The organism is Pantoea nemavictus (assembly GCF_037479095.1).
Lineage (GTDB): Bacteria > Pseudomonadota > Gammaproteobacteria > Enterobacterales > Enterobacteriaceae > Pantoea > Pantoea nemavictus.
Map to the genome: position 1 here is coordinate 1,555,460 of NZ_JBBGZW010000001.1, position 115,343 is coordinate 1,670,802.

Sequence of the window (115,343 nt, forward strand, 5' to 3'; positions counted from 1 at the left end):
AGCCGGACGCCATCAACACCTGCATTGCCTGTAATCAGGCCTGCCTGGATCAGATTTTTGTCGGCAAAGTGACCTCATGCCTGGTCAATCCGCGCGCCTGCCACGAAACGCTAATGCCGGTGATCAACACTGAACACCCGAAAAAACTGGCGGTGGTAGGCGCCGGCCCTGCCGGCATGGCCTTCGCCCTGCAGGCAGCACAGCGCGGCCATCAGGTTACGCTGTATGAAGCTGATGCGCAGATTGGCGGGCAATTTAACATCGCTCGGCAAATCCCTGGCAAAGAAGAGTTCAGTGAAACGCTGCGTTATTTCCGCCATCAACTCGCCGCCGCGGGCGTAACGATCAACACACAACACCGGGTGACCGCTGGCGAGCTGGAAGCCTCGGATGAAGTGATCATCGCTACCGGCATCATCCCGCGCCAGCTGGCGATTCCCGGCATCGACCACCCTAGCGTACTGAGTTATCTCGACGTCATACGCGATAAAAAACCGGTGGGGAAACGTGTGGCCATCATCGGTGCGGGCGGCATTGGTTTTGATACTGCCGAGTTCCTGCTGCATCAAACCAGTCATGAAGATTTCTACCAAAGCTGGGGCATTGATCGAAGCTTACAGGCGCGTGGCGGTTTGATTGCGCCGCAGCCGCAGCCGGCCGATCGACAAATCTGGCTGCTGCAGCGCAAATCAGGTAAGCCGGGCGCCGGGCTGGCGAAAACCACCGGCTGGATTCATCGCGCCAGTTTGCAGGCACACGGCGTAAAGATGTGGGGTGATGTCGAATATTTGAAGATTGATGATGCTGGGCTACATCTGCGTCATCAGGGCGAAGATAAGACGTTGGCGGTAGATAATGTGGTGATTTGTGCCGGTCAGGAGCCGCTGCGTCAGCTGGCGGACGAGCTCAGCGCGCGGGGTAAAGCGGTGCGGGTGATTGGTGGTGCAGACGTGGCGCAGGAGCTGGATGCTCGCCGCGCCATTGCTCAGGCGACCGAACTGGCGCTAAGTGTCTGATTAACGCAGTTTGACCGAGCGCAACACGACAAACTTGGCATTGGACGCCACTAGCTCGCAGTTGCCAAACAGCTTTTTCATTTTGACGTGATAACCGAGGTGGCGGTTGCCAACGATGCGCAACTCGCCGCCATACTGCAGGCAGCGTTTCGCATCACGCAGCATTTGCCACGCCAGATGATCGGTCACCGCGTGCTGCTGATGGAACGGTGGATTACACAGTACCGCATGCAGGCGATCCGACGGGAAGCCGCTCAACACGTTGTTAACGCGGAACTGGCAACGCGCCATATCCTGCGGGCGGTTCACTTCCACATTCAGCTTGCTTGATGCCACCGCCATGTAAGATTCGTCATAAAACAGCACATCCGCAGCCGGGTTCTGTTCCAGCGCCAGCAAGCCAATCACGCCATTGCCACAGCCCAAATCGAGAATCTCACCTTCAATGTCAAAAGGCAGATGCTGCATAAAGAAACGTGCGCCGACATCCAGCGAGGCGCGGGAGAAGACGTTGGCGTGGTTATGGATCTGATACGCAGAATCATCGAGCGGCCACACGGTGGTCGCAGGCTGATCGGCTAACGTTGGTGCGCTATAGCGGCTATAAATCAGACGGGCTTTTTTCCATGCCAGCGAGGTTTTGCTCTCACCCAGAATGCGCTCAAACAGTTGCAGCGTGGAGTTGTGAATATCTTTGGCTTTCGCCGCCGCCAAAATCAGCGTGTCCGGCGTCACCACCTCGCGCAGCGCGCGCAGCTGATGCTCAAGCAGCGCCAGCGCTTTAGGGATTTTGATCATCACCACGGCTGGCGCAGCGGGCAGCGGCGCCAGGCTATCGATAAAGTGCACCTGATCCTCATCCATCTCGTTGAGGCGCAGGTTCTGTTTCGCCGCTTGTTCACTCAGTAAAGAGTCACTCACGTGCCACACCGGGCGCGCGCCTAATCCGCAGGTCAGGGCACCAAAGCTGTCGTTGAACACCAACACCGGTCCCTCGGGCAGCTCTTGCTGCAACAGGTACTCATCGGCGGAATCCCACGCCTGTAGCGGGCTCTCCTCGCGCATAGGCGGGAAGCGGTGCAGCGTCAGCGTGCGATTGGTCAGTTCAAGTTGGCTCATGGAATCTCCGGCGTGGTACACTTTGCGCGATTTTCGCCCTAAAAAGGGGGCGCAGTATACTGTCTTTCGTCGGGAATCCCAATGTCATTAATCTATCTGCAGGGTTACCCTGAAAACATCCTTGAACAGGTGCAGACGCTCATTGAACATGAGCGTTTAGGCTCCTTTCTCCAGCAACGCTATCCCGATACGCATAATATCGTCAGCGACCGGGCGCTTTATGATTACACGCAGGCGCTGAAAAACCGCTATATGCGCAGCGCGCCGCCGGTGAGCAAGGTGATTTGGGACAATAAGATCAAGGTGATGAAGCACGCGCTGGGGTTACATACCGCCATTTCGCGCGTACAGGGCGGCAATTTGAAAGCCAAAGCGGAGATCCGCATTTCCACTTTCTTCCGCCTGGCACCGGAAGCGTTTTTACGCATGATCGTGGTGCACGAGCTGGCGCATCTTAAAGAAAAAGAGCACGACAAAGCCTTCTATCAACTCTGCTGCCACATGGAACCGGACTATCACCAGCTCGAATTCGACGCCCGCTTATGGATGACCGACCAGGCGATGCGCGGCAACGCGGCTTAATTTGAAAAGAAATCATCAATTAATTCTGATAGTTATGATGATTTCTTTAATAGCCATTCTAAAAAATTAAACATCTACACCAAAACTATCAATTATCTTTTTGAATTCTTCAGAATATTTTGTTGACAATATTTTGCTATCACGATGATAACTATAATCTAATGAGTTAATCATACCATCTTCGTGATACTTATTAGCCTCGTACTCCTCATCTTTTAAAGTTGCACTGAGGATTATTTGCTTGTTAAGTTTCTTAAATAAATTCAATATTATTTTTTCTTTTTCCGTTGAAATTTCACCATCTCGGAATGAGTCTATAATAATTGGGAACTTATGTTTCAACACTTGATTAAGAGCATATACCTTACAAAAGTAAAATTCTTGCTCCTCACTCCCTGAAAAAGTCATATCTCTTTTAGTAAAGAGATCGTCAAAAACAATTGTGCTGTTAGGATCAATCTTATTAATAAGAAAATTCATCGCTTTCAATATCTGAAAATTCAACTCATCTCTTTCAAAAGATAATGTTTTTGAAGTTACTTCCATCAACCCAAGCTTTTCGTTTAGAATATTAATTTCAGCATTTATCGCATGAGCTTTATTGTCATAATCTATTCCTTCAACTATACACTCCCGCCAGACTAAAACGTTTACTAAACTAGGTTCAGAGTTTCCGATCTCTACACTTAATCTACCTTGAAAATCATTAATAGCAACACTGAGATCCTCAATGGCTTCTTGTTTTTGATCAATCTGCTTTCGAATTGAATTCAGAATATCAGCTCTAATATTTATATCACTGACGTTAAAAGAAATATCACCATTAGAGTAAATTATTTTTGAACTACCACAATCACCACATTTAACCTCTCCTTCACTTAGTTCTCTATTTAGAGAATTAAGCTCAGAAATAAGATGCTCCAGTTTAATTCTCCTATTTATCTCACGCTCTCTATTTTTCCTTAACTCTGATATCGTAGCGTATAGTGGATTTATCTTTTCAATACTATTTTTAACATACTCTTCATCATGCGCTTTTGAGACGTACTCAGCTACTTGATAGTTTTCTTTTATTACCTTGATTTTCTTTTTAATAGATTTTAAATCCATCTTTAAATATGATATTTCCTCCTTTAAATCCTTATGGTCTTGATCATTATTATCTAGGTCTGAAATGCCAGCCATTGCGAAGACCATATTCTTAAAGTCTACCTTATTGAAAGCACCTTTAACTATTAAATTTGACGGTGTACGATGATCTTGCCCAATGAAAAAAACCTCATACAATAGGTTAAGATCAATTGTTCTGAATCTTCCATCTTTATATATTTTAGGTAGCGGAAATATATTTTCATCAAAGAAATACTTAAAATCATTTATGGAATTGAAAACTCGCAAACCTGATTCCATTTTAACTACTATTGTGTTATTTTTTCTCAAAAATTCAATTTCACGCTCGTCATTCTCGATGCATGAATAAAAGTATTTATTTTTTTGATTAAAAGAACTTGGAAATATAGATCCATAACCTAATGAAAACATTAACCCTTGAAATAGAATTGTTTTTCCTTTGTTATTATCATTACTAAAAACCACATTAACACCATCAGTGAATCTATCCTCAACATATGCCTCATGACTATCTCCGAATGCTACTTTTCTAACTTTCATCACTAAATCCTGTAATAATAAGCGAAATTAAATATTTCACGGTAGACTCATTTAAGTAACTCTTTTTGTATCTAAATTTTGAATTCAAAGTGAAATATATACCTTCTAAGTTCCTTCTCCCATTTCTAACCTCGTTCACTATAAACTCTGACACACTCCAAAAATCGCCACATCCATTCTTATCAAAAAAGCATCTACTCAAGTTTGAATTACACTCAAGTATAAGGTCATTTATTCCTTCTTCGTCCAGCCCAGAAATTAACTGAAAAAAAGGGATTGGAATCATTTTGTTCTTGAAGACATCAACTCCAATCAATCTACTAATTATTAACGTGTGGATGTCAAGCTTTGTAATGTGACGATTGAAATTTAAAACTTCATGTGATTTAAAAACTGTTTTGTTTTCTATATAAGAGTTTTTCAGAACAGACTGTTTATCTCTTATTTCATTAAACATACTTTCATATAGTTTTGCAGAAACACTGCTATGATTTTTGAATTTTGAGACTCTTTTCACATATTCTACACATTCAAATTTATCTTCGACAAAGCAAACCACACTCATAAAATCATTAAATAAAGGAGGTACGCTTCCAGATTTATTCCCATTTATCTTCTCTAAAAGCTTTGTTCTTATACCTTTCTGAGCTTTATCAGTAAAATTTGAGACATTATATGTTGTAAGACTTTTATCAATAAGATAATCTCTTTTCATGTGTGGTGTGAAAAGTATAAGCTCATAAAAGTCAATATCTGATAGATAGTTATAATATAAGGTTAGCAAGCTTTCACCGATCTTTGCAGGATTAAGTTTGCTATGATTTTTACTTTGGATATCCCATAACTTTTCAAATTGACTACATCCTCCAGTAACATCATTGAAACAATCAACGGCAATAGTTTCAATATCTTCGCTATCTACTCTCATTGAAAGTAAATAAAGCAAAGATTTTGTCTCAAATTCAGATGCCTTTTTATTATTCCTTTCTGTATTCCTAAAAGTATACAAGTCATTCTCCATTTTTATTAATATGGCTTGAATTTAAAAAATCATTTATTAACTTCCTATGAAGCTATATTTTTACTTATAAAAATATAAAAAATCAAGACTGAAAATTGACAAACTAAAAAAATAATTAACTTATTAAATCAATCTATCAAGATTGCACCCTAGAGGCATCAACTCTAAAGCCTCAATATATTAATTATTGAATATTTTTCACCAGCTCGAATTCGACGCCCGCTTATGGATGACCGACCAGGCGATGCGCGGCAACGCGGCTTAGAGAAACTCCTGCGCTTTTTGAATCAGACTGGTTTTCGTCAATGCGCCCATAAAGCGGCGTTCTTGCGGATTATTTAGCACCGGTAAACGCTCCAGCGTTACGCGCGCAAAGGCTTCCCAACCTTCACGCATGCTTTGATTCTGATAAATGCAGGGGAAGTTATTGTCCATCACGTTACTCACTGGCGAATGCAGGGTGATCTCCTGCGACAGCACCTTGCGTGAAATATCGTGAATCGACACTACGCCGAGAAACTGCCCTTCGCTGTTAATCACATAAACATAACGTTCGCGCTTGAGTGAACTGACCGCCAGCGCCTGTCCAACCGACTCTTCCGGCTGCAGCGCCGCACCAGGAATGATCAGCTGGTCAACGCGCATATTATCGAAATCATACTTAGCTTCTGAGCGGCTGAAATGCGCGCTCACCACCGGATAAGTGCTGGAGGACTGCAGGCGATATACCACCATTGATGCCAGCACTGACGCGATCATGATCGGGAACAGCAGGCTACTGTTTAGCGTCATCTCTAGCACCATCAGCATCGCCATTAACGGCGCCTGGCTAACCGCCGCCAGCACCGCCGCCATGCCGATGGCCGCATACAGTAAGGTATCGCCCACCGGTAGATGCAGCATCACGCCAATTTGAGCCAGCGCCACGCCCAGCAGCGCGCCGATGAGTAATGAAGGGGTAAACAGCCCGCCGACTGCATTGGAGCCCACCGACAACGTGGTGGCCAGCGTCTTCAAAACCAGTAATCCCAGCAGCCCCAGCAAGACATACTGGCCATCAATGATTTTGACGATCACTTCATAACCGTTACCCAGAATATCGGTGGAGATCAGCGCCAAAAAGCCGACCATTAAACCACCGGCGCCCAGGCGCAGCGGCAGCGAACGCACGCGACCGAACATCGCCTTACTGCGCGCAATCAGTTTGATCAGCAACCAGCCGGCAATTCCGGCGACAAAACCAATCAACAGCGTCATCACTAAACTGCTGATATCCATCTGGAACAGTGCTTCAGATAGCGGATAAAGCGCGCTGCGAAAGCCCAGCGACCACATCGTCATCACCGCCACCGCCGACGCAACGATCAGCGGGATCAGCCGTTGCAGCGCTGAAATGCCAAAAGCGATTTCCGCGACAAAAATCGCTGACGCCAGCGGGGCGTGATACACCGAAGAGAGCCCCGCTGCGGCAGCCATCGCCACGATATCGCTGTTACGCAGATTCAACGACGCGGGCAACCAGCGCCCGATCAAACTGCCGCTCAGCGCCGAAAGCTGCACCATCGGCCCCTCTTTACCAATCGACGCGCCGCTGCCGATACTGGCAATCGATGACAGCGCGCGGAACAAGGAGGTTTTGGTTGGTACCGCATCGAGCCGCGCGTTGATCACTTCCAGATAATCGGTTTGCACCGTTTCCTGTTTTTCAATTGCCACCGCGTAACGCAGGAACCAGCCAGCCACTACGCCACCGGCACCCACCAGCAGCGGCCAGAAGATCCACGGCCAGACATGCATCGCCACGGTGATTTCATTATCACTGTTGAACAGCAGGTGGTTGATCAACTCAATGACAAAGCGAAACGCCAGCGTGACCAGCGAGGCCACCAATCCTACGGGAATAGCGATCAGTAATGTGGTCCAGTTCAGAGCATGTTTACTTCCACTCACCCGCGCGTCCCCGCTTAGTCGGTTAAAAAGTTGTGCGGCATCATCATATTGGAATGCGGATCCCAGGATCAAATTTCACCTGACTTCCGCTGCAATCAACATGCTACTCTGCCGTTTTACTTTAGCAGGAGAGCAGCACGTGATTCGTTTCGCCATCGTGGGAACCAACTGGATCACCCGCCAGTTTATCGACGCCGCACATGAAACCGGCAAGATGAAGCTGAGCGGCATTTATTCTCGTCATCAGCAGCAAGCCGACGCTTTTGTGGTGGATTATCCCTGCAAGTTGACGTTCACCTCGCTGGATGAACTCGCCACCAGCAGCGCAATCGATGCGGTGTATATCGCCAGCCCAAATGCGTTGCACAGCGAGCAAGCGATGCTGTTTATGTCGCACGGTAAGCATGTGATTTGCGAGAAGCCAATGGCCTCTAATCTGCGCGAAGCGGAGGCGATGATTGCCTGTGCCCGTAAGCATCAGGTGGTGTTGTTCGAAGCCTTCAAAACCGCCAGCCTGCCGACGTTCCTGCAGCTACAAAAAACCTTGCCGCAGCTGGGCAAACTGCGCAAAGCCTTGATCAACTATTGCCAGTATTCGTCGCGCTATCAGCGCTATCTGGATGGTGAAAACCCGAATACCTTTAATCCACGCTGGTCGAACGGTTCCATAATGGATATTGGCTTCTACTGCCTCGCAGCCGCCGTCACGCTGTGGGGCGCGCCGCAGCAGGTCAAAGCGCAAGCCTCTTTGCTGGAAAGCGGCGTGGATGCGCATGGCGTGGTGGTACTGGGCTACGGCGATTTTGATGTCACCTTGCTGCACTCCAAAGTTAGCGATTCACTGATCCCCAGTGAGATTCAAGGGGAAGCGGGATCGCTGGTGATCGAAAAGATCTCCGAATGCCAGCAGCTGCGCTTTATCCCGCGCGGCGGCGAGAGCCAAAACCTGACGCAGCCGCAGCATATTAATACCATGCTGTATGAAGCAGAAACCTTTGCCAAACTGGTTGAAGCCGGTGAAGTTGAGCATGCCGCGTTAGAAACCTCGCGCATTACGGCGCAACTGCTCACGGAAATTCGCCGCCAGACGGGCGTGGTTTTCCCGGCCGATCGGGCTGAAGTGTAAATATTGCAAAACATTTCTGGCGCCCTCTTGAAAGCGATTATTGAACTCCGTATGTTGAGCGCTGCAAAGGGGAGTAACTTCAACGCTGATTGATCGTCATTACGATGCGCAACACGCATCCGGTCGTCAGGCAACCCGGAATCTATTCTGAGTTGTAAGTGAGACCTTGCCGGAAGGCGAGGTTTGCTTGCAGCACCATCAAAGCGGCTGACGTCTTCTGACTTCAGCCGCTTTTTTTATGTTCAGAAAAGGATATGACTATGCACTCTGTAGGCACACCGTTACTTTGGGGCAGCTTTGCTGTTGTAGTGCTCATCATGCTAGCGATCGACCTGCTGTTACAGGGCCGACGCGGCGCACAAACTATGTCATTTAAACAAGCAGCGATATGGTCACTGGTTTGGGTCTCCGTTTCGCTGCTGTTTAGCGCTGCGTTCTGGTGGTATCTCGACGGTACCGCCGGACGCGAAGTCGCTACCGCGCAAACCCTCGCTTTCCTCACCGGCTACGTGTTAGAAAAAGCGCTGGCGGTCGATAACGTCTTTGTCTGGCTAATGCTGTTTAGCTACTTCGCTGTGCCAGCCAATCTGCAACGTCGTGTACTGATTTATGGCGTATTAGGCGCGATTGTACTGCGTACCATCATGATCTTCGCCGGTAGCTATTTGGTTACCCAGTTCAGCTGGATTCTTTACGTATTCGGCGCCTTCCTGTTGTTCACCGGCCTCAAAATGGCGCTGGCGAAAGAGGAAGATGACAACGCGGTCGGCGACAAGCCGGTGGTGCGCTGGCTGCGTAAGCATCTGCGTATGACCGATAGCCTGGATGGTGAGAAGTTCTTCACCCGCAAAAACGGCGTGCTGTTCGCGACGCCGCTGCTATTGGTGCTGATCATGGTCGAACTGAGCGATGTGATTTTCGCCGTGGACAGTATCCCCGCTATCTTCGCGGTGACCACCGATCCGTTCATTGTGCTGACCTCAAACCTGTTCGCGATTCTCGGTCTACGTGCCATGTATTTCCTACTGGCTAACGTGGCGGAACGGTTCTCCATGCTGAAATACGGTTTGGCGATTGTGTTGGTGTTTATCGGAATCAAGATGCTGATCGTTGAGTTCTACCACATTCCAGTCGGCATCTCGCTGACGGTGGTGGGCGTGATTCTCGGCGGTACGTTGCTGATCAACGCCTGGGTGAACCACAGAAACGACCAGAAGAAGATCTCACCATAATCTTCTGCAGGGGCGCTAATCGCCCCTGCTTTGTTTCGCCAGTAGCAACCTTCGCCTTTTATATATCTGTCACACTTCCCATCATCAGCAGATCAAAAAACCGATCTGCTGCGCATGCACAGAATTATCTCTTTCCTCGCTAACTCTTTTCCTTATACTCCGCCGGGCAAACCGTTGCGCACGGGAGAACCGCGCACAACACTCATGACCGCGAATAAAAAGACTGTGATATGCAAAACAACTTTATTGGACGTCTGGGCGCGCTGTTCGCAGGAAGCCTGGTAAAACAAATCATGATCGGCCTGGTGGCTGGCGTGGCGCTGGCGTGGTTCTCGCGCGACGCCGCATTAGCCGTTGGCTTGCTGGGTGAGCTGTTCGTGCGCGCGCTGAAAGCCGTCGCGCCGCTGCTGGTACTGGTGCTGGTGATCTCTTCCATCGCCAACCATCAGCAGGGACAGAAAACCAATATCCGCCCGATTATCATGCTGTATCTGCTCAGCACCTTCTTTGCTGCCGTGGTGGCGGTGATCTTCAGTCATCTGTTCCCGCAGACGCTGTCGATGAACGTCGGTGCCACGCAAATCACCCCACCGTCGGGCATTAGCGAAGTGCTGCACGGCCTGCTGATCAGCATGGTTTCCAATCCGATTGACGCACTGATGAACGCCAACTACATCGGCATTCTGGTCTGGGCGCTGGGCTTAGGTCTGGCGTTTCGTCATGCCAGCCCAAGCAGCAAAGCGTTCCTCAACGATGCGTCCAATGCCGCCACCTGGGTGGTGCGCTGTGTGATTCGCTGTGCGCCGCTGGGGATTTTTGGCCTGGTAGCCTCCATCCTCGCCTCGACCGGTTTTGACGCCATCTGGGAATACGCCAATCTGCTGGCGCTGCTGCTCGGCTGCATGCTGATTATGGCGCTGGTGATCAACCCGATGCTGGTGTTCCAGAAGATTCGCCGTAATCCCTATCCGCTGGTGTTTACCTGCCTGCGTGAAAGCGGCGTGACCGCCTTCTTCACTCGCAGCTCGGCGGCCAATATTCCGGTGAATATGGCGCTGGCTAAGCGTCTTAATCTGGATGAAGACACCTATTCCGTGTCGATTCCGCTCGGTGCCACCATCAGCATGGCGGGCGCATCGATCACCATAACTGTGTTGACGCTGGCCGCGGTACACACGCTGGGCATCTCGGTGGATGTACCAACCGCGATTCTGTTGAGTCTGGTGGCGTCGCTGTGTGCCTGTGGCGCATCCGGTGTGGCCGGCGGCTCACTGCTGCTGATTCCGGTGGCCTGCAATATGTTTGGCATTCCGAACGATTTGGCGATGCAGGTGGTGGCAGTGGGCTTCATTATTGGCGTACTGCAGGATTCAGCCGAGACCGCACTCAACTCCTCGACGGATATTCTGTTTACCGCGGCAGTTTGCCAGGCCGAAGCCGAGCGCGCGCCGCGTCGTACGGTTTCAGAATCGGAATAGTGTGTGATAGATCGCCATCAATGGCGTAATGCTCGTCAGTTAAGCAGCGCACTGGCTCCGCGGGGGTTCCGCCCGCTAAGCATATGGCAGTTTCAGAATGTGTAAAGCCGGCGGCCGGGCTAAGGTCCGAAGGCGCGGACCTTAGCAATCCGCGCCTGCGCCGTCCTCGCTGTTCCCTCGCTTATCACTCCGGCCTGACGGACCGCGCGGATTCGCCATCCCTGGCTCATGCCGCGCTTTCGCCGACGTCCTGTCGGCTCATCCTGGCCGTCACTCTGCGCTCGGCGCTGCGGATAGCGCCCAACACCATCGCCTGTCATTACCGTTTCTGGTTTGAAATTTTGCTGGCTGAAGATTTAGGGCTACCTGGTCGCCATGAATGGCGACCCTTATATCTCGATCATTCTCCTCCGGGTGCTATGATCCCCGACTGATCATCGGGAAGTTGCTGGTGAGATGGGGGCGACCCCTGGGCACAAAGCCTGCTTAGTAGATTCATCCCCGGCAACTTAACTCCCGCCTTCAAGACCGGACGGTATCCTGTGCTTCGAGCACGCATCCATAAGGATGGTCATGGCGGTTTCCCTGATGCTGTTAAGGAGAATCTATGCAAACACGTATGCCCGTCGGTATTGATATTGCTTCAAAAAAGTTTGATGTGGCCGTCTGGAAAGGCGAGACGTCTTACAAAACCAAAGTCGCCCCCAACACGCCTAAAGGCTTAAGCGCCCTGAAGAAATGGCGGGAGCCGTTCGGCTGCTGCCATATCTGCATGGAGGCCACCGGCGCGTACAGCGAGCCACTGGCCACCTTCCTGCACGATGAGGGCTATGACGTCAGCGTGGAAAATCCGGCGCGCATTAAGCGCTTTGGCCAGGCCGAACTGAACCGTAATAAGACGGATAAGGACGACGCGCGCATGATAGCGCGCTACTGCAAAATGCACGGCCCCTCGCTGTGGCAGCCGGCACCACTCAATGAGCGCAGGCTGAAAGCGCTGGTGAAGCGCCTGACGAACCTTCAGGAAATGCGGCAGATGGAAGAGAACCGTCTGGAGATATCGGATGCGGTAGTGCAGCCCTCAATCCGCGTGGTCATTGCGGCGCTGGATGCGCAGATAGACGAAACAAAGCGGGCAATAAACGACCATATCAATAATGACCCGGACCTTAAAAAGAACAAAGAGCTGCTTGAATCTATCCCGGGTATCGCGGGCGTGCTGAGCAGCACGATGCTGGCGTATATGGGCGATATGTCGAGGTTCAGAAACAGCAAGGCGCTTGTGGCGTGGGTGGGTCTGAACCCGATGCGGCAGGAGTCCGGCGAGTGGAAAGGCAAAAGCCGGATATCGAAGATGGGGAACAGCGCGATGCGTAAGGCGTTGTACATGCCAGCGATAGTGGCAATGAAGTGGAATCCGGCGGTCATCTCGCTGAAGAACCGTCTGGATGCGGGCAGGAAAACGGGAAAAGTCGTGGTATGCGCGGCGATGAAGAAGCTGCTCCAGCTGGCTTATGGTGTGCTGAAATCAGGCCGTCCGTTCGATACCAAAATATGTCTTGCCAGGTAACTGGCAAGACGGTATCTTACAAAGTCACACCGCTTTTGAAGATGGCTAACTCGCGGAAATCGTTGGTTTCATTGCGCGCCGGTTGGCCATTGGCAATCGCTACAATCATATCGATGAAATCCGCCAGCATCGCCTCCATACTCATGCCTTCAATCAGGCGCCCGGCATTAAAATCGATCCAGTGCGGTTTTTTCTCGGCCAACTGCGTATTGGTGGCGATCTTCACCGTTGGTACAAAACCGCCGTACGGCGTGCCGCGTCCGGTAGTAAACAGCACCATATGACAGCCCGCGCCTGCCAGCGCGCTGGTGGCTACCGCATCATTACCCGGCGCGCTCAACAGATTGAGTCCCGGCGTGTGTAAGCGCTCACCGTACTTCAGCACATCCACCACCTGGCTTTGTCCGGCCTTTTGCGTACAGCCAAGCGACTTCTCTTCCAGCGTGGTGATGCCGCCTGCTTTGTTGCCCGGCGATGGATTCTCGTAGATGGGCTGCTGATGATCAATAAAGTAGCGTTTGAAGTCGTTAATCATCGCCACGGTTTTGCTGAAAGTGGCTTCATCGCGACAACGACTCATCAGAATACGCTCGGCACCAAACATCTCCGGCACTTCGGTCAGCACCGTGGTACCACCGTTAGCAATCATCTGGTCAGAGAAACAGCCGAGCATGGGATTGGCGGTGATGCCGGAAAAGCCGTCTGAGCCGCCGCATTCCAGACCAAACTTCAGCTCGCTAAGTTTGCCCGGCTGACGCTTGTCCGCGCGCATTGCCTGATAAAGCGCATGCAGGCGTTCCAGCCCCGCTTCGACTTCATCATCCTGCTTCTGGCACTCCATAAACTGCACGCGATCGCTATCAAAGCCACCGAGCGTTTCGCGGAACACATCGACCTGATTGTTCTCGCAGCCCAGGCCAATCACCAGCACAGCGCCAGCATTGGGGTGCCGCACCATATTTTGCAGCATGGTCCGGGTGTTCTCGTGATCCTGTCCGAGCTGCGAGCAGCCAAACGGATGACTAAACAGGTGCACGCCATCAATACCTTCAGCGTCATGGGTCTCTTTCATAAAGCGTGTCAGGATCTGCCGCGCAATACCGTTTACGCATCCCACGGTGGGCAGGATCCACAGCTCATTGCGGATGCCCACTTCACCGCTGGCACGACGATAGATCTGCACGTCGCGGTCACCGGCCTGTGGCGGCAGCGCGAGAAAATCGGGCTGATAGTCATACTCGTCCACGTCGCTCAGATTGGTGCGTGCATTGCTGGAGTGAATGATTTCACCCGCAGCGATCGGCTGAGTAGCATGGGCGATCGGCAAGCCGTACTTGATCACCAGTTCACCGGCGGCTAAAGGCTGCAGGGCAAACTTGTGACCGCGTCCGACCTCCTGCTGCAAGGTAATCGCTTGTTGATTAATCTCGACCTGGGTATTGGCGGGCAAATCGCGCAACGCTACAGCAACGTTATCGCGTGAATGAATTCTAATGGCATCTTGCATAGCGTTATCTCAGTTGGGTCAGCGCCGTCCGCATCCCGTGGACGATGATGTTTTGCAGGTGTTGGCTTACCGCAGCCACTAATCCTGGCCGCTGAGTTAGATCTTCGCCCCAGTGGTTGGCATCGCTGAGTACCGCGCGCACCAACTGTTCCGGGGTCTGTTTATCGTTATGTACCGCTGGCCATAGCTCAGCAAAACGCTGCAGCCAGTGTTCGTCGTCCTGCAGCGGCCAGCGACGCTCACCCTCTTCACCGCGATAAAATGCCAGCAGCGCGGCAAAGGCGAAGGTCAGACGTGCAGGCCATTGCCCGTTTTGCTGCTGCGCCAGCAGTAGCTGTGGCAGTAAACGGGTACGGAATTTGGTCATGCCGTTTAGGGCAATCGAAAGCAGCGCATGGCGAATAAAGGGATTGCGGAAACGGCGCTGCACCGCGTCGGCGAAGGCGTGCAGCTCATCGCGCGGCAGATCCAGCGTCGGGATCACTTCCTCGCGCAGCAGGGCATCAACAAAGCCGGCAATTTGCGCGTCGTCCATCGCTTCTCCGACGCTCTCCACTCCCGCCTGAAACGCTACCGGCACCAGCGCGGTGTGTGCACCGTTAAGAATCGCCACTTTCTGCGCTTTGTACGGCGTGATGTCATCCACCAGCTTCACTTCCGGCGCCAGCGTGTCAAGCTTCAGCTCCTGAGCCAATGCATCCGGCCCCTGAATCACAAACTGGTAATAGACTTCGCCCGCCACCAGATAGCGATCCTGATAGCCCAACTGCGCCTCAATTGCCGCGCTGTCGGCCGGATAGCCGGTGACAATGCGATCCACCAGCGTGTTGTAGAAAGCACAGTGATCCTGCAGCCAGCGCGCAAACTCCGGCGGCAGCTGCCAATGCTTGATGTAGCGCATTACCAACTCGCGCAGCGTGTCGCCGTTATAATCGATCAGTTCGCAAGGCACGATGAGCCAACCTTTATCGCTGGCCGCAGCAAAGTGGTTAAAGCGCGCCCACAACAACTGCGTCAGCTTGCCGGGAAACGAGGACGCTGGCGCATCGTCCAGCCGATCCTCTGCGACAAAAACAATGCCGGCTTCGGTGGTATTGGAGAACACAAAGCGCATCTGCGGCGCACGCGCCAACGCAAGAAAATCTTCAAATTGTTGATACGGCTGAATTTCACGATTCACGCTACGAATCAGCCGGGTTTCACTCACCTGCTCACCCGCGGCGTTTAGTCCGCGAATCAGCGTGGTGTATAGACCCTCTTGCTGATTTAGCGTCTCTTCCACTACGCGGTTGCGCGGCCGCACCACGACTACGCCCGCGTCGGTGTTTTGATGCTGATTAAGCCAGTCGAGTTGCCAATCGATAAAGGCACGCAGGAAGTTGCCTTCACCGAACTGGATGACGCGCTCGCTATAGTGCGCTCCGGGGAAATTCTGGCGGTTGAGTCGCTGCATCATCAGGCTCCCAGCTCAATGCCGAAGTAATCGCGCGCATTGTTAAAACTGATGTTCTGCACCATCTGCCCTAACAACGCCTCATCGGCCGGCGCTTCGCCACGTTCTACCCAGTTGCCGATCATCTGGCATAGCAGGCGACGGAAATATTCGTGGCGCGTGTAGGAGAGGAAACTGCGGCTGTCGGTGAGCATGCCGACAAAGCGGCTCAGCAGGCCGATTTGCGCCAGCTGGGTCATTTGGCGCTGCATGCCGTCGAGCTGATCGTTGAACCACCACGCCGAACCAAACTGCATCTTGCCCGGTTCGCCTTCACCCTGGAAATTGCCCGCCATGGTGGCCAGCACTTCGTTATCGCGCGGGTTGACGCAGTAGAGGATGGTTTTTGGCAGCGCATTATTGCGGTTTTGCGCATCCAGCAAGCGCGCCAGCGGAATCGCCAGCGGCGCATCGTTGATCGAATCGAAGCCCACATCCGGGCCGAGGATATCGAACTGGCGGCGATTGGCGTTACGCAGCGCGCCAATGTGATACTGCTGCGCCCAGCCGCGGCGCGCATATTCGCTACCCAGCCACACTAGTACCGCACTTTTAAATTGTGCCGTCTCTTCTGTGGAAGGTGCCGCGCCTTGCAGACGACGCGCCAAAATGGCATCCAACGTGGCTTCATCAGCTTCCGCAAACACCACCACATCCAGCGCGTGATCGGAGATTTTGCAGCCGTGCGCGGCGAAGTGATCGAGTCGCTGGCTCAAGGCACGGCGCAGATCGTCAAAGCGCTGTACGCTGACATCCGCCACCTGCTCCAGGCGCTGAATCCACGGCAGGAAACTCTCCAGCTCAATATTAAAGGCTTTGTCCGGACGCCAGCTCGGCAGCACTTTGACGCCAAAACTGCTGTCCTGCGCCAGCTTGCGGTGGTGCTGCAGGTCATCGAGCGGATCGTCGGTGGTACCGACCATCTTCACATTCATCTGCTGCATGATGCCGCGTGCGCTAAATGCATCCTGCGCCAGCAGTTCGTTACACTGCTGCCAAATGACATCGGCGCTCTGTTCATTCAGCAGCACGTCAGTGATACCGAAAGGTCGACGTAGTTCAAGGTGCGTCCAGTGATAAAGCGGATTGCCGATGGTATGCGGCACGGTGCGCGCCCAGGCATTGAATTTCTCACGATCGCTGGCATCACCGGTGCACAACGTCTCCGGCACGCCGTTGGCGCGCATTGCTCGCCATTTGTAGTGATCGCCTTTCAGCCAGATGTCATAGAGGTTGGTGAAGCGGTAGTTGTCGGCAATCTGCTGCGGCGGCAAGTGACAGTGATAGTCGAAAATCGGCTGATCTTTAGCGTAGTCATGGTACAGACGACGGGCGAACTCGGTGTCGAGTAGAAAATCCTCACTCATAAAACGCGACATACCTGCTTCCTCTTTGTGGCCAAGTGGCTTTGACTCAAAGTTATCATACCAATTTAGGCGATCGGGATAATTGTTTGCGATCCGACTCACAATAATGACAGTTTCACTGTGGGTATAGAGATGAGCCCGTAGATAATAACAAATAAGTGTTTGTTTTTAATTAATTTAAAGATAATAAACTTCGAGGGGAGAAGTTTCGCGACAGCATTGAAACCTCAAAGATGTATAACAAGTTGGCACTTGACTCAATTGCTACGCATTTATGGCAGAGGCCAGGAACGTCATGAGTGAGAAAACCAGCCGCTTTCGAATGCAACGTTTAAGCCGTAAGGTAATCTGTTACGAAAGTTATTAATCCTCTTCGGGCTGGCGCTGGCCAGCCCATTTCCTCTATGCGGCTGAAGTGGTATAACAACTCAACTTTATTCCACAGCGGACCGCGCAATGGACCTGACCGAATCACGACGCTTGTATCAACAGCTCGCCAGCGAACTTAAACGCCGTATTGAAGCAGGCGATTACAGCATCGGCGACAAACTGCCCGCCGAACGTCTGATCGCGGAAGAGATGCAGGTGAGCCGCACCGTGGTGCGCGAAGCGATTATCATGCTGGAAGTGGAAGGTTACGTGGAGGTGCGTAAAGGCTCCGGCATCCACGTGATGAGTAATCAGCAGCAGAATCGGGTGGTGACATCCAGCCAGCTGGAGTTTGCTAATTTCGGTCCCTTCGAGTTGTTACAGGCACGTCAGTTGATTGAGAGTAACGTTGCCGAATTTGCCGCCACGCAGGTGACGCGGCAGGACATTGTGGCACTGATGGCGATTCAGGAAAAAGCACGTCAGGAAGATCACTCGCGCGACTCCGCCTGGGATATGGAGTTTCACGTACGCATCGCGCAATCCACGCAAAACAGCGCCTTAGCGGCGATTGTTGAAAAAATGTGGCTGCATCGTCTGCACAATCCCTACTGGCTCAAATTGCATGAGCATATTGATGCCAAAAATATCACCAGCTGGTGTGACGATCACGACCAGATCCTCAAAGCACTCATACGCAAAGATCCCGCCGCCAGTAAGCTGGCAATGTGGCAACATCTGGAAAATACTAAACAGATGCTGTTCAACGCGACGACTGACGATTTCGAATTTAACGTTGATCGTTACATGTTTGCGGAAAATCCGGTCATCCTGCCGGAAGCTAGCGAAAACCCACGCTGATCCTGCTTATTTTTCAGGCATTTTGTTGACGAAAAAGTCAGTTAGTCTGCAATAGTGTCAGCTCATGTAAAGCTCCTTTTGACCACCTGCGTCTAAAGGTAAAACTCCTGTGCGGCAGGCACTTTCCCCTGTCTGGATAACGTTATTTTTGTTACAGTTATCGCCCTTTTATTACCCTTTGCGACAGGGCTTTTAAAAGTCGCTGATTTAACAATCAATTCTGGAAGGATCCGGAAACTCCTGCTCAGGCTGCTTATCTAAAATGTATAACCAACGCCAGTCTGCGCCTAAGCCCCTCACGGGCACGTTTAACAATGATGTTCAGGAATGATTGATGGATATTTTGCAAGCATTGCTGCATGCCTTATGGCAGCAGGATTACGAAATGCTCTCCGACCCCACGCTGGTTTGGGCCATTTATGGTGTGTTGTTCATGATTCTGTTTTTAGAAAATGGACTGCTCCCCGCCGCTTTTCTGCCTGGCGACAGTTTACTGATTCTGGTCGGCGTTCTGATTGCTAAAGGCACCATGGGTTTCCCACTTACTCTGCTGATTTTGACTACCGGCGCCAGCCTGGGTTGCTGGGTGAGTTACATCCAGGGGCGATGGCTGGGTAACACGCCCACCGTGCAAAACTGGCTTTCGCATTTGCCCGCGCAATATCACCAGCGCGCGCACGCCCTGTTCCATCGCCACGGCTTATCTGCCCTGCTGATTGGTCGCTTTATTGCCTTTGTGCGTACTTTGCTGCCTACCATCGCGGGTCTTTCTGGCCTGAGTAACGCGCGCTTCCAGTTCTTTAACTGGGTAAGTGGCTTCCTGTGGGTACTGATTCTCACCGTGCTGGGCTTCGCGCTGGGCAAAACGCCGATTTTCCGTCGTTACGAAGATGAGTTGATGTTGTGTCTGATGCTGCTGCCGCTAGTGCTGCTGGTGATCGGCCTGGTTGGTTCTTTAGTCGTGCTTTGGCGTAAGCGTCAGTCAACTCGCAACGGGAATTCACAGCCATGATCAAACTCCGTGGATTCCCAAGGCGTTTACTGCCTTGGGCGCTGGGTGGCGCCTTCGCGTTGCTGGCCGTCTGTTTCATTCCGAACTTGATGCAGCATGAAACCGTGGTGCAAATCCGCGTGGCGAATAGCGGCACCAATCTGCCCGATGGTTTTTACCTGTATCAGCAACTTTCCGCGCAGGGCGTGCGTATCAAAAGTATTACGCCCTCTGGCGACGCGCTGGTGATTCATTTTGAGAATGAAGAACAGAGTCTGGCGGCACAGAAAGTTCTGAAACGCCTGTTACCACAAGGCTTCGTTGTGGCTGCCGGCCCACAGGCTTCGCAGCAATATCCTGACGCCACTCGCCCAACATACAGTTAAATGTTACCGCCTGACGCTAAGTCGGGCGGTAAGCTAATCCTCGCTATCCCCGCGTCTTCTTTGAATTTTTTCGTCTGCTGTCTATCCTTAGAGGTAGCGTAAGCCTAAGACATGCTGGGATGCCTCTCCTGTCCGGTCTATGGCAGGTCATCAACAATGGAAGGTCACTACCTGATGAAACATCAATTACTGCTAGGTGCTATTCTTTTCTCACTCTCGGGTTCGCTGCTGGCGGCTGAATCGCTCTGCCAACAAAAAGAGCAAGATATTCAGCGCGAGATCGATATGGCGAAGCAGCATGACAACCAGCGCCGCGTAACCGGGCTGGAGCGTGCGTTGACCGAAGTCCGCGCAGGCTGCACCGATGAGAAACTGAAATCGGCACACAGCGAACGCATCGCAGAGCAGAAGCATAAAATCGCCGAGCGCGAGCGTGAGCTGAAGGAAGAGCGTCAGGACGGCGATAAAGACAAAATTGAGAAGCGCGAACGTAAGCTAGAAGAGGCACAGCACGAACTGAAAAAGCTTGAAGCTGAACCTTATTAATCGGACTTAACTACATGCTGTAAAAGGAGATTTCCATGGCTAAAGAAACAACATCTGAACATCTGCGCGCTGAATTGAAAAATCTGGCTGATACCCTGGAAGAAGTGCTGAGTAGCTCAGCAGATAAATCCAAAGGCGAGCTGGATAAACTGCGTCATAAAGCGCGTGGTGCTATTGAAAGCTCCCGTGAACGCCTGGGTGATTCTGGCGAACGTATCGCACAAACCACGCGTGAAGCGGCGGAAAAGGCAAATGAATACGTGCGCGACAATCCATGGCACGGCGTAGGCATCGGGGCAGCGGTAGGAATTCTAATCGGCATTTTAATCTCACGGCGTTAATGATGAGTGATAGTCAGCAAAGCCACGGCCCCGGCAAAGGGGTCTTTAACATCGGTCAGCGGATAGTTACCACTTTGGTTAGCATGGTCGAGACGCGTGTCCGACTGGCGATCGTGGAACTGGAAGAGGAGAAGGCAAACCTGATTCAGATGCTGATGATGGTTGGCCTGACCATGCTGTTCACCGCTTTCGGTCTAATGAGCCTGATGGTGCTTATCATCTGGGCGGTCGATGCACAATATCGTCTGATGGCCATCGCGATCACCACTGGCGTGCTGTTTGCGCTGGCGTTGATCTTCGGTTTATGGACCCTTTACAAATCGCGCCAGTCAACGCTGCTGCGTCATACGCGTAAAGAGCTGGATACCGACCGCACGCTGTTGGAGGAGCATCGCTCATGAGCCGCCGCGAGCGTGAAGCCCGCATTCACGAACTGCTGAATCAGGTGCAGCAGCAGCGGCTCGATCTGAGCGCCGATGGTCGTGACTGGCTGGCTGGCACCGCGCAGTACGATCGTGGTTGGTTAACCATTATCGGTATGCGTCGTTATCTGGCGATTGGTAGCAGCGCACTGGCCATTTGGTCGATTCGCAGCCCCAATCGTCTGCTGCGCTGGGCTAAGCGCGGTTTCGGCGCCTGGAGCACCTGGCGCATGATCATATCGACGCTAGAAAAGCGCTAATCCCTCTACTTAAAACCGGATCGTAATGGTCCGGTTTTGTTCCCCTCAAATTTACTGAACAACATTGACAGTTTATCTCGCTTACAACTCTTTCATCCTGCGATTATTATCTCCCTCCATCAGCCCAGTGAACTGAAACAACCGGTTCAGGGGATTAAAAACCCGCAGGCCAACAACCTGCCACAAAAACCTTGTTGGAGTAGATGATGAAAAAATTCGAAGACTCAGGCCTGCTGGTAGCACGCGTATTAATGACCATTCTGTTTATTACTGCAGGCTGGGGCAAAATCACCGGTTATGCCGGTACCGCACAATATATGCAGGCGATGGGCGTCCCTGGCTTCCTGCTGCCGCTGGTTATTCTGCTGGAGTTCGGCGGCGGTCTGGCGATTCTGTTCGGTTTCCTGACGCGCTTTACTGCACTGTTCACCGCTGGCTTCACCCTGCTGACGGCGTTCCTGTTCCACAGCAACTTCGCTGAAGGCGTTAACCAGCTGATGTTCATGAAAAACCTCTCCATCGCCGGTGGTTTCCTGGTGCTGGGCTTGGTTGGTCCAGGTGCTTACAGCATTGACCGCCTGATTCGTCAGCGCGCTCAGCCAGCGACAGCACGCTAAGCAGCACAAGCGTTAGAGAACACATATACTGAATGATAGGGGCGGGGATTTTCCTCGCCCCTTTTTATTATGGAGGGCTTATGGGACAGCTGATTGACGGTGTCTGGCACGACACCTGGTACGATACGAAGTCAACCGGTGGCCGCTTCAAACGCACAGAAGCCGTCTGGCGCAACTGGATTACCGCTGATGGCAGCGCAGGACCCACCGGCAACGCGGGCTTCGCCGCCGAACGGGGCCGTTATCATCTGTATGTCTCTCTCGCCTGTCCGTGGGCACATCGCACGCTGTTGATGCGCCAACTCAAAGGATTAGAAGAGATGATTTCGGTTTCGGTGGTACATCCGCTGATGCTGGAGAACGGCTGGACTTTCGACGACAACTTCCCCGATGCCACCGGCGACGCACTGTATCAAAAAGAGTTTCTCTATCAGATCTATCTGCATGCCGATGCGCACTATAGCGGGCGCGTTACCGTCCCGGTGCTGTGGGATAAAACCCAGCAAACCATCGTTAGCAATGAATCTGCCGATATCATGCGCATGCTGAACAGCGCGTTTGATGCGCAGGGCGCTCGCGCGGGGGACTATTATCCAGCTGAACTGCGCGACAAGATTGACGACGTGAATGGCTGGATTTACGACACGGTGAACAACGGCGTCTATAAGAGCGGTTTTGCCACTTCGCAGGCAGCTTACGATGAATCGGTGACAGCGTTGTTCCATTCACTGGCGCGTCTGGAACAGATACTGGGTCAGCATCGCTATCTCACCGGCGATAAGCTTACTGAAGCCGATCTGCGACTTTGGACGACTCTGGTGCGCTTTGATCCGGTCTACGTCACCCACTTTAAGTGCGACCGTCACCGTATCAGCGATTACCGCAATCTCAGCGGCTTTCTGCGCGACATCTACCAAATGCCCGGCATTGCCGATACGGTTAACCTGCCGCATATCCGCCATCACTACTATTGCAGCCACAAAACCATCAACCCAAGCGGCGTTATTTCACTCGGCCCAGCCTTTGACTGGGATGAGCCACACGGCCGGGGCTGATGTACTTAGCCAGCCATCGGAATAAGATGGCTGGTTTCGAGTGGCACAGACGCATAAATCTCACTCAGGCGCTGCTGGAAAATAAGCGGATCGTGCTGAATGCGAATGCGCTCCATCGCCTGGGCTGAGCGCAGACTGATCGCTTGTCGATTCTCAACTGCATCCATAATGTGCACTTTTAGCTGTTCCACCAGTGCCTTCCTGATCGCGTCCTTCGCCTGCAGTGAATCAACCGAATATTCATACATCTCGTTAGTCGGACACTCGATTAACCAACCCGCAGTGGCGGGATTGATCTCAGGTAGCGCGCGAATATTGGTACTGATCACCGGGCAACCGCACGCCTGCATTTCCAGCACAGAGAACCCGTAGGTATCTTGCCAGGTGGGCAGCAGCCCCACATCGGTCTGCTGCAACTGCGCTATCACTTCATCAGGTGTCAGACAGGTTTTGTGCTGGAAAATGGGCAACTTCTGCAGTGATGTTTCAATTTGGCTGCAGAAGATGGCTGAATCCTGAAAATGACGATGCGCAATATTGTGTCGACGAGATACATCACCGATCAGCGTAACCTGCACGCTATCTTGATCGATCGCTCCCGCCTCGAATAATTCCGTAAATGCCAGCACCACTTCGGCCCCTCCTTTGCGGTAAAACTCATTACCTACAAATGTGAACTGCAGTTTATCTGCTGAGACCGCGCGAGGCTGTGATGCTAATAAAGGCTGAGGCGGGTGCAACACGCGAATTTTACTGGCGATGGTGTCCTGATAAGCAGGAAAACTGCTCAGCAACTTAAGCTGAATATTGCGTGTCGCCTCTGAAATAGCAATGAGGCCAATGCATGCTGGTGCGGCCACCCATTTCATTTGGGCATGCAGTTCAGGATTATCGACTTTGCTTATGCCAGCAACCGGCAGTACGCGTGGAATCTCCGTTTCAAAGGTGGCGACCCATTTAATTGGGCTAATTGCCACTTCATTAAAAAGATGGATTACCTCAACGTCGGCTGGCATAAAACCCGGTATGCCCTGGAAACGGAATATTTTGTTTTTCTTTAATAATCTTTGTCTGATCGCGTTGAGGTAAAAATAGAGGTTTCTTTTTTTACCATTAATATAGTGATAATCCGCGTTCACCAGGATATTCCGTTTCTCCGGATATCCTTCTCCGCTGGTGATGATCTTCATGATGTTTGCTGAGCCTTAAGCCAAAATGGGGGCCTAATGCAACCAAACTTCTCTGGTCATGACTTCAAGAGCGGTCTTGAAAGTGGGATTATCACTTGGTTTCAAAGATCTCAGGCAAATTTTATGAGGATCATCCCCACTAACAGTAGCCCGACACCTAACCAGCCAATGCGGGATAACCTTTGCCCAAACAGTATCCAGCCCGCGGCTACCGTGGCCACTAAACCCAACCCGCCCCATAACGCGTAGGCGACCGTCAAATCGATGCCTTTCACTGCCTGAGCCAACACGCTGAATGCTGCCAACACCGCAACCAGCGATAACACGCCAAATAGCGGACGACGGAAACCATTCGAGTATTTCAGAAATATATTGGCGACGATCTCCAGGCCAATGGCCAGCACCAGCCACGCAATATGTATCCAGTTAAACGTTGCCATGACGCAGCTCCTTACGGCTCAGCGTGCCCGTTTTGATCAGCACGATGCCAGCAATTAATGTCATCAGACCGGCGACTTTAACAGCAGATAAAACCTCATCGAATAGCAACACGCTAAACAGCGTAATAAACAGAATGCCAACGCCTTCCCACATGGCATAAGCCACGCCAAGCGCAATACGCTTAATCGCAAAAGATAAACAAATATAAGATAGTGCAATCATCACCAGCATAAAAATATAACCGGCGTTGCCACCGTTAACACTGGCCCATTTCATGGAAACCGTGCCAATAATTTCCGCCGCGATGGCTAGTGCTAATAAAATCCAATACAGCATGATTTCTCTCCTGAACGAGAAATAAACGCCATCCACGCGAAAATATGCGTGTTAGCAATGTTAAATTAAAAATGTAGAAAAGGAGAGAGTAGCTCTAAAGCGCGAAGCGCCAGTGCTGATCGCAGATTGGGCAATTGGAGTCAAAGAGAGAAGAAGAGATACAGGCTTTATTTGGTGAAAACATTTTGTCCATAAAATTACAACTTATCCACGTTGTTGCTTCTCGTCAGTGTGGATTAAATTTGTCCTCAGTAGTTATACACGCGCCTATTCTGGCATAGCCTCAAGTATATTTTCCGGGATTTTCATTTCTTTACGTGAGAGGACTTAATTAATCCTATACGAGTTTGTGCCCTCACCCACGGGAGAGGAAACCGATGGTTGCAGTCTGACAGCTCGCGCGATCGGTCCCTTCTCCCGCCTGCGGGAGAAGGTTAGGATGAGGGACAGCACGCACCCAACCCGCATAAAACACAAAACCCGCCGAAGCGGGTTTGTGTTTAAAAAAGTCGAAACTGACCGATAAGCCGGGTTCTGTCGTGGACAGTCATTCATCTAGGCCAGCAATCGCTCACTGGCTCAAGCAGCCTACCCGGGTTCAGTACGGGCCGTACCTTGTGAACCCCTATTTGGCCTTGCTCCGGGTGGAGTTTACCGTGCCACGAACTGTTGCCAGCCGCGCGGTGCGCTCTTACCGCACCCTTTCACCCTTACCTGATCCCATTACTGGGCCATCGGCGGTTTGCTCTCTGTTGCACTGGTCGTAGGCTTGCGCCCCCCAGGCGTTACCTGGCACCCTGCCCTATGGAGCCCGGACTTTCCTCCCCTTTGCCCGTCTCCCCCCGAAAGAGGACGACGACAAAGCGGCGACTGTCTAGTCAGCTTCGGCGCGGGATAATAGGCGATCCGCCGCCGTTTGTCACGCCTCTTGCTGCTCCAGCGCGTACTTATAGAGTGCGTTCTTCTTAACGCCATGAATTTCCGCCGTCAGCGCGGCCGCTTTCTTCAATGGCAGTTCTTTTTGCAACAGCGCCAGGGTACGCAGCGCTTCGGCGGGCAGCGCCTCTTCATCGGCTTTATGGCCTTCGACAATCAGCACCATCTCGCCTTTACGGCGGTTCTCATCTTCCAGCACCCATGCCAGCAGCTCGCCCACCGGCGCCCCATGCAGCGACTCCCAGGTTTTGGTCAACTCACGCGCCAGCACCACATAGCGCTCGCCGCCCCAAACGCTGACCATATCCTGCAGGCTATCGATAAGCCGATGTGTCGACTCGTAGAAAATCAGCGTTCGTGGCTCCTCACCCAGCGCACGCAGCACATCACAGCGCCCTTTACTTTTGGCCGGCAGAAATCCTTCGTAACAGAAACGATCGGACGGTAACCCCGCCGCGCTTAATGCTGTGATCGCGGCGCAGGCGCCAGGTAACGGCACCACGCGCACGCCCGCTTCACGGCAGCGACGCACCAAATGATAGCCAGGATCGTTGATTAACGGCGTGCCCGCATCGGAGACCAGCGCGATGCTTTGGCCCTCTTGCAGCCTGGCTAAAAGCACCTCGGCTTTCTGCTGTTCGTTGTGGTCGTGAAGTGCGAAGAGTCGCGCATTGATGGCGAAATGTTGTAGCAACAGCCCGGTATGACGTGTATCTTCCGCTGCGACTAGATCGACGCTTGAGAGCACCGTCAACGCTCGTTGAGTGATATCACCCAGGTTACCGATCGGGGTAGGAACGATATAGAGCGTGCTGGCAGAAATCTCTGCCCGATCGAGTTGTTTCATTGTTTCATCCGAATTGCCGATTTAATATTGAGCATCTTGAAAAAAACATCACTGGATACAGTATGCTTCCTTCAAAAGTCGTACGTCATAAAGCAGGACGCTTAGTACCTGTTCTTCTCGCTGGGCTGATTTTAGCCGCATGTAGTGGTCAGGGACCGCAACAAACCTCTAACGTCAATATTCAGGGTCCTGCGACAGGCCGATCTGACTATTATCTGCAGCAGGTGCAGCAAAGCAGCGATGATAGCAAGACCGACTGGCAATTACTTGCCATCCGTGCCCTGTTGAAGGAAGGAAAGTATCCGCAGGCGGCGAATCAGCTCAATCAACTGCCGCAGCAACTGAGTGATGTGCAACAGCAAGAACTGCTACTGCTGCGCGCACAGATGCAGATTGGCCAGCAGGATTACAGCGGAGCGCAGCAGCTGCTTGGCCAGGTGAAAAGCGGCGACTTATCGTCAGATCAGCAGGTGCGCTACTACGCGCTGCAAATCGCAGCCGCACAAAATCGTCCGTCGCTCGCGCTGCTGCGCGCCTATATTGCTCAGGAACCGCTGCTGAAAGGGGCCGATCACCTCAGCAATATTGATGCGACCTGGCAAGCGCTGACGCAGATGACTCAGGATCAAATCAACAGTCTGGTCATCAATGCGGATGAAAACACGCTGCAAGGCTGGCTGGATCTGCTGAACACCTGGCGCGCAAACAGCCAGGATCCACAGATGTTGAAAGCGGCGATACAGGACTGGCAAACGCGTTATCCGCAGAATCCGGGCGCGAAAACCCTGCCAACCCAGCTTAGCCAGGTACAGAATTTCACTAAAGCCTCCACCAACACCATTGCCCTGCTGCTGCCACTCAACGGCCAGGCGCAAGTGTTTGCTAACGCGATCCAGAAAGGCTTCACCGATGCCCGTAATGGCGTGCTCAATGCGCCTGCGCCACAAGCGGCCCCAGCACCTGCCGCAGCCGATGCCAATGCTCAACCTTCCGCTGACAGTAATACCGAGGCGAACAGCGTGGTGAGCCCAGCCATGGCGGGTAACACACCGCAGCAAACTGAACAGCCGCAGCCTGCCGCTCAGCCCGCAGCAGCCCAGGCCGACAGCAATGCGCAGGTGAAAGTGTATGACACCAGTAGCCAGCCGATAGCCCAAATCATGCAGCAGGCCCAGCAGGATGGCGCCACACTGGTGGTTGGCCCGCTGTTGAAAAACGACGTGGAACAGGTGGTTAATAGCCAAACGGCGCTGAACGTATTGGCGTTGAATGAGCCAGAACAGATCCAGAACCATCCGAATATTTGTTATTTTGCGCTTTCTCCTGAAGACGAAGCGCGCGATGCCGCGCACCATATCTACGATCAGGGCAAACGTCAGCCGCTGCTGCTGGTTCCACGTAGCAGTTATGGCGATCGCATCAGCAAAGCGTTTGCGCAGGAGTGGCAAAAGCTGGGTGGTTCAACCGTGCTGCAGCAGCGTTTTGGTGGCGTGGCAGAACTGAAACAAGGTATCAATAGCGGTGCAGGTATCGCGCTAAGCGGTACGCCGTTGACCGTTGAGCCAGAGCAATCACAGGGTGTAGCGATTGCCGGCCTGACGATTCCGGCCCCACAAGCTAGCGCACCGGCGCCCACCGCCGATACCAGCGGCGGCAGCGTAGATGCGGTGTACATTGTTGCCAGCCAGGATGAACTGCAGCTGATCAAGCCGATGATTGCGATGCGCACCAGCAGCCGTAACAATACCGCGCTGTATGCCAGTTCACGCAGCGCGCAGGCCGGGGCTGGACCCGATTTCCGTCTGGAGATGGATGGTTTGCAATTCAGCGATATTCCGCTGCTGTCCGGCAGTAATCCGGGTCTGATGCAGCAGGCGGCGAAGTCGTTTAACAACGATTATTCGCTGGTTCGTCTCTACGCGATGGGCATTGATGCCTGGACGCTGGCGAATCACTTTAACCAGATGCGTCAGGTGCCAGGCTTTGCCATTGATGGCAACACCGGCAAGCTGAACGCCGACACGGATTGCGTGATCAACAGGAAGTTGGCATGGAACCAATATCGTCAGGGACAGATCGTTCCGGTGCAGTAAACCGCCAGCGTATTGGCGCTGAGCAGGAACAACTGGCGCGCCGCTATCTGGAGCGCGCCGGGCTGCAGTGGTTCGCCAGCAATGTGCACTGTCGCAGCGGGGAAATTGACCTGATTATGCGCGACGCCGATTGTTGGGTTTTTGTTGAAGTGCGCTATCGGCGCGATGCCCGCTACGGCGGTGCCGCCGCCAGCGTCACGCGTCAGAAACAACAAAAGCTGCTGCGTGCCGCCGCGCTCTGGTTGCTGGCGCGCGGCGGTAGTTTTGATACGGTGAATTGCCGTTTTGACATCATTGCCATTACCGGGCGTGAGCTGGAGTGGCTGCCCGATGCCTTTAATGCCGATGGATAGAACCAGGTGGTCTTGTGCAGGACAGAATTAAAGCGTGTTTTACCGAGAGTATTCAGACCCAAATCGCCGCAGCCGAAGCGCTGCCCGATGCGATTTCCCGCGCCGCGATGACGCTGGTGCAGTCGCTGCTGAACGGTAACAAAATCCTTAGCTGCGGTAACGGTGCGTCGTCGGCCAACGCCCAGCATTTTGCGGCCAGCATGATCAACCGTTTTGAGACGGAACGTCCCAGCCTGCCTGCGCTGGCGCTGAGCGCTGATAATGTGATGCTGACGGCGATTGGTAACGATCGTCTGCACGATGAAATTTACGCCAAGCAGGTTCGAGCGCTTGGTCAGGCTGGTGATGTACTGCTGGCCATTTCTACCCGTGGCAACACCCGCGATATCGTTAAAGCGGTTGAAGCTGCGGTTACCCGCGATATGACCATCGTTGCGTTAACCGGCCATGATGGCGGTGAGCTGGCGGGCCTGCTCGGTCCGCATGATGTGGAAATTCGCATTCCATCACATCGCAGTGCCCGCATTCAGGAGATGCATATGCTGACGCTGAACTGCCTGTGCGATTTGATTGATAACACTTTATTCCCACACCAGGAATGACTGAAGGAGCTCAAATGAAAGCATTGAACGCTGTCGCCATTCTCTTAACCGCCCTGCTGCTGCAAGGCTGTGTCGCCGTGGTCGCAGGCAGTGCTGCCGTGGCCACGAAAACCGCCACCGACCCGCGCACCGTGGGCACGCAGGTGGATGACGGTACGCTGGAGCTGCGCGTCACCAACGCGCTGGCAAAAGATGAACAAATCAAAAATCAGGCGCGCGTGGTGGTGACGGCCTATCAGGGCAAAGTGCTGCTGACCGGTCAATCACCGACCCCAGACCTGGCGAGCCGCGCTAAGCAGATCGCCATGGGCGTAGATGGCGCCACCGAGGTGTACAACGAAATCCGTAGCGGCCAGAAAGTCAGCTTCGGCACTTCGTCGTCAGATACCTGGATCACCACCAAAATCCGCTCACAGCTGCTGGGTAGCGATCAGGTGAAATCATCCAACGTGAAAGTGACCACCGAAAACGGTGAAGTGTTCCTGCTGGGTCTGGTAACAGCACAGGAAGCGCAGGCAGCGGCGGATGTCGCCAGCCGAGTGAGCGGCGTGAAGCATGTCACCACCGCATTCACTATTCTCAAGTAAGCGTTAAAGCAGAACATCAGGGCGACTTCGGTCGCCCTTTTTTATGCCGGAAGATCAATCACCAGCGCGCGCAGCGGCGTTCTGGCCTGCAAACTGATCTGATGCTCATCACTGAGAAACGCCCCGTCACCGCAGCTCAGCGGCTGCTGATTGGCGCTGCTTGCCTGTACGTCCAGCGAACCGTGAATCGATTGCAGATAAGCACGCGGTCCGTGTAGTTTCACGGTGAACTGCTCGCCAGGCGCTAACGTCACCTGATGCACCCACACCTGCTGGCGCAGTTGCAGGCTGCCATGCGCGCCATCGGGTGAGGCGATCAGCACGCTGGTTTGCTGAGACACGTCGAGTTTTTGCAACAGCGGATTTTCACGCTCCGGGCAAGCCGCTAACCACAGCTGCATGCGGGTTAACGGGCGATCTTTACTGATATTGATTTCGCTGTAGTTCACGTTCTGACGGGCAGAAAGCAGCATCGCCTCGCCTTCACGCGCGATAAGATGATTGCCTTCGCTATCGCGATACTCGGCTTCACCCTGCAATACCAAATTCAGCACATCGACCTGCGGATAGCTGCGCGGCTGAAACGCGGCGCCCGGTGCCAGAATTTCCTGGTTAAGCACGCGCAAAGACGCGTAGCCCATTAATTTTGGATCAAAATAGTGGCCAAATGAGAAGCTGTAGCGCGCCTGCAACCAACCGAAATCGGCCTGGCCACATGCGGACGCGCAGCGGGTTGTCATCATGATAATCCTCCGACGCGCTGCGGTGAGAGTCGACCGCAGGCTTGATGAGATCATGGTAAAAGTCTGGACGCCGGATTGTAAGCCAGTTAATCTGCCTGGCATGTTCAAATTTACTGACAGAGAATCGGCATGGCAAAAGACCGCGCGTTAACACTCGAAGCTTTACGTGTGATGGATGCGATTGACCGTCGTGGCAGTTTTGCCGCTGCGGCCGATGAACTGGGCCGCGTCCCTTCCGCTTTGAGCTACACCATGCAGAAGCTGGAGGAAGAGCTGGATGTGGTGCTGTTTGACCGCTCAGGTCACCGCACCAAGTTCACTAACGTCGGGCGCATGCTGCTGGAGCGTGGTCGCGTACTGCTGGAAGCCGCCGATAAACTCACCACCGATGCCGAAGCGTTGGCACGCGGTTGGGAGACACATCTCACCATCGTTGCCGAGGCGCTGGTTCCCACCGATCGTCTGTTTCCCTTAGTCGAGAAGCTGTCAGAAAAAGCCAACACGCAGATTTCGCTGGTCACCGAGGTGTTAGCGGGTGCCTGGGAGCGGCTGGAGCAAGGGCGCGCGGATATCGTGATTGCGCCGGATATGCATTTTCGCGCCTCGACCGAGATCAATACCCGCAAGCTCTACAGCATTATGAGCGTGTATGTTGCCAGCCCGGATCACCCGATTCATCAGGAAGCGGAACCGCTCTCCGAAGTGACGCGCGTGAAATACCGCGGCATCGCGGTGGCAGATACCGCACGTGAACGTCCGGTGCTCACGGTGCAGCTGCTGGATAAGCAGCAGCGCCTGACGGTAAGCAGCATGGACGATAAACGTCGTGCGCTGTTAGCCGGTTTGGGCGTCGCGACCATGCCGTATCCGATGGTGGAGCAGGATATTGCGGAAGGCCGTTTACGTGTGGTGAGCGCGGAGTATACGCGTGAAGTAGACATAATTATGGCGTGGCGCCGTGACAGCATGGGCGAAGCCAAAGCCTGGTGTTTGCGCGAGATCCCCCGGTTGCTGGCGAAACGCGGTTAAGTAGATTCTGGCTGTCCCCCTCCTCGGTCCTCCCCCATAAATGGGGGAGGAAGATGCTGCCATATGTCAGTGCTGAAGCTGCATGTGGCAGCGTCTCCTTCCCCCGCTTGCGGGAGAGGGCTAGGGTGAGGGGCAAACCGCACCGATCACAACCGGCTCAAACAATCGATCGCCACCGCTTTAAAACTGACAAAATCGGCGCAATCACGCAGACGCGCCATCGCCCTTTCGCGCAGGAAGGTGACGAACAGATCGTAAATCGCCATCGCCTCTTCATATTCGCTCTTGCTGATCGCCAGCAGGAAAATCACCGATGCCGTCTCCTCGCCCCAGCTTACGCCGTGCGGGGCCAGTACCGTATACACCACGGTTTTCTGCGCCAGTAAACCCAACGAGTGCGGCAGCGCAATGCCTTCGCCCAGCATGGTACTGACGATCGCTTCACGTTCCTCAACCGATGGAAAGAAATCCGCATCGACATAGCCTTCAGCTTGCAGCTGATCGCACAGCAGACGGAACAGATCCGACTGCGCCATCGGCTTATCCAGCACCATAAAGTGCTGCGCGTCGAAGTACTTCTCCAGCATGTAAGGACGCGTACGATCCACCAATACCAGCTTGCCAAGCTGCTCAAGCTGGAATTCAGTGGGGAATGGCGACATCACGGCAATCGGCTTGTTCTTCTCCGTCAGCCGCGCGGTAGAGATCACAAAGTCTTCATCGATATGCTGGCGCAGCTCATAGTCGCGCTGTGATAGCCGCGCTGTCACCACCAGCTGCGGATACTTACGCAACAGTAGCGCTTCAATCATACGCAGCGTCGAGTTGCCGCTGTCGCACACCAGCAGCACCTGCGGATGGCGCTGATAGCCGACATCATAATGCCGCTCCAGCCCGACGCCGATATGCAGCACCAGGAAACCGATTTCGTTCTCACTAATGGTGTAAGGCGTGTATTTTCCCCAGCTGGTCACTGCTGCCAGCGTCACATCGTAGGCCATCGGATAGTGCTGTTTAATGTTGCTCAGCAGCGGATTGGGAATATGAATCTGATAACGCACCCGGGTGATCATGGTTTTGATATGAGTGAGCAGATCGGCGCGTAGCTGCTCATCGTGCTGCAGCCGATAGTTGTAATGGGTATTGATGTAATTCAGCAGGTAATCGACCAGCGCATCAGCATCATCGGCGTTGATGGTGCTGGGTGCCAGCGCCTGAATCTGTCGCGCGGCGATGTTGACTCGCAGCCAGTTCTCTTCCGCCTGTGAAATCGGCTTGCCGACCAACGGACGCATCAGATTGATCAGATCCTGCGCCGCTTCGCGCACTTCGTCGCCCACATCTTCCGCGCCCGGATCGTTGAGGGGAAATCCTTCGCTGATGCGTCGCACCGCCACCGCGCAGTAGATTTGCAGATAGCGATCGCCCTCATCACTGAGGCGAATGGCATGTTGGGCAAAGCACTGCTGCAGCAACGGCTCAAGCTGGGCCAGAATGCCGCTGTGCAGCGCTTCCACCGTCAGCAGCGGACTGTCTGGCGTCTCCTGGTCGATTTGCCACAGCAAATCAGTTAAGCAGGTGCGGATTGCCGCCTCGCTGCCAAACAGCTTCATGCCGTAATGCGGTTTAGTTTCAATATTGAGGTGATAGCGGCCCAGCCATTCGCGTACTTCCGCCATGTCGCTTTGCAGCGTGGCGCGGCTGACAAACCACTCTTCCGACAGATCTTCCAGCTTGATGGAATAAGCGGCGGTGAGAAAGCGTGTCAGCAGATAGCGCACCCGCTCCTGTGAAGTGCGCGGCACCCGCAGCGGCGTGGCGCTCTCCTCCTGCAGCCGGCCAAAACGCGCTGCATCGTCAATTTTGAGCTGATATCCCGCGCCGCGCGCCAGCACAAACTGGGCGCCGTGCTGCTCCAGCAGCGCGTTTAGCGCGGTGATATCGGTGCGCACCGTGCGCGTTGAAACGGAAAAGCGGCGTGCTAGCTCATCCTGCGGCAGCGTTTCATTTTGCAGCGCAGCGAAAAGCTGGGTCAGACGCTGATTGGGAAATCTCACGGAGCTCACCTGTTACTCATTTGTTACAGCAGTTTCTTGCACGTTGCCAGAAGCTGACGCACATCGTCAATGCGCGTGTCGCCCGTTGCGCTATCGATAATCGAACTGTAGACGTGCGGGATCACTTTGCTGACGCCCGCGTCGAGCGCGATACGCACAATCTCTTCGAAATTAGCGAGGTCGATGCCGCCGGTTGGCTCCAGCCAGAAGTCGTGACGCGCACAGGCTTCCGCCACCGCGCGATACTCATTCACCGCTTTCAGGCCGCCCATCGGGAAGTACTTCACCGAGCTGCCGCCCATGTCCTGCAGCATGGCGATGGCGCTGTCAATCGGCACAATCGCGTCGGTGCCCTGCGAACTGCGCGGACCGGTGGAGATTTTTACCAAGCCCGGCGTGCCGGTAGGTGAAATCAAGCCATTCACCACGGTTTGGCTCTGGCCGAGCAGCGCACGGCTGGTCGCCACGCCGGTGAACACCTGATTAACGTGCTGCGGCTGCAAAACTGCCGAGATTTCACTCACCATCGCCGACTGATTCGGATCTCCTGCGCCTAAGCCCACTGACAGCGCATTGTCGATCAACGCCGCGTACTCGCGCATGTCGACAATCGCTTCTTCATTGCTGGCGTAGTTTTTTGACAGCACGCCAACCAACACATGGCCTTCGGCAGCCTGCCAGATTTCATGCGCATTCTGTTTCGAACCGGCCAGCACGTTAAGGCACAGGCGGCCCTGATAGAAATTTGGGTTGAGACTCATGCGCGCGCTCCTCCATTGATCAACGCCTGGATAGCGCTAAAGATGATGTGTAGCTGATCGGCGCTGACGCTGCGCACATCGGCTTCGATAATGCCTTCATTGGCTTTGTAGCCACGGAAATAGATGGCGATGTCGCCGGTTTTCAGCGCCTGCACCAGTTCGCCGGTTGGCCAACCGGTGACCGCTTCATCGAACTTAATTTCGGCACGCGCGATATCGCGTCCCGCCGCATCCCACACCACGCGTGCGCTTACGCCGTTCAGGGTGTTGAGGTTATCGATAAAGGGCGTCATGTTAGCCACCATCTCGGCACCGGTGGTTTTCGGCTGCACCAGGTAGTTTTCAATTGCTTGTGTCAGACCGAGAATGCCCTCTTTGCCGACTTTCATCGCACGGCCAATGCCGTTGCTTTGACGCTTCACCCACTCAACGTACTGCGTGCGGCCAATCACCAAACCGCTGGTTGGCCCTTCAATCGCCTTGGCACCGCTGTAAATTACTAAGTCAGCGCCCATTTGGTAGTAGCACTGCAAATCTTCCTCAGCTGCCGCATCGACGATCAATGGGATGCCATGTTGGCGCGCCACGACCGCCGCCTGCTCCACGCTCAGATGGCTTTTCTGCACACAGTGGTGCGATTTGATATACATCAGCGCCGCCGTGGTCGGCGTGATCGCTGCCGCCAGTTGCTCTGGCGAACATTCGTTGCTGTAACCGGCTTCGATCAGGCGACCGCCGCCGAGTGCCACCATGGTGCCAACCGGTGCGCCAAAGTTCACGTTGTGCCCTTTTGGCACCACGATATCGTGCGGTACGCTGAGCGGCGCGGCGTGCAGATTCTCCAGCAGCCAGTCGTTGTCTTTGACGATCACCGCCGCCACGCTCTGCGCGATGCCCGCCGAGGCGCACGACACCACCACCGCGTTTTCCACCTCCAGCAGTTTGGCGATGTAAGCGCCGGTCTTGTTGACCAGATCTTTCATCTCAAAGTAGTGATTCAAGCCATAGCTAACGGTATCAACCACATCAGCAGATGGCGTGGAAACGCCGAGAATCGTCATACGGCCAGACGCATTGATGACCTGTTTCAGGTCATATTTTTCATAAATCGAAGACATGATTGGCTTTCCCTTCATCAGTCAAATGCCAGTGACCCGCGATAACCACGGCCAGCGGCAGTACATGTTGCTCACCCAAAACCTGTTCGCCTTCAGCATCAACGAACGGGCGGATTTCCTCTTTGACGGTAAAAATGGTCAGGTCGGCGTCATAACCTGCGGTTAAGCGCCCTTTGCCCGCCAGGCGCAGGCCCGCGGCAGCATTCGCGGTAACGCACGCGATAATTTGCGGCAGCGTCATGCCAATGCTGAAGAATTTCGACATCACGTGCGCCAGGCTATGCACCGGGCCGTTAATGCGGTTGCGGCAGTAAATGTCGGAGCTGATGGTGTCGGGCAGAATGCCCTGCGCGATCGCCTGACGCGCGACGTCGAAACTGAAGCTGGCTCCGCCGTGGCCGATATCCAGCTTCACGCCGCGCGCCATCGCGTTTTTCACCGCTGCTTTCAGCTCACCCTGCGGCGATAAGATGCGGTTTGGTTTGCCGTTGAAGCAGTGGGTAATGATGTCACCAGACGTCAGCAGATCGGCGATCTCCTCCAGCACCGGCGGATTGTTGCCGATGTGCACCATCAACGGCAGATTACCCGCCGCCTGCTGAATGGCTTTGGCGCGCACCAGCGGCTGAATACCGTTTTCGCCTACCACGCTACTGCTCATGCGCGCTTTCAGGCCGACGATAAAGTCGGGGCGACGTTTCACCGCCTGTACCACCGCATCGCCATCGATCTGCGCCATATCGGCCAGCTCGTTTTGCGTCACAATGCCGGTGCGGGAAATGTTGATCAGCGCGCGTACTTGGGTGGTCGCCGAACGCGTAAGCTGGTAAAAGTCGTCGATGTCATCGGCGCCGGTGCTACCGGCGTCGACTACGGTGGTAACGCCTTGCGCTACGCCAATGGTATCGGCATCGTCGTGATAAATCGGGGATTTGGGATAACAGTGCACGTGGCTGTCAATCCAGCCAGCGCTGACGTAGTAGCGTCCCGCGAGATCGCGCTCCTGCTGTGCCGCGCCGCTCACTTCGCCGACGGCGGCAATTTTGCCGTGCTGAATGGCGATATCCACCAGCTGTTCGTCGCACAGTCGTGCGCGGCGCAGAATCAGATCAAACATGCTCACTCCTCTCATACAAACGCTCATATCGTAGCGGCGCGATTTATCGCGCAATAAATTGCGCCGCTACAGATGTGTGGGTCGTTAGAATTACGGCATTACAGCGAAATCGGGAACATCGCACCCAGCGCCATCGCGCCAAGAATCGCGCCACCGGTAATTGGCTTATTCCACAAGTAGAACAACAGCGCACCCACCAGCGAACCGAGACCGATGGGGATCGACGCGGCCATTGCGGAGAGGATAATCAATGGCCCAAGGAAGCGACCTGACGCGTTACCCGCGCCCATCATTACGTCTGCGCCGTAGGTTGAATCGCTCTGGTTGATGGTGAACTTACGCGCCAGGATGATCAGATAACCAATCGCTAAACCCACCACCAAACCGGTTGCCAGTGAGGCGGCAAAGTTCGCTACCGGAAACACGATACCGGCACCGAGCAGCAGTGCCGGCACGCCAAGGCCGACGCCGGTCTGGATCGCGCCGCCAATATCGAGAATCCCCACCAGCGAACCTTCGATAATGCGCGCGAACAGGAAGCTGGCGCCAAACGCCGCGACCGCGCCATACACGCCGGTTTCCATACCGGAACGCAGCATCGACACAAACGCCACTTCGTTAAACGCACCGATGCCGTACAGGTAATACATATGCGTACCGGCAAACACGCCGGATGAGAGCAGGCCAACAAAAATCGGGAAAGACCAGTCGGCGTACCAGAACCCTTTGTTTTCGTTCTCGTTCATGCTGATGGCTCCTTATTTGCCGCTGACGCTGTTGTGGATCATATCCAGCCAGCCCGGAATACCCAGCTGGAAGGATTGCAGCAGTTTCATGTCGAAACCGCGGAAGAAGCCGCTCAAAGCAAACAGCAGCACGATGGCGAACATCATTACTTTGGTGACTTTGTTCCAGCCGCTCTCTTCCACGCCTTTACCAATCAGGATGCCGAGCACCAAACCTGGCACTGCGTTACCCATGATCAGCTGCGCCAGACCACCAAAAATGGTCGCCCAGAAGCCTGATTTCTTACCGGCATCAATGGCCGCCAGCCAGAAGATGACCGGCATCACGGTGTTCACCAGCAGGTTAGCCGCGGGCACCAGCACTTTGACTGCCGTAACCTGCAGCGCCGCCGGAACCGCTGATGCGGTGCTATTCAGGAAGGCCACCACAATCATGCCGATGATGCCGCAGGCGATTGCCATGCGTTTCGGGTTATGCAGGGTTTCTGCCACGTTGCGATTTTTCACCATCAATGCCGCCGCGCCCCAGTTCGGCAGAATGCGGTGATCGACGTCCTGCGTGAAGGAGCCTGCTGCTACAGATGATGCCCAGGCGTTAAAGAAGAAGCCGAGACCAAAGGAGAAGTGCGATGCCGGATCGCCTTCACAGGAATTGAGTTCACCCAGGGTACGGAATGCGCCCATACCTTGGGTGGTCGGTGCGTGGAACATGCGCGCTGCGCCCGCTCCTACTCCGACGCCAACCAATCCACCAATGATTAACGACTTAAACAAAATGATTAAAAACATATTGTTGACCCTTTGTTGTCGTTTTTACCCTACACATGCGATGTCGGGCGGTTCTTTTAGGTCGCCGTAAATTCAACCTTCTCGGTGTCGATCACGGTGACGCTAACGGTAATCTCCAGCTCAACGCTGTAATTCCGTCGCTCGCGCGCGAGGAAGAAGAACAGAAACTTCTCCTTTCGCACGCTCTCCTGCGCGCGCAGCACCCGCACATCCATGGGTTCAATGCGCAACAGAATCTTTTGGCTGGTGCGCAGCACTTGCTGCTGCACCTTACTCAGCGCATCGGCAAAGGCTTTTGCTTTACTGTCGCCTTTGCCCTGCACCGTTACCTGGGTCTCGTATTGCTGTTTCATACTTAGCTGCCGTATTTTTTGTTCCAGGCCAGTACCAGACGCTCACCCAGCTCTTCTTTATCCATAAAGCCGAAGCCCAGCACGGTGGCACCTTCGTTGATGGCGGTGACGCCTTCGTCAATCGAACGCATACCGTGTTTGGCTTTGTAGCCATATTTGTTCTGCGCGGTAATCGCACCGGCACCGCCGCTGCCGCAAAAGGAGATGCCGAAATCGGCGTTTTCGGCTTTCATCACGTCACCCAGCTTCATGTCGGCTGCCACGCCTGGGACGACTACCGCACGACCACCGGCTTTTTCGATACCCGCCGCTACTTTCTGACCTTTACCCAGACGATCGCCAATCACTACAGTTACCATGTTCAATTCCTCTCGATTCACGCTTCATTCGCGCTGTAAGCGCGTCATTCGCTTAAATTATGCTTCGTTGGATTTCGCCACTTCGATATGGACCGATAACAGCCAGGCTTCCTCTTTTGGCAGATTGCCAAACAGATCAACGACCTGCTGCGCCAGCGCCATGGTTTCCGGCGAGATATCTTCAAACAGTTCAGCTTCCACCTCTGGCAGCGCTTCTCCCGTCAGAGAGCGCGATGCCATCGCACGGACATGTGAAGCCAGCATCTGCTGTTGTACGGCGTTGGCTTCGATATGGTGCGTGGCGTAGATTGCTGCAATTTGGCTTAACACCTTATCCGCCAGCGCCTGAATCGCTTCCGGCGTGCTCTGTTTCAGCGGGACAGCTTCACTCCTCACCTTGTTACTCCTGTTTACAGCGGACAATTACAGATAATTCGCGTTGAAAAGAAATTACGCTTTCCACTACAGGCTGTTGAGACGCATCTTTTCCACCTCAAAGTGGAAATCCCACGGGCGAGTGTGCGCCAGATCTCAGGACGCACAGAGTGTGCGAGATCGGTCACAAAATGCAGGATGTGAGGGATTTATAGCGACTAAAGCGGTGAAACGGACAGGGACGGTGGGAAGAAATAAGGCCAGCCACTGGGCTGGCCGGGTTATCAGCGGAATTTCTTATGGTTGGCGTTGCGAATATCTTCCAGTTTCTTCGCTTCGGTTTTGGCTTCATCCAGCTTGTTAGCTTGCGCCAGCTGATCGACCACATCGATCTGTGCAATCAGCGAATCCAGGCCGGCATGATAATCCTTGATCTCCGCGCTATCGGCAGCCTTTCCTTCCAGTTTCTCTGGCGTAGACTGTTTTGCATCCGTTGCCGCCTGGCGCATTTTGCCCAGCGCGGTATGCATCTCCTGCGCGTCAGAGGTTTTCTTTACCACGCTCAGACCATCCTTAAGCGCGTCCATATCTTTTTCTAAATCGGCCGCAAACACGCTAGCCGAGGAGAACAACAGCGACAAAGACAACATTGCAATCACATGCTTATTACGCATTGGTATTTCCTTTTATTATTGTCGGGCCAAAAAAAAGCAGCCTCATGGGCTGCTTTCAGGAAGCGATGACTCTTATTGTCCGGCGATTTTCATCTCCGGCAGCAGCACCGAACCGCATTGTATATTGCTGCGGGTTTCAATGTCGTTACCGACAGTTACCATATTGAGCCACATATCCCTGAGGTTACCGGCGATTGTGATCTCGCTCACAGGGTATTGAATCTCACCGTTTTCGACCCAGAAGCCTGACGCTCCGCGTGAATAGTCACCGGTCATGCCGTTGATGCTGGAACCCATCATCTCGGTGACCACTAAACCGGTGCCCATCTGCTTCAGCATGTCGTCAAAGCTGTGGCCCTGACCGGCAATGCGCCAGTTGTGGATGCCGCCGGCATGGCCGGTGCTCTGCAAGCCCAGCTTACGCGCCGAGTAGCTGGTCAGTAGCCAGTTTTGCAGCACGCCATCTTTAATGATGTCACGCGATTGGGTGCGCACACCTTCGCTGTCGAACGGCGTGGAAGCCAATCCTTTCAGCAGATGTGGGTGCTCTTCAATCGTCAGCCACTCAGGCAGAATCTGCTTACCGAGTGAATCGAGCAGGAAGGTGGATTTACGATAGACGCTGCTGCCGCTGATCATGCCAACCAGATGGCCAAACAGACCGGTCGCTACTTCCGGCGCGAAAATCACCGGCGCCTTCATGGTGGAGAGCTTGCGCGGTGCCAGACGTGCCAGCACACGACGGGCGCACTCTGCACCGACCCAATCTGCGCTTTTCAGATCGTCAAACGAGCGGCCAATGGTGTACGCGTAATCGCGCTCCATATTGCCGTCCTGCTCAGCAATGACGCAGCTGGAGAGCGAATGGCGGCTCGAGCAGTAGCTCTGCAGCATACCGTGGCTGTTACCAAAGACTTTGATACCGACGTGGCTATTGAAGCTGCCGCCTTCGGTATTGGTGATGCGCTTGTCGGCCTGCAGTGAAGCTTGCTCCGCCTGCGCCGCCAGTTCGATCGCGCGATCGGCATCGATCTCCCACGGGTGGTAGAGATCGAGATCCGGCGCGTCAAATGCCAGCAGATCCGGATCGGCCGGTGCGCCGAACGGATCCACCGAGGTGTAGCGCGCAATATCGATCGCCGCCTGCACGGTGCGTTTGATGGCATCCGGGCTGAGGTCGGTTGAGGAGGCGCTGCCTTTACGATTTTGATGGTAGACGGTGATGCCAAGCGCACCATCGCTGTTGAATTCGACGTTTTCCACTTCGCCATAGCGGGTACTGACGCCGATGCCGGTGGTTTTCGTGACCGCCACTTCAGCGCCATCGGTGCTGGCTTTTGCCAATTCCAACGCCTGCGCGACAGCCTGTTCCAACACTTTACGTTGTTCTGCAACCTGAGTAGATACGTTCATCGACCTGCCGTCTAATCTTAAGTATGAATGAATTGAGTCTATCAGACTCAGAGAACAATTTCGCAGTCGCCCGATAAACTGGTAGGATTAGCCTCTTTTTTTTAGGGAGCCATGAGATGACCAAGCAGCCCGAAGACTGGCTCGACGATGTGCCGGATAATAATGACGAAGAAGATGAAGAGATTATCTGGGTCAGCAAAAGCGAAATTAAACGCGATGCCGAAGAGCTAAAACGCCTTGGCGCCGAGCTCGTTGACCTGGGGAAAAACTCGCTCGACAAAATCCCGCTCGACGAACAGCTGCGCGACGCGATTGAACTGGCGCAGCGTATTAAGAAAGAAGGCCGTCGCCGTCAGCTGCAGCTGATCGGTAAGATGCTGCGCTCCCGCGATGAAGATCCGATTCGTCAGGCGCTGGATAAGCTGAAGAACCGTCACAACCAACAGGTTGCGCTGTTCCACAAACTTGAGATATTGCGCGATCGTTTAATCGAAAAGGGTGATGATGCCGTAGCTGAGGTGTTTAACCTCTATCCGCATGCCGATCGTCAGCAGCTGCGCAGCATGATCCGCAACGCGCAGAAAGAGAAAGCCGCGAACAAACCACCAAAATCCGCCCGCCTGATTTTCCAGTATCTGCGCGAGCTGGCAGAAGCTTAAGTTCTCTGCGCTTTTCCCCTCACCCTAACCCTCTCCCGCAAGCGGGCGAGGGAATGTTTAGGTGGAACTTCATTGTAACATCGGAGCTCGATCGGCCCCTTCTCCCGCAGGCGGGAGAAGGTTGGGATGAGGGGAAACCCGCACAATTACCGCCCTAAACGCTCCAGCAGTTTCTGGTGAATACCACCAAACCCGCCGTTACTCATCACCAGAATCGAATCGCCTGGCTGGGCTTTTTTCGCCACCATCTCGACCAGCGTATCGATATCCGCACTCCACTGCGCCGGTTGGATGCATGCTTCTGCCACATCGGAAACCTGCCACGGAATATGGTGCGGCTGGAACAGGAACACTTCATCTGCACGGCCCAGCGAAGGCGCTAGCTCATTCTTGCTCACACCCATCTTCATGGTATTGGAGCGCGGTTCGAGTACCGCCAGAATGCGCGCCGTGCCGCCCACTTTACTGCGCAGCGCCGCCAGCGTGGCGAGAATCGCGGTTGGATGGTGAGCAAAATCGTCATACACCTTGATGGCATTCACTTCACCACGCAGCTCAAGACGACGCCGGGCATTAATAAAGCTGCTCAGCGCTTCACCGGCATCCACCGGTTTCACACCGACATGACGTGCGGCCGCAATCGCCATCAGGCCATTGTGCATGTTGTGCTCGCCCACCAGCGCCCAGTTCACTTCGCCGACTTTCTCGCCGTCGAGCCAGATTTCCCAATGTGAGGAGTCGGGCGTCAGCTTTTTCGCCTGCCAGTGACCGTTATCGCCAACGGTTTCCTGCTCGCTCCAGCAGCCCATCGCCATCACTTGCTTGAGGTTGTTATCGTGTTCCGGCAGCAGGATTTTTCCCTGGCCCGGCACGATGCGGATCAGGTGATGGAACTGCTTCTGGATCGCACGCAGATCGTCAAAAATATCCGCGTGATCGAATTCGAGGTTGTTGAGGATCAGCGTGCGCGGGCAGTAATGCACAAACTTGGAACGCTTATCAAAGAACGCGCTGTCGTACTCATCCGCTTCGATGACGAAGAATGGACTTTTTCCTAATTTTGCCGAAACGTCGAAGTTTCCTGGCACCCCACCGATGATGAAGCCGGGTTCAAGGCCGCAAGCCTCGAGAATCCACGCTGCCATGCCAGCTGTGGTGGTTTTACCGTGCGTTCCGGCTACCGCCAGCACCCAACGATCGCGCAAGACGAAATCGTGCAGCCACTGCGGGCCGGAGAGGTAAGGAATGTTGCGCTCCAGCACCGCTTCGACACAGGGATTGCCGCGCGTCATCGCGTTACCAATGATCACCAGATCCGGTTGATGGTCAAGCTGGCTGGCATCGTAACCTTCTGTCAATTCAATGCCTTGCTGCTCCAGCAACGTGCTCATCGGCGGATAGACATTGGCGTCTGAGCCGGTCACTTCGTGTCCCAGCGAGCGTGCCAGCATCGCCAGTCCGCCCATGAAAGTGCCACAAATCCCGAGGATGTGAATACGCATAAAGAGATCCATTACTCAAAAGTTCGGCGCACAGTGTAACGCCGAGTTGAAAGGGAAGAAACGGATTAGGACTATGGTTTTTAAAGTTCAATCGGCTAAACTGCGCTCATACGTTGGTAGCTTGTTACAGCTGCTGCCACTCCATCGTAGATGCAGGGAATGTGTTATGAAAACGTTAGGCGAATTTATCGTCGAGAAGCAACACGACTTTCCACACGCCACAGGTGAACTGACGGCGCTGATTTCTTCCATTAAGCTTGGCGCTAAAATTATCCACCGCGACATCAATAAAGCGGGTCTGGTGGATATTCTGGGTGCCAGCGGCGTGGAAAACGTGCAGGGCGAGCAGCAGATGAAGCTCGACCTGTTCGCTAACGAAAAGCTGAAAGCCGCTTTGAAAGCGCGCGGAGTGGTGGCCGGTATCGCGTCTGAAGAAGAAGACGAGTTCGTCATCTTTGAAGGCTCAGAGAATGGCAAATACGTGGTGTTGATGGATCCGCTGGATGGCTCTTCGAACATCGACGTTAACGTTTCCGTCGGGACCATTTTCTCCATCTATCACCGTATCAGTGAGCCAGGCACACCAATCACCGAAGCCGATTTCATGCAGCCAGGTAACAAACAAGTTGCTGCGGGTTACGTGGTTTACGGTTCTTCAACCATGATGGTGTATACCACCGGCGTGGGCGTGCATGCGTTTACCTACGATCCGTCGCTCGGTGTGTTCTGCCTGAGCCACGAGCGTATGACCTTCCCGGAGAAGGGTTACACCTACTCCATCAACGAAGGTAACTACATTCGCTTCCCGCAGGGCGTGAAGAAATACCTGAAGTTCTGTCAGGAAGAAGATATCGCCACTAAGCGCCCATATACCTCGCGCTACATTGGTTCACTGGTGGCCGATTTCCACCGTAACCTGCTGAAAGGCGGCATCTATCTTTACCCAAGCACTGCCAGCCATCCGCAAGGTAAGCTGCGCCTACTGTATGAATGCAACCCAATGGCATTCCTGGCAGAGCAAGCGGGTGGTAAAGCCAGCGATGGCGCCAATCGCATTCTGGATATTCAGCCAGAAACCCTGCACCAGCGCTGCCCGTTCTTCTGCGGCAACGACTCAATGGTCGGTGACGTTGAACGTTTCATCCGTGAATACCCGGACGATCATTCAGCGTAAGCCATGGTCACGCTGTGCAAAGCCCGCCTTAGTGCGGGCTTTTTGTTTTCATATTTCTGATCTTTGCCTGCCGATTAATAAGCACGCCGTCCTCCGCATAATATCGACTTGGCCAGATTTCGGCGGGCGGAATACCAATCGCTTCGGCAATTAATAATTCCCCTTTGGGCCACGGCCGCACTAATGCATTGGCGAGTGTGGTGGAGCATAAACCGGATTGTCGTGATACTGCCGCCATTGAAGTTCCTTTCTTTCGCAGGGCAGCAATAATATCGGCGGGGTGCCAGTCTTGTTTTGAATTATTCACGTCACTCTCCTTAGTCCGCTTATCTGTTCAATTAACGATACTACGTTACTCGTAGTATCTGACAAGCAGTAAATCTACGATTCTCGTAGTCATGAAATCGACCTGCCCTCTCAATCAAACCTTCCAGAAACGCCTGAAACAAGCGCGTCTGGCTAAAGGCTTGTCGCAGAAAAGATTGGGGATTGCCGCAGGAATTGATGAGTTTGTTGCCAGTACGCGAATTAATCGTTACGAGAAAGGAATTCATCAGGCTGATTTGGATACAGCGCAGCGATTGGCAGAGGTGCTTGACGTCTCACCCTCCTATTTTTATGAAGAAGATGATGAGCTAGCGGAAAAGATTCGCACGCATCAAAAGAATAAATAAAGGCTTATTAATTTGCCGCGTATTAATATGCGCGGCAATAAGTTGATTATTAGGTCGCTATTTCTAGCGACCTTATTGTTTTATTACGCCGCAACCACGCGGAATTGTGCCATTGATTCCTGCAACTGCTGCGACTGCGCTTCCAGTGATTGCGTGGCGGCGCTGGCTTCTTCAACTAACGCGGCGTTCTGCTGCGCAGCCTCATCCATCTGCGTTACCGCCTGATTCACCTGTTCGATGCCACGACTCTGCTCTTCCGACGCGATGGAGATCTCTTTCATCAGCGTGGTAACGCGCATCACTTCACTGGAGATCTCATCCATGGTTTCACCGGCGCGCGTGGCCATGTCGCTGCCCTCTTTCACCCGCGTTTGTGATTCCGCAATCAGCTCACGGATCTCTTTAGCCGCGGTCGCGCTTCGGCCCGCCAGCGTGCGCACTTCATTGGCGACCACGGCAAAACCGCGCCCTTGCTCACCCGCTCGCGCCGCTTCAACCGAGGCGTTCAGCGCAAGAATATTGGTCTGGAAGGCAATACCGTCAATCACGCTGAGGATGTCACCGATGCGGTTAGAGCTTTGGGTAATCTCCTGCATCTTCTCCATCACGTAGCCGACGACTTCGGCACCGCGATCGGCGCTGTCGGAAACATTGCTGGCGAGTTGATTGGCCTCTTTGGCATTGCTGGCGTTGAGGCGCACGGTGGCGGTCAGTTGCTCCATGCTGGCGGCGGTTTGCTCCAGCGAGGCGGCCGACTCTTCGGTACGCTGTGAAAGATGCACGGTGCCCGCCGCCAGTTCGCGGCTGCCGACATCAATTTGCAAGCTGGCTTCGCGCACCTGGCTCACTGAACTGCTCAGTGCCAGCTGCATGTTGGCCAGCGCCTGATTGAGACGGCCCAGCTCGTTCTTTCCGGCGGCAGGCAGCGGCTGCGACAAATCACCCGCGGCAATTTGCTCCAGATGCAGAATCGCGCTATCGAGAGGACGCAGCAGCAGACGACGCAGCAGCTGCCAGGCCAGCGCAATCAGCAGCAACGTCAACGCCACTGAAACACCAATCAGGATCTTCAGCTGCAGTTCATTGTGTGCCGCCTGCGCCAGACGCGCCGCAGAGACTTCATTGGCATAAACGCTGAAATCATTGACGGCTTTAGAGTAGGTGGCTGCCAGTGCCGATTGTTTGCCTTCCAGCACTTGATAGTATTCGTCGGTGTACTGCTTCTTCAGGGCATCAATCATTGGCGTGATGCCCTCTTTCTCGTACGCGCCATAGGTTGTGACCACCGCATCGGCCAGCGTTTTTCCATGTGCCGTCACCGTTCCGGCATCGACAAACGCTTTTAAATACTGGTGTGAACTCTCTACCGCCGCCTGAGTTTGCTTGGTGACGACATCACCCTCATCCAGTAAACCAATTTCAATTTTACGCACCGCCAGCGCGGCGTTGGCGCGAGCGCGCATCAGCTCCGAACGGCTTTGATACAAACTGTTGAGCTCAACCCCTTGAATGCGGTTGAGTGCATCCAGTGATTGATTGCCTGAGTTAATCGCAGAGATGCCCATAGCGCTCACCGCCAGCAGCAGCAGCGTCATAAATGCCAGGAGCGTGAGTAATGCAGTACGAATTGATAGCTGTTTAATCATGATTATCCCCGTTTGCAAGAAAAGGCAGAAATCCGCTGGCCCTAAAACGGAGAGATTATCGGCAGTTGATCGCAGAAACTTTATCCATTGTTGATGGTCAATCTGCTGACGATCACTTACGCTTCATTTTTACTGAAGTCCGCTGCCACAAAATTTAAGGATTGAAACGATGAAAACATGGCTTCCGATCGCGTGTTTACTGGTCAGTGGTTTTGCCACGGCACAACAAACCTCCCCCATCGACCAGCAGCTAGAGCAGTGTATGAGCCGGGAATCCACCACGTTCGCCATGTCGCAATGCTATGACACGGCCAATAAAGCGTGGGATAAGGAGATGAACGCGCAGTACACCCAAGTGATGAAAAAATTAACCGGTGAACCAAAAGACAAATTGCGTAGCGCCCAGCGTGCATGGCTGGCTTATCGCGATAGCTGGCTGGATGCCAGCCGCAGCTATTTCCTCAGCAGCCAGGGCACCATGGCGGCACTTTCCGTCGGCGCGCAGGGCGTCAGCCTGGTACGCAATCAAGCGCTAATGTTGCAATCAATTAACAAAGGCAGTTGCGCCAACCCCGACGATTGTTGATTAATGGGGGCGTTAAAAAAACGCTGAGCGCTGGCACTTGTCAGCGCGCCCATCGATCTTCAGGGAGAAACCATGGCTGCCTATGCCTCCACCATCATTCTTGTTTGCCTCGCCGTCCTCAGCTATTTCGTGCATAACAGCGCCGTTACCATTTCGATTCTGATCCTGCTGGCGATCAAGCTCACGCCGTTGTCGCAGTTCTTCCCCTATGTGGAGAAGCAGGGCATTCAGATCGGCATTATTATCCTTACCGTCGCCGTGATGGCACCGCTGGCCAGCGGCACGCTGCCGGGCTCTTCGCTGCTGAAATCCTTCGCCAACTGGCAATCCATCGTGGCGATTGTGGTGGGCATTTTTGTTGCCTGGCTGGGCGGTCGTGGTGTGAACTTTATGAGCGTGCAGCCGTCGGTGATTGGTGGACTGCTGATTGGTACGGTGATTGGCGTCGCCTTCTTCCGTGGCGTGCCGGTTGGACCGCTGATTGCTGCCGGCATCGTCTCGCTGTTTGTCACCGCGAAGTAGCGGGTTGGAGCATTCCGAAACGCCAAAAAGGGGGCATACTTTCAGAGTCAGTTGGCTATAATAGCCGTCACTCAACATATGACTAATGAAGGAAAGCCAGATGAGTTTGAACCAGGTGCCTGCAGGTAAAGAGTTGCCAGAAGATATCTACGTTGTCATTGAGATCCCGGCCAACGCCGATCCGATCAAATATGAAGTCGACAAAGAGTCTGGCGCCCTGTTTGTAGACCGTTTCATGTCTACCGCCATGTTCTACCCGTGCAACTACGGCTACATCAACCACACCCTGTCTCTGGACGGTGATCCGGTTGACGTGCTGGTGCCAACCCCGTATCCGCTGGTGCCGGGCTCAGTGATCCGCTGCCGTCCCGTTGGCGTGCTGAAAATGACCGACGAGTCTGGCGAAGATGCCAAACTGGTTGCGGTTCCGCACACCAAGCTGAGCAAAGAGTACGATCACATCAAAGATGTGAACGACCTGCCAGAACTGCTGAAAGCGCAGATCACCCACTTCTTCGAGCACTACAAAGATCTGGAAAAAGGCAAATGGGTGAAAGTTGACGGCTGGGACAATGCAGAAGCGGCGAAAGCTGAAATCATTGCTTCCTACGAGCGCGCCCAGAAGAAATAAGGTTTTTCTGTCACGCATAAAAAAACACCGTCCTATGGACGGTGTTTTTATTTGTGCTAGCCCCCTTCATACTTCAAGCTGCAGGTGCGTTGGCTGCTCTCGCTCACCCGAATCGCTTACTTGAGTAAGCGATTCGGGATTCTCTCGTTTGCCGCCTTCCTGCACCCTGAATTATTTTGGGTGACTTTCGCCATCGCGCCTCAGCCAGTCGCCGCTCGCGATACGCGTGCGCCCGGTTATCGAACGCTGATAGACATACAGCCAGGCACTGCCGTAAGGCGTCTGAATAAGCTGGCGTTTGTATTCGCCATTCTTGGTACGCAGGGCATCAAGCTCGCCGAGCGTGCTGGCGTCAATGCGGTACACCTCGCAATAGACGCTGCCTTCTCCTTCCACCACACCCGGATAGTGACCGAGATTGTAGAGATCAAACCCTACAATCTGGTGGTCGCCGAGCCACTGCGCATTCGTCATCCAATGACTGTTTCCCTGTTTGCGCCGTAAACTGCCATAGACAATTATTCGCATTGCTAAAACTCAAACTGATAGAGCAGATCCAGTGCCTGGTCGAGACCCGACACGGCTTCTAAATAGAGTTTGGGCATCAGGCGATAACGCAAGGTTAACGTCGCCAGTGAATCAAATATGCCAACACCGTATTTTACTTGTAGACCCGGCAACACGTAACCACTCACCTGCACCTGCTGACTATCACCTACGCCAGCGGTATCAACCGCGAGGTTACTGACACCGAATGTCTCGCCGATTTTACCCACAACCTGACCACTTTGCGCAACCCCCAATCCCACAAGCGCGGAAGTTAATGCGTTGCTGTCACCATCGCTGTTGAGTCCCTGACCGCGTAACAGGTAAGAAAGCGCTTCCTGTTGCGACATGGCCGGGTCGGAGAACACTTCCACTTTCGGCTCATCCGCCAATCCGGTGACACGCAATCCGGCGGTAACATCGTCTTCGGTTGCCTCCGGATTACGGATGGCTTCAAGGTTGACGTAAGGCTGATCCGGCGGACCGGCAAATTGCAGCTCACCTTTGCGCACCACCAGATCCTGACCATAAGCGTGGAAACGGCCAGATGGAATGTTGATTTGGCCATTTAGGCCGAGACCATTTTTATCCTGCGCTAGTTTGAGATCGCCATTCAGCTTGGCTTTCAGGCCAAATGCCGAGAGGCGCACGTCGTTGCCGACGTGAATCACCAGATTGCTGTTGATCGGGATCGCCGCAGTTTTCGGCGCAATCGGCTTGAGATTTTGATCCAGCATCACTTCATCAGACGAGACGCCGGTCGCGCTTTCCGGCACTTCCTGTACGGTGATGCGCGCCCACGGAATATCCACTTTGCCGTCGAGGTTGAACGCGGCTGGCGTGGCTTCGAACACCAGATCCGGCGAGACATCCATGCGCACCATCGGCGGCACGGTGACGCGTATACGGCTGCCCTGGGCGGCGACGCGCGCACGCCAGTTGTCCAGCTGGCTCCAGTCGGCGTTTCCGCTCAGGTTAAGATTGCCTTGCGCCGTTTGAATCATGCCGTTGAGCGTTGAGCTCATACCGTTGAACACCATGTTGAGATTGGCGGCGGTGAGATCGACCGGCATAAAGCTGCCGTCGACATCCACATCGCTCAGCCCCAGCTGGCCAAATACCTGCGGCTGCTGCAGCGAACCGGCCAGACGCAGATTGCTGTTGAGGTTGCCTTTGATCTTCTCACCCTGCATCAGCGCCGGATTGAGCATCGCCAGCGAGATATTGCTGATTCCGATGTTACCCGACAGCTGACGACGGTTCTCAGGATCGGCAATTTGCACGTTGCCGCTGAGCTGGCCGTTGTTAACGATGTGGATCAGCCAATTCAGTTGGGCACGCCCATTTTGCAGCGCCGCATTCAGATTCAGCGTGTCGAAGGCGATTGGCAAGGTGTTGCCCTGCACATCCTGCTCCACTTTTACGCCGTTGCCTTTCAGCGCCACGGTGCCGGTCGGCAGCGCGCCGTCAGCGGTCCAGTTAACGCGTGCATCACCGCTGAACACGCCGTTCAGTTTGGTGGCATCGGTGAGGAACGGTTTGAGCATCGCCAGATCGAAACGATTGAGCACCACATGCGCATGTCCGCTGGCGCCCGCTTCAATCGGTTCCGGCACGCATAGCTGCGCGTTCGGATTCTGCCAGCAGTGCGGTCCAATGGTCGCGGTTTGCTTGCTGTTGAGGTAATCAATCGCCATCGCGCGCGTCAGGCGCCATTCACCCACCGGCGTATCAAAACGGGTATTGTTGAGATTACCCTGCCAGCGCTCGGTTTTGCGATCGAAGCTGCCATTCAGCGCCAGCTGGCCAGAAACCGGTTCACCCTGCACGTCGAGCTTCAGCTGATGCTGCTTTTCGTTGCCGTCAGCGTTCAGCGTCAGCAGGTTCACTTTCAGCGCATCCTGCTGCAGCTGTTCCACCCGCAGTTGCAGCTTACCGGCGATTTGATCGCTGGATTTCACATCGCCCTGCAGCGCCACACGGCGAATTTGCAGCTGCTGCCAGCGTAAACCGGTTGCCGTAAGATCGGCCAGCAGCTGCGGTGCCTGCAAGGTTCCGCGCGCTTTGATGGTTCCTTTGGCGACGCCGCCCAGGCCCGGCAGCGCGTTATCCAGATTGGGGGCATCAATCGTCGCGTCAAGATTGAGCGTATCGCCCAGCTCGCCTTTTACATCCAGATGGTTACGGCCCAGCGCAATGTTGAGGCCGGGAACTTTCCACTGGTTGTAGCTGTTGCCAGTCAACGTGCCCTTCGCGCTCACCGCATTCTGTTTGACGTTACCTTTCAGCTCCAGCTGCGGCACGCTGAGCTGCCAGCTGCCGCCGTACAGGCTGCCGCGCGTGGCGATTTTACCGTCCAGCTTCGCTGGCCAATCCGGATACTGTTTGGCGGTGTTGATGCCCGACAGCGTCAGCTCGCTGCGCCAGCTAATGGCCTTGCTCCAGTCCACCAGCGCCGTGAGATCGATATTGCCCTGCAGCGCCGCGACGCGCAGCTTGTCGAGATTGAACTGCTGCTCGTTGCCTTTGCCGTCCAGCGCAATCGTCGCCGGCGGCACACCTTCGCCTTTTACAGCGGTGCGCAGCGACATCACGTAATCGGTGGCTTTGCCTTTGAACTGGTAATCGAGATTATCCGCCTGATACTGCACCGCTCCGGTAAGCGGCCAGCGCAGCTGTGGGCTGGTCAGCTGCAGCGCCAGCGGTAAGCCGGCAACGGCGGGCTGCGCGGTGGCATCCAGCTGCGCGCGTACCGGGCCGGAGAGATTCAGCCCCAGCTTCAGCTCGTCACGCATCGCGCCGCCGAGGTTCATTTTGATCTTCTCGCCCTTGATCGGATCAACATTGAGCGTGCCGTTCAGCGCAAAATTCACCGGCCAGTTATCGGCTAAGGTCGCTTCTCCGCTGGCGTTGAGCTGCCCTTGCGGCGAATCAACATCGAAGGTTTCCAGCTGCAGATGGCGATCGGCGGTTTTGGCTTTCAGCAGCAGACGCGTAATCGACACATCGGTATCGCCGGTAATGCGCAGCTGCTCTCCCAGCAACTCCTGCACGGTGATATCCAGCGGTAGCTGGAAGTCTGGCAGTGCCGGAAGCAGCGGCTGGGCGAACATCGCCTGCAGCGTTTCGCCCAGCGGCTTTTCTGCCGGCTGCGGCTGCTGCACTTTGGGCTGCACCACTTGCTCATCAACCACTTTCGCCGCTTTCGGCAGCGCGATCAGCAAGCTTTGGATATGGGTCGGTGTCAGCGTTAGCGCGCGATCTTGCCACTGTAGACCGGTGGTGAAATCCAGCAGGGAAATTGCCGTATCATCCACTTTTACGTTGATGTTATGCAGACCCACTTTACTCAGCGTGATCGGATACGGCGTGCTGAGATTGGTGCTGCCGCTCTCCGCTTCTGGCGGCGGTGCGCTGGCGGGCGCCATTTTTTTGCTATCCACCACCACGCTAACGTCCTGCAGCGCAATGTCGTTAACGCATACCGACGAGTGCAGCAGGCAATTCAGATTCAGCGCCAGATGAAAGCGTCCTGCATCCACGCTTACGCCTGGCATTTCATACTTCACGCCGCTAAGCGTGAGATCGCGCCAGCCGCCATCAACCTGTTTGATCGACAAGCCAGGCACCCAGCGATCGGCGCCTTTCAGCAGCAGATGCAAACCCGGCGTGGTGCCAACCAAAAAGGCGATGCTGCCGACCAGCAGCAGCAAAAAAATACCCGTGCCAATCAGGACCTTTTTCCACAGCTTCATAGTTCAGGCCCCAATCCTACGTAAAATTGCAATCCATGCTCCTTGTCATCGCCAATTGGCCGCGCGATATCGAACTTGATCGGCCCTACCGGAGAAGACCAGCGCACGCCAAAGCCGGCGCCGGTTTTCAAGTTACTCTGTTTGATGTCGTTGACCGCTTCACCGGAATCGACAAACACCGCGCCCCACCATTTGCCGGTCACGTTGTACTGATACTCGAGCGAGCCGGTGGCCATTTTTGAGGCGCCGGTCAGCTTGCCGTTGTCATCACGCGGCGACACATCTTTGTATTTGTAGCCGCGAATACTGCGGTCACCACCGGCGAAGAAGCGCAGATCCGGCGGCACTTTGTCGAAATCATTGGTTTCGATCCAACCCACATTACCGCGCGCCACAAAGCGATGCTTATCGGCGAGGGTACGGATCCAGACGTTTTGCGCCTGCAGGATCATGAAATCAACGTCCGATCCCCAGGTGGTATCCGACACATCCACCGAGTAGCGCTGCGAATCGCCCCACGTCGGCATTAAACCGCCGCGCGAGCGAGTGCGGTTCAGGCTGACGCCCGGATAGAGCAGCATGGTGGTGTTGGTGACGCTCGCTTGGGTAAAGTGATCGAGGCTCCAGCGCAGATTAATCGCCTTCTGCCAGCCGCTGCTGCTGTCCCAGTTACGCGACATCGCCAGCGTGGTGGTATCGGCTTTGGTGTCATTGAGATCGGTACGCTTCACGCCGCCGGAGAAGGTGTAGTACTGCTCCAGCGGGCTTTTCAGCAGCGGGACTTTGTAGCTAAGATCGAGCTGCTGCTCCGGCGCCGAGACGTAGGCGCTGGCGGCCAGGCTGTGACCGCTGCTGTTAATCCACGGTTTTTTCCATGTGCCTTTCAGGCGCGGACCCACATCAGTAGAGTAACCGACACCGGTTTCAATGGTGTTTTCCACCCGTGGTGAGACAACAGCATTGAGCGGCAATACTTTGGTTTGACGACCTTTATCAAACTCCGGCGCCACCACCACCGAGTTAAACCAGCCGGTCGCTGACAAGCGGCGGTTGAGTTCAGCCAGATCGCGCGAGCTGTAGTGATCGCCTTTTTTGAAGGGCACCAGATTTTGCAGATAGGCTTCGTCGATTTGCGAACCCTGGAAACTGACGTCGCCAAAACGGTAGCGTGGGCCGCTGTCGTAATCGATATCCCAAAACGCTTCACGTCGTTCCACCGACACACCAAGCTGGCTTTGCTTAAAGTCACCGTCGAAGTAACCATTACGCAGTGCCAGGCTGGAAAAACCATTTTTGAATTTGTCGTAGGCACCGTGATTCAGCTGGGTGCCGACTTTTGGCGTGCCCTGTTTAACCCAGGCTTGATAATCTTTGTCGGTTCTCGCTTCGCCCTGGATGACAATGGTGCTGCCACCAATCTTTACCGGCTCACCGGGTTTTACGTGGGCGATAAGCACCGGACGACCACCTTGTGGCGGTGCCGGGCGCGATTCAAAATTGATCTCAGGTTCGTAATAGCCGAGCGCGCGCAGGCCCTCTTTAATGGCCTCCGCAACGCGCGCCTGGAAACGCCCGTCATTGGACACTTCGTCACTGCCAATCGTCGACAGGCGTGCCCTGACATTCTTCTGCAAATCCCCGGTCAATCCGTCCAGCTGCAAGCGCACTTTAGCCGCCTCAACGGCAGGTGCAGCAAGCAACAGGCTGGCCAGACAATAAATATGAAATCGTGGCACACGTACTCCTGTTAATAATGCCGGCCCCTATTCCGCAGGGGCGTTTATTCTGTAGAAGGGTATCACCACCGCTCGTGTACCCATCAGCATAGCCGCTCTTTTTTGCCGCAACGGCGGAAATACGGCGACTAAGCCAAATAGTGAGCTATTGTCGGTAAATGGGGGAAACGATACAACAGGCATGCGCTTGTTCCGCGCCAGAGAGCAGCTCACTCGGATTAATCCGAGCACACCGCGCGCGCCGCTGGCGGCATGATAAGCGCTGCTGCTATAATCAGCGACCAGCAGGCCTCGCCTGCATCTTTTTCTGCCCCGACGTTAAGCTTATCTTGTCGATATGGCGCAGACATTTTTGGCACGGATAGCCTGTTTGACTGGCAAATACCGGATGTACGCCCACTCCCGCGCTGCCCAGGCCAAAAATGACAAGTGATTAACCCAACGGACCTTTTATGCTCGATAGCTTGCTTGTCATCCTTTTACTGATCGTAATCAGTTCATTTTTTTCTCTTTCGGAGATCTCGCTGGCGGCTGCCCGCAAGATCAAGTTGAAGCTGCTGGCTGACGAAGGCAACATCAATGCACAGCGCGTGTTGAAAATGCAGGAACAACCCGGCATGTTCTTCACCGTGGTGCAGATTGGCCTGAATGCCGTCGCCATCCTCGGCGGTATTGTGGGCGATGCTGCCTTCTCTCCCGCCTTTAATAGCCTGTTCAGCCGCATCGTGGCACCCGAATTAGCGGAACAGCTCAGCTTTATCTGCTCCTTCACCATTGTTACCAGCCTGTTCATCCTGTTCGCTGACCTGACGCCAAAACGTGTCGGCATGATTGCGCCTGAAGCCGTCGCGCTGCGTATTATCAATCCGATGCGCTTCTGTTTAGTGGTGTTACGTCCGCTGGTGTGGCTGTTTAACGGTCTGGCTAATGTGTTCTTCCGCATGTTCAAACTGCCAATGGTGCGTAAAGACGACATCACCTCCGACGATATCTATGCGGTGGTGGAAGCCGGCGCGTTGGCGGGTGTGCTGCGTAAGCAGGAACATGAACTGATCGAAAACGTGTTCGAGCTGGAATCACGTACCGTGCCGTCATCCATGACGTCGCGCGAGAACGTGGTGTGGTTCGATTTACACGAAGATGAAACCACCCTCAAAACCAAAATCGCGCAGCATCCGCACTCCAAATTTATCGTGTGTGATGGCGATATCGACCATATCGTCGGCTATGTCGATTCCAAAGAGCTGCTGCTGCGCGTGCTCGGCAATCAGAGCCTGACGCTCAACAGCGGCGTGCAGATTCGCTCCGCACTGATTGTGCCGGACACCTTGACGCTCTCCGAAGCGCTGGAGAGCTTCAAAACCGCCGGTGAAGACTTCGCGGTGATCATGAACGAATATGCGCTGGTGGTGGGTATTATTACGCTGAATGACGTGATGACCACGCTGATGGGCGACCTTGTAGGGCAAGGTCAGGAAGAGCAGATTGTGGCGCGTGATGAGAATTCATGGCTGGTGGAAGGCGGTACGCCTATTGATGACGTGATGCGCGTGCTGGATATCGATGACTTCCCGCAGTCAGGCAACTACGAAACCATCGGCGGCTTCATGATGTATATGCTGCGCAAGATTCCGAAGCGTACCGATTTTGTGAAGTTTTCCGGCTATAAATTCGAAGTGGTGGATATTGATAGCTATCGCATCGACCAGCTGCTGGTGACGCGCATTGATGAACGTCCGCCGGTGCTGAATGTGACGAAGAGTGCGCTGGATGAATCGGAGTCGTCGTAGGGTCGCCATTCATGACATCTAACACATCAATCGCACAAAAACTGAGGGCGCCATCGGCGCCCTTTCTTATGCTTACTTAGTTGTACTCGGCTTGCAGTCGCAGCACCTGGCGATTGATTTCTGACATCACGCTGAGATGCTGTTTGTCTTTGACGCGTGGCAACATCACTTTGCCTTTATCGAACTCGAACGCGCCCACATCCTTGATGTACAACCTTCCTCTAAATAGCGTTTTTACATATTTCGCAATTTGCAGCGGATTATAGCGCTGGAAGATCTTCATGCTGTTTAACTCCTAAAATGTTTAATACGCTCCGTCGTAACCAAATTTGGTACGAACCCATGAAGCGCAAATGAGGCATAACTATAGAGCATCCTTTCTTACCAATGTTCCGAAAAGGTGAATTTTTTACTGAATTGACACATCATTACAGAATACTCTGTTATCAGCCTCACGAAACCCAGTATAAACCTTCACTCATTATGGAATTGTGGCATAGGTTGCAAACCTGTTAACTCATTGCGACAGACGCATCATCCACGCCTAATATTGCAGGAACATGAACAACTGGTCGGATCACCAAGGAGTTTGAAAAATGCGTTTGGTACACTCTGTGATAGCACTGGCACTCCTCCCTGTCCTGGCATCGGCACAGGCATTCAAACTGGGTGAACGCGTACCCGCCGTTGGCGTTAACGACAGAGGAGAGCTGGTTTATCAACAAGATAAAGATAAGTTTAGCTACAAATCCTGGAATAGCGCGCAGCTGAGTGGAAAAGTTCGCGTCATCTTGCATATTGCTGGCCGATCTTCCGCTAAGGAGCAGAATGCCGCGCTGATTGAAGCCATTAAAGCCGCCCATCTGCCGCACGACCGTTATCAAACCACCACCATCGTTAATACCGACGATGCCATTCCCGGCACCAGCATGTTTGTGCGCAGCAGTATTGAGAGCAACAAGCAACAGTATCCGTGGTCGCAGTTTATCGTCGATAGCAACGGCAGCGCGCGTCAGGCCTGGCAGCTGGAGAAAGGCGGTTCAGCCATTGTGGTGTTGGATAACACCGCACACGTGCGCTACGTCAAAGATGGTCCGCTCACGCAGGATGAAGTGCAGCAGGCGATGAAGCTGATTCATGAGTTATTGCAGAAGTGAGTGGCGTAAAGTCGATCAGATAAGCACCGCATCAAATCATTGCACATTCCGTAGCGGCGCGATTTATCGCGCCGCTACAAATATTAAAACAGCGAAACGCGGAAGCCGGGATTGAGAAACGATTCGCGCGGCGTGTAATCAAGGGTTTTGCCCTGCCAATCGTGCACATGCGCACCGGCCGCAATCGCCACCGCGTGTCCTGCGCCGGTATCCCAAATGTTGGTTGGCCCAAAGCGCGGATAGAGCTGTGCGGCACCTTCGGCTACCAGGCAGAACTTCAGCGAAGAGCCGATCGCGGTAGTTTGATGCTCACCCAGCTGATGCAGATACTCTTGCAGCTCTTTATCACTATCAAAATGCGAGCGACTCACCACCACTAACGGCGGACGCGCTTCACGTGCATGAATCTGCGTTCGCTCACCCTTCACCTCTTTCCACGCTTTGTTATCTGCAGCGGAATACATGACGCCCAACACCGGCGCATAAACTACGCCCAACACCGGCTTACCCTTGTCGATCAGCGCAATATTCACCGTAAATTCACCGTTGCGTTTGATGAACTCCTTGGTGCCATCCAGCGGATCGACCAGCCAGTATTTCTGCCAGTGCTGGCGCACGTCCCAGCTCGGCGGATCCTCTTCAGACAGCACCGGCACATCCGGAGAAAGCGTCGCCAGCCCCTGTAAAATCACGCGATGTGCGGCGAGATCGGCCGCCGTGACCGGCGAATCATCTGACTTGCGGGCCACATCCACCGGCTCAGCGCCGTTATACACCTGCATAATGGCATCACCCGCTTCGCGCGCCAGCTGACAAATTTTATCTAACATTATTTACCTCTTTTCCGCTGATTCTGCCTGTCAGACACCAACAGCCAATCTGTATTCATTTTAGCAGTTGTGTTTCGACAGCCTGCGACTGCGCGATCTGCTACGGCAATGTATATGATTATCAATATCATAGTTCAAAGGCATCGGCTATGGCGGGATGCTGAATAGGTTTATGCGGAAGACAGTTGGCAAAAATTAGATGAAAGTCCGAGTCCCATCACAAATTGAAATGATAATTCGTCATGGTTTTACATTATTTTGAGAGGCCCATTGGACTGAACAAGGAGCAAGCGATGTTCAAAGCGAGCATGTCGTTATTGGCACTCGGTATTACAGCCGCCACGGTACAGGCTGCCACGGTAGATCTGCGTATTCTGGAAACGACCGATCTGCATAGCAATATGATGGATTTCGATTACTACAAAGATACGCCAACCGAGAAGTTTGGCCTGGTGCGCACCGCGACCTTGATCCAGCAAGCACGCGCCGAAGCGAAGAACAGCGTGCTGGTCGATAACGGCGATATCATTCAGGGCAGTCCACTGGGTGATTACATGACGGCGAAAGGGCTAAAACCGGGTGAGGTACATCCGGTTTATAAAGCGATGAATATGCTGGATTACGCGGTTGGTAACCTTGGCAATCACGAATTCAATTATGGTTTACCGTATCTGCAAAGCGCGCTGGCCGGTGCGCGCTTCCCTTACGTCAATGCCAATATTATCGATGAAAAGAGCGGCAAACCGCTGTTTACTCCCTACTTAATTAAGGAAACCACGGTTACCGACCGCGACGGTACGTCGCACCGCTTAAAAATTGGTTACATCGGCTTCGTTCCCCCCCAGATTATGGTGTGGGATCGCAACAATCTGCAGGGAAAAGTGCGGGTTGATGACATCACTGAAACAGCGAAGCGCTATGTGCCGGAAATGCGCGCAAAAGGTGCTGAAATAATCGTCGCTATTCCACACTCCGGATTAAGCAGCGAACCCTATCACGCTATGGCGGAGAACTCGGTTTATTACCTCAGCCAGGTTCCAGGCATCAACGCCATTATGTTCGGCCATGCCCATGCCGTGTTTCCGAGCAAAGAGTTCGCCGCCATAAAAGGGGCTGATATTGCACAAGGCACATTGAATGGGGTTCCCGCCGTCATGCCCGGCATGTGGGGCGATCATCTCGGCGTGGTGGATTTAGTGCTGAATAATGACGGCGGCAAATGGCAGGTAGCGCAGGGCAAAGCTGAAGCACGTCCGATTTATGACAGCGCGGCGAAAAAATCCCTGGCGGCTGAAGATGCCAATCTGGTGAAAGTACTGGCGCAGGATCATCGCGCTACGCGTGAGTTTGTTGCTAAGCCGATCGGCAAATCCGCCGACGTAATGTACAGCTATTTGTCGCTAGTGCAGGACGATCCTACAGTACAGATCGTTAATAACGCGCAGCGCGCTTACGTAGAGCACTTTATTCAGGGCGATCCCGATCTTGGCCGCCTGCCGGTGCTCTCTGCCGCCGCACCGTTCAAAGCCGGTGGCCGTAAGAACGATCCCGCCAGCTATGTCGAAGTGGAGAAAGGTAATCTCACCTTCCGTAACGCTGCCGATCTCTATCTCTATCCCAATACGTTGGTGGTGATGAAAGTCAGCGGTGCGCAGGTGAAGGAGTGGCTGGAGTGTTCTGCCGCGCAGTTTAATCAGATCGATGCGCACAGCAGCAAGCCGCAATCACTGATCAACTGGGACTTCCGCACCTATAACTTCGATGTGATCGATGGTGTGCAGTACCAAATCGATGTGACGCAACCGGCACGCTACGATGCGGAATGTACGCTAATCAATAAAGAGGCCTCACGTATCAAGGACCTCATTTGGCAAGGCAAGCCGATTGATCCCAACGCCACCTTCCTGGTCGCCACCAACAACTATCGCGCGTACGGCGGTAAGTTTGCCGGCACCGGCGATAAGTATGTCGCGTTCGCATCACCGGATGAGAACCGCTCGGTGGTTGCCGCCTATATCAGCAGTGAAACCAAAGCGCACGGCGAGGTGAAACCGCAGGCGGATCACAACTGGCGCCTGGCACCGATTAGCAGCACCACGCCGCTGGATATCCGTTTTGAGACCGCGCCCGGCGCGAAAGCGACGAAATTTATCGAGCAGCATGCCGATTACCCGATGAAAGCGGTGGGCAGCGATGAGATAGGTTTTGCGTTGTGGCAGGTAGATTTACAGAAGAAGTGACGATCAAGGGCGGCGAGTGCCGCCCTTAAGTGCTTACAGAATTTCCAGCAGCTCAACTTCAAACACCAGGGTGCTGAATGGCGGGATGGATGCGCCAGCACCGCGCTCGCCGTAAGCGAGGTTGTGTGGAATCGCCAGTTCCCATTTGGAGCCAACCGGCATCAGGGTCAACGCTTCAATCCAGCCCGCGATAACACCGCTCACTGGGAATTCCGCCGGCTCGCCACGTGCAACCGAGCTGTCAAATACGGTGCCATCGATCAGTTTACCGGTGTAATGCACACGGACGCGATCCTGACGTGATGGGATCGGGCCATCGCCTTGGGTGATGACGCTGAACTGCAGACCGGTTTCGGTGCTGCTCACGCCTTCGCGCTGCGCATTCTGCTCAAGGAAAGTCTGACCTTCTGCCGCCATTGCTTCTACGCGTTCACGACGCACACCTTCAGCGCGCTCGTGCACTTCACGCAGGGCGCGATGTACCACATCAACCGGGACGGCCGGTGAGTTCCCTTCCAGCGCGTCGCGCAGGCCGGCGAGCAGTGCTTCCGGCTGCAGACCCTGCAGTCCAGACTCTTGCAGCTGCTGGCCTACCTGTAAACCGATACCGTAACTTGCTTGTGATTCGACGCTGTCGAATGAAGGGGTCGTCATCTTGATTCCTTAATCCCGGAGAAAAATAGAACCGGCAGCATACCAGCGCGGGCGGCTGGCGTAAAATCTCGCGCGCCGCAGATGACATTTCTCAGGGAAAGAGAAACAATACACCGGTCAAATTTTTCAATGCTGCCAGGCACTTCCCGTCTGCATTGCTCATACTATAGCTGTGGCGAGGTTTTCACCTGCCACCGTCGAAACAAGAGAGAATACATGGGCCAGATTGCCCCACGACGTCGCAGGACGCGCGCACCGCGTACTTTATTACCTTGGTTGCAACGTTGGCTGCCGCGCATTACGCGCCAAACTGCCAGCGAGGAGGATTCACGAATGGCTTCCGAACACCCTTCCCGCATTCCCGCCGCACTGCAACGTGTCTGGCATCTGTTGGACAATGTGCGCTGGATGGACCCGCTGCCCGCTCTGCATCGTCGCGGCATTGTGATTGCGCTGCTGGTGCTGCTGCTGGCGTTTCTCTGGCCGAGCAGTACGCCGCAATACCCGGTTGAGCGTCCGGCGGACAATACCGCTAAAGAAGTGCCGATGCAGGCGGAGATTTACGATAATAATCAATCGCAGAACACGCCGCCGAAAACCGATTCGCAGGGCGAATGGCGCACCTATAACGTGGCGTCAGGCCAGACGCTGGCGCAGCTGTTCCGCGATAATAATCTGCCGGTGAACGATGTGTTTGCCATGGCGCGTGTCGAAGGTGATGGGCAGCCGTTGAGCGCGTTGCAGAATGGTCAGCAGGTGAAGATTCGTCAGAATGCGCAAGGCGAGGTGACAGGCTTAACGGTGGATGGCAGTAACGGTCCGGTGCTGTTTACCCGTCAGCCGGATGGCAGTTTTATCCGCGCCCAGTAAAACGCAGAAACAAAAACGCCGGCACAAGGCCGGCGCTTTCGCATTACCGAGTATACTCGTCATAATCCAGGTTACAGATGCGTTGGCTACGCTCATTCACCCCAGTCACTTACCGGAGTAAGCTCAGGGGATTCATTCCCTTGCCGCCTTCCTGCACCTTGAATTATATAGAGTAACAATTACTCAGCAACTACAGTCACAACCAGTTTAGCGAAGACTTCGCTATGGATCTGGAAGTCAACTTCGTGCTCACCGGTGGTGCGCAGTACGCCTTCTGGAAGACGAACTTCGCTTTTAGCCACTTCAACGCCAGCTGCAGTTACTGCATCAGCGATGTCACGGGTACCGATGGAACCGAACAGTTTACCAGCGTCGCCTGATTTAGACGCGATGGTTACGTTGCCCAGTGCGTTGATTTTCTCTGCACGTGCGTTAGCAGCAGCCAGAACGTCAGCCAGTTTGGCTTCCAGTTCAGCGCGACGTGTTTCGAAGAACTCAACGTTTTTCTTGGTAGCAGGAACAGCTTTACCCTGTGGAACCAGGAAGTTACGAGCGTAGCCCGCTTTAACGTTAACCTGATCACCCAGGCTGCCCAGGTTTGCTACTTTATCAAGCAGAATAACTTGCATTACCTTATCCTCTTAAAGTCGTTAATGGACAACTACCGATTACTGATGACGATCAGTGTACGGAAGCAGGGACAGGTAGCGAGCGCGCTTGATGCAACGAGCGAGCTGGCGCTGGTATTTTGCACGAGTACCGGTAATACGGCTCGGGACAATTTTACCGCTTTCGGTAATGTAGTTTTTCAGTGTAGCGATATCTTTGTAATCAATCTCTACAACGCCTTCCGCGGTGAAACGGCAGAACTTGCGACGACGGAAATAACGTGCCATTTGGCTAGTCTCCAGAATCTATCAAATCAATCTGCTCGGCATGTAACACCATTCTACTCTGACCATTGCGTGCCTGATGGCAGCTAATAAAGCCTTCGAGAGTGAGTTGCGTGCCGACCGTTATATGTTGAGTAATCACCTGATGGGTGCTGCCGCTGATAATCACCGGCATTTGACACCAGGCTTGCCGGTGGAAACCGGCTTCCTCTTGCACAGAACGATGCTCAAGCACGAACTGGCAGTGAGGAATCCCTGACGGACTGACTTTTCGAACCGGCGTCTTGCACACAGTGCCAGACAGGCGCAGTCGATTTGCCGTCATGTCGGATTACTCTTCAGAATCCCCAGCATCTGAGTCATCAGCCGATTCGTTAGCAAAGTCTTCGCGGCGATCACGACGCTCGTCTTTAGCTTTAACCATCGGAGATGCTTCAGTTACCGCGTGCTTAACGCGCATAACCATGCTGCGGATAACGGCGTCGTTGAAGCGGAAGTTAGTTTCCAGCTCGTCAATCACTTCCTGCGGCGCTTCTACGTTCAGCAGAACATAGTGAGCTTTGTGCAGTTTGTTGATTGGGTAAGCCAGCTGACGGCGGCCCCAGTCTTCCAGACGGTGAATCGTGCCCTGTGCACCGGTGATAGCACCAGTGTAACGCTCGATCATACCTGGAACCTGTTCGCTCTGGTCAGGGTGGACCATAAATACGATTTCGTAATGACGCATCGATAGCTCCTTACGGATTATTCAGCCTCCTGTCAGGGTCAGCTGCGGCCCACGGAAGCAAGGAACGTTATAGGTTGCGAATCATTGAACCAATGAAACACACCTCTGAATGCAGCTGAAAAATTGACGCGTAATCATACTGGCGTCCTTGCGGAAACTCAAGCGCACAATTCATCAAAGGGCGACTATCGTGCCAGTTAATATGGCTTTTTGTGCTTAGTGATGTGCTTCAGTAAGTTAGAGAGTGTTTCATCAAATTCTCTGAAAAAAGCGTTCAACAGGACGATCTGGCGGCAAGTTGGTTAAGAACTACACTAGTTACAGGCGCCACGATTTAACTTTTTCGTAACGTCTGAGAGTGTAATCCCTGAAGTGAGGAGTCGATTATGAAAACCATCATTATCGCCACTTTACTGGGTCTCTTCCTGTCTACCCCCGCGCTTGCCAGCTCCGCTGACTTTGCACAGCAGATGAGAAGTCACAGCAGCAACGCGGCGTCAGGCTATGTCTACGTTAATCGGTTGGATGCGCCTGCTAGCAGTAACCCAGTCAGTGCCAATACCAGCGCCGCCGAACGGTTGTCATCGCAACTATAGTCCGGCTAAACGGGCTGGCGCCAATCACGCCAACCCGCATTTTTATAAATGATGTTTAAAGAAACTGACCAGCGCGGTCAGGGCCGAAGGCGTGATCTTGTGGCCAATATTTTTTTCAGAAAGTGAGGTCATTTGCTGATCGAGCCCCGCCTCGCGTAACGCTTTCTCCAACCGTACCGTTTCGGCAAACGGCACCACTTCATCCGCTTCCCCGTGCCACAGCAATAATGGCCGATTCGACAGTTTGTCTAACTGTTCACTGGGATCGTACGGGGCTAGCGGCGCTAGACGCGCGGCAAAGGTCTCTTTCTGCTCAGGCGTGCGCGCCACCAGCGGCGGGAACAGCGTATGACTCAGTTGCATGAAATAGCCGGAGCCCATCAAACACGCCACGCTGTGAATCTGCGGATAGCGCGCCATCGCCCCCAACGCGGTCATGCCGCCCATCGATGCACCCGCCACGGCAAAACGCTCATCGGCAACCCAGTCATTCTCACGCAGCGCCGCTTCCAGCAACGCCACTTCATCAATGTTCTTTTTAAGAATGTCCCAGAAGTGCGTCATACGCAGTTCGGTATCGCCGTTATAGCGCGCGCCGTGCATATCAGCATCGGGCATGATCACGCGAAAACCCGCCTGCGCTAGCGCCACGGCAAAGTAGCTATAAACCTCTTTCGATGAGGTAAACCCGTGATAAAACAACACCGTCGGCAAGCGCGCCTGGCGCTGCCCGGCCGGTGCTGCGTGAATACATTCGATGCCCGCCAGATTCTCCGTCGCCAACTCAATCATATCGCCTCCATTGAGAATGATTATCACTGGAATCAGTGTAAGCGCTGCCGAACAAAATGCGAGCCACTTCACATTAAGTTTGAATAATTTCTGCCCTAAACATTTAGCCCTTTTTGCCGTTGATCTTGTACCCCTTCAATAATCTCAAAAGGTACTTTATGAAGCGTCTTTCTCTCAGCGCCATGGGTCTCGGATTTAAGCTGTCTGTATTGACGTCTTTGAGCGTGGCAATTGTGCTATTTACTCTGACCTTAACCCTGAGCCATAACGCCGCACGTCAGCTGGAACAGTTGGCAATCGACGATATGCAGAATCAGGTGCAAGGCATTAATGAAATGGCCACCATGTTCAACGCCACGTTGTCAGAAGAGGTGGCGAATTACACCAAACTGTTCCAGAGCTTTTTGCCTAAACGCTTTAGTCGCGACGAAAGCGAGCGCATTCAGGTGGGCGAATTCAGTACGCCAACGCTGCGTGCCGGGTTGAAAACCCTCAACCTCGATCAAATCGCGGTTGATGACTTCCTCGATCGCACCGGCGCGGTCTCCACTATCTTCGTGCGCGACGGTGAGGATTATGTGCGTATCTCCACCTCGCTGAAAAAAGAGGATGGCAGCCGGGCGATTGGTACCAAACTGGATCGCAGCAGCGCGGCCTGGCGCAGCGTCAATCAGGGCACGGTGTATCGTGGCCTGGCGACGCTGTTTGGCCACCGTTACATCACGCAGTATCAGCCGGTGCAGGATAGCAGCGGCGCGGTGATCGCTATCCTGTTCGTTGGCGTACAGATTGACGCGCAGTACGCGTTGATGCGGGATAAAGTGCTGGCGCGTCACTTGGGCGACAGCGGCACCTTCTCGGTACTCAATGGTGCGCCGGGCAGCAGCCAGGGCCAATATCTGTTTGATCGTCATGCTGAAGGTAAACTGCCGCGCTGGGATCGCGCTACGCAGCAGCAACTGCTCAGCCAGCCGAAAGGTGTGGTGGCGGTTGAACTCGATGGCGAAACCAAACTGCTGGCATGGCAGCAGCTGCCGGGCTGGAACTGGATTATCGCCGGTGAAGTGAGCCGTGCCAGCCTGCTGGCGCCAATCACCCACAGCCGCAACCTGTTTATGGCGATGGGTCTGGCGCTGGTAATTGCCTTTGCCATTGGCTTTATGTGGTACAGCCGCCGCGCCATTACCCGTCCGCTACAGCAGGTGATTCATCTGGCGGAACAGTATGCTGCCGGTAATCTGCAGGCGCATCTCGACTCCTCACGTCGTGATGAAATCGGTCAGCTGGTTAGCGCGATTAATGGCATTGGCGATGGATTGGAGAAAGTCGTCAGCCAGGTGCGCTCGGCCGCGCGTGAGATCAGCAGCGGCACCGACACCATCGCCGCCAGCAGCTCTAGCATCAGCGAACAAATTGGTCGCCAGGCCAGCAGCGTGGAGGAAACCTCGGCCAGCATGGAGCAGTTTGGTGCTACGGTGGCGCAAACCGCAGCCAACGTACGTCAGGCAATGGCGCTGGTGGGTGAAGCAGCCAATACCGTGAATCATGGCGGAAGCACCGTGGCACGTTCGGTGGAAACCATGTCGGAGATTCGCGTGGCGTCGCAGAGTATCGCCGATATCACCCATGTGATTGAGTCGATCGCGTTCCAGACCAACATTCTGGCGTTGAATGCCGCCGTTGAGGCCGCACGCGCCGGTGAACACGGCAAAGGCTTCGCGGTAGTGGCGGCAGAAGTACGTGCGCTGGCGCAGCGCAGTGCAACGGCGGCTAAAGAGATCGATGGCTTGATTGCCAGCTCAATCGATAAAGTGGCGGCCGGGCATACGCTGTCGGAGCAAACGCGCGATGCGATGAGTCATATCGTCAATCATATCGAGCAGGTTAAGACGTTGATGGGTGAGATCAATATCGCTGCGCAGGAACAGGCGGCGGGGATTGGTCAGGTTAATCTGGCGATGAATCACATCAGCCAGGCAACGCATCAAAGCAGCGATATGATTAACCAATCGGAAACCACGGCTAATCATCTGAGCAAAAAAGGCCATCATCTGACACAGCTGGTAAGCATTTTTCATCTGAAGGACTAAAAACACGGGGAAGATGGCATACACTTGAGCCATCTTCCTCCTTCTGGAGTTGCTATGCGTACTCTCTTTCTGACGTTGACTCTGCTGCTCAGCGGCTGCGCTGCTTTCACCACCACACCACAAGCACCGCCGTCACCGGGCAGTCAGGCGCAGGAAATTTCGCGCGCGCAGAGTTCCGGTCTGCCAAAACTGGGCAATATCACCGCCACCACGCGTGGTTCGCCGGATGATGCTCAACGTGCCATTGCCGCCAAAGCCAATCAGGCGGGCGCGGTCTATTATCAAATTGTAATGCTGGATGAGACCACTATTCCCAGCTTCTGGTACGCCACCGCCATTCTGTATGGTGCGCCATCAGCCAGCACTGGAGCGCAACAGTAAGCGCGCGCAGAGATCGTCAGTTAAGGCGCGTTTGCCGCGCATATCGAGGTGCTGCTGACACCAGCCATCAGCCAACGGCGGTTCGGCCACTTTTAGCAGGATCGCAGCACTGGCCAGTAATAACAGTTCACGCGTGACGTCTCGCGCCTGCTCTTCCCGCACATGGGCGAGCTGCAAACGCAGCTGGCGCCAGCGGCGATCGAAATGGCGATTGCTGCCTTTAACCGCATCAAATTCATCATGCAGCATGGCTATCACTTCAGAATGGCGCCCCATCACACGCAGTACATCAAGGCACATGACGTTGCCAGAGCCTTCCCAGATGCTGTTAACAGGCATTTCACGATACAGCCGCGGCAGTTCGCTCTCTTCGCAGTAGCCGATGCCGCCCAGCGCTTCCATCGCTTCCGCCACAAAGGGCATCCCCGCCTGGCAGACGACGAACTTAGCGGCGGGTGTGAACAAGCGGGCATATAAGCGTTCATGTTCGCTGGCGGGCGTTGACCAGGCGCGAGCCAGACGCATTAGCAGCGCGGTTTGCCCTTCCAGCTGCAGCGCCTGCTGCGCCAGCACTGCGCGCATCAGCGGCTGATCAATAAGGTTTTTGCCCATCACCTGGCGCTGCTGCGCATGATAGATGGCAATCGATAGCGCCCGGCGCATCTGCCCATGGCTACCTAACGCGCAGTCGAAGCGCGTCATGCCGCCCATTTTCAGGATCAGCCGCACGCCGTCGCCCTCTTCGCCCATCAGCCAACCCACCGCATCCTGAAACTCCACTTCAGCACTGGCGTTGGAGCGATTACCGAGTTTGTCTTTGAGACGTTCAATGCGAATCGCGTTGCGCGTGCCGTCCGGCAGCAGGCGTGGCAGGAAGAAGCAGCTCAGTCCTTGCGGGGTTTGCGCCAAAATCAGATGCGCATCGCTTTGCGGCACGGAGAAAAACCATTTGTGACCGGTGATGCGATACGCTGCGCCCGGCCCGCGCACGCCAAGTGGTTCAGCGCGCGTGGTGTTGCTCAACACATCGGTGCCGCCCTGCTTTTCCGTCATGCCCATGCCAATTAATAGGCCGCGTTTCTTATTGCCCGGCAGATGATGCGCATCGTAGCGATCGCTGAGCAAGGCTTCGCGCCAGTCAGCATAAGGTTCTGGCAGATGATTCTGCAGCAGTGGAATGGCGGCGTGCGTCATGGTCACCGGGCACAGCGAGCCCGCTTCGACCTGGGCATGCAGGATAAATCTGGCGGTACGCGCCACCATCGCCTGCGGCTGTACATCGGGCTGCCAGCTGAGATTGTGCAGCCGGCTGGCACACAGTCCCTGCATCAGCAGATGCCATGCTGGATGAAAACGTACTTCGTCGAGACGCTCCCCGCGCGCGTTGTAGCGCAGCAGCTCCGGCGCTTCGACGTTAGCCAATCGCCCCAATTCAAGGGATTCGGCACTGCCCAGCTGCAGCCCAACGGAAGCCAGCCATTCGCGGCCCCAGCTGGCGCCTTCGCGTACCACTGCCTCGCACAAGGCGCTATCGCGGGTAAACAGATTGCTGTTGCTGAGCGGCTGGGGCTGATTGAATACGGTGTGGGTGTGCCAATTCATACATCGTCCTCCTCATACTCATTTTTTAAGTATGAAGAGGATGTGCAGTTACGTCTGGTACAAAAACTATTTTGCGGTGGGGATCACGCCTGACGCTGACGAACGGCCTCGAACAGACAAACGCCGGTGGCCACAGATACGTTCAGTGACGAGACGCTACCTGCCATTGGGATGCTAATTAGCTCATCACAGTGTTCACGCGTGAGACGACGCATACCTTCACCTTCCGCGCCCATCACCAGCGCCATCGGGCCGGTCATTTTACTTTGATAAACGGTGTGATCGGCTTCACCCGCAGTGCCGACCACCCAGACGTTGTATTCCTGCAGCAAACGCAGGGTACGCGCCAGGTTCGTCACCCGAATCAACGGTACGTTTTCTGCCGCGCCGCTGGCGACTTTCTTCGCCGTGGCGTTCAGCGGTGCTGCGCGGTCTTTCGGCACGATGACGGCATGCACGCCGGCAGCATCTGCGCTACGCAGGCATGCGCCAAGATTGTGCGGATCGGTAACACCATCCAGCACCAGCAGGAACGGCTTCTCCAGGCTCTGCAGCAGATCCGGCAGATCACCTTCCTGGTACTGCTTGCCCGGTTTCACGCGCGCCACAATCCCCTGATGCACGCCGCCTTCAACCTGGCTATCCAGCCATTGACGATTGGCAACCTGCACCGGAATTCCCTGAGCTTCCAATGCGAGGATCAGCGGCTGCAGGCGACGATCTTCGCGGCCTTTAAGGATAAAGACTTCCTGAAAACGCTGAGGATCGCGTTCCAGCAGCGCCTGCACGCTATGAATACCAAAAATTATTTCGCTCATTACTTTGCTCAAGGTTGGATTTGAATCATAAATACAGAGGCCGTTATTCAGGTGCGCATAAATGCGCACCTTTCACAAACACGTCGATGGTCTGTACGGTCGTCTTTAATGACGACCAAACAATCAGGCTTCGCCAGGTTTCTTCTTCGACCCACGCTTAGCCTTGGTGGCGGCGGCGATTTTACGGGTTTTCTCCGAGACATTTTTGCCTTTTTTCTCGGTTTTGGCCGGTTTTTCAGCCACAGCAGGCTTTTTCTTCTCGCCGCGGAAGGCTGAATCAGGCTCGAAAGTCCCCTTTTTGCCGGCATCGCGACGACGTTTGGCTGGCGGTTTACCGCCACGCTTCTCACGCTCGCGCTCGGTTTTGCCTTCGCCACGTGGAACACGCTTGCTGGAGATCAGCGCGAAGTCGATTTTACGCTCGTCCATATGTACCGCATCAACGCGCACTTCAACCGCATCGCCAAGGCGATAGGTACGGCCGCCAGACTCACCAATCAGGCGCTGGCCCACCGCATCGAAGCGATAATAGTCGTTATCCAGCGACGAAACATGTACCAAACCATCGATAAACAGATCGTTGAGGCGCACAAAGAAACCAAAGCCAGTCACGCTGGAGATCACGCCGCTGAACACGTTGCCCACCTGATCCTGCATGAAATCACACTTCAGCCAATCGGCAACATCACGCGTGGCTTCATCAGCACGACGTTCCGTCAGCGAACAGTGTTGGCCCAGCTGCAGCATTTGCTGCATATCATAGTGATAACCGCCAGTTGGCGTAGTAATGCCATCCACTTCGCCCCGCTCTTTCGCCAGCAGATATTTGATGGCGCGATGCAGCAGCAGATCCGGATAGCGACGGATCGGCGAGGTAAAGTGCGCATATGAAGCCAGCGCCAGGCCGAAGTGACCGCGGTTTTCCGGATCGTAGACCGCCTGTTTCATCGAGCGCAGCAGCATGGTCTGCAGCATTTCTGCGTCTGGACGATCGGCAACTTGCTTCAGCAGATCGGCATAATCCGTAGGATGTGGCTTGGCACCGCCCGGCAGGCTTAAGCCCAGCTCGTTCAGCACGGTACGGAAGCTCTTGATGCTGTCTTCGCTTGGACGATCGTGATCGCGGAACAACGCAGGCTCTTCATTTTTCTCAACAAAACGCGCTGAGGCGATGTTGGCGAGAATCATGCACTCTTCAATCAGCTTGTGCGCATCATTGCGTGAGGTGCGCTCGACGCGCTCAATACGACGCTCCGCGTTGAAGATAAACTTGGCTTCGTCGGTCTCAAACGAAATGCCGCCACGCTGCTCACGTGCAGTTTCCAGTACCTGGTACATGTTGTGTAGCTCATGCAGATGGGGAACCTGCGCTGCGTATTGTTCACACAGATCGGCATCACCTTGCAGAATGTTCCACACTTTGTTGTACGTCAGTCGCGCATGCGAATTCATCACCGCTTCATAGTGTTTGAAACCGGTGAGCTTGCCGCTGGAGGAGACGGTCATCTCACACACCATGCACAAACGATCAACCTGCGGATTCAGCGAGCACAAGCCGTTGGAGAGAATTTCCGGCAGCATCGGGATAACCTGCGATGGGAAATACACCGAGGTGCCGCGCTGATGCGCTTCATCATCCAGCGGCGTGCCCGGACGCACGTAATAACTTACATCGGCAATCGCCACCCACAAGCGCCAGCCGCCACCGCGCTTCTTCTCGCAGAAAACGGCGTCATCAAAGTCGCGCGCATCTTCGCCATCAATGGTGACCAGCGGCAGCTTACGTAAATCAACGCGTCCTTTCTTCGCCTCTTCCGGCACGTCTTCTTTCAGCTTAGCGACCTGTTTTTCAACTTCTTCCGGCCAGGTATGCGGAATCTCATGGGTACGCACGGCCATATCCACGGCAAGGCTGGTGCCCATATCATCGCCAAGCAGTTCGGTAATTTTGCCAAGCGCTTTGTTGCGACGCGTGGCACGTTGAGTGATCTCAACCACCACTACCGAGCCCATGCGCGCGTTGAGCGTCTCTTCTTGCGGGATTAGGATGTCGAAGCTCAGACGGCTGTCATCAGGCACCACAAAGCCGGTCCCCGCATCGGTAAAGTAGCGCCCAACGATCTGGCTGTTACGTGGCTCCAGCACGCGTACCACGCGCGCCTCGCGACGACCTTTACGATCGGCGCTGCCCGGCTGTGCCAGAATCACATCGCCATGCAGGCAGAACTTCATCTGCTCAGCTGAGAGATAGAAATCATCTTTCTGACCTTCAACGCGCAGGAAGCCATAGCCATCACGATGGCCAATCACTTTGCCACGAATCAGATCCAGACGTTCTGGTAAGGCGTAACATTGACGGCGAGTAAACACCAACTGACCATCACGCTCCATGGCGCGTAGACGGCGGCGCAGCGCTTCCAGCTGCTCTTCGCTGGTGATATTCAGTTCCTGCGCGATGTCATCGCGGTTTGTTGGTTTTTCCCGTTTCTCAAGCAGAGCCAGAATGAACTCACGGCTCGGAATAGGGTTTTCGTATTTTTCAGCTTCTCTATCCTGAAAAGGATCTTTTGACATTACGGTTCCTCCGATGTCATTTAATTTGGATTGCCACCGGCGGTTCGGACAATAAAAGTTGGTACAACGCATCGTTGTTTCTGACCAAATCGGCCAGCGTGTACCTGTCCAGTTCCTTGAGGAATAGCTGGACCGCATCGTGTAGCGCTTTACGCAAACGACAGGCTGGTGTGATGGAACACTCTTCGCAGTTCACGAGCTGCAAGGGCTCCATTTTTCTCACCACATCGCCAATCACGATTTTTTCCGGGTCCATGCCTAAACGAATTCCGCCGTTTTTACCGCGTGTTGCGGCGACAAAGCCAGCCCGGCTAAGTTGGTTGATGATTTTAACCATATGGTTACGCGACACCCCGTAGGTATCGGTGACTTCGGTAATGTTAGTCTGCTTACCTTCCGGCAACGTCGCCATGTAAATCAGGGCACGCAGACCATAATCGGTAAAACTTGTTAGCTGCACATAGACCTCAGTGAATCATCGGACGTTATGGTTATGCGCCGGTCGGCGTGATGTTTAAATATGATGATAAACCAGAGCGTGGTGGCCGGTGCGTTTTTTTCCTGCAAGTATCGATATTTGCAAGAAAAAATAGAGTGAGTGGAGTCAAATATTGTCTATAGCCTAAATAATTCGAGCTGGAGGAAGGCGGCAAGTGGGTAAATCCCCAAGCGCTTACTCACGTAAGAGACTGGGGTGAGCACGCGCAGCCAACGCGCCTGCAGCTTGAAGTATTTAGGTTATATTGAGGCCGGGCGATGCCCGGCCTCAAAAGATTATGCGTCGAACGGATCGCGCAGAATCATGGTCTCACTGCGGTCTGGGCCGGTAGAAATAATATCAATCGGCACACCGGTCACTTCTTCTACACGCTTGATATAGTCACGTGCAGCTTGCGGCAAACCTTCCAGCGTCTTAACGCCGAACGTGGTCTCGCTCCAGCCTGGCATGGTTTCGTAGATCGGCTCAATGCCTTCCCAGCCTTCCGCAGCCAGCGGCGTGGTGGTCATTTCGCGGCCATCTGGCATGCGATAAGCCACGCAGATTTTTACTTCTTTCAGGCCATCCAGCACGTCCAGCTTGGTCATGCAGAAACCTGACAGCGAGTTGATCTGCACTGCACGGCGAACTGCCACCGCGTCCAGCCAGCCGGTGCGACGACGACGACCGGTAGTCGCGCCAAACTCGTGGCCCTGCGCGCACAGGAATTCGCCGGTTTCGTCGAACAGTTCGGTCGGGAATGGACCAGCGCCAACACGCGTTGAATACGCCTTCACGATACCCAGCACGTAATCAACGTAACGTGGACCAATGCCTGAACCGGTCGCCACGCCACCTGCGGTGGTGTTAGAAGAGGTCACGTACGGATAGGTACCGTGATCGATATCCAGCAGCGTACCCTGCGCGCCTTCGAACATGATCAGATCGCCACGCTTGCGCGCGCCATCCAGCAGATCAGACACATCAACGACCATGCTGGTAATGATATCGGCAACTGCCAGCGTATCACTCAGCACTTTTTCGTAGTCAACTGCATCAGTTTTGTAATAGTTAACCAGCTGGAAGTTGTAGAAATCGACGATCTCTTTCAGCTTCACCGCGAAGGTTTCTTTGTTGAAGAGATCGCTCACGCGCAGACCGCGACGTGCCACTTTGTCTTCATAAGCTGGACCGATACCACGACCGGTGGTGCCGATAGCTTTGGCGCCGCGCGCTTTTTCACGTGCTACATCCATTGCTACGTGGTATTGCAGAATCAATGGGCAGGCTTCAGAGATCAGCAGACGTTCACGTACCGGCACACCGCGTTCTTCAAGGCCTTTCATCTCTTTCATCAGCGCTTCAGGCGACAGCACAACGCCGTTACCAATGATGCTGGTGACGTTTTCACGCAAGATGCCAGATGGAATTAAGTGAAGGACGGTTTTTTCACCGTTGATGACAAGTGTATGGCCTGCATTGTGGCCACCTTGGTAACGCACGACGTAATTCGCGCGCTCTGTCAGAAGGTCTACGATCTTACCTTTACCTTCGTCACCCCATTGGGTGCCCAGTACGACGACGTTCTTACCCATTTTTTCAAAATCACCGATTGCTTAAAAATGGATTCTACCACCTGACTTTTACTCTTTCAGCACTTTTAGCATACGATTGCGCTGTTTTTTGCCTGAGTTTTGCTCAGCTCACAACATGTTGGGTACACAACGGCCATCAGACACAATTGAACCCCTGCGACCTCACATAATTTTTCATTTACGATCGCGTATGCATGCTGATCATCGCGTAAATCACCACGCCAGCAACGACTAAACCACCGCCAAAACGATGCAAAAGGCGATCGGGTAACTGTGTCATTGCCAGTATCATGCGCCGCCAGGCTCGTGGCATAAACATCGGCCCAAGTCCTTCCAGCACCAAAACTAAAGCCAGCGCCATCCAGATGGTTGTGTTCATGATTTTTTCCCAAAAAAAAGGCCGACAACATTGTCGGCCTGGACTTTATATCAGTTCTTAACGCGTGGCGTTAGAGGGCGCTTTCATATAGCGGAAGAAATCGCTATCCGGGCTCAATACCAACACATCCTGATTATCTGAGAAACTATTCTCATAGGCACGCAGACTGCGGATAAAGGCGTAGAAATCCGGATCCTTGCTAAAGGCATCAGCAAACAGTTTTGCCGCTTCACCATCACCTTCACCCCGTGAAATCAGCGCTTCACGCTGAGCTTCTGCCAGCGTACGCGTCACCTGATAATCAGCCTGCGCACGCAGTTTTTCTGCCTCTTCCTGGCCTTGTGAACGCTGACTACGCGCTACCGCTTCACGCTCGGCGCGCATACGGTTGTAGATCGCGTCAGACACTTCCGTTGGCAGGTTGATCTGCTTAATACGCACGTCGACGACCTGGATACCCAACGCCGCCATGCTGTTCGGATTAGGTGCTGGTTCACTGCTGTTGGTTTCACGCTCTACACGTGCCGCCGCATTAGCAATCGCATCATCCGCAGCTGGCGTCTGAACGTCATCATCATTGCCGGCGCTGCCGGTGTTGAGCGCATCACGCACGTCGGTGGTCAATCGACCACGCGAATCGGTCACGATGTCTTTCACATCCAGACGGCCCATTTCAGAGCGCAGACGGTCACTGAACTTACGTTTCAGCAACACTTCGGCCTGAGAAACGTCGCCACCGCCGGTTGCCAGGTAGTAACGGCTGAAATCGCTGATGCGCCATTTGATGTAGGAATCAACGATCAGGTCTTTCTTCTCTTTGGTGACAAAACGGTCGGCCTGATTGTCCATGGTCTGAATGCGCGCATCCAATGACTTCATGGTTTCAATAAACGGAATCTTGAAATGCAGACCCGGTGCATACACCAGCGGTTTGTTTTCGTCATCACGCAGAACCTTACCAAAGCGCAGCACGATGCCACGTTGGCCTTCCTGCACCACGAACAGTGACGCGTAAAGCACCACCAGCACTACAATAATTACGGCGATGATTGGCTTACGCATCGATTACTCCCTCCCTTGGCGCTGGGTATCGTTGCGCAGCGCATTGGCGCGACGCTGATCCATGATGCTGTCTGGACTGTATGACGAGGTATCACTACGGCTTGCATTGCTATCAGAAGACGAAGGTGACTTCATTAAATTAGTCATTTTTTGACCGCCCTGGCCAGATTGACCACCGCGCATCAACTGATCCAATGGCAGAACCGTCAAATTGCTGCCACGATCGCTGATCAATACTTTGCGGGTATGGCTCAACACGCGTTCCATGGTTTCAATGTAGAGACGCTCTTTGGTGATTTCCGGTGCGGCTTTGTATTCCGGCAGCAAGCGAGCGAAACGGGCAACTTCACCCTGCGCTTCTAGCACCGTACGTTCTTTGTAGGCGCGACCTTCTTCAAGGATACGCTGCGCCTGACCATTGGCACGCGGCTGGACTTCATTCGAATACGCTTCGGCTTCACGCACATACTGCTCACGGTTTTCACGCGCGGCAATCGCATCATCAAACGATGCTTTTACTTCTTCCGGTGGACGCGCCGCCTGGAAGTTTACATCCAGCAGGGTAATACCCATATTGTACGGACGGATGGTTTCGTCGAGCTCACGCTGCGTTTCGCTACGCACCACGGTACGACCTTCCGTCAGGATGCGGTCCATGGTCGAGCGCCCAATCACGCCACGTAAGGCGCTATCAGTGGCCTGACGCAGACTGTCGTCGGCGCTGGTTACCGCATACAGATAACGTTCTGGATCGGTTACGCGGTACTGCACGTTCATCTCAACGCGCACCACGTTCTCGTCCGAGGTCAGCATCACGCCAGACGCCGCCAGTTCACGTACGGCTTCAACGTTCACCGCACGAACCTGATCGATAAAGGTCGGTTTCCAGTTAAGGCCTGGCTCAACCAGATGGCTGAATTTGCCAAAGCGGGTGACGACGCCACGTTCCGCTTCTTTGATAGTGTAGAAACCGCTAGCCGCCCAGATAACCACGGCCGCTACGGCAACGATGCCAACAACTTTGCCACCGCTACCGCCGCTGCGCTGACCGTTATCATTCTGTTTGCCACCGCCCAGTCCGCCGAGTTTTTTACTCAGCTTACGGAAGATATCATCCAGATCAGGTGGTCCCTGATCGCGACCTCCTTTATTTCCCCCAGAGTTGCCGCCTTGATTATTGCTGCTTCCCCACGGGTCGCGGTCCTGTCCGTTATTTCCGGGCTGATTCCACGCCATGTCTCTACTCCATTTATTGTATTTACGGTTTTACCCTTCATCTTTCGGATTGCAGCTGCGTTGGCTGCCTTCACGCACCCCAGTCACTTACCAATGTAAGCTCCTGGGGATTTGCTCAGTTGCCGCCTTGCCGCAATCCGAAATATTCGCGTAAAACCATAATATTTCGGCCTGCAACGATAATTACTACAACCTGAAATCTTTTTTGGGTAAGTGCGATTGGGCAATATCAAACAATATAACTGGCTAGCGACGGCTCTTGCTTACACAGACGACGCCAGTCAACAATCGGCATACGCACGTGCAAACTTACACAGCCATCATCTTCATTCCATTCTTTTTCTATTGCGTGTAGCTGGTAAAAACGACTGCGTAAACGGCCTGCTTCAGGCGGCAGACGCAAATCGTACTGCGCAATTTCACCGGCTAAACGCTCTGAGAGCGCCTGCCACAACAGCGGTAGGCCTACGCCGCTCTGTGCAGATAACCAAACACGTATCGGCTGGTTCTCTTCGTTACGATCGATACGCGGCACAAAATCCTCCAGCATATCGATTTTGTTCATGATCAACAGAGCCGGAATTTCATCGGCTTCAATCTCTTCCAGAACTTCGTTAACGGCATCAATGTTGTCATTCACGCGCAAATCGGCAGCATCAATCACGTGCAACAGTAGTGTCGCCTGCCGCGTTTCCTGCAGGGTGGCTTTAAATGCCGCCACTAAATCATGCGGCAAGTGACGAATAAAACCTACCGTATCGGCTAACACCACCTCACCCACATCCGCCACGTTAAGGCGGCGCAGAGTCGGATCCAGTGTCGCGAAGAGTTGGTCCGCTACGTAGACATCCGCAGAGGTAATCGCGTTAAACAGAGTGGATTTGCCGGCGTTGGTGTATCCCACCAGCGAAACTGTTGGCACGTCAGCTTTGGCGCGCGCTTGCCTACCCTGATCGCGCTGTTTTTCGACGCGTTCAAGCCGGGAGAGAATCTGACTAATACGACCACGCAGCAAGCGGCGGTCCGTTTCCAGCTGAGTTTCACCTGGACCACGTAAACCGATACCGCCTTTCTGGCGTTCAAGGTGTGTCCACCCGCGAACCAAACGGGTTGCTAAATGGCGTAGTTGTGCCAGCTCGACCTGCAATTTCCCCTCATGGGTGCGGGCGCGCTGGGCGAAAATATCGAGAATTAAGCCGGTGCGATCGATTACGCGACATTCGCACAGCCGTTCAAGATTACGTTCCTGAGCAGGAGTTAAGGCATGATCGAATAAAACGACCGATGCTCCACTCGCTTTTACCGCATCGGCAATTTCAACTGCCTTTCCTTCACCGACAAAATATTTGGGATGTGGCGCTTTACGGCTGCCCGTAATGACTTGCAGCGCTTCGACGCCCGCAGAAGAGACAAGAGTTTCAAACTCCTGCAAATCTTCCAGCTCTTTGTCTTGGGAGAACCAGATGTGTACCAGTACGGCCTGCTCACCGGCATCATAACGGTCAAACAAGCTATAACCTCGCTAAAATAAAATAACCAGGACAGGAAAACGCTCTCGTTCTCCAGCCCTGGCTTTACGGCAGCGCAAAATTATTCTGCGTTATCGCCGTCTTGTTGTGGCTGCGACTGAGCGCCTTGGCTGCTTCCGCTGTGATGATAGTTGCTGCTACCACCGCTGCCGCCCGCGTTATTGCTATGGTGCGACACTGGGCGAGAAGGAACCACTGTAGAGATGGCGTGCTTATACACCATCTGGCTAACCGTGTTTTTTAACAGAATGACGAACTGATCAAAGGATTCAATTTGCCCTTGCAGCTTAATACCATTCACCAAATAGATCGAAACCGGTACACGTTCACGACGCAATGCGTTCAAAAACGGGTCTTGTAAAGATTGCCCCTTAGCCATTCTATCTTTTCCTTATATGCTTGTTGTTTGTTGCTTTAAGAACCGTGGTTCAGAAAAACTGCGTAAAAATTTGCGCACGATAACGAACCAATTGTACACAATCATCCCTGCTACGCACTAACTGCCTTAAGCACCGCATTACGCGCTAACTCTGGCTCATCACTGTTTAACCAGTGTACTTCAGGCCAGCCACGTAACCAGGTCATCTGGCGTTTAGCGAGCTGCCGAGTGGCGCAAATTCCCCGATAAACCATTTCGTCGTAATCGATTTCACCTGATAGATAAGACCACATCTGGCGATAACCCACACAACGAATGGAAGGCATGTCCGTATGCAAATCACCTCGCGCAAACAGTGCACGAGCCTCCGCTTCAAATCCTGACGCTAGCATCTGGTCGTAACGCAACGCAATGCGTTGATGTATCAGCTCACGACTCGCAGGAGCGATAGCAAACTGGTACACGTCGTAGGGTAACGCTTCGCCGGAAGTTTTTGTCAGTTCCGTTAAAGTTTTACCCGAAATAAAAAAAACTTCCAGTGCTCGCGAAAGTCTCTGCGGATCATTCGGATGAATACGACTACCGGCGACCGGATCGATTTCACACAGCTGGCGGTGCAAGGCTTCCCAACCTTTCTCCGCCGCCATTTGCTCTATCCGCTGACGCACCTCGGGATCGGCCGAGGGCAACGGCGACAATCCTTCAAGCAAAGCCTTGAAATAGAGCATGGTTCCACCAACAAGCAACGGAATCTTCCCCTTCCGGGTGATTTCCGCCATTTCTGCCAACGCATCGCGACGAAACTCTGCGGCGGAATACGCTTCCGCAGGATCGCGAATGTCCAGCAAACGATGGGGCGCCAGTGCTAACTCTTCTGCCGACGGTTTCGCCGTGCCAATATCCATCCCGCGATAGATTAAGGCAGAGTCAACGCTAATAAGTTCCACCGGAAGCTCCTGACGCAGCGAAATCGCTAATGCCGTCTTACCGGAGGCGGTAGGCCCCATCAAAAAAATTGCCTTTGGCCGGCTAGCCTGGTTTAGTTCACTCATGCTTCAACGCGTTAATCGCGCTCTCAATCTCAATGGTCTGTAACAGACCTGAAGGCGGCGACTTCAGCAGTTGCGGACAGAGCCTTTCCAGCTCTGCCAGCAGTGCAATCGCCTGCGAGTGATTCCAGTGAGCGTCTTCTGCATCATCTCGACGCGCCAGCCATTGAGCCAACGCGGATACAGAAATCTCTTGCTGCCGGGCCAGGTAGCCTAACAGTTCTGGAATCAAGATTTGTAAATTTTGTGTTCGTAACGGTAAAGGAACCGCGCGTAGCGTCACATGCTGCCCTTCTCGTTGTAAATCAATGCCCATTAAGCGTAGCAGCGTCGATTGCGCATCAATAACAGCCAGCTCCGGCGCAGCAATTTTCAGGCGAACCGGGATCAGCAACGGCTGCGGTTTTAATCCCTCTTCCCCTGGTTGCAGCTGGGCCTGTTTTAGCCAGCGAGCGGCAACCGCCAACGATAATAGTTGCAGTTGATTACCGCGTTCCAGCAGCGCGTAGCGTTCCTGCAACACACTTAACACGCGACCGAAACTTTGTGCGTGAGCAGCCAACGGGGCTTCACGCGCTTCAGGCTGCCTGGCGGGTATAGGCGCAGGAACGGGCGCAGCACGCGCGACCTCGGCGACTGGCGTTTTGATCAACTGCTTATAGGCCGCCCCTTCACGCGCACTGTAACTGGGTTCCTTACTTTGCCAACTCGTACTGGCGCCAGCAGCAAAACCATCACCGCTGCGCGGCGTGTTGCCCGGCTGGGCAAAGTGATTAGCCCCCGCTGCCTGACGATTTTCTGGCTGCCACTTGGGTGCAGGTTCTTCAGCATGTGAAATGGGTAATTCCGCGGCGCGGCTGGCTTGCAGTGCACTCATCACGCCTTGCCAGATAAAGTCGTGTACCAAACGTGACTGGTGGAAACGCACCTCATGCTTAGCCGGGTGCACATTAACATCCACCTGATGTGGATCGATCTCCAGATAGAGCACATATGCCGGCTGCTGATCGTCGCCAAGCTGTGTTTGATACGCCTGGCGAATCGCGTGATTGATCAGCTTGTCACGCATCATGCGTCCGTTGACGTAGCAATATTGCAGATCGGTGACCTGACGCGAACCGTTTGGATCGGCGACCCAACCGCGCAGCGCTAAATCGTCATGCTGCCACTCAATACGCAACGCATGCTGCATAAATGTGGTGCCACAAATCGCACCTAACCGCCGCTCCCGCTGCGCATCTTCGCTCACCGCGCGATACTGGCGCATCAGCTTGCCGTTGTGGCTCAGCGAAATCGCCACATCAAAGCGGGCCAACGCAATGCGACGGATCACCTCGTCGATATGGGTAAATTCGGTCTTTTCGGTGCGCATGAATTTGCGGCGTGCGGGCGTGTTGTAGAACAGGTCGAGCACTTCCAGCGAGGTGCCCACCGGATGCGCAGCCGGTTTCACCGTCACATCCATATCGCGCCCTTCGGCATAGGCTTGCCACGCTTCAGTTTGATCGGCCGTGCGCGAAGTCAGGGTTAAGCGCGAAACGGAGCTGATACTGGCGAGCGCTTCGCCACGGAAACCGAGGCTCATTATCGCTTCAAGGTCGTCAAGTGACGCAATTTTACTGGTCGCATGCCGCGCCAGCGCCATCGCCAGTTCAGCTTTAGCGATGCCACAGCCGTTGTCGCGAATGCGGATAAGCTTAGCGCCGCCTTTCTCAATATCGACATCAATGCGCGTGGCACCGGCGTCGAGGCTGTTTTCCACCAGCTCTTTTACAACCGACGCCGGGCGCTCAACCACTTCGCCTGCGGCAATTTGGTTCGCCAGCTGAGGCGGTAAAATCTGTATTGGCATGGTGGTGATCCTTCTGCGGATTGGCTCACAGGGAGCCAATAATCAGGATTGCGGAATTTTTAAGTTTTGCCCCAGCATCACATTGCTCGACTTCATGTTATTCGCCTGCATGATAGCTTTCGAGCTCACGCCATAGTGTGCTGCAATGGCCGTTAGCGAATCGCCACGCACCACTTTATGTCGCGTTGGACGGCTCGTGGCCGCAACGCTGACGCTGGATTTCGCTGGCACCTTCAAGCGCTGACCAACCCAAACCACATCGCGCTTCAGACTATTCATCTCACGTAACGTCGCCATGCTCACGCCATATTTTGCCGCAATGCCTGACAGCGTTTCGCCCCGCGTGACGGTATGACGCTGCGTCGCGCCGGTATATTGCACCGTGCCGGTCGCCGGGTTGCTGGCGACGCTAACCGCTGGTGCGCTGTCCAGCGGCCGGTTTTCCTCCTTTGGGATCGATTGCAGCGGATGCGTGAGGAAATAATTGCGCAAGCCTTTATAAATCGACTGAGCAATTTTCTCCTGATACGCGCTGCTGCCAAGCAGCCGCTCCTCCGCGGCGTTACTGATAAAGCCGGTTTCGACCAGTAAAGAAGGAATATCCGGGGAACGTAATACGCCAAGGCTGGCATGTTCCGGCAGACGTTTATGCAGCGGCGTAATACCGCGCAGTTGCTGCAAGACTTTGACGGCAACGTCATAGCCTACACGCTGTGAATGACCAAACTGCAGATCCAACACTGCCTGGCTGAGATAGGGATCGGCCTGGCTGTTCGCCAGCAAATCGCCTGCGCCACCCAGCAGCTCAGATTGTTTCTCTTTTTGCTCCAGCCAGTTAGCCATTTCGTTATTGGCGCGACGATTTGACAGCACCCAAACCGATGCGCCCGTGGCCGAGTGGTTTGGCGCGGCGTCCGCGTGAATCGAAACCAACAGGTTGGCGTTCTCTTTACGCGCAACCTCGGAACGGCCCATTACCGAGATGAAGTAGTCGCCATTACGCGTCAGAACCGGCTTGAACATCGGATCCCGATCCATTAGCGCCTTCAATTTCCGCGCAATTGAGATGGTGACGTTTTTCTCGTGCAAACCGTGCTGGCCGGATGCACCCGGATCCTGGCCGCCGTGTCCGGCATCAATCGCCACAATTACCACATCGTTGCGGCTTAACGCTCCGCCGGGACGAACGGTGGTATCGCTGCTGGTGACGGCGGTAACCTGATTGGCGTTAAAGGGATTGCTCTGGCTGCGGCTCTGATTCTGGCTTTCACGCGCCGTTGTGACCGGCGCCGCGGCGGTGGTACGTTTCGCTGGCTGCATGCCGCGAATAGTGAACACCACGCGATAATTATTGCCATCACGCTGCGTGCTGGCGCGAGTTTGTGCGGCCTGCGTCAGTTCGAACACCAGACGTAGGCTCTGCTTATCCTTCGGCTGGCTGTGACGAATGCGCTGCACAATGTTTTCACCGCTGAAATTCAACGGCAAACCTTTGATGGCGCCGCTTTGACGAATATCCAGCACCACGCGATTGGGATTATGCAGCGGGAAAAAACCATACACCGGCTGGCCATTAAAGCTCAGCGTGACGGTAGCCTGGCTATCGCCATTCTCGACTTTGATATCTGACAAAGTGGCAGAGAGCGCCGAGGCAGAAAACAGGCACAGCAAGCCCAGTACAATGATTTTCATCCGTGACTTCATGCCTGATCCCTGCCTTGCTGGAAATGGTGTAACAGCGCTTCGCCAATAGCGGAAACTGCACTTATTTCGGCTTCACGTGCCGCGTCAACGTAGCGCAGCGTCAGCGCTAAATCGGGTTCAGGCAATACGCCAGTGCCCTGTTGCGGCCACTCCACCAGACATAGCGCATCGCCGGTGAAATAGTCACGAATGCCCATAAACTCCAGCTCTTCGGGATCGGCGAGACGATAGAGATCGAAATGGTAGAGCGTGCGCGAACCCAATTCGTAGGGCTCAACCAAGGTGTAAGTTGGACTTTTAACGTTACCTTGATGGCCGAGCGCCTGCAGAAAGCCACGACTAAAGGTGGTTTTTCCGGCACCCAGATCGCCATAAAGATAGATCACCAGCGCGCTATTGCAGACGCGCGCCAATTGCGCACCCAGATTCAGGGTTGCCGCCTCATCGGGCAAAGGGATAACACAGCTCTTCATGCTTTATTGTTGGATCATCTCTGGATTAACAAACTGCCACAGCAGTTCGAACAAATCAGTGGCTAACATGCCGCGCGTACCACGCTGACGCGCAATGGCATCGGCAGTTGCCCCATGCGCGACACAGCCTGCGCAGGCTGCCTCAAATAGTGTCAATTTCTGGCCCAGCAGGGCCGCAATAATACCGCTCAATACATCGCCCATGCCGCCGGATGCCATGCCCGCATTGCCGACATCGGCAATGGCAACTTCACCCGCCGCGCTGGCAATGATCGTGCCCGCGCCTTTCAGTACCACCACGCCGCCGTAGCGTTTTACCAAGGCATGCGCTGCATGTAAGCGGTCACTTTCAATTTCACTGGTTTTCATCCCCAGCAAGCGCGCAGCTTCACCAGGATGGGGCGTAATGATGCGATTCTGACGGTTATCCTGCTTGATTGCCAGCAGGTTAAGCGCATCCGCATCCCAAAGCATTGGCTTTTCACTGGCCGCAATCTTTTTCAGTGCCTTCTGAGCCCAATCGCGCTGGCCGAGTCCCGGTCCAACGGCAATCACATCGGCCCACTCCAGTGCCCGTTCGAGACGCTCATCACTGAGCGCATCAACCATTAATTCCGGCCGCGCGGTGAGAATCGGGCCAATATTATCTTCATGCGTGAGCACACGTACAAGCCCGGCGCCACTGCGCAGAGCCGCTTCACCGGTCATGCGAATGGCGCCCGCCGTGCCGCTATCGCCGCCGACGACTAACAAACGCCCCTGATCGCCTTTATGTGAGGTGGCGCGGCGCGGTTTAAGCCAGCGCGCTAAATCATTGGCGTCATAGCGTGAAACAGGTGCCTGTTCAGCGCACAGGAAGGAGGACAAGCCCAACTCATCATTATGCAAAATGCCCACGTAATCACGCGCCTTGCCGGTTAACTGGCCGGGTTTGAGGGCAATCATGCTAAGCGTGTGATCGGCGATGATGGTCGCGCCCGGCGCCGTGCCATTTGCCGCCACCAGACCAGAAGGAATATCAATCGCCAGCACCGGCGCGGCGTGCGAATTAGCCATGTCGATTAAGCGATCGTAGGGCGCAGCTGGCGCGCGATTGAGCCCGGTGCCGAGCAGCGCATCGACTATCACATCAACTTGCTGTGGCCAGGGCGCATCCGCTGCATGGATCACGCCGCCCGCCGCCAGCCATGCGTCTTGCGCTTGCTGCGCCTCTTCCGGCAAAGCCTTGCTGCTTTCACACGCCAGCAGCGTCACATTTACGCCTGCTGCCTGCGCCAATCGCGCCACCACATAACCATCGCCGCCGTTATTGCCGTGCCCGCACAGAACCAACCAGTACTGCGCCTGCGGCCAGAGGTGGCGAGCTAATTCATAGCTCGCCTGTCCCGCGCGTTGCATCAACTCAAATAGCGTTAAGCCCAGGCTATCGGCAGCATCACGTTCCAGTTGTGCCATCGCCTGCGCAGGCCAGACAGAGTGTGTTAAACTGCGCGCGTTTGCTTCAATTGCCTGGTTTCTCATGTCATACCCTCTCGATCTTCAGCAGCTCGCTCAACAAATTAAACAGTGGGGACGCGAACTCGGTTTCCAACAGGTTGGTATTTGCGATACCGATCTCAGCGCCGAAGAGCCCAAACTGCAGGCGTGGCTGGATAAGCAGTATCACGGCGAGATGGATTGGATGGCGCGCCACGGCATGATGCGCGCGCGTCCGCATGAACTGCTGCCTGGCACGCTGCGCGTGATTAGCGTGCGCATGAACTACCTTCCTGCCAAAGCCGCTTTTGCCAGCACGTTAAAAAATCCTCAGCTTGGCTATGTTAGCCGCTATGCCCTTGGTCGCGACTATCACAAAGTATTACGCAATCGACTGAAAAAGCTCGGAGAAATGATTCAGGCGCACTGCGGCGAACTCAATTTTCGTCCGTTCGTCGATTCCGCGCCCATTCTCGAACGCCCGATTGCCGCTAAAGCGGGACTGGGCTGGACCGGTAAACATTCGCTGATTCTCAATCGTGAAGCCGGCTCATGGTTCTTCCTTGGCGAGCTGCTGATTGACCTGCCGCTGCCGGTCGATCAGCCCCAGGAAGAGCAGTGTGGGCGCTGTGTCGCCTGCATCACCATCTGCCCTACTGCCGCTATCGTCGAGCCTTACGTAGTGGATGCGCGCCGCTGCATCTCCTATCTCACCATCGAATTGGAAGGCGCAATTCCCGAAGAGTTCCGTCCGCTGATTGGTAATCGAATTTATGGTTGCGACGATTGCCAGCTGATTTGCCCGTGGAATCGCTACGGCCAACTGACCGATGAAGATGATTTCTCCCCGCGCGCCGTACTACACGCGCCGCCGCTGACCGATCTGTTCAAATGGGATGAAGCCAAGTTCCTGCGCATTACCGAAGGGTCAGCGATTCGACGTATTGGGCATTTACGCTGGTTGCGAAACATTGCCGTGGCTTTAGGCAATGCGCCGTGGACAGAGGAAAATATGACGGCATTAGCATCACGCAATGGCGAGCATCCGCTGCTTGATGAGCACATTGAGTGGGCGATGGCACAGCAGTTGCAGAAACGCGCAGCGCAGGCAGTAGAAGTGCAGCCAGCGAAGAAACAGCGGCTGGTGCGCGCCGTCGAAAAAGGCCTGCCACGTGATGCGTGATTGAGCAGTCGCACAGGATAAAACTCTTTTCCACATGCTGTGAATAAAATTATCCAACTGAATAGTGACGGAGATCGTAATTTCGTCTAAAGAGTAAAATTACAGTCTGAAATAACCAAAAATTATTATAAATCATGGGCTTGTTGGGTTTCTGTAAATAATTGCGTCACGTTTAGCGCGCAGGAGTTATTCCAGAGCCTGTGGATAACTCTGTTCAAAACAGTTTTGTATATCGGGGAAAACGCCGTCAGCACGATGCAGGCACATTGTGGATAACCTGTAAGGTAACTGCGACAGACTCAGGCATCATGAGTGCAAGCAAGGCGTGTAAAACTTCCAGAAAAAAACCATGTCACATGAGATCGATAAAGATCTGCAGCTGTTTTAATTCTGATTGCGCCTAAGGGCAAATAACATTAGTGAATATGAAAATCTGGAGCGGGAAACGAGACTCGAACTCGCGACCCCGACCTTGGCAAGGTCGTGCTCTACCAACTGAGCTATTCCCGCATAATCTTCGTATTTTAGTCTGCTACTGCGTTGGCTGCCTTCACTCACCCAGGTTACTTACTCATGTAAGCTCCCAGTGATTCGTTCAGTTGCTGCCTTGTTGCAAACTAAAATACGCGATTCTGACTCTTCGTATTTTTGTCACAACAACCACGCTAAGGACTAAATCCGTGATTTGGATGGTTTACTACAAACTCTGGAGCGGGAAACGAGACTCGAACTCGCGACCCCGACCTTGGCAAGGTCGTGCTCTACCAACTGAGCTATTCCCGCATTAGAGGTTTACTGCTAAACGAAATTGGAGCGGGAAACGAGACTCGAACTCGCGACCCCGACCTTGGCAAGGTCGTGCTCTACCAACTGAGCTATTCCCGCATAATCTTCGTATTTAAGCTGGCGACTGCGTTGGCTGCCTTCACTCAATCAGGTCACTTACTGAAGTAAGCTCCCAGATATTCGCTCAGTTGCCGCCTTGTTGCCAACTTAACTACTCGATTCTGTATTTCGCTGTACTGCTTCGTTCCGTATAAAATTCTTCACCGGTACGGGGTGCGCATTATACGAGAAATCCTTTCAGTCGCAAGAGTCTAAAAGCAAAATTTTGCGCTTTCCGCGCGATCGCTGCTTTAATCGACAACCTGATGATTTCCTGCGCACCCACCGTCGATTAAAGCTGCAAGAAGTGTTCGCGATAGTAAGCCAGCTCTGCAACAGATTCACGAATATCATCCAGCGCCTGGTGGCTGCCGGATTTTTTGAAGCCTGGCAAAATACCCGGTTTCCAGCGGCGAGCCAGCTCTTTCAGCGTGCTGACGTCAAGATAGCGATAGTGGAAATAGGCTTCCAGCTCAGGCATGTACTTGAACAGAAAGCGGCGATCCTGACCAATGCTATTGCCGCAAATCGGCGAGGTATTGGCCGGCACCCACTGTTTGAGGAATTCGATGGTGGCCAGCTCCGCAGCGCGATCGTCGTGCTGGCTGGCCTTCACGCGCGCCACTAAACCGCTATTGGTGTGGGTACGAACGTTCCAGTCATCCATCAGCGCGAGCTGATCGTCAGATTGATGCACCGCGAATACCGGACCTTCTGCCAGGATGTTGAGATTGGCATCGGTGACGATAGTGGCGATCTCAATAATGCGATCGCGCTCCGGATCTAATCCGGTCATTTCGAGGTCGATCCAAATCAGGTTGTTTTCATTTCCAGCTGTCATGCGTTTCCCGCCTGTTGCCAAAGTCGTCATTAAACTCATTTCAGGTGTATCATAGACGTTTTGCCCAGCAGGGCGAAGCCTGGCGAAAGCCGTGAGAGGATGCGTGAGTAAAAACAAACTGTCGAAAGGTCAACAACGTCGCGTAAGCGCCAACCATCAGCGTCGTCTGCAGCAACGGAGTGATAAGCCGGAGCCGGATGATAGCCTGTTTGGAGAAGCGGCTGATGGCGTGGTGATCAGCCGTTTCGGCATGCACGCAGACGTGGAAGATAGCGAAGGCGTTGTGCATCGCTGCAACATCCGCCGCACCATTCGCTCGCTGGTCACCGGCGATCGTGTGTTGTGGCGCGTGGCCATTGGCGGCGGCAAAGGGATCGTTGAAGCGGTACACGATCGCAAAACGGTGCTAACCCGCCCTGACTTCTATGACGGCGTGAAACCGATCGCCGCTAACATCGATCAGATCATTATTGTATCGGCGATCCTGCCGGAGCTGTCGCTTAACATCATCGATCGCTATCTGGTGGCCAGCGAAACCCTTGGCGTCGAGCCACTGCTGGTTCTCAATAAAACCGATCTGCTGGATGCCGAAGGTCGCGCGTTTGTCGACGAACAGATGGAGATCTATCGCAACATTGGTTATCGCGTATTGATGGTGTCCAGCCACGCCAAAGATGGCCTGGTTGAGCTGGAAAGCGCCTTAACCGGTCGCGTCAGCATCTTTGCTGGTCAATCCGGCGTGGGCAAATCCAGCCTGTTGAATAACCTGCTTGGCCTGGATGTGGCGGCTGAAATTCTGACCAACGATGTCTCGAACGTTTCCGGTCTTGGACAACACACCACCACCGCTTCACGCCTCTATCACTTCCCGGCAGGTGGCGACGTGATCGACTCCCCGGGCGTGCGCGAGTTCGGTTTATGGCACCTGGAGCCGGAACAAGTGACGCGTGGATTTGTCGAATTCCGTGAGTTTCTCGGTAGTTGTCGTTTCCGCGACTGTAAGCATGATACCGATCCCGGCTGCGCGATTCGCGAAGCGGTAGAAGAAGGCAAAATTGATATCTCCCGCTTCGATAACTACCACCGAATTCTGGAGAGTATGGCGCAGGTAAAGACGCGTAAAAACTTTTCCTCCGACGCAGATTAACGAGTACAACGGCACATTCGCCAACGAGCTGGGGCGCTGCTACAATCCGCCCCCCTTTTTGTTAACGACACGTAATTAAGCCAGGAGGCAACGGTGTTTGATCGTTTTAAACTCGGCCTGAATCATATTTTGCCTAAAAAAGGGCTCACCGAGCTCGCCGGTTGGGGCGCTAGCCGTCGTGGTGGCTGGCTCACCAAAGCGGTCATCGACATCTTTGTCTGGTACTACAAAGTGGATATGGCAGAAGCCAGCAAGCCACATACCGGCAGCTACCGCACCTTCAACGATTTCTTTGTGCGTCCGTTAAAAGAGGGCGCGCGTCCCATCGATCCTGATGCCACTTTATTGGCGCTGCCAGCCGATGGCGCGATTAGCCAGCTGGGCCGCATTGCCGGCTATCAGATCTTCCAGGCCAAAGGCCACACCTACAGCCTGCAGGCGCTGCTGGCGGGTAACGACGATTTGGCGGCGCAGTTTAACGACGGTGAGTTCGTTACCACTTACCTCGCCCCGCGCGATTATCACCGCGTGCACATGCCCTGTAACGGCATCCTGCGCGAGATGATCTACGTGCCTGGCGATCTGTATTCGGTGAACCCGCTGACCGCGCGCAACATTCCCAACCTTTTCGCACGTAATGAACGCGTGATCTGCGTTTTCGATACCGATCATGGCCCGATGGTGCAGATCCTGGTCGGCGCCACCATTGTTGGCAGCATCGAAACCGTGTGGGCGGGAACTATTACGCCACCGCGCGAAGGGGTGATCAAACGCTGGCGCTATCCTTCTGCCGAACATGACGGTGCGGTGGTGCTGCTGAAAGGCCAGGAAATGGGCCGCTTCAAATTGGGTTCAACGGTTATCAACCTGTTCGCGCCTCATCGCGTGAAGCTGGCCGAAAGCCTCGAAGCCGAAAGTAAAACCCGCCTCGGTCAGCCGCTGGCCATCGCCCTGCCTCAGCCCGGCGACAGCGTCTCACTTAGCAAATAACCCGGAACCTCTCCCGTGCGCGTTCTCCTCTCTCTGCTGCTGAGCCTTGTGCTCAGCAGTTCTGTCTTTGCCGCTACCGTTCCGCAATCCAGTCAGCTTAAGCAGGAGCTGGATGCGGCTAAATCCGCGAAAAGCTCACCTGCTCAAACCGAACAGGTTCAGGCGCTGGAAGCGGCAATCAACTTCCTCAACGAGCGCGATGAGTCGCTGGAGCGCGCGAAGCAGTATCAACAGGTGATCGATGATTTCCCGCGACTGGCGCGCGAACTGCGTCAGCAGATTGCCACGCTAACCGATAGCAGCAAGGCGGTACGCAGCAATATGAGCAGCGCCGAGCTGGATCAAGAGCTGTTGCAGGTGAGCAGCCAGCTGTTGGAGGAAGGCCGCCAGGCACAGCAAGAGCAGGATCGTGCTCGCGAAATCAGCGATTCACTGTCGCAACTGCCGCAGCAGCAAACCGATGCGCGCCGGGCGATGACCGAAAGCGATCGCCGCGCGCAGAGCTCATCTGCGGCGACCACGCCGCTCGCGCAGGCGCAGATTTACGCACGTCAGGCAGAGAATGCCGCTAACAAAGCGCGCGTTGATGAGTTAGAGCTGGCGCAGCTGTCGGCGAATAATCGCCAGGAGCTGGCGCGCATGCGTGCCGAAGTGCACCAGCGTAAAGCCACTCAGCTGGATAACTATCTGCAGGCGCTACGCAATCAACTGAATAACCAGCGCCAGCGCGAGGCTGAACTGGCGCTGGAGCGCACCGAGCAACTGGCGGAAAACAGCGGCGATCTGCCGAGCGCCATCAGCGATCAGTTCCGCGTTAACCGCGAATTGTCGGCAGACCTCAATCAGCAAGCGCAGCGCATGGATCTCGTCGCTTCGCAGCAGCGCCTTGCCACCAATCAAACTCTGCAGGTGCGTCAGGCGTTAAGCACGCTGCGCGAGCAGTCGCAATGGCTGGGCGCCTCCAATCTGTTAGGTGAAGCGCTGCGAGCTCAGGTGGCGCGTCTGCCGGAGATGCCGAAATCTCAACAGATTGATAGCGAAATGGGCCAGCTGCGGGTGCAGCGCCTGCATTATGAAGACTTACTAGAACGCCAGCAGGACCTGCGCAAAGCCAAGCAGGATGATGGCACGCCATTCAGCAGCGATCAGGTGCGCATCCTTGAAGCACAACTCAAAACCCAGCGCGAACTGCTGAATTCCCTGATTTCCGGCTGCGATACGCTGATTCTGGAAATCACCAAACTTAAAGTTTCCAATACGCAGTTGCAGGATGCCTTAGCCGAAGTAAAAGATGCGACACATCGCTATCTCTTCTGGACCGCCGACGTAAACACCATCGGCCTGAATTTCCCGGTAGAGATGGCGCATGATCTTAAGCGTCTGCTGTCGCTGGATACTGCCGGCCAGCTCGGCAAAGCGCTGGCGATGATGTTTACGAATCGCGAAACCGTGTTGCCGATCATTGGCGCAATTTTGCTGGTTGGTTTCAGCATCAGTTCGCGTCGTCATTACAACGCTTTTATGGAGCGCTCGGCCAGCCGCGTCGGTAAAGTGACTCAGGATCGCTTTAGCCTGACGCTGCGCACGGTATTTTGGTCGATTCTGGTGGCGGTGCCGCTGCCAGTGCTGTGGGCTGCGCTCGGTTATGGTTTGCAGCACGCCTGGCCCTATCCATTTGCCGTAGCGATTGGCGACGGCATCACCGCTACGCTGCCGCTGCTGTGGGCCTTTATGATCAGCGCCGCGTTTGCGCGCCCTGATGGTTTATTTGTGGTGCATTTCCGTTGGCCTCAGGCGCGCGTGGCGCGTGCGATGCGCTATTACTCGCTGTCCGTTGGGCTGATTGTGCCGCTAATCATGTTGCTGATCGCCTTTGCGAATCTCGACGATCCGCAATTCTCAGGCACGCTGGGACGCGTGTGCTTCATCCTGATTTGTGGCGCGCTGAGTATCGTCACCGTTAGTCTGAAACGCGCCGGCATTCCGCTCTATCTGGATAAAGAAGGCAACGGCGACAATTTCGTTAACCGCATTCTGTGGAACCTGATGATCGCCCTGCCGCTGGTCGCCGCCTTCGCCTCCTGCATCGGTTATCTCGCTACGGCGCAAGCGCTGCTGGCGCGTCTGGAAACCTCGGTAGGTATTTGGTTCTTCTTGTTGGTGGTGTATCACATCATCCGCCGCTGGATGCTGATTCAGCGTCGCCGTATCGCCTTTGATCGTGCGCGCCAGCGTCGTGCCGATATGCTGGCCAACCGCGCGCGCAGTGAAGAAGAGAAAGAGCAACAAACGCCGGTGAATGCGGACACCATCGAAATTGAGGAGCCGAGCATCGATCTGGATGAGATCAGCGCGCAGTCGCTGCGTCTCGTGCGTTCACTTCTCACGCTGATCGCCCTGGTGTCGGTGATTGTGCTGTGGTCAGAAATTCATTCGGCGTTTAGCTTCCTCGATAACATTCCGCTGTGGAATGCCAGCACCACTATTCAGGGCGTTGATAGCGTGCAGGCGATTACGCTGGGCGCGGTGCTGATCGCGATTCTGGTGCTGATTATCACCACGCAGCTGGTGCGCAATATGCCTGCTCTGCTGGAGCTGGCGCTGTTACAGCATCTCAGCCTGGCGCCCGGCACCGGCTACGCGATTACCACCTTGACCAAATATGCGCTGATGCTGATTGGCGGTTTGATTGGCTTCTCGATGATGGGCATTGAGTGGTCGAAGCTGCAGTGGCTGGTTGCCGCGTTAGGTCTGGGATTGGGCTTCGGTATGCAGGAGATCTTCGCCAACTTTATCTCCGGCTTGATTATCCTGTTCGAAAAACCGATTCGTATCGGCGATACCGTTACCATTCGCGACTTGACCGGCAGCATTACCCGCATCAACACGCGCGCCACCACCATTACCGATTGGGACCGCAAAGAGATTATCGTGCCGAATAAGGCCTTTATCACTGAGCAATTCGTTAACTGGTCGCTGTCGGATTCGGTCACGCGCGTGGTGCTGACCATTCCTGCTCCCGCGCGGGTTAACAGTGATGAAGTGACCAACATTCTTAAGCAGGCAGCCGATCGCTGTACTTATGTGCTCGATATGCCGGCGCCGGATGTATTCCTGGTCGATTTGCAGCAGGGTATTCAGCTGTTTGAACTGCGTGTACATGCGGCGGAGATGGGACACCGCATGCCGCTACGCCATGAACTGCATCAGCTGATTCTGCGCGGCTTTGAAGAGCACGGGATTGAGATGCCGTTCCCACCATTCCAGGTGCGCATGGAAACGCTGGGCAGGAAAACCCCCGCCAGCAACGGAACCCCCTCCAGCCAGACGTTTAAGTCCGGCGGATTATAAAAACAAAACGCCCGGCAGAAGCCGGGCGTTATTTACTGCAGCACAGAGCCAATCACTTCACAAACTCTTCGCCCTGCGCGATATCTTTCTTCAGCGTTTCCAGCATGCCCTTCAGTGCCTGCTGTTCAAACGCACTCAACGTCCCAAGCGGGCGGCGTTCGACAATGCCATTTTTACCCAGCAGCAGCGGCTGCGAGAAGAAGCGCGCGTATTCACCCTCGCCTTCCACATACGCACACTCCACCACGTTAGCTTCACCTTGCAATGCGCGAATCAGCGACAGACCAAAACGTGCCGCCGCTTGTCCCATCGACAGCGTAGCCGACCCGCCGCCGGCTTTGGCTTCCACCACTTCGGTGCCGGCATTCTGAATTCGTTTAGTCAGATCCGCCACTTCCTGTTCGCTAAAACTCACGCCTTTAACCTGCGACAGCAGCGGCAAGATAGTCACGCCTGAATGGCCGCCAACAACCGGCACTTCAATCTCGTTCGGCTGCTTGCCTTTCAGCGCGGCCACAAAAGTATTGGCGCGGATAATATCGAGGGTTGAAACGCCAAACAGGCGATTTTTGTCATACACGCCAGCTTTCTTCAGCACTTCGGCCGCAATGGCCACCGTGGTATTCACCGGGTTGGTGATGACGCCAATCAGGGCTTTCGGCGCGGTGCTGGCAACCTGTTCGATCAGGTTACGCACGATGCCGGCGTTGACGTTAAACAGGTCGGCGCGATCCATGCCCGGTTTACGTGCCACACCCGCAGAGATCAGCACCACATCGGCACCATGCAGCGCTGGCGTGGCATCTTCACCGCTGAACCCTTCAACGGTGACTGCCGTTGGGATATGGCTGAGATCCACCGCCACACCCGGCGTTACCGGCGCGATGTCATAAAGTGAGAGAGCTGAGCCTGCGGGTAATTGCGTTTTGAGCAGCAGTGCGAGCGCCTGGCCAATACCACCAGCGGCACCGAGAACGGCAACTTTCATCCTGAACTCCTTATTAAGGTGGGGCAGAGATATGCCGAAAATCCATCAGGTTACGAGTTTAATCAACTTCTCAGGCGATAGCGACTAAACCTGTCGCGCACTTAAACTACGCCGCAATCGGCTCCCGAGACATCTCCACTTCAGAAGTCGCCTGAATGATACATTCGCAGCCAGAAGACAATGGACGGCAATGATCATCGATATAGTTGTTACCACATCAATAATATAACAACTTTGCAACCTTCGCTTTGCGCGCCAACCCGCTATTTTGGCGCAGCGTAAAACTCTGGTATCATCTCGCCCCCGCAGGATGTAACCGCGATTCTCTCACCAGACTTATTGCATAAAAATTCATCTAAATGCATAATAATTTATCTGCCGTAGGCCTGTTGCCTGCTGCAACCCTCTTTTATTGGTAGCTTATGCGAAACCCATCAAAACAAGACGACTTGATTAAGGCGTTTAAAGCCTTATTGAAGGAAGAGAAATTCAGCTCCCAGGGCGAAATTGTGCAGGCGCTGCAGGAAGACGGCTTCGAGAACATCAATCAGTCCAAAGTTTCTCGTATGCTGACCAAGTTTGGCGCGGTGCGCACGCGCAATGCCAAGATGGAGATGGTTTACTGCCTGCCCGCCGAGCTCGGCGTCCCCACCACCACCAGCCCGCTGAAAAATCTGGTACTGGATATCGACTATAACGATGCCCTGGTGGTAATTCACACCAGCCCCGGCGCGGCGCAGCTGATTGCACGCCTGCTGGATTCGCTCGGCAAAGCCGAAGGTATCCTCGGTACCATCGCTGGTGATGACACCATCTTTATTACTCCTGCGCGCACCTTCTCGGTGAAACAGCTGCACGATGCTGTACTGGTTTTATTCGAACAAGAGCTATAAAAACCTGCTGCATGCCGGCAGAATCTCTGCCGGTTATTTCTCCTCACCCGCATCATCCGTAACCATGCTGTTACAAATTCCTTTGTAAATAATAAGTTATCCATATACCCAGCGGTTCTTTTCCTCCATGAATATTGGTACGACCTTTGCGCCTGCTTAGCCTAATGCGCTATTTTACGCTGCTTTACATATGGTCCTAAGTGTCATTACCTACCCGCAGCGTATCAGCCAGCGAGATCAACCATGATCTTTCGCACTAAAAGATAATTTGATGTAGATCATTGTTTTTACATTGAAATAGCTGTCATTGGTTAAGATCCAGGCGTTTTTTATAACTTCCGGTTCTAAAAAAGTGCCATAAGGATAAAGAATTACAACCAAACATTATTAGCTAGATATTAATTTCGTGAGTGATTAGATCTATACTTAGTTTCGTGATGCAAATCACACGAAAGAAAAAGATAAAAATAGACGACGAGGAAAAATATCATGAACGTTAAAACTACTATCGCAACGCTAAGTGTTCTCTCTGCCCTGTCATTTGGTGCTTTTGCAGCAGATTCTATCAATGCCGAACAGGCTGCGAATCTGCAACCCGCAGGCACCATCAGCGTCAGCGGCGTGGGTGGCTCCCCAATGGATATTCGTCAGCAGTTAAATGACAAAGCCGATCAGCAAGGTGCAAAAGCTTACCGAGTGATCGAAGCGAATACCGGTGACAACTACCACGCGACCGCTGAACTGTACAAATAAGTTACAGATTCAACGCAATGTGAACGGCGACCCGTTTGAGACGCACTTGCCTCTCAGGTTGCCGACCCAAATTTCAGGAGAGTGAATCATGAAAACCAAATTAGCTATCGCAGTACTGGGCCTGGCTTCTGTTCTTTCTTTTGGCGCAAACGCCGCAAGCCTGGTTTCCAATCAACAAGCTGAACAGCTGCAATCTCTTAACCAAACCATCAGCGTAAGCGGTGTTGATGGCGACCAGACCAACGTTCGCCAGGAACTGTCGCAGAAGGCCGATGCTCAAGGTGCCAGCCATTACCGCATCATTGAGAGCAACCGTGGCGATACCTTCCACGTGACTGCTGAACTGTATAAATAATCATTAATTGAACGTCCGGTGCCCAGACGGCGCCAGGCAATAGATCGACGACCCGCCCACCCCTTTCTGCCGCAGGTTGTTGATTAAACGAGGAGAAAATTATGAAAATCAAAACAACCATCGCAACTGCTAGCCTGCTTTCCCTGTTCGCCTTTGGTGCTTCTGCAGCACAACTGGTTACCGAACAACAGGCGCAGAATCTGCAACCTACCGGCAGCACTATTTCAATTAGCGGAACCGGCGGTTCACCGATGGATTACCGTGCCGAGCTTTCACAGAAAGCGGATGAGCAAGGTGCCAGCGCCTACAAAGTTATTGAAGCTAAAACCGGCGACAGCTATCACGTCACCGCTGAGCTGTATAAGTAATTCCTCGTCAATTAAGACGAACCCTTTGGCCCCGCTCGCCGGGGCCCTTTTTAGTTCTACTGTTTTACATTGAAGCGGAGCTGGCCTTCCAGCTCCTCTTCTGCTTCATCAAATAGCAGAATCAGTGCGCCATACCGCCGTTTCTGCCCTTTCCCCAGATTTACAAACTCAATCTCCAGCGGCAACGGCAGTTGCTCACCGACGATCGCATCCCAAAGATCATCAAGATCGTTGATGGTGAGATCGGCCAGTGCAAAACGATCGCTAAACTGGCGATAGAAATGGGCTTGATCGACAATTTCGTCGAAATCGAAACGCTCGGTTCTCATCATGACGCCCTCTTAATCGCAGCGGCTAATTTAGTCCGCCGAGGTGCAGCGCTTTCACTTCCAGATACTCTTCCATGCCCAGTACCGAACCTTCGCGTCCCAGTCCGGACTCTTTCACGCCGCCGAACGGCGCCAGTTCGGTGGACACCGCACATTCGTTAATGCCAATCATGCCGGCTTCCAGCGCCGAAGAAACCCGGAATACGCGTTGAAGATTCTGCGTGTAGAAATAGGCCGCTAAACCATATTCAGTGTTATTGGCGCGCTGAATGACATCGTCTTCATCGTCAAAACGGAAGCAAGCCGCTACCGGCCCAAACGTCTCTTCCTGCGCTAGCTTCATCGCTTCATGCGCTTCCGCGATAACCGTCGGCTGCCAGAAATTACCGCCGAGCGGATGACGCTCCCCGCCGACCAGCAGTTTGCCACCTTTGCTCAGCGCGTCTTTGACGTGCTCTTCCACCTTTTCCAACGCGGACTGTTCAATCAGCGGGCCTACAATGACGCCCTCTTCTACGCCGTTACCGACTTTAAGTTTCCCCACCGCCTCGGCCAGCTGGTTGACGAAACGATCGTACACGGCGTTGTGTACATAGAAGCGATTAACACTGACGCACACCTGTCCGGCGTTACGGAACTTATTGGCAATCGCACCCTGCACCGCGGCATCGATATCCGCGTCTTCAAACACGATATAGGGCGCGTTCCCGCCTAACTCCATCGAGACTTTTTTCATGGTTTCCGCAGCGTTACGCATCAGCGTTTTACCCACGGCGGTTGAACCGGTGAAGGAGATTTTACGTACCGCCTTGCTGGCCATAATCGCATCACTGATCGCATGCGTATCGCCAGCTACCGCATTGAGCACGCCATCCGGCACGCCGGCTTTCTGCGCCAGAGCCAGCAGCGCAAATGCGCTTAACGGCGTGTTATTGGCCGGTTTAATGATGCCAGTACATCCGGCGGCCAAAGCGGGACCGAGTTTGCGCGTCAGCATCGCCATTGGGAAATTCCACGGCGTGATCGCGGCAACCACGCCAATCGGTTCGCGCGTTGCCAGAATGCGCGAGCCAGGTTTAGCGGGCGGGATAATTTCTCCATTGACGCGCTTTGCCTGCTCGGCAAACCACTGAATAAAACTGGCGGCATATTCCACTTCGCCTTCGGCTTCTTTGAGCGGTTTACCCTGCTCCGCCGTCATCAGTTGGCCCAGCCAGCTTTTGTTTTCGATGATTAGCTGATACCAGCGATTGAGGATTTCGGCACGCGCCTTAGCGGTTTTATCGCGCCAGGCGGGAAAGGCTCGCTGCGCAGCGGCAATCGCCTGTTCAGTTTCCTTTGTGCCGGCTTTCGCTACCTGCGCCAATACCTCGCCGGTGGCGGGATTAGTGACATCAAAGGTCGCGCTGGCTTTTTGCCATTGGCCATCCGCGAAGTAGCCGGTTTTGAATAATTCGAGTTGTTGCAGGGAAGTGGACATCGGTTTTCTCCTGTCAGTTTACGTCCTGTCAGGAAAGTATAGATGCCATTATCAGAGGTTTTTGTGTCAGCGTGGGATCTAAAAGGCCGCTGCATGCTGCAGCGGCCAGTTTCAGATTTGTATTAACGTGTTCTGGTACTTATCCAACATCAGTGCCAGCCGTTTCACCGGCTCGGTGACGTTATCCGGCGCTGAATAGTGCTGCAGCTTCTCCTGATAAACCTCTAACTCTTGCAGTAAGCGCTCGAAATAGTAACGCCGCTTGTCATCGCTGGTCGCAGAAACGATGCGATCGGCTGTAGAGCGCAACTGGCGGTGATAGGCTGACAAATCTGCATTGACCGGCACTTCGGCATTTCGCAGGCGTTGATGCCCGATAATCAGCGTCAGCGCGATGCGATATTTATTAATATCGCCGGGGAACAGATTGAGCAGCAAGAACAGTTGCTGATACAGCGCCGGCAGATGGTTTTCACGCCGACGCGCCTGATTGGTGGTAAGAGCGGCCACAGCAGCATACATAAAGCGATTGAGCAGTTTACGTCCGGTACGGTCTTTCGATTTATCGCGAATCAGCAGAATCACCATCATCGCCACGAAGCAGCCGATAACCTGGCCCAGCACGTTATCTAGGAACACGTTGAACTCAAACTTCATCGGGTTATCGAGTACCAGCACGTTTAAGGTGCCAATCAGCGCGCCCAGCGTTCCCAACTGACGGCGCTGTACAAAAATGCCACCGATAAAGCCCAGCGCACCAATGGCGATGCATAACAGCAAGATACTTTGCTGGGTAGCGGGCAGAATAAAGATGAAGTAGAGCGCACCGAGCGGTACCGCCACCGTCATGCCGTAAAGGAAATCTTTCGCCACCATCAGCGGATTTGGCATGCGCATCGCGAGCGCGGTAATCACCGCCAGCATCACCATGCAGCCGCTGCCCGACGTCCAGCCGGTATACAACCAGAACAGCGAACCCAGTGCGGTGGCGACAAAGGTACGCACGCCGTTAATCATCGCGTGATGCGTTTCGGCCGAGCGCGCCTGAATCACCACTTCGCGTTGCAGTATGCTCTCTTCGAGCGTGGTGATACGGCTGTTGCTTTTTATGCCATTGATGAGCAGCAGATATTCGGTTGCCGCACCCACCCAACTCGCCAGCGTGACCGGCACGGTTTTACTGCTCACGCCAATTAAGCGACGCATCACCTTCATGCGTTTATGCACATCGTTGACGTTGTTGACCTCTTTTTCGATCAGCAAGCGGTAGTGCGGTGGAATGTATTCCGGACGTGAATTTTGAATCAGAAAGGTTTCGGCGGCCTGAGTGATCAGCGTCAGCGACAACGTATTCAGCATTTGCAGACGGCGGCTGGAATTTTTCCAGCGTGACGACTCCATTAGCAGTTGGCTACGCATGCCGTTGAGTGCCGTAGTGCGACGCACTAACGCGCTCCAGGCTTTGTCCACTTCGTCTTTATCTGCATGAGCCACGCACATTTGCAGCAGCTTGTAGTGCGCCACCAGCAGCGCATCGACTTCCTGCTCAATCACTTTTTTGATTGAGCGCGGCGAGAACAGCATGTCGGCGAGAATCGCACACAGAATACCGATAACGATTTCACTGCAGCGCTCAACCGCATATTGCGGCGCCAGAGTTAAGCCGCCGCTGGCATCCGCCGTCACCACAATGATCAGCGCGGTGTAACCCGCAAGGCCAAGTGCGTAGGAGTTTTCGACTTTGATTAGCGAAGAGAGCCAGACGCACATGCCCGCCCACAAACAGCAGATCAGCAACATGACCACCGGCGCGCGCACCGTGGCAATCATGATGGTGAGCGCGGCGATACAGCCAATAAAGGTACCAATGATGCGCAGGATGCCGCGATAGCGCAGTGCGCCAGAGTAGGGATCGCCCCCTGCAGCAAAAGCGGTACCACCGGCCACGATGCCGGCGGTCATCACCGCCCAACGCGGCGTTTCCAGATTGAAGTGAAAGCCAATCATCAACGCCGCAACCAGCGCGAAGGTTAGCTTTACCGGGAAACGCAAAAACTCAATCATATCGCCCTCGCTTAACCAAACTCACGCAGGCGGTTGAACAACTGCGTCAGCGGCGAGACTTTGGTTTCGCGGTCCTGCGCGCCGGTGATCACCACCGTCGCGGTAGTACCTGCCGGGAAGCGGTTACCTGGCTGATCGTCGAGACGAATGCGTACCGGCACACGTTGCGCCAGACGAACCCACTCCAGATTCGAGTCAATGGTCGCCATGCCTTTGCTGTCGCTGGTGCTGCTGCTGTTAGTGACACCCGCAGCAATACTGTCGACGGTACCGCGCAGCACCACATTGCTACCCAACGGCGTAATCTGCGCGCGGAAGCCGGGACGCACGCCATCCAGCTTGGTCTCTTCCATGTAGGCCAGCACATAGAAGGAGTGCTGCTGTACCAGCGCGACCGCCACTGAACCACGCGTAATAAATTCGCCCTGATACACGTTGAGGTTAGTGACCCAGCCATCTGATGGCGCTTTGATGGTGGTACGATCGAGGTCGATTATCGCCAGATCGCGCGTCGCAACCGATTTGGCCAGCTGATGTTCGCTGGTTTGCAGATCATTATTGGATTGCTCAATCGCTTCACGCGACATGGCGCTGGTGCCCAACTGATTGCGGCGGCTGGCTTCACGACGTTTTTCGCTTACCAACGCCTGGTAATATTCAACGTCTGCCTGCGCTTCATCCAACGCTTTTTGGTAACGTGGACGATCGACCACAAACAGCGTGTCGCCTTTTTTCACCAGCTGGTTATCGTGCACTGGCACGTCAGTGATGATGCCGGTGACGTCTGGCGAGATCGCCACGACATCGGCGGAGAATTTAGCATCACGCGTCCACGGTGATTCGGTGTAGAACACCCAGGCGCGGAAGATGATCACGATTGCGATGACAACCAGCAGGAGCGTAATCGCGTATCGCGCGATTTTTCTTATTAGCGCTTTCACTTAAAAACCTCAGACGAATAAACGGGATACAAGGTAAAACACACAGCAATACAACGCGGTGTTAAACAGTGCTGGATGCCAAACCAGATCGTAGATCCCGCTAGGCGTTAGCACGCGTTTCACCAGCCAGAACAGCGCCAGAGAAACCAATAGTTCTACGAAGATGGGCGGAAAAGACAGCCCGAATACGACAAATACCGGAAGCACACTCATTTCGGATCCTTAGTTCGACCTTGCCGGATTGCACCGATACCTGCCCACATGCCGAGCGGCACGTTGGGTTTATGCTCAGGGGAAGACGGATAAACTGATGGCAACATTCAGGCCGCGTTGAGCTAATCATAGCGTATCATCGGGTTAACACAGCCGTGTTCAGGTGCAGTGAAGAGACCCAGCGCGCGTATAGTAACGCGCTTGACTATACGTTTTCTACATATTGTGAGCTAAATCACTTTTTAGCCAGAGTAAACAATGGATCGACTTAAAAGCATGTCCATTTTCGCCAAAGTGGTTGAATTGGGCTCATTTACCGCCGCAGCACGCCAGCTTCAGCTTAGCGTTTCGTCTATCAGCCAGATTGTCGCCAAACTGGAAGATGAGCTACAGGTTAAATTGCTCAACCGCAGCACGCGCAGCCTTGGACTGACTGAAGCCGGGAAAATCTATTTTCAAGGCTGCCGCCGCATGTTAGCTGAGGCATCACAGGTGCACGAGCAGCTGTATGCCTTTAATAACACGCCGATAGGTATTCTTCGCATCGGCTGCTCATCAACGATGGCGCAGAATGTTTTATCGGCGATGACCAGCGAAATGTTACGTGAATATCCGGGTTTAAGCGTCAATCTGGTGACCGGCATTCCGGCACCGGACCTGATCGCCAATGGCCTCGATTTAGTGGTACGTGTAGGTGCGTTGCAGGATTCGAATCTGTTCTCACGCCGTCTGGGGGCAATGCCGATGGTGGTGTGTGCGGCCAAAAGCTATCTGGCACAGCACGGCACGCCGGAAAAGCCGGGTGAGATCGACAATTTTTCCTGGCTGGAATATAGCGTGCGGCCAGATAACACCTTTGAACTGGTGGCACCGGAAGGATTGGTGACACGTCTTACGCCGCAGGGCCGTTTTGTGACCAACGATTCACAAACGCTGATTCGCTGGCTGAAAGCCGGTTGTGGCATCGCCTATGTGCCGCTGATGTGGGTGATTGATGAGATCGGCGCCGGTGAGATCGATATTCTGTTCCCGCAATACCACTCGGAGCCGCGCCCGGTCTATGCGCTCTATACCGAGAAGGATAAGCTGCCGCTGAAAGTACAGGTGTGTATTGATTATCTGACGGAGTATTTCAAACAGGTGGCGCAGCAATATCAGCAGCATCGGAAAGGGTGAAAAGAGATTAAGGTCGCCGGAAATGGCGACCTTACAGCGGGTTAAGCGGTACCACCGACGGTGATTTTATCCAGTTTCAGCGTTGGCTGGCCGACGCCCACTGGCACGCTCTGGCCCTCTTTGCCGCACACGCCGACGCCTTTATCCAGCGCCAGGTCGTTGCCGACCATCGAAATCTGCTGCATCGCTTCAATGCCAGAGCCAATCAGCGTTGCACCTTTCACCGGTGTGGTCACTTTACCGTTCTCGATCAGATAGGCTTCTGAGGTGGAGAACACGAACTTGCCGGAGGTGATATCAACCTGACCGCCGCCGAAGTTCGGCGCATAGATGCCGTATTCCACGCTTTCGATGATATCCTGCGGCGTTGATTTACCCGCCAGCATATAGGTGTTGGTCATACGCGGCATGGGCAGGTGCGCATAGGACTCACGGCGACCGTTACCGGTTGGATTAACGCCCATCAGGCGCGCATTCAACTTGTCCTGCATGTAGCCTTTCAGCACGCCATTTTCAATCAGCATGTTGTACTGGCCCGGTACACCTTCATCATCAACCGCCAATGAACCGCGCAGACCTTCAATAGTGCCATCATCAACCACGGTACAGAGTTCTGAAGCCACCAGCTGGCCCATTTTGCCGCTGAATACCGATGTCGCGCGACGGTTAAAATCCCCTTCCAGGCCATGTCCAACCGCTTCGTGCAGCAGCACGCCCGGCCAGCCCGCGCCCAACACCACCGGCAACATACCGGCTGGCGCCGCAACGGCAGACAGATTCACCAGCGCCATACGTACCGCTTCACGCGCCCAGGCATCGGCACGCACATCACCGCTTTCCTCGGCGAGGAAGAATTCATAACCGGTACGCGCACCGCCGCCGCTCGAGCCGCGCTCACGCTTGCCCTGGTCTTCCACCTGTACGCTGATGGAAAGACGCACCAGTGGACGGATATCCGCCGCCAGCGTGCCATCAGTGGCGGCCACCAGCACTTGTTCGTAAACGCCGCTCAGGCTGGCATTCACTTCCTGCACGCGCGGATCGGCAGCGCGCGCCACTTGATCAACACGATGTAGCAGGGCGATTTTGTCTTCGCGCGTCAGGCTATCCAGTGGATTCACTGGCGCATACAGCGAACGGTTCAGTACCGCCGACAACGTATGCGCTTTGCCATTGCCTTGCTCACGCACGATGCTGCGCGCCGCTTCAGATGACTGACGCAGTGCATTCAGGGAGATTTGGTCAGCATAGGCAAAACCGGTTTTCTCACCGCTCACGGCACGTACGCCAACGCCCTGATCGATGTGGTAAGAACCATCTTTGATAATTTTGTCTTCCAGCACCCAGGATTCGTGGAAACTGGACTGGAAATAGAGATCGGCATAATCCAGACGACGTTCTGAAAGCTGCCCTAACAGGGAATAAAGGTCCTGCTGATTAATGCTGTTCGCAGTTAGCAACTGCTCACTTACCAGATTCAGAGTCATCGTTTCTCACTCATTATGTGCTCGGATAGTCATAGCCTGCGGCAATTACCCGACGGCGTCAAATTCACTTCTTCTCGTCTTCGCGCGGTTTGCGCAGTACTTCGTTGATTTCCGGCTTATCCAGCGGCCCGCTGATGTGGTAACGCAGCAGTGAAATCTTGTTCCACAGCGGCCCCAATACTTTACTGGCGGCAAACACCGCGGCGCCAACCACCGGGTTGATGACGAAGGCGGTTGCCACACCGACCGAAGCGGAGATTTCCGGTGCGACTACCGCTTCCATATCAATCTGACGCTTCACTAAATCAATGTTGCCCTTCATGGCGATATCCGCTTCCAGACCATCCACCAGCAGGTTATCGGTGCGCATCACACCGTTTTCAATCCACGCGGTGCCGTTGATGGAATCAAAATAGAAGCCGTCGTTAAAGGTATCGCTGAAATCGAAACGCAGCTTACGCAGCAAGGCATCGAAGCTAAACAGACGCAGCAGCTGCCCGGCGCGACCGGTATTCACATCGGCGATCTGTCCTTTGCCAAAGTGGGTTTTCAGCGTGCCGCTCAGCGTCTGTTCCGAAGGCTGCCAGGGTGCAGAACGCCAATGCAGGTCGTAATCGAGTTTAAACGGTGCATCGCGCAGCGGCGTGTTCATGCCGAACCAGTTAGCAGCGTCATTGATATTCTCGCCGCTCAGGCTGCCCTTCAACGAGGTGCGCTGATTGCCGGGTTTATTTACCCATTCGCCCGCCACATTGAGCTTCGAGCTGCCGGAGTCGATTGACCCGTTAGTAAGTGCTAACGTATCTCCCTGTGGCTGCAGCTTCGCCTGCATGTGGCCAAACTTCTGCCCACGCAGCCAGCACTCATCACAATTAAGCTGCAATGCGGGCCAGCTGCTGAAATTAATGTTGCTGCTGCCACCGCTAAACGGCGAGGATTTATCGTCGTTTTTGTCGGCCCATTCAGGATTGTAGTAAAGATAGCTTAGGTCGATCTGCCAGGGGGCATGCTGCGCCGTCTGCAAACTACCGCGTGCTTCACGGCTCTCCAGCTGCAAACGCGTGTTGCCACTTGGGCCCTGAGTAACGGTGGCATTAACGTCATGCCATTGCTGACCGCCGAGCGTCAACGCTGGCGTGCGGATAATGAAATCGCCCGGCAGCAGCGCGCCGCCCACTTCAGGTTCGCCCTGCGCATTGCGTGAGCCGCCAGAACCAGCCAGCATTCCCATCCAGGCTTCACCATCCAGCGCAGGAAGATTCAGCTCCATGCCACGTTTTTCCGGCAGTTTCGGCGTCGTTTTCGCATCGTTCAGCCAAATACCGCGATCAACGCGCAGCTGTGGCTCCAGAATCCAGCGACTGTTGAAACGATGCTGGTCGCGCACGCTGCCGCTCAAGGTAAAGCCTTTTAAATCACCGTTGGCGTTGATGGTAATCGGCATCGCTTCACCGGCTGGTTTATCCAGCGGCGCAGGTAAGTGACTGCTTACTGTTTTGCCATCGCCTTTCAGTTCAACCTTGTAACTCGCGCCACCTTTATGCGGCAGCGTAATATCGACATTCCCCTGCCACGGCAAACTTCCGCCCAGTTGGCGAGCCATCGCTTGCGGCAACATTTTCAGTTTACCTGGCTGCCAATCCCCCAGCAGCTTAACGTTAACGCCGAAATCGTCTGGATTTTCCTGAGTACTAAAGCTAACGCCCGTCGGCTGACCGAACCAGTTCGCCTGCATCTCTTCACTTTCCAGATTACCGTTGTTGTAACGGAACCGGCCGGTGAGGTTATTGAGCGTGGTATTTAAAGGCTTGATGTGCAGAGTGTTGTTGTTCATCACCACATTGCCGCTGGCGTGCACCTGTTCGCCATCCAGCGGGATGTCGAGATTCAGCGAGCCGCGCACATTGCCGCCTATCTGCAACTGCTCCAGCGCTGCGCCGAGTGTCGGTTTCAGCGGGGTTTGCTCGAAATAGTCAGCGATCTGTTTGCCTTCACCGCTGATATCGCCATCAACGATCAGCTTCTCTTTCAGGTAATCCGGAATTACCGCGCTGACGTTACGTGCATCCACTTCGCCGAGTTTGGTCTTCTCCGCCTTCATCCACAAACCGTTGTTGAGGAAGTCGAGATTGATGTCGAGGTTTTCCAATGCCGGCCAGCCGGGCTGGAACTGGAAGGTGGAGTTGCGCAGCGGCACCCAGACTTCAAACATGCCGTCATTGTGCTTGAACGGGAACAGCGAGGGATCGCCGGCAAACAGCAGCGTGGCGTTATCCACCTGCCCGCCTTTAATCGCATCACTTAGATAGTGCGTGAGATCGTGCCCCATCAGCTGTTGTGGGAAATAGCGCCAGGCATCGCCGGCATCGGTGACGCGAATCCCGGCGAGAATATCAAGGCGCGGCGCCTTGCCAAGATTTTGCTGGTAGCGGAAATCACCGTGCGCCCACAGCGAACGCGCCTGCACATCAAGCTGATGTCCATCCAGCGTCAAGCCATTGGCATCGCGCAGCCAGTTAAGCTGACCGGTGATCTGCTTAATCTGCAGCGGCGCCTGGAACATATCACCGTACGGCACTTCGGCCTGGCCCATCGCCACATCCAGCAAGCCGTTGTTCAAGCTGCCGCTGGCGCTACCGCTGAGGTTACTGATGCCCGGCAGCAGTTCCCACTGTTGCCAGGCGAGATCGCGCCATTTCGCCTGCAGGCGCGTCTGGTCTGGCTGCTGCAGTGGAATATCCAGCGCCAGCGCGTCGATGTGGCCACGCGGTTGCAGCGAACGCCAGTTGTCCAGCAAGGTCGGTGAAAGCGGGGCAAACAGCGGAAGGATCGGCGCCAGACGTTCTAAATCAAGTTGCGTAGCACGTACGCGTACTTCCGGCGCACTGTTGGCACCGAGCATTTGCTTATCTTCCGGTTTCCACAGCAGTGAAAAATGTCCCGGCGCCCATGCGATGCCGTCGGTGCTCAAACGGGTTTGCGGTACGGTAAGGCTCCAGCCGTTCTGGAAACGCGACATATGTGCAGTTAAACCATCGACCTGCAGCTGATGATCCCCCTGCTCGCCGCGCCAGCGCGCCCCGCCTTTCCGCAGCAGCAGATCACCGGCGTAGACGTCGCCATCGCGCAAATTCACCCATGCGGCGAGGCTGAAACGCGCGCTTTCGAGGCTGGTATTATCGCGTAGCCATGGGCCAATCCACGGCCGCACATCAACATCATCGGCCTGCATCCAGATGCGACCATCGCTAAGCAAGCCGTTGTTATCGTTGAGATCGAGCCGTACCTGCACCACGCCATGCTGCCCGGTAAAGCTGGAGAGGCTCACTTCACCTTCGGCGCGGTGACGGGTATTTTCGTTTAACCAGGTGAGGCGCGGAATCGCCAGTTCGGCGTGTTGGCCGGACGGCGTAAGAAAGCGAATGCTGCTATCACGCAGATCGAAGTGGTCGAACTGACGCAAAAATAGATCGTTGATTTGTGCTGGTTTGAAGCTGTTTTTCTGTTCGTCGCTGGTGAGCAACGGGTGATTGGTTTCGAGGCGCAGTTGCCAGAAGGTGAGATCGCGGAATTGCCAGCGCCAGTGCAACAGCGATTGCCAGACGTTGAGCGCCAGATTGACGCGGCCGATGGTCAGTTGACCATCCTCCTGCATCGAAACGTTAAGGTTACGCACCTGCAGCGTGGGGCCAAAATTCTCCCATTTACCCTGCAGCTCGCTGGCGTCCACTGTGACGCCGCTGACGCGCGAGATCGTCTGCAGAATATCGCTGCGATAATGGTTGAGGTGCGGCATCACGAGGCGCAACCCGCTGACCAGCAGCGCCACAATAACGATGATTGCGGCGAGCAGCAGTAACAAAATCCTCGGCAACCGCCTCACACACCTCTCCTTGCTGTCCGTTGGCTTACGGAGCTGAACCTCACGATCACATCATGACGACGTCAAACTGCTCTTGGGTATAGAGCGGCTCAACATGAACTTTGACCTGTTTGCCGACGAAGATCTCCACTTCCGCCAGCGCATGTGACTCTTCACCCTTCAGGGCATCGCCCACTGCAGGTGAAACGTACACCAGGAAGCGGTCGGAATCGTAGGCGTGATGCACGCGCACAATTTCACGCATGATCTCATAACAGACGGTTTCAACCGTTTTTAACGTGCCGCGCCCTTTGCACACCGGGCAATCGGCACACAGCACATGCTCAATACTTTCACGCGTACGTTTACGCGTCATTTCCACCAAACCCAGTGCCGAGAATCCGTTAATGCCGGTTTTCACCCGATCTTTGCTCAGCGCGCTTTCCAGCGAATGCAGCACGCGACGACGGTGTTCATCATTACTCATGTCGATGAAATCGATAATGATAATGCCGCCGAGATTGCGCAGCCGCAGCTGACGCGCGATAGCTTGCGTCGCTTCGATATTAGTATTGAAAATAGTTTCGTCGAGGTTGCGGTGTCCGACAAACGCGCCGGTGTTGATATCTACCGTGGTCATCGCTTCGGTTTGATCGATGATCAAATAGCCGCCGGACTTCAGCTCCACCTTACGCTCCAGCGAGCGCTGGATTTCGTTCTCAACATCGAACAGATCAAAAATCGGCTGTTTGCCGCTGTACAGTTCCAGCTTGCTGGCCATTTCCGGAATATATTCACTGGTGAATTCCACCAGCAAATCGCAGGTCAGGCGCGAGTCCACGCGAATGCGATCCAGCGCCGCGCCAGCGAAATCACGCAGCACGCGCTGTGCTAACGCCAGCTCACCGTACAGCAGGCAGCGCGTCTGATTGCGCTTTTTACGTTCGCTGACTTTGGTCCACAAACGCTTGAGGAAAGCAGCATCCTGCGCCAGCTCTTCAGAACCAATACCTTCTGCGGCGGTACGAATAATAAAACCACCGAGATCGTCACAGTAAGCTGCAACCACCGCTTTCAGGCGTTCACGCTCCGCTTCACTCTCAATACGCTGTGACACGCCAACGTGCGAGGCGCCCGGCATAAACACCAGATAGCGCGAAGGTAAAGTAATGTCGGTGGTAAGGCGCGCGCCTTTGGTGCCCAACGGATCTTTTACCACCTGCACCATCAAATCCTGGCCAGGACGCACCAGTTCACCGATGTCGCGCACCACAAAATTTTTCTTCTCATCACCCGCCACGCATTCGGTGTGCGGCATGATGTCAGAGGCGTGCAGGAAGGCGGCTTTATCCATGCCGATATCGACAAAGGCCGCCTGCATGCCCGGCAAGACGCGACTGACGCGTCCTTTATAGATATTGCCCACAATGCCGCGTCGTGCTTCGCGCTCAATGTGGATTTCCTGCAGAATGCCGCCATCAATATAAGCAACACGCGTTTCCGAAGGTGTCACATTTACCAGCAGTTCAGCCGTCATCTTGTCCCCTTAACGCGCGCAGTGACTGAAAATGACTCAGCAGCTCGCCGGTCTCAACCAGCGGCAATCCCACTACAGCGTGATAGCTTCCATTAATCTTGCGGACAAAATTGCCGCCAAGGCCCTGAATTCCGTACGCGCCGGCTTTATCCATCGGCTCGCCGCTGGCGATATAGTGCGAAATTTCTTGCGCCGACATCTTGCGGAATGTCACGTCGGTGGTCACCAGGCAATCCAGCTCGCGCTGCGTATCGGCCAGTGCCACGGCGGTCATCACCTGATGAGTTTGTCCAGACAGCTTGCTCAGCATCTCGGCGGCGTGGGCGGCATCGCACGGTTTTTCCAGTACTTCACCGTTTAGTACCACAATGGTATCGGCACCGAGAACCGGCAGATCCTGTGGTGCTACCGCGACTCCCGCGCGCGCCTTATCAGACGCCAGACGACGCACGTAGGCTTCAGCCGCTTCTTCTGGCTGGCGCTGCTCTTCTACGTGGGTTATCAGGCGTTCAAATTGCAGACCAAGCTGCGTTAACAGCTCACGGCGACGCGGTGAACCAGACGCGAGGTACAGGCTAATCATAGTATTCCTTACTGAACAGCGAATTGACGGCGAATCTTTCTCATCAATAAGAATAGCCAGGGCCAAAGGATGCCGTCGACCACGCTACTCCAGAAGATCTCTGGCCGGAAAGAGACGTTGATCACCAGGAATTCTGCCCAGAAAACAATCACATCCACCGCAAGGGACAGCACCATAACCATTAATGCCTGCTGCCACAACGCTAAGTTTCGGAATAACTGAAATTTAAAGGCCACCAGATACGCGATGATGCTAAACGCCAGAGCACGCACGCCCAGCGTTGAACCTGCCACCAGATCCATTATCGCACCCAGGAAGAAACCCGTGCCGACATTCACCCGATGCGGTAGCGCCAGCACCCAGTAAATGAGGATCAGCAATAGCCATGAAGGCCGGAACATAAAGATTTGTTCCGGCCAGGGCATGATTTGCAGGATGAGGGCAATCAGAAAGGACAGCCAGATAACCCATCGGCCCTGGCTGCGATATCGACTCAAGGCTGGCCTCCGCGTGTGTTCGCAGAATTCCCTTGCGAACGACTGCTGTTAGCCGGCTGCGGCGGCCCCATTTGCTGCGCGGGTTGCATCATGTCCGGTGCCGGCGGGCCCATTTCGCCTGCTGGCGGCAGAACCTGCGGCATCATCTGCATCAGACGTTCATTGGCAACGCGATGTACTTCATCTGGCGCCATCGGCGTTTCGCCATTGCGATCCGCGCCCCACAACAACAGCAAATAGCGCAGACGCTGCAGACCTGCAGCCGGACGCGCCTGAATCACCGTGTAAGCACGCTGTGTATCGACTTTAACCGAGGACACCACGCCGACCGGATAACCTTCCGGGAAACGTCCGCCAAGGCCGGAAGTCACCAGCACATCGCCCACGCGAATATCCGTGTTGCCCGGCAGATGCTCAAGCTGCAGATCTTCGCTACAACCATTGCCAGCCGCAATCACACGAATATCATTACGCAGAACCTGAATTGGCAACGCATGCGAGGCATCGCAAATCAACAAGACGCGGCTGGTCACCTGACCGACCGCAACGACCTGCCCTACCACACCTTTATCGCTTATCACCGGCTGACCTTCGTAAACACCGTTTACGCTGCCTTTATCGATAACCACCTGGTCGGTATAAGGATCGGTTCCGGTTGAAATAACCTGAGTAACCATCTTGTGCTCATCCTGGCGCAGCGGCGAGCCGAGCAGTTCACGCAGACGCGCGTTTTCCTGCTTATATTGCCCCAGCATCAGCAAGTCGCTGTTCTTCAGGAAGAGCTCACGGCGCAGTGCTTTATTTTCCAGCTCCAGCTGCTGACGTGATGCCAGCGTTTCGGAAACGCCATCAAGCAGCTGTCTTGGGCCGTTGGCCAAAAAGTAAAATGGACTGACCGACGTGTCCAGGTAGTTGCGGATCTGGGAAAAGGAGCTCACGCGGCTATCAGCGATAATAATCGCGATAGCTACGATGACTGCCAGAAAGAGGCGCAACTGCAGGGAAGGTCCCCTGCTAAAAATCGGCTTCATAAATTCTGCGTGTTCCTCGACATCAGGGAAGAAGCGTTAGCCTAAATCGCCAACGCCTCCAGGGCTGGACGCATCTCGCCGTGGTGCGCAGGAGCAGCAGCGTCAGCATATATCCCTCGTCCTTCAAACTTCAGATGCGTTTGAATGACTTTGGGTATAGGCGCTATTCCCTGCGCAATTTGACCAGGGCCTCAGCCGGTGAGGAGTTACTCCTCGCTGAACAAATCGCCGCCATGCATGTCGATCATTTCCAACGCTTTACCACCACCGCGCGCTACGCAAGTCAGCGGATCTTCTGCGACAACCACCGGAATTCCGGTCTCTTCCATCAACAGACGATCGAGGTTACGCAGCAAGGCGCCACCACCGGTCAGTACCATACCGCGCTCGGAGATGTCAGAAGCCAGTTCCGGCGGGCACTGTTCCAGCGCAACCATCACCGCACTCACGATGCCGGTCAGCGGTTCCTGCAGCGCTTCAAGAATCTCATTGGAGTTCAGCGTAAAGCCACGCGGAACACCCTCAGCCAGATTACGACCGCGCACTTCAATCTCGTGCACTTCGTCACCCGGGTAGGCAGAGCCAATGCCATGCTTGATACGTTCAGCCGTTGCTTCACCGATCAGTGAACCGTAGTTGCGGCGCACATAATTAATGATAGCTTCATCGAAGCGGTCACCACCAATACGTACAGAAGAGGAGTAAACCACGCCGTTCAGCGAGATCACCGCCACTTCAGTGGTACCACCACCGATATCAACCACCATTGAACCGGTCGCTTCTGAAACCGGCAAGCCAGCACCAATCGCCGCGGCCATAGGTTCTTCGATCAGGAAGACTTCACGTGCGCCTGCGCCCTGCGCAGATTCACGGATGGCACGACGCTCAACCTGGGTCGCACCCACTGGTACGCAGACCAGCACGCGTGGGCTAGGACGCATAAAGCTGTTGCTGTGCACTTGTTTGATAAAGTGCTGGAGCATTTTTTCAGTAACGAAGAAGTCAGCGATAACGCCATCTTTCATAGGACGGATAGCAGCGATGTTGCCCGGCGTACGGCCAAGCATCTGCTTAGCGTCATGACCGACAGCCGCTACGCTCTTTGGGGAGCCGGCACGATCCTGACGAATGGCAACCACAGAAGGCTCGTTCAACACGATGCCTTGTCCTTTTACGTAAATCAGGGTATTCGCGGTACCCAGGTCAATGGACAAGTCATTGGAAAACATGCCACGAAATTTTTTAAACATACTAAGGGATAATCCTGCAAGCTGGGGGCGGAAAATAAAATCCGCCTACTTTACCAACCACGCGAAGCCGCTACAAGGCGCAAAAACGTTCTGCTTCGGTGAAAAAATACGCTGAATAATTTTTTGGCCTGATTGTCTCGCCTTACGCCGCTGTTAAATGGCGTTAACACGCCGTTTTAACCTAAATTTACCCGGCGTTAACGGGGCAATTTCGACATAAAATCTAACATTTCCAGCCGCCAGGATCGCGCGCTCCGGCACAAATAAGTTAAAAACAGACCTCAGCCTGCTTTTCTCGAGCTGAAGGTTTAAATTCGATAACGTTGTGAGTGTTTCTTCACATTACTATTGACCGGCAACGATGGCGCAAAGAAATCGCCCTGCCCGCCCGAAACACCCAATCCCGACAGCGTTTGCCACTCTGCGCGTGTGCGCACGCCCGCGGCAAAAACCTGCGTCGAGGAAGATTTACATACTTCCAGCAAACTCTGCACAAACAGCTGATTTTCAGTACGTCGTTCAATATTTCGCACTAAACCCGGCGCAAGCTTGATCACCTCAATCGGGAATTGCTTGATGTAAGC

Annotated in this window: 109 protein-coding genes, 3 tRNA genes, 1 other RNA gene and 1 pseudogene (2 of these 114 running past the window's edge); 43 read left to right on the plus strand and 71 right to left on the minus strand. The window is 54.2% G+C overall.

Annotation, left to right across the window (positions count from 1 at the left end):
* On the plus strand, positions 1 to 1,016 hold the 3' portion of the coding sequence (locus tag WH298_RS06960) for an NADPH-dependent 2,4-dienoyl-CoA reductase (protein ID WP_180822544.1). Its footprint begins 988 nt before the window's first position; 1,016 of the gene's 2,004 nt are visible here — the last part of the coding sequence; the start codon falls outside the window, past its left edge; it ends in the stop codon at positions 1,014 to 1,016.
* On the opposite strand, the gene rlmG is transcribed toward WH298_RS06960, so the two are convergent.
* Positions 1,017 to 2,135 carry a 23S rRNA (guanine(1835)-N(2))-methyltransferase RlmG gene (gene rlmG / locus WH298_RS06965; protein ID WP_009127519.1) on the minus strand — a complete coding sequence of 373 codons (1,119 nt, stop codon included), beginning with the start codon at positions 2,133 to 2,135 and terminating at the stop codon, positions 1,017 to 1,019.
* An 81-nt stretch (positions 2,136 to 2,216) separates the two neighbouring features.
* Between rlmG and WH298_RS06970 the strand changes: the two genes are divergently transcribed.
* Positions 2,217 to 2,717 carry a M48 metallopeptidase family protein gene (locus WH298_RS06970; RefSeq protein WP_008103482.1) on the plus strand — a complete coding sequence of 167 codons (501 nt, stop codon included), beginning with the start codon at positions 2,217 to 2,219 and terminating at the stop codon, positions 2,715 to 2,717.
* A gap of 66 nt (positions 2,718 to 2,783) precedes the next feature.
* Here the strand turns inward: WH298_RS06970 and WH298_RS06975 are convergent, their stop codons facing one another.
* Both WH298_RS06975 and WH298_RS06980 read right to left on the minus strand, forming a co-directional pair.
* Entirely contained in the window at positions 2,784 to 4,388 is a 1,605-nt protein-coding gene (locus tag WH298_RS06975; RefSeq protein ID WP_180822545.1) for a hypothetical protein, read from the minus strand.
* The gene (locus WH298_RS06980; RefSeq protein WP_180822546.1) at positions 4,378 to 5,397 is read right to left on the minus strand and encodes a hypothetical protein; all 1,020 of its coding nucleotides are present in this window, start codon (positions 5,395 to 5,397) and stop codon (positions 4,378 to 4,380) included. Before WH298_RS06980 ends, WH298_RS06975 begins: the two co-directional genes overlap by 11 nt.
* Before the next feature lie 208 nt (positions 5,398 to 5,605).
* On the opposite strand from WH298_RS06980, the pseudogene WH298_RS06985 reads away from it, so the two are divergent.
* Positions 5,606 to 5,674: pseudogene (locus WH298_RS06985) on the plus strand (metal-dependent hydrolase); the annotation flags it as partial.
* On the opposite strand, the gene WH298_RS06990 reads toward WH298_RS06985, so the two are convergent.
* Complete coding sequence (locus WH298_RS06990; RefSeq protein ID WP_180822547.1) at positions 5,671 to 7,359, minus strand: chloride channel protein; 1,689 nt, start codon at positions 7,357 to 7,359, stop codon at positions 5,671 to 5,673. The pseudogene WH298_RS06985 and the gene WH298_RS06990 sit on opposite strands and share 4 nt — an antisense overlap.
* Positions 7,360 to 7,498: 139 nt before the next feature.
* On the opposite strand from WH298_RS06990, the gene WH298_RS06995 reads away from it, so the two are divergent.
* From WH298_RS06995 to WH298_RS07010, 4 genes are all read left to right on the plus strand, one after another.
* Positions 7,499 to 8,485: a Gfo/Idh/MocA family oxidoreductase gene (locus tag WH298_RS06995; RefSeq protein ID WP_180822548.1), complete on the plus strand. Its 987-nt coding sequence runs from the start codon at positions 7,499 to 7,501 to the stop codon at positions 8,483 to 8,485.
* A gap of 260 nt (positions 8,486 to 8,745) precedes the next feature.
* Entirely contained in the window at positions 8,746 to 9,717 is a 972-nt protein-coding gene (locus WH298_RS07000) for a TerC family protein (RefSeq protein ID WP_009127513.1), read from the plus strand.
* 230 nt (positions 9,718 to 9,947) lie between these two features.
* Positions 9,948 to 11,195, plus strand: coding sequence for a serine/threonine transporter SstT (sstT, locus tag WH298_RS07005; RefSeq protein WP_009127511.1), 1,248 nt, complete (start codon positions 9,948 to 9,950; stop codon positions 11,193 to 11,195).
* A 607-nt stretch (positions 11,196 to 11,802) separates the two neighbouring features.
* Positions 11,803 to 12,765, plus strand: coding sequence for an IS110 family RNA-guided transposase (locus WH298_RS07010; protein ID WP_180822549.1), 963 nt, complete (start codon positions 11,803 to 11,805; stop codon positions 12,763 to 12,765).
* Positions 12,766 to 12,781: 16 nt separating this feature from the next.
* Here the strand turns inward: WH298_RS07010 and WH298_RS07015 are convergent, their stop codons facing one another.
* The 3 genes from WH298_RS07015 to uxaC are packed head-to-tail and all read right to left on the minus strand — an operon-like array spanning position 12,782 to position 17,143.
* Positions 12,782 to 14,272 (minus strand): UxaA family hydrolase, encoded by a 1,491-nt coding sequence (locus WH298_RS07015; protein WP_180822550.1) that lies wholly within the window; start codon positions 14,270 to 14,272, stop codon positions 12,782 to 12,784.
* Between the two features lie 4 nt (positions 14,273 to 14,276).
* Positions 14,277 to 15,725, minus strand: coding sequence for a tagaturonate reductase (locus tag WH298_RS07020; protein ID WP_180823703.1), 1,449 nt, complete (start codon positions 15,723 to 15,725; stop codon positions 14,277 to 14,279).
* A 2-nt stretch (positions 15,726 to 15,727) separates the two neighbouring features.
* Positions 15,728 to 17,143 (minus strand): glucuronate isomerase, encoded by a 1,416-nt coding sequence (uxaC, locus tag WH298_RS07025; protein ID WP_180822551.1) that lies wholly within the window; start codon positions 17,141 to 17,143, stop codon positions 15,728 to 15,730.
* 444 nt (positions 17,144 to 17,587) lie between these two features.
* Between uxaC and exuR the strand changes: the two genes are divergently transcribed.
* From exuR to WH298_RS07070, 9 genes are all read left to right on the plus strand, one after another.
* Positions 17,588 to 18,361 (plus strand): transcriptional regulator ExuR, encoded by a 774-nt coding sequence (gene exuR, locus WH298_RS07030; RefSeq protein WP_007890367.1) that lies wholly within the window; start codon positions 17,588 to 17,590, stop codon positions 18,359 to 18,361.
* A 334-nt stretch (positions 18,362 to 18,695) separates the two neighbouring features.
* Positions 18,696 to 19,373 (plus strand): DedA family protein, encoded by a 678-nt coding sequence (locus tag WH298_RS07035; RefSeq protein ID WP_007890366.1) that lies wholly within the window; start codon positions 18,696 to 18,698, stop codon positions 19,371 to 19,373.
* Positions 19,370 to 19,738 carry an EnvZ/OmpR regulon moderator MzrA gene (gene mzrA, locus WH298_RS07040; RefSeq protein ID WP_007890365.1) on the plus strand — a complete coding sequence of 123 codons (369 nt, stop codon included), beginning with the start codon at positions 19,370 to 19,372 and terminating at the stop codon, positions 19,736 to 19,738. The genes WH298_RS07035 and mzrA overlap by 4 nt, the downstream gene beginning before the upstream one ends.
* 174 nt (positions 19,739 to 19,912) lie before the next feature.
* The gene (locus tag WH298_RS07045; RefSeq protein ID WP_152929102.1) at positions 19,913 to 20,284 is read left to right on the plus strand and encodes a DUF1090 domain-containing protein; all 372 of its coding nucleotides are present in this window, start codon (positions 19,913 to 19,915) and stop codon (positions 20,282 to 20,284) included.
* A gap of 35 nt (positions 20,285 to 20,319) precedes the next feature.
* On the plus strand, positions 20,320 to 20,625 hold the full coding sequence (locus WH298_RS07050) for an ElaB/YgaM/YqjD family protein (protein ID WP_180822552.1): 306 nt from the start codon (positions 20,320 to 20,322) through the stop codon (positions 20,623 to 20,625).
* A gap of 2 nt (positions 20,626 to 20,627) precedes the next feature.
* Entirely contained in the window at positions 20,628 to 21,026 is a 399-nt protein-coding gene (locus WH298_RS07055; protein WP_180822553.1) for a phage holin family protein, read from the plus strand.
* Positions 21,023 to 21,307 carry a YqjK-like family protein gene (locus WH298_RS07060; protein ID WP_180822554.1) on the plus strand — a complete coding sequence of 95 codons (285 nt, stop codon included), beginning with the start codon at positions 21,023 to 21,025 and terminating at the stop codon, positions 21,305 to 21,307. Before WH298_RS07055 ends, WH298_RS07060 begins: the two co-directional genes overlap by 4 nt.
* A gap of 206 nt (positions 21,308 to 21,513) precedes the next feature.
* A complete protein-coding gene (locus tag WH298_RS07065; RefSeq protein ID WP_007890360.1) occupies positions 21,514 to 21,924 on the plus strand; it encodes a DoxX family protein in 411 nt (136 codons plus the stop codon).
* A gap of 80 nt (positions 21,925 to 22,004) precedes the next feature.
* The gene (locus tag WH298_RS07070) at positions 22,005 to 22,979 is read left to right on the plus strand and encodes a glutathione S-transferase family protein (protein WP_049850547.1); all 975 of its coding nucleotides are present in this window, start codon (positions 22,005 to 22,007) and stop codon (positions 22,977 to 22,979) included.
* Between the two features lie 5 nt (positions 22,980 to 22,984).
* Here the strand turns inward: WH298_RS07070 and WH298_RS07075 are convergent, their stop codons facing one another.
* The 5 genes from WH298_RS07075 to rsmI all read right to left on the minus strand — a co-directional run bounded on the left by WH298_RS07075 (position 22,985) and on the right by rsmI (position 26,729).
* On the minus strand, positions 22,985 to 24,169 hold the full coding sequence (locus WH298_RS07075; RefSeq protein WP_180822555.1) for a glycosyltransferase: 1,185 nt from the start codon (positions 24,167 to 24,169) through the stop codon (positions 22,985 to 22,987).
* Positions 24,170 to 24,279: 110 nt separating this feature from the next.
* A complete protein-coding gene (gene mdtI, locus WH298_RS07080; protein WP_180822556.1) occupies positions 24,280 to 24,609 on the minus strand; it encodes a multidrug/spermidine efflux SMR transporter subunit MdtI in 330 nt (109 codons plus the stop codon).
* Positions 24,596 to 24,946: a multidrug/spermidine efflux SMR transporter subunit MdtJ gene (gene mdtJ, locus WH298_RS07085; protein ID WP_180822557.1), complete on the minus strand. Its 351-nt coding sequence runs from the start codon at positions 24,944 to 24,946 to the stop codon at positions 24,596 to 24,598. The genes mdtI and mdtJ overlap by 14 nt, the downstream gene beginning before the upstream one ends.
* Before the next feature lie 507 nt (positions 24,947 to 25,453).
* Positions 25,454 to 25,832: RNase P RNA component class A (gene rnpB, locus WH298_RS07090), an RNA gene on the minus strand.
* A 33-nt stretch (positions 25,833 to 25,865) separates the two neighbouring features.
* A complete protein-coding gene (rsmI, locus tag WH298_RS07095; protein WP_007890355.1) occupies positions 25,866 to 26,729 on the minus strand; it encodes a 16S rRNA (cytidine(1402)-2'-O)-methyltransferase in 864 nt (287 codons plus the stop codon).
* Positions 26,730 to 26,791: 62 nt separating this feature from the next.
* Between rsmI and WH298_RS07100 the strand changes: the two genes are divergently transcribed.
* Genes WH298_RS07100 through dolP form a run of 4 tightly spaced genes read left to right on the plus strand, consistent with a single transcriptional unit; the run spans position 26,792 to position 30,364 of the window.
* Positions 26,792 to 28,822 (plus strand): penicillin-binding protein activator, encoded by a 2,031-nt coding sequence (locus WH298_RS07100; protein WP_180822558.1) that lies wholly within the window; start codon positions 26,792 to 26,794, stop codon positions 28,820 to 28,822.
* Complete coding sequence (locus tag WH298_RS07105; RefSeq protein ID WP_007890353.1) at positions 28,780 to 29,175, plus strand: YraN family protein; 396 nt, start codon at positions 28,780 to 28,782, stop codon at positions 29,173 to 29,175. The genes WH298_RS07100 and WH298_RS07105 overlap by 43 nt, the downstream gene beginning before the upstream one ends.
* Positions 29,176 to 29,189: 14 nt before the next feature.
* Positions 29,190 to 29,777 carry a DnaA initiator-associating protein DiaA gene (gene diaA, locus WH298_RS07110; RefSeq protein ID WP_007890352.1) on the plus strand — a complete coding sequence of 196 codons (588 nt, stop codon included), beginning with the start codon at positions 29,190 to 29,192 and terminating at the stop codon, positions 29,775 to 29,777.
* A 14-nt stretch (positions 29,778 to 29,791) separates the two neighbouring features.
* Positions 29,792 to 30,364, plus strand: a complete 573-nt coding sequence (dolP, locus tag WH298_RS07115) for a division/outer membrane stress-associated lipid-binding lipoprotein (RefSeq protein ID WP_007890351.1) — start codon at positions 29,792 to 29,794, stop codon at positions 30,362 to 30,364.
* A gap of 41 nt (positions 30,365 to 30,405) precedes the next feature.
* On the opposite strand, the gene WH298_RS07120 is transcribed toward dolP, so the two are convergent.
* Entirely contained in the window at positions 30,406 to 31,107 is a 702-nt protein-coding gene (locus WH298_RS07120; protein WP_007890350.1) for a pirin family protein, read from the minus strand.
* 129 nt (positions 31,108 to 31,236) lie between these two features.
* On the opposite strand from WH298_RS07120, the gene WH298_RS07125 reads away from it, so the two are divergent.
* On the plus strand, positions 31,237 to 32,136 hold the full coding sequence (locus tag WH298_RS07125) for a LysR family transcriptional regulator (RefSeq protein WP_007890349.1): 900 nt from the start codon (positions 31,237 to 31,239) through the stop codon (positions 32,134 to 32,136).
* 146 nt (positions 32,137 to 32,282) lie between these two features.
* On the opposite strand, the gene WH298_RS07130 is transcribed toward WH298_RS07125, so the two are convergent.
* From WH298_RS07130 to pmbA, 11 genes are all read right to left on the minus strand, one after another.
* The gene (locus tag WH298_RS07130; protein ID WP_180822559.1) at positions 32,283 to 34,193 is read right to left on the minus strand and encodes a PRD domain-containing protein; all 1,911 of its coding nucleotides are present in this window, start codon (positions 34,191 to 34,193) and stop codon (positions 32,283 to 32,285) included.
* 23 nt (positions 34,194 to 34,216) lie between these two features.
* Positions 34,217 to 34,954, minus strand: a complete 738-nt coding sequence (dagF, locus tag WH298_RS07135; protein WP_180822560.1) for a 2-dehydro-3-deoxy-phosphogluconate aldolase — start codon at positions 34,952 to 34,954, stop codon at positions 34,217 to 34,219.
* The gene (locus WH298_RS07140) at positions 34,951 to 36,072 is read right to left on the minus strand and encodes a DgaE family pyridoxal phosphate-dependent ammonia lyase (protein ID WP_007892193.1); all 1,122 of its coding nucleotides are present in this window, start codon (positions 36,070 to 36,072) and stop codon (positions 34,951 to 34,953) included. Before WH298_RS07140 ends, dagF begins: the two co-directional genes overlap by 4 nt.
* Entirely contained in the window at positions 36,056 to 37,189 is a 1,134-nt protein-coding gene (locus tag WH298_RS07145; protein ID WP_180822561.1) for an amidohydrolase/deacetylase family metallohydrolase, read from the minus strand. The genes WH298_RS07140 and WH298_RS07145 overlap by 17 nt, the downstream gene beginning before the upstream one ends.
* Positions 37,190 to 37,287: 98 nt before the next feature.
* Positions 37,288 to 37,935 (minus strand): DUF4310 family protein, encoded by a 648-nt coding sequence (locus WH298_RS07150; RefSeq protein ID WP_007892191.1) that lies wholly within the window; start codon positions 37,933 to 37,935, stop codon positions 37,288 to 37,290.
* A gap of 12 nt (positions 37,936 to 37,947) precedes the next feature.
* Positions 37,948 to 38,724, minus strand: a complete 777-nt coding sequence (locus tag WH298_RS07155) for a DUF4311 domain-containing protein (RefSeq protein WP_007892190.1) — start codon at positions 38,722 to 38,724, stop codon at positions 37,948 to 37,950.
* Between the two features lie 56 nt (positions 38,725 to 38,780).
* The gene (locus WH298_RS07160; RefSeq protein WP_007892189.1) at positions 38,781 to 39,077 is read right to left on the minus strand and encodes a DUF4312 family protein; all 297 of its coding nucleotides are present in this window, start codon (positions 39,075 to 39,077) and stop codon (positions 38,781 to 38,783) included.
* A gap of 2 nt (positions 39,078 to 39,079) precedes the next feature.
* Complete coding sequence (locus WH298_RS07165) at positions 39,080 to 39,442, minus strand: SFCGS family glycine-rich protein (protein ID WP_085982498.1); 363 nt, start codon at positions 39,440 to 39,442, stop codon at positions 39,080 to 39,082.
* Between the two features lie 51 nt (positions 39,443 to 39,493).
* Positions 39,494 to 39,832 carry a glycine dehydrogenase gene (locus tag WH298_RS07170; protein WP_049851253.1) on the minus strand — a complete coding sequence of 113 codons (339 nt, stop codon included), beginning with the start codon at positions 39,830 to 39,832 and terminating at the stop codon, positions 39,494 to 39,496.
* A 263-nt stretch (positions 39,833 to 40,095) separates the two neighbouring features.
* Entirely contained in the window at positions 40,096 to 40,485 is a 390-nt protein-coding gene (gene cybC, locus WH298_RS07175) for a cytochrome b562 (protein WP_007892184.1), read from the minus strand.
* Positions 40,486 to 40,557: 72 nt separating this feature from the next.
* Positions 40,558 to 41,898 carry a metalloprotease PmbA gene (pmbA, locus tag WH298_RS07180; RefSeq protein WP_007892182.1) on the minus strand — a complete coding sequence of 447 codons (1,341 nt, stop codon included), beginning with the start codon at positions 41,896 to 41,898 and terminating at the stop codon, positions 40,558 to 40,560.
* Positions 41,899 to 42,014: 116 nt separating this feature from the next.
* Here pmbA and yjgA point away from each other — a divergent pair, with 116 nt between their 5' ends.
* On the plus strand, positions 42,015 to 42,557 hold the full coding sequence (gene yjgA / locus WH298_RS07185) for a ribosome biogenesis factor YjgA (protein ID WP_049851252.1): 543 nt from the start codon (positions 42,015 to 42,017) through the stop codon (positions 42,555 to 42,557).
* Positions 42,558 to 42,703: 146 nt separating this feature from the next.
* On the opposite strand, the gene mpl is transcribed toward yjgA, so the two are convergent.
* On the minus strand, positions 42,704 to 44,059 hold the full coding sequence (mpl, locus tag WH298_RS07190; RefSeq protein ID WP_007892179.1) for a UDP-N-acetylmuramate:L-alanyl-gamma-D-glutamyl-meso-diaminopimelate ligase: 1,356 nt from the start codon (positions 44,057 to 44,059) through the stop codon (positions 42,704 to 42,706).
* 166 nt (positions 44,060 to 44,225) lie between these two features.
* On the opposite strand from mpl, the gene fbp reads away from it, so the two are divergent.
* Positions 44,226 to 45,233, plus strand: a complete 1,008-nt coding sequence (gene fbp, locus WH298_RS07195) for a class 1 fructose-bisphosphatase (RefSeq protein WP_007892178.1) — start codon at positions 44,226 to 44,228, stop codon at positions 45,231 to 45,233.
* A gap of 28 nt (positions 45,234 to 45,261) precedes the next feature.
* Here fbp and WH298_RS07200 read toward each other — a convergent pair whose 3' ends face one another.
* Entirely contained in the window at positions 45,262 to 45,540 is a 279-nt protein-coding gene (locus WH298_RS07200; protein ID WP_180822562.1) for a helix-turn-helix domain-containing protein, read from the minus strand.
* Between the two features lie 91 nt (positions 45,541 to 45,631).
* Here WH298_RS07200 and WH298_RS07205 point away from each other — a divergent pair, with 91 nt between their 5' ends.
* Positions 45,632 to 45,907, plus strand: a complete 276-nt coding sequence (locus WH298_RS07205; protein WP_007892175.1) for a helix-turn-helix domain-containing protein — start codon at positions 45,632 to 45,634, stop codon at positions 45,905 to 45,907.
* Between the two features lie 83 nt (positions 45,908 to 45,990).
* Here WH298_RS07205 and WH298_RS07210 read toward each other — a convergent pair whose 3' ends face one another.
* Positions 45,991 to 47,550: a methyl-accepting chemotaxis protein gene (locus WH298_RS07210; RefSeq protein WP_180823704.1), complete on the minus strand. Its 1,560-nt coding sequence runs from the start codon at positions 47,548 to 47,550 to the stop codon at positions 45,991 to 45,993.
* Between the two features lie 172 nt (positions 47,551 to 47,722).
* Between WH298_RS07210 and WH298_RS07215 the strand changes: the two genes are divergently transcribed.
* The 3 genes from WH298_RS07215 to ppa all read left to right on the plus strand — a co-directional run bounded on the left by WH298_RS07215 (position 47,723) and on the right by ppa (position 49,292).
* Positions 47,723 to 48,139: a lysozyme inhibitor LprI family protein gene (locus WH298_RS07215; RefSeq protein ID WP_180822563.1), complete on the plus strand. Its 417-nt coding sequence runs from the start codon at positions 47,723 to 47,725 to the stop codon at positions 48,137 to 48,139.
* A gap of 72 nt (positions 48,140 to 48,211) precedes the next feature.
* Positions 48,212 to 48,661: a DUF441 domain-containing protein gene (locus WH298_RS07220; protein WP_180822564.1), complete on the plus strand. Its 450-nt coding sequence runs from the start codon at positions 48,212 to 48,214 to the stop codon at positions 48,659 to 48,661.
* Positions 48,662 to 48,761: 100 nt separating this feature from the next.
* Positions 48,762 to 49,292, plus strand: a complete 531-nt coding sequence (ppa, locus tag WH298_RS07225) for an inorganic diphosphatase (RefSeq protein WP_007892166.1) — start codon at positions 48,762 to 48,764, stop codon at positions 49,290 to 49,292.
* A gap of 171 nt (positions 49,293 to 49,463) precedes the next feature.
* On the opposite strand, the gene WH298_RS07230 is transcribed toward ppa, so the two are convergent.
* The 3 genes from WH298_RS07230 to tamA are packed head-to-tail and all read right to left on the minus strand — an operon-like array spanning position 49,464 to position 55,329.
* Positions 49,464 to 49,820: a gamma-glutamylcyclotransferase family protein gene (locus WH298_RS07230; protein WP_180822565.1), complete on the minus strand. Its 357-nt coding sequence runs from the start codon at positions 49,818 to 49,820 to the stop codon at positions 49,464 to 49,466.
* A gap of 2 nt (positions 49,821 to 49,822) precedes the next feature.
* Positions 49,823 to 53,593, minus strand: coding sequence for an autotransporter assembly complex protein TamB (tamB, locus tag WH298_RS07235; RefSeq protein ID WP_180822566.1), 3,771 nt, complete (start codon positions 53,591 to 53,593; stop codon positions 49,823 to 49,825).
* Positions 53,590 to 55,329 carry an autotransporter assembly complex protein TamA gene (tamA, locus tag WH298_RS07240; RefSeq protein WP_007892153.1) on the minus strand — a complete coding sequence of 580 codons (1,740 nt, stop codon included), beginning with the start codon at positions 55,327 to 55,329 and terminating at the stop codon, positions 53,590 to 53,592. Before tamA ends, tamB begins: the two co-directional genes overlap by 4 nt.
* A gap of 452 nt (positions 55,330 to 55,781) precedes the next feature.
* Between tamA and paeA the strand changes: the two genes are divergently transcribed.
* Positions 55,782 to 57,119 carry a polyamine export protein PaeA gene (gene paeA, locus WH298_RS07245; protein WP_007892151.1) on the plus strand — a complete coding sequence of 446 codons (1,338 nt, stop codon included), beginning with the start codon at positions 55,782 to 55,784 and terminating at the stop codon, positions 57,117 to 57,119.
* 76 nt (positions 57,120 to 57,195) lie between these two features.
* Here paeA and WH298_RS07250 read toward each other — a convergent pair whose 3' ends face one another.
* Positions 57,196 to 57,402, minus strand: a complete 207-nt coding sequence (locus WH298_RS07250; RefSeq protein WP_007892150.1) for a DUF1107 domain-containing protein — start codon at positions 57,400 to 57,402, stop codon at positions 57,196 to 57,198.
* Positions 57,403 to 57,715: 313 nt separating this feature from the next.
* Here WH298_RS07250 and WH298_RS07255 point away from each other — a divergent pair, with 313 nt between their 5' ends.
* The gene (locus tag WH298_RS07255) at positions 57,716 to 58,276 is read left to right on the plus strand and encodes a YtfJ family protein (protein ID WP_007892148.1); all 561 of its coding nucleotides are present in this window, start codon (positions 57,716 to 57,718) and stop codon (positions 58,274 to 58,276) included.
* Between the two features lie 83 nt (positions 58,277 to 58,359).
* Here WH298_RS07255 and cysQ read toward each other — a convergent pair whose 3' ends face one another.
* Complete coding sequence (gene cysQ / locus WH298_RS07260) at positions 58,360 to 59,106, minus strand: 3'(2'),5'-bisphosphate nucleotidase CysQ (RefSeq protein ID WP_180822567.1); 747 nt, start codon at positions 59,104 to 59,106, stop codon at positions 58,360 to 58,362.
* 293 nt (positions 59,107 to 59,399) lie between these two features.
* Between cysQ and WH298_RS07265 the strand changes: the two genes are divergently transcribed.
* Positions 59,400 to 61,346, plus strand: coding sequence for a bifunctional 2',3'-cyclic-nucleotide 2'-phosphodiesterase/3'-nucleotidase (locus WH298_RS07265; protein WP_180822568.1), 1,947 nt, complete (start codon positions 59,400 to 59,402; stop codon positions 61,344 to 61,346).
* Positions 61,347 to 61,379: 33 nt separating this feature from the next.
* Here WH298_RS07265 and fklB read toward each other — a convergent pair whose 3' ends face one another.
* Positions 61,380 to 62,000 (minus strand): BamJ family beta-barrel-assembly machinery protein, encoded by a 621-nt coding sequence (gene fklB, locus WH298_RS07270; protein ID WP_007892143.1) that lies wholly within the window; start codon positions 61,998 to 62,000, stop codon positions 61,380 to 61,382.
* A gap of 216 nt (positions 62,001 to 62,216) precedes the next feature.
* On the opposite strand from fklB, the gene WH298_RS07275 reads away from it, so the two are divergent.
* Positions 62,217 to 62,870 carry a LysM-like peptidoglycan-binding domain-containing protein gene (locus WH298_RS07275; RefSeq protein ID WP_180822569.1) on the plus strand — a complete coding sequence of 218 codons (654 nt, stop codon included), beginning with the start codon at positions 62,217 to 62,219 and terminating at the stop codon, positions 62,868 to 62,870.
* 179 nt (positions 62,871 to 63,049) lie between these two features.
* On the opposite strand, the gene rplI is transcribed toward WH298_RS07275, so the two are convergent.
* From rplI to rpsF, 4 genes are read right to left on the minus strand one after another with little or no spacing between them, the layout of a single operon-like run.
* Positions 63,050 to 63,499 (minus strand): 50S ribosomal protein L9, encoded by a 450-nt coding sequence (gene rplI, locus WH298_RS07280; RefSeq protein WP_007892139.1) that lies wholly within the window; start codon positions 63,497 to 63,499, stop codon positions 63,050 to 63,052.
* A 39-nt stretch (positions 63,500 to 63,538) separates the two neighbouring features.
* Positions 63,539 to 63,766, minus strand: coding sequence for a 30S ribosomal protein S18 (rpsR, locus tag WH298_RS07285; protein ID WP_002210155.1), 228 nt, complete (start codon positions 63,764 to 63,766; stop codon positions 63,539 to 63,541).
* Between the two features lie 4 nt (positions 63,767 to 63,770).
* A complete protein-coding gene (priB, locus tag WH298_RS07290) occupies positions 63,771 to 64,088 on the minus strand; it encodes a primosomal replication protein N (RefSeq protein ID WP_007892027.1) in 318 nt (105 codons plus the stop codon).
* Positions 64,089 to 64,094: 6 nt separating this feature from the next.
* Positions 64,095 to 64,490, minus strand: a complete 396-nt coding sequence (gene rpsF / locus WH298_RS07295; RefSeq protein ID WP_007892026.1) for a 30S ribosomal protein S6 — start codon at positions 64,488 to 64,490, stop codon at positions 64,095 to 64,097.
* 386 nt (positions 64,491 to 64,876) lie between these two features.
* On the opposite strand from rpsF, the gene WH298_RS07300 reads away from it, so the two are divergent.
* Positions 64,877 to 65,086, plus strand: a complete 210-nt coding sequence (locus tag WH298_RS07300; RefSeq protein ID WP_049851247.1) for a hypothetical protein — start codon at positions 64,877 to 64,879, stop codon at positions 65,084 to 65,086.
* Between the two features lie 42 nt (positions 65,087 to 65,128).
* On the opposite strand, the gene yjfP is transcribed toward WH298_RS07300, so the two are convergent.
* On the minus strand, positions 65,129 to 65,878 hold the full coding sequence (gene yjfP / locus WH298_RS07305) for an esterase (protein WP_049851246.1): 750 nt from the start codon (positions 65,876 to 65,878) through the stop codon (positions 65,129 to 65,131).
* A 158-nt stretch (positions 65,879 to 66,036) separates the two neighbouring features.
* Here yjfP and WH298_RS07310 point away from each other — a divergent pair, with 158 nt between their 5' ends.
* Both WH298_RS07310 and bsmA read left to right on the plus strand, forming a co-directional pair.
* Complete coding sequence (locus WH298_RS07310) at positions 66,037 to 67,968, plus strand: methyl-accepting chemotaxis protein (RefSeq protein WP_180822570.1); 1,932 nt, start codon at positions 66,037 to 66,039, stop codon at positions 67,966 to 67,968.
* A 54-nt stretch (positions 67,969 to 68,022) separates the two neighbouring features.
* The gene (bsmA, locus tag WH298_RS07315; RefSeq protein WP_180822571.1) at positions 68,023 to 68,349 is read left to right on the plus strand and encodes a biofilm peroxide resistance protein BsmA; all 327 of its coding nucleotides are present in this window, start codon (positions 68,023 to 68,025) and stop codon (positions 68,347 to 68,349) included.
* On the opposite strand, the gene WH298_RS07320 is transcribed toward bsmA, so the two are convergent.
* The 15 genes from WH298_RS07320 to nnr all read right to left on the minus strand — a co-directional run bounded on the left by WH298_RS07320 (position 68,323) and on the right by nnr (position 86,600).
* Complete coding sequence (locus WH298_RS07320; RefSeq protein WP_180822572.1) at positions 68,323 to 69,951, minus strand: isovaleryl-CoA dehydrogenase; 1,629 nt, start codon at positions 69,949 to 69,951, stop codon at positions 68,323 to 68,325. The genes bsmA and WH298_RS07320 overlap by 27 nt on opposite strands.
* Before the next feature lie 83 nt (positions 69,952 to 70,034).
* Positions 70,035 to 70,769, minus strand: coding sequence for a 23S rRNA (guanosine(2251)-2'-O)-methyltransferase RlmB (gene rlmB, locus WH298_RS07325; RefSeq protein WP_007892019.1), 735 nt, complete (start codon positions 70,767 to 70,769; stop codon positions 70,035 to 70,037).
* Between the two features lie 123 nt (positions 70,770 to 70,892).
* Positions 70,893 to 73,343, minus strand: a complete 2,451-nt coding sequence (gene rnr / locus WH298_RS07330) for a ribonuclease R (protein ID WP_007892017.1) — start codon at positions 73,341 to 73,343, stop codon at positions 70,893 to 70,895.
* A gap of 16 nt (positions 73,344 to 73,359) precedes the next feature.
* The gene (gene nsrR / locus WH298_RS07335; RefSeq protein WP_007892016.1) at positions 73,360 to 73,803 is read right to left on the minus strand and encodes a nitric oxide-sensing transcriptional repressor NsrR; all 444 of its coding nucleotides are present in this window, start codon (positions 73,801 to 73,803) and stop codon (positions 73,360 to 73,362) included.
* 314 nt (positions 73,804 to 74,117) lie between these two features.
* Complete coding sequence (locus WH298_RS07340; RefSeq protein WP_007892015.1) at positions 74,118 to 75,416, minus strand: adenylosuccinate synthase; 1,299 nt, start codon at positions 75,414 to 75,416, stop codon at positions 74,118 to 74,120.
* Between the two features lie 178 nt (positions 75,417 to 75,594).
* Entirely contained in the window at positions 75,595 to 75,795 is a 201-nt protein-coding gene (locus tag WH298_RS07345) for a DUF2065 domain-containing protein (RefSeq protein ID WP_007892014.1), read from the minus strand.
* A gap of 57 nt (positions 75,796 to 75,852) precedes the next feature.
* Positions 75,853 to 76,857, minus strand: a complete 1,005-nt coding sequence (gene hflC / locus WH298_RS07350) for a protease modulator HflC (protein ID WP_007892013.1) — start codon at positions 76,855 to 76,857, stop codon at positions 75,853 to 75,855.
* A 3-nt stretch (positions 76,858 to 76,860) separates the two neighbouring features.
* Positions 76,861 to 78,093 (minus strand): FtsH protease activity modulator HflK, encoded by a 1,233-nt coding sequence (hflK, locus tag WH298_RS07355; RefSeq protein WP_007892012.1) that lies wholly within the window; start codon positions 78,091 to 78,093, stop codon positions 76,861 to 76,863.
* Positions 78,094 to 78,322: 229 nt separating this feature from the next.
* Positions 78,323 to 79,603 carry a ribosome rescue GTPase HflX gene (gene hflX / locus WH298_RS07360; protein WP_007892011.1) on the minus strand — a complete coding sequence of 427 codons (1,281 nt, stop codon included), beginning with the start codon at positions 79,601 to 79,603 and terminating at the stop codon, positions 78,323 to 78,325.
* An 80-nt stretch (positions 79,604 to 79,683) separates the two neighbouring features.
* A complete protein-coding gene (hfq, locus tag WH298_RS07365) occupies positions 79,684 to 80,001 on the minus strand; it encodes an RNA chaperone Hfq (protein ID WP_007892010.1) in 318 nt (105 codons plus the stop codon).
* Between the two features lie 110 nt (positions 80,002 to 80,111).
* On the minus strand, positions 80,112 to 81,053 hold the full coding sequence (miaA, locus tag WH298_RS07370) for a tRNA (adenosine(37)-N6)-dimethylallyltransferase MiaA (protein WP_180822573.1): 942 nt from the start codon (positions 81,051 to 81,053) through the stop codon (positions 80,112 to 80,114).
* A complete protein-coding gene (mutL, locus tag WH298_RS07375; RefSeq protein WP_180822574.1) occupies positions 81,046 to 82,902 on the minus strand; it encodes a DNA mismatch repair endonuclease MutL in 1,857 nt (618 codons plus the stop codon). Before mutL ends, miaA begins: the two co-directional genes overlap by 8 nt.
* A gap of 42 nt (positions 82,903 to 82,944) precedes the next feature.
* Complete coding sequence (gene amiB / locus WH298_RS07380; protein ID WP_180822575.1) at positions 82,945 to 84,606, minus strand: N-acetylmuramoyl-L-alanine amidase AmiB; 1,662 nt, start codon at positions 84,604 to 84,606, stop codon at positions 82,945 to 82,947.
* Entirely contained in the window at positions 84,603 to 85,079 is a 477-nt protein-coding gene (gene tsaE / locus WH298_RS07385) for a tRNA (adenosine(37)-N6)-threonylcarbamoyltransferase complex ATPase subunit type 1 TsaE (protein ID WP_180822576.1), read from the minus strand. Before tsaE ends, amiB begins: the two co-directional genes overlap by 4 nt.
* 3 nt (positions 85,080 to 85,082) lie before the next feature.
* The gene (nnr, locus tag WH298_RS07390) at positions 85,083 to 86,600 is read right to left on the minus strand and encodes a bifunctional ADP-dependent NAD(P)H-hydrate dehydratase/NAD(P)H-hydrate epimerase (protein ID WP_180822577.1); all 1,518 of its coding nucleotides are present in this window, start codon (positions 86,598 to 86,600) and stop codon (positions 85,083 to 85,085) included.
* On the opposite strand from nnr, the gene queG reads away from it, so the two are divergent.
* A complete protein-coding gene (queG, locus tag WH298_RS07395) occupies positions 86,599 to 87,738 on the plus strand; it encodes a tRNA epoxyqueuosine(34) reductase QueG (RefSeq protein WP_180822578.1) in 1,140 nt (379 codons plus the stop codon). The genes nnr and queG overlap by 2 nt on opposite strands.
* Before the next feature lie 434 nt (positions 87,739 to 88,172).
* Here queG and WH298_RS07400 read toward each other — a convergent pair.
* From WH298_RS07400 to orn, 4 genes are all read right to left on the minus strand, one after another.
* Positions 88,173 to 88,248, minus strand: a tRNA-Gly gene (locus WH298_RS07400).
* 197 nt (positions 88,249 to 88,445) lie between these two features.
* Positions 88,446 to 88,521 (minus strand) — tRNA-Gly (locus WH298_RS07405).
* Between the two features lie 26 nt (positions 88,522 to 88,547).
* Positions 88,548 to 88,623, minus strand: a tRNA-Gly gene (locus WH298_RS07410).
* Between the two features lie 292 nt (positions 88,624 to 88,915).
* Positions 88,916 to 89,464, minus strand: a complete 549-nt coding sequence (gene orn, locus WH298_RS07415) for an oligoribonuclease (protein ID WP_007891998.1) — start codon at positions 89,462 to 89,464, stop codon at positions 88,916 to 88,918.
* Between the two features lie 103 nt (positions 89,465 to 89,567).
* On the opposite strand from orn, the gene rsgA reads away from it, so the two are divergent.
* The 3 genes from rsgA to mscM all read left to right on the plus strand — a co-directional run bounded on the left by rsgA (position 89,568) and on the right by mscM (position 94,952).
* Complete coding sequence (gene rsgA, locus WH298_RS07420; RefSeq protein WP_007891997.1) at positions 89,568 to 90,611, plus strand: small ribosomal subunit biogenesis GTPase RsgA; 1,044 nt, start codon at positions 89,568 to 89,570, stop codon at positions 90,609 to 90,611.
* A gap of 93 nt (positions 90,612 to 90,704) precedes the next feature.
* Complete coding sequence (gene asd / locus WH298_RS07425; protein ID WP_180822579.1) at positions 90,705 to 91,601, plus strand: archaetidylserine decarboxylase; 897 nt, start codon at positions 90,705 to 90,707, stop codon at positions 91,599 to 91,601.
* 15 nt (positions 91,602 to 91,616) lie between these two features.
* A complete protein-coding gene (gene mscM / locus WH298_RS07430) occupies positions 91,617 to 94,952 on the plus strand; it encodes a miniconductance mechanosensitive channel MscM (protein WP_007891994.1) in 3,336 nt (1,111 codons plus the stop codon).
* 52 nt (positions 94,953 to 95,004) lie between these two features.
* On the opposite strand, the gene mdh is transcribed toward mscM, so the two are convergent.
* Positions 95,005 to 95,940, minus strand: a complete 936-nt coding sequence (gene mdh / locus WH298_RS07435) for a malate dehydrogenase (protein ID WP_049851238.1) — start codon at positions 95,938 to 95,940, stop codon at positions 95,005 to 95,007.
* Positions 95,941 to 96,362: 422 nt separating this feature from the next.
* Here mdh and argR point away from each other — a divergent pair, with 422 nt between their 5' ends.
* The 4 genes from argR (at position 96,363) to yhcN (WH298_RS07455) (ending at position 98,309) form a co-directional block, all read left to right on the plus strand.
* Positions 96,363 to 96,833: a transcriptional regulator ArgR gene (gene argR, locus WH298_RS07440; RefSeq protein WP_007891992.1), complete on the plus strand. Its 471-nt coding sequence runs from the start codon at positions 96,363 to 96,365 to the stop codon at positions 96,831 to 96,833.
* Between the two features lie 489 nt (positions 96,834 to 97,322).
* Positions 97,323 to 97,586, plus strand: a complete 264-nt coding sequence (yhcN, locus tag WH298_RS07445) for a peroxide/acid stress response protein YhcN (RefSeq protein ID WP_007891991.1) — start codon at positions 97,323 to 97,325, stop codon at positions 97,584 to 97,586.
* A gap of 88 nt (positions 97,587 to 97,674) precedes the next feature.
* Positions 97,675 to 97,941: a YdgH/BhsA/McbA-like domain containing protein gene (locus WH298_RS07450; RefSeq protein WP_101762850.1), complete on the plus strand. Its 267-nt coding sequence runs from the start codon at positions 97,675 to 97,677 to the stop codon at positions 97,939 to 97,941.
* Between the two features lie 101 nt (positions 97,942 to 98,042).
* The gene (gene yhcN / locus WH298_RS07455) at positions 98,043 to 98,309 is read left to right on the plus strand and encodes a peroxide/acid stress response protein YhcN (RefSeq protein ID WP_049851236.1); all 267 of its coding nucleotides are present in this window, start codon (positions 98,043 to 98,045) and stop codon (positions 98,307 to 98,309) included.
* Between the two features lie 56 nt (positions 98,310 to 98,365).
* Here the strand turns inward: yhcN (WH298_RS07455) and WH298_RS07460 are convergent, their stop codons facing one another.
* From WH298_RS07460 to aaeX, 5 genes are all read right to left on the minus strand, one after another.
* Positions 98,366 to 98,638 (minus strand): barstar family protein, encoded by a 273-nt coding sequence (locus WH298_RS07460; RefSeq protein ID WP_180823705.1) that lies wholly within the window; start codon positions 98,636 to 98,638, stop codon positions 98,366 to 98,368.
* 25 nt (positions 98,639 to 98,663) lie between these two features.
* Complete coding sequence (locus WH298_RS07465; protein ID WP_180822580.1) at positions 98,664 to 100,118, minus strand: NAD-dependent succinate-semialdehyde dehydrogenase; 1,455 nt, start codon at positions 100,116 to 100,118, stop codon at positions 98,664 to 98,666.
* 111 nt (positions 100,119 to 100,229) lie between these two features.
* Positions 100,230 to 102,182: a p-hydroxybenzoic acid efflux pump subunit AaeB gene (aaeB, locus tag WH298_RS07470; RefSeq protein ID WP_180822581.1), complete on the minus strand. Its 1,953-nt coding sequence runs from the start codon at positions 102,180 to 102,182 to the stop codon at positions 100,230 to 100,232.
* 11 nt (positions 102,183 to 102,193) lie between these two features.
* Positions 102,194 to 103,123 (minus strand): p-hydroxybenzoic acid efflux pump subunit AaeA, encoded by a 930-nt coding sequence (gene aaeA / locus WH298_RS07475; RefSeq protein ID WP_180822582.1) that lies wholly within the window; start codon positions 103,121 to 103,123, stop codon positions 102,194 to 102,196.
* A gap of 9 nt (positions 103,124 to 103,132) precedes the next feature.
* Positions 103,133 to 103,336, minus strand: coding sequence for a p-hydroxybenzoic acid efflux pump operon protein AaeX (gene aaeX, locus WH298_RS07480; protein ID WP_007891984.1), 204 nt, complete (start codon positions 103,334 to 103,336; stop codon positions 103,133 to 103,135).
* A gap of 258 nt (positions 103,337 to 103,594) precedes the next feature.
* On the opposite strand from aaeX, the gene aaeR reads away from it, so the two are divergent.
* Entirely contained in the window at positions 103,595 to 104,512 is a 918-nt protein-coding gene (gene aaeR / locus WH298_RS07485) for an HTH-type transcriptional activator AaeR (protein WP_036621938.1), read from the plus strand.
* Between the two features lie 41 nt (positions 104,513 to 104,553).
* Here the strand turns inward: aaeR and tldD are convergent, their stop codons facing one another.
* From tldD to csrD, 8 genes are all read right to left on the minus strand, one after another.
* Positions 104,554 to 105,999 (minus strand): metalloprotease TldD, encoded by a 1,446-nt coding sequence (tldD, locus tag WH298_RS07490; protein ID WP_180822583.1) that lies wholly within the window; start codon positions 105,997 to 105,999, stop codon positions 104,554 to 104,556.
* 64 nt (positions 106,000 to 106,063) lie between these two features.
* Complete coding sequence (gene yhdP, locus WH298_RS07495) at positions 106,064 to 109,882, minus strand: AsmA2 domain-containing protein YhdP (RefSeq protein ID WP_180822584.1); 3,819 nt, start codon at positions 109,880 to 109,882, stop codon at positions 106,064 to 106,066.
* Between the two features lie 46 nt (positions 109,883 to 109,928).
* The gene (gene rng, locus WH298_RS07500) at positions 109,929 to 111,398 is read right to left on the minus strand and encodes a ribonuclease G (protein ID WP_007891980.1); all 1,470 of its coding nucleotides are present in this window, start codon (positions 111,396 to 111,398) and stop codon (positions 109,929 to 109,931) included.
* The gene (locus tag WH298_RS07505; RefSeq protein WP_007891979.1) at positions 111,388 to 111,981 is read right to left on the minus strand and encodes a Maf family protein; all 594 of its coding nucleotides are present in this window, start codon (positions 111,979 to 111,981) and stop codon (positions 111,388 to 111,390) included. Before WH298_RS07505 ends, rng begins: the two co-directional genes overlap by 11 nt.
* 8 nt (positions 111,982 to 111,989) lie before the next feature.
* Positions 111,990 to 112,478 (minus strand): rod shape-determining protein MreD, encoded by a 489-nt coding sequence (gene mreD / locus WH298_RS07510; protein ID WP_007891978.1) that lies wholly within the window; start codon positions 112,476 to 112,478, stop codon positions 111,990 to 111,992.
* A complete protein-coding gene (mreC, locus tag WH298_RS07515; RefSeq protein ID WP_007891977.1) occupies positions 112,475 to 113,509 on the minus strand; it encodes a rod shape-determining protein MreC in 1,035 nt (344 codons plus the stop codon). The genes mreD and mreC overlap by 4 nt, the downstream gene beginning before the upstream one ends.
* Positions 113,510 to 113,715: 206 nt before the next feature.
* Entirely contained in the window at positions 113,716 to 114,759 is a 1,044-nt protein-coding gene (mreB, locus tag WH298_RS07520; protein WP_007891976.1) for a rod shape-determining protein MreB, read from the minus strand.
* 308 nt (positions 114,760 to 115,067) lie between these two features.
* Positions 115,068 to 115,343, minus strand: partial view of an RNase E specificity factor CsrD gene (gene csrD / locus WH298_RS07525; RefSeq protein WP_180822585.1) — the 3' portion only. Its footprint extends 1,671 nt past the window's final position; the window shows 276 of its 1,947 coding nt (coding positions 1,672-1,947); its start codon lies off the right edge, out of view; it ends in the stop codon at positions 115,068 to 115,070.

Excerpts from the sequence above, each read along its gene's own strand:
- rlmG (WP_009127519.1), bottom strand. The coding sequence starts at position 2,135 with ATGAGCCAACTTGAACTGACCAATCGCACGCTGACGCTGCACCGCTTC.
- WH298_RS06970 (WP_008103482.1), top strand. The coding sequence starts at position 2,217 with ATGTCATTAATCTATCTGCAGGGTTACCCTGAAAACATCCTTGAACAG.
- WH298_RS06975 (WP_180822545.1), bottom strand. The coding sequence starts at position 4,388 with ATGAAAGTTAGAAAAGTAGCATTCGGAGATAGTCATGAGGCATATGTT.
- WH298_RS07000 (WP_009127513.1), top strand. The coding sequence starts at position 8,746 with ATGCACTCTGTAGGCACACCGTTACTTTGGGGCAGCTTTGCTGTTGTA.
- sstT (WP_009127511.1), top strand. The coding sequence starts at position 9,948 with ATGCAAAACAACTTTATTGGACGTCTGGGCGCGCTGTTCGCAGGAAGC.
- WH298_RS07010 (WP_180822549.1), top strand. The coding sequence starts at position 11,803 with ATGCAAACACGTATGCCCGTCGGTATTGATATTGCTTCAAAAAAGTTT.
- WH298_RS07015 (WP_180822550.1), bottom strand. The coding sequence starts at position 14,272 with ATGCAAGATGCCATTAGAATTCATTCACGCGATAACGTTGCTGTAGCG.
- WH298_RS07020 (WP_180823703.1), bottom strand. The coding sequence starts at position 15,725 with ATGCAGCGACTCAACCGCCAGAATTTCCCCGGAGCGCACTATAGCGAG.
- uxaC (WP_180822551.1), bottom strand. The coding sequence starts at position 17,143 with ATGTCGCGTTTTATGAGTGAGGATTTTCTACTCGACACCGAGTTCGCC.
- exuR (WP_007890367.1), top strand. The coding sequence starts at position 17,588 with ATGGACCTGACCGAATCACGACGCTTGTATCAACAGCTCGCCAGCGAA.
- WH298_RS07035 (WP_007890366.1), top strand. The coding sequence starts at position 18,696 with ATGGATATTTTGCAAGCATTGCTGCATGCCTTATGGCAGCAGGATTAC.
- mzrA (WP_007890365.1), top strand. The coding sequence starts at position 19,370 with ATGATCAAACTCCGTGGATTCCCAAGGCGTTTACTGCCTTGGGCGCTG.
- WH298_RS07045 (WP_152929102.1), top strand. The coding sequence starts at position 19,913 with ATGAAACATCAATTACTGCTAGGTGCTATTCTTTTCTCACTCTCGGGT.
- WH298_RS07050 (WP_180822552.1), top strand. The coding sequence starts at position 20,320 with ATGGCTAAAGAAACAACATCTGAACATCTGCGCGCTGAATTGAAAAAT.
- WH298_RS07055 (WP_180822553.1), top strand. The coding sequence starts at position 20,628 with ATGAGTGATAGTCAGCAAAGCCACGGCCCCGGCAAAGGGGTCTTTAAC.
- WH298_RS07060 (WP_180822554.1), top strand. The coding sequence starts at position 21,023 with ATGAGCCGCCGCGAGCGTGAAGCCCGCATTCACGAACTGCTGAATCAG.
- WH298_RS07065 (WP_007890360.1), top strand. The coding sequence starts at position 21,514 with ATGAAAAAATTCGAAGACTCAGGCCTGCTGGTAGCACGCGTATTAATG.
- WH298_RS07070 (WP_049850547.1), top strand. The coding sequence starts at position 22,005 with ATGGGACAGCTGATTGACGGTGTCTGGCACGACACCTGGTACGATACG.
- WH298_RS07075 (WP_180822555.1), bottom strand. The coding sequence starts at position 24,169 with ATGAAGATCATCACCAGCGGAGAAGGATATCCGGAGAAACGGAATATC.
- mdtI (WP_180822556.1), bottom strand. The coding sequence starts at position 24,609 with ATGGCAACGTTTAACTGGATACATATTGCGTGGCTGGTGCTGGCCATT.
- mdtJ (WP_180822557.1), bottom strand. The coding sequence starts at position 24,946 with ATGCTGTATTGGATTTTATTAGCACTAGCCATCGCGGCGGAAATTATT.
- rsmI (WP_007890355.1), bottom strand. The coding sequence starts at position 26,729 with ATGAAACAACTCGATCGGGCAGAGATTTCTGCCAGCACGCTCTATATC.
- WH298_RS07100 (WP_180822558.1), top strand. The coding sequence starts at position 26,792 with ATGCTTCCTTCAAAAGTCGTACGTCATAAAGCAGGACGCTTAGTACCT.
- WH298_RS07105 (WP_007890353.1), top strand. The coding sequence starts at position 28,780 with ATGGAACCAATATCGTCAGGGACAGATCGTTCCGGTGCAGTAAACCGC.
- dolP (WP_007890351.1), top strand. The coding sequence starts at position 29,792 with ATGAAAGCATTGAACGCTGTCGCCATTCTCTTAACCGCCCTGCTGCTG.
- WH298_RS07120 (WP_007890350.1), bottom strand. The coding sequence starts at position 31,107 with ATGATGACAACCCGCTGCGCGTCCGCATGTGGCCAGGCCGATTTCGGT.
- WH298_RS07125 (WP_007890349.1), top strand. The coding sequence starts at position 31,237 with ATGGCAAAAGACCGCGCGTTAACACTCGAAGCTTTACGTGTGATGGAT.
- dagF (WP_180822560.1), bottom strand. The coding sequence starts at position 34,954 with ATGAGTCTCAACCCAAATTTCTATCAGGGCCGCCTGTGCCTTAACGTG.
- WH298_RS07140 (WP_007892193.1), bottom strand. The coding sequence starts at position 36,072 with ATGTCTTCGATTTATGAAAAATATGACCTGAAACAGGTCATCAATGCG.
- WH298_RS07145 (WP_180822561.1), bottom strand. The coding sequence starts at position 37,189 with ATGTTTGATCTGATTCTGCGCCGCGCACGACTGTGCGACGAACAGCTG.
- WH298_RS07150 (WP_007892191.1), bottom strand. The coding sequence starts at position 37,935 with ATGAACGAGAACGAAAACAAAGGGTTCTGGTACGCCGACTGGTCTTTC.
- WH298_RS07155 (WP_007892190.1), bottom strand. The coding sequence starts at position 38,724 with ATGTTTTTAATCATTTTGTTTAAGTCGTTAATCATTGGTGGATTGGTT.
- WH298_RS07160 (WP_007892189.1), bottom strand. The coding sequence starts at position 39,077 with ATGAAACAGCAATACGAGACCCAGGTAACGGTGCAGGGCAAAGGCGAC.
- cybC (WP_007892184.1), bottom strand. The coding sequence starts at position 40,485 with ATGCGTAATAAGCATGTGATTGCAATGTTGTCTTTGTCGCTGTTGTTC.
- pmbA (WP_007892182.1), bottom strand. The coding sequence starts at position 41,898 with ATGAACGTATCTACTCAGGTTGCAGAACAACGTAAAGTGTTGGAACAG.
- yjgA (WP_049851252.1), top strand. The coding sequence starts at position 42,015 with ATGACCAAGCAGCCCGAAGACTGGCTCGACGATGTGCCGGATAATAAT.
- mpl (WP_007892179.1), bottom strand. The coding sequence starts at position 44,059 with ATGCGTATTCACATCCTCGGGATTTGTGGCACTTTCATGGGCGGACTG.
- fbp (WP_007892178.1), top strand. The coding sequence starts at position 44,226 with ATGAAAACGTTAGGCGAATTTATCGTCGAGAAGCAACACGACTTTCCA.
- WH298_RS07205 (WP_007892175.1), top strand. The coding sequence starts at position 45,632 with ATGAAATCGACCTGCCCTCTCAATCAAACCTTCCAGAAACGCCTGAAA.
- WH298_RS07215 (WP_180822563.1), top strand. The coding sequence starts at position 47,723 with ATGAAAACATGGCTTCCGATCGCGTGTTTACTGGTCAGTGGTTTTGCC.
- WH298_RS07220 (WP_180822564.1), top strand. The coding sequence starts at position 48,212 with ATGGCTGCCTATGCCTCCACCATCATTCTTGTTTGCCTCGCCGTCCTC.
- ppa (WP_007892166.1), top strand. The coding sequence starts at position 48,762 with ATGAGTTTGAACCAGGTGCCTGCAGGTAAAGAGTTGCCAGAAGATATC.
- WH298_RS07230 (WP_180822565.1), bottom strand. The coding sequence starts at position 49,820 with ATGCGAATAATTGTCTATGGCAGTTTACGGCGCAAACAGGGAAACAGT.
- tamB (WP_180822566.1), bottom strand. The coding sequence starts at position 53,593 with ATGAAGCTGTGGAAAAAGGTCCTGATTGGCACGGGTATTTTTTTGCTG.
- paeA (WP_007892151.1), top strand. The coding sequence starts at position 55,782 with ATGCTCGATAGCTTGCTTGTCATCCTTTTACTGATCGTAATCAGTTCA.
- WH298_RS07250 (WP_007892150.1), bottom strand. The coding sequence starts at position 57,402 with ATGAAGATCTTCCAGCGCTATAATCCGCTGCAAATTGCGAAATATGTA.
- WH298_RS07255 (WP_007892148.1), top strand. The coding sequence starts at position 57,716 with ATGCGTTTGGTACACTCTGTGATAGCACTGGCACTCCTCCCTGTCCTG.
- cysQ (WP_180822567.1), bottom strand. The coding sequence starts at position 59,106 with ATGTTAGATAAAATTTGTCAGCTGGCGCGCGAAGCGGGTGATGCCATT.
- WH298_RS07265 (WP_180822568.1), top strand. The coding sequence starts at position 59,400 with ATGTTCAAAGCGAGCATGTCGTTATTGGCACTCGGTATTACAGCCGCC.
- fklB (WP_007892143.1), bottom strand. The coding sequence starts at position 62,000 with ATGACGACCCCTTCATTCGACAGCGTCGAATCACAAGCAAGTTACGGT.
- WH298_RS07275 (WP_180822569.1), top strand. The coding sequence starts at position 62,217 with ATGGGCCAGATTGCCCCACGACGTCGCAGGACGCGCGCACCGCGTACT.
- rplI (WP_007892139.1), bottom strand. The coding sequence starts at position 63,499 with ATGCAAGTTATTCTGCTTGATAAAGTAGCAAACCTGGGCAGCCTGGGT.
- rpsR (WP_002210155.1), bottom strand. The coding sequence starts at position 63,766 with ATGGCACGTTATTTCCGTCGTCGCAAGTTCTGCCGTTTCACCGCGGAA.
- priB (WP_007892027.1), bottom strand. The coding sequence starts at position 64,088 with ATGACGGCAAATCGACTGCGCCTGTCTGGCACTGTGTGCAAGACGCCG.
- rpsF (WP_007892026.1), bottom strand. The coding sequence starts at position 64,490 with ATGCGTCATTACGAAATCGTATTTATGGTCCACCCTGACCAGAGCGAA.
- WH298_RS07300 (WP_049851247.1), top strand. The coding sequence starts at position 64,877 with ATGAAAACCATCATTATCGCCACTTTACTGGGTCTCTTCCTGTCTACC.
- yjfP (WP_049851246.1), bottom strand. The coding sequence starts at position 65,878 with ATGATTGAGTTGGCGACGGAGAATCTGGCGGGCATCGAATGTATTCAC.
- WH298_RS07310 (WP_180822570.1), top strand. The coding sequence starts at position 66,037 with ATGAAGCGTCTTTCTCTCAGCGCCATGGGTCTCGGATTTAAGCTGTCT.
- bsmA (WP_180822571.1), top strand. The coding sequence starts at position 68,023 with ATGCGTACTCTCTTTCTGACGTTGACTCTGCTGCTCAGCGGCTGCGCT.
- WH298_RS07320 (WP_180822572.1), bottom strand. The coding sequence starts at position 69,951 with ATGAATTGGCACACCCACACCGTATTCAATCAGCCCCAGCCGCTCAGC.
- rlmB (WP_007892019.1), bottom strand. The coding sequence starts at position 70,769 with ATGAGCGAAATAATTTTTGGTATTCATAGCGTGCAGGCGCTGCTGGAA.
- rnr (WP_007892017.1), bottom strand. The coding sequence starts at position 73,343 with ATGTCAAAAGATCCTTTTCAGGATAGAGAAGCTGAAAAATACGAAAAC.
- WH298_RS07340 (WP_007892015.1), bottom strand. The coding sequence starts at position 75,416 with ATGGGTAAGAACGTCGTCGTACTGGGCACCCAATGGGGTGACGAAGGT.
- WH298_RS07345 (WP_007892014.1), bottom strand. The coding sequence starts at position 75,795 with ATGAACACAACCATCTGGATGGCGCTGGCTTTAGTTTTGGTGCTGGAA.
- hflC (WP_007892013.1), bottom strand. The coding sequence starts at position 76,857 with ATGCGTAAGCCAATCATCGCCGTAATTATTGTAGTGCTGGTGGTGCTT.
- hflK (WP_007892012.1), bottom strand. The coding sequence starts at position 78,093 with ATGGCGTGGAATCAGCCCGGAAATAACGGACAGGACCGCGACCCGTGG.
- hfq (WP_007892010.1), bottom strand. The coding sequence starts at position 80,001 with ATGGCTAAGGGGCAATCTTTACAAGACCCGTTTTTGAACGCATTGCGT.
- miaA (WP_180822573.1), bottom strand. The coding sequence starts at position 81,053 with ATGAGTGAACTAAACCAGGCTAGCCGGCCAAAGGCAATTTTTTTGATG.
- mutL (WP_180822574.1), bottom strand. The coding sequence starts at position 82,902 with ATGCCAATACAGATTTTACCGCCTCAGCTGGCGAACCAAATTGCCGCA.
- amiB (WP_180822575.1), bottom strand. The coding sequence starts at position 84,606 with ATGAAGTCACGGATGAAAATCATTGTACTGGGCTTGCTGTGCCTGTTT.
- tsaE (WP_180822576.1), bottom strand. The coding sequence starts at position 85,079 with ATGAAGAGCTGTGTTATCCCTTTGCCCGATGAGGCGGCAACCCTGAAT.
- queG (WP_180822578.1), top strand. The coding sequence starts at position 86,599 with ATGTCATACCCTCTCGATCTTCAGCAGCTCGCTCAACAAATTAAACAG.
- nnr (WP_180822577.1), bottom strand. The coding sequence starts at position 86,600 with ATGAGAAACCAGGCAATTGAAGCAAACGCGCGCAGTTTAACACACTCT.
- orn (WP_007891998.1), bottom strand. The coding sequence starts at position 89,464 with ATGACAGCTGGAAATGAAAACAACCTGATTTGGATCGACCTCGAAATG.
- mdh (WP_049851238.1), bottom strand. The coding sequence starts at position 95,940 with ATGAAAGTTGCCGTTCTCGGTGCCGCTGGTGGTATTGGCCAGGCGCTC.
- argR (WP_007891992.1), top strand. The coding sequence starts at position 96,363 with ATGCGAAACCCATCAAAACAAGACGACTTGATTAAGGCGTTTAAAGCC.
- yhcN (WP_007891991.1), top strand. The coding sequence starts at position 97,323 with ATGAACGTTAAAACTACTATCGCAACGCTAAGTGTTCTCTCTGCCCTG.
- WH298_RS07450 (WP_101762850.1), top strand. The coding sequence starts at position 97,675 with ATGAAAACCAAATTAGCTATCGCAGTACTGGGCCTGGCTTCTGTTCTT.
- yhcN (WP_049851236.1), top strand. The coding sequence starts at position 98,043 with ATGAAAATCAAAACAACCATCGCAACTGCTAGCCTGCTTTCCCTGTTC.
- WH298_RS07460 (WP_180823705.1), bottom strand. The coding sequence starts at position 98,638 with ATGAGAACCGAGCGTTTCGATTTCGACGAAATTGTCGATCAAGCCCAT.
- WH298_RS07465 (WP_180822580.1), bottom strand. The coding sequence starts at position 100,118 with ATGTCCACTTCCCTGCAACAACTCGAATTATTCAAAACCGGCTACTTC.
- aaeB (WP_180822581.1), bottom strand. The coding sequence starts at position 102,182 with ATGATTGAGTTTTTGCGTTTCCCGGTAAAGCTAACCTTCGCGCTGGTT.
- aaeX (WP_007891984.1), bottom strand. The coding sequence starts at position 103,336 with ATGAGTGTGCTTCCGGTATTTGTCGTATTCGGGCTGTCTTTTCCGCCC.
- aaeR (WP_036621938.1), top strand. The coding sequence starts at position 103,595 with ATGGATCGACTTAAAAGCATGTCCATTTTCGCCAAAGTGGTTGAATTG.
- tldD (WP_180822583.1), bottom strand. The coding sequence starts at position 105,999 with ATGACTCTGAATCTGGTAAGTGAGCAGTTGCTAACTGCGAACAGCATT.
- rng (WP_007891980.1), bottom strand. The coding sequence starts at position 111,398 with ATGACGGCTGAACTGCTGGTAAATGTGACACCTTCGGAAACGCGTGTT.
- WH298_RS07505 (WP_007891979.1), bottom strand. The coding sequence starts at position 111,981 with ATGATTAGCCTGTACCTCGCGTCTGGTTCACCGCGTCGCCGTGAGCTG.
- mreC (WP_007891977.1), bottom strand. The coding sequence starts at position 113,509 with ATGAAGCCGATTTTTAGCAGGGGACCTTCCCTGCAGTTGCGCCTCTTT.
- mreB (WP_007891976.1), bottom strand. The coding sequence starts at position 114,759 with ATGTTTAAAAAATTTCGTGGCATGTTTTCCAATGACTTGTCCATTGAC.